The 104,533-nt window shown below is 64.7% G+C and carries 83 protein-coding genes and 2 tRNA genes (1 of these 85 cut by a window edge); 40 read left to right on the top strand and 45 right to left on the bottom strand.

The annotated features are described in order from the left end of the window. Nucleotides 1–354 (top strand): rhodanese-like domain-containing protein (locus tag J2X54_RS22265; protein WP_310183862.1); only part of this gene is annotated, 354 nt, incomplete at its 5' end. 87 nt (nt 355–441) lie between these two features. Here the strand turns inward: J2X54_RS22265 and J2X54_RS22260 are convergent. Together J2X54_RS22260 and J2X54_RS22255 are read right to left on the bottom strand one after the other, a co-directional pair. Then, complete coding sequence (locus J2X54_RS22260; protein ID WP_070251182.1) at nt 442–1,086, bottom strand: response regulator transcription factor; 645 nt, start codon at nt 1,084–1,086, stop codon at nt 442–444. Beyond that, complete coding sequence (locus tag J2X54_RS22255; protein ID WP_229255465.1) at nt 1,073–2,692, bottom strand: ATP-binding protein; 1,620 nt, start codon at nt 2,690–2,692, stop codon at nt 1,073–1,075. Before J2X54_RS22255 ends, J2X54_RS22260 begins: the two co-directional genes overlap by 14 nt. Before the next feature lie 275 nt (nt 2,693–2,967). Between J2X54_RS22255 and J2X54_RS22250 the strand changes: the two genes are divergently transcribed. After that, complete coding sequence (locus J2X54_RS22250; protein ID WP_310183858.1) at nt 2,968–3,927, top strand: VirK/YbjX family protein; 960 nt, start codon at nt 2,968–2,970, stop codon at nt 3,925–3,927. Between the two features lie 32 nt (nt 3,928–3,959). Here the strand turns inward: J2X54_RS22250 and J2X54_RS22245 are convergent, their stop codons facing one another. The 4 genes from J2X54_RS22245 to J2X54_RS22230 form a co-directional block, all read right to left on the bottom strand. Then, nucleotides 3,960–5,285: a TolC family outer membrane protein gene (locus J2X54_RS22245; protein ID WP_310183853.1), complete on the bottom strand. Its 1,326-nt coding sequence runs from the start codon at nt 5,283–5,285 to the stop codon at nt 3,960–3,962. Then, nucleotides 5,286–6,647: an HlyD family type I secretion periplasmic adaptor subunit gene (locus J2X54_RS22240; protein WP_310183850.1), complete on the bottom strand. Its 1,362-nt coding sequence runs from the start codon at nt 6,645–6,647 to the stop codon at nt 5,286–5,288. After that, nucleotides 6,644–8,380 (bottom strand): type I secretion system permease/ATPase, encoded by a 1,737-nt coding sequence (locus tag J2X54_RS22235; RefSeq protein WP_310183848.1) that lies wholly within the window; start codon nt 8,378–8,380, stop codon nt 6,644–6,646. The genes J2X54_RS22240 and J2X54_RS22235 overlap by 4 nt, the downstream gene beginning before the upstream one ends. A 166-nt stretch (nt 8,381–8,546) precedes the next feature. Next, nucleotides 8,547–9,545 carry a hypothetical protein gene (locus J2X54_RS22230; protein ID WP_310183845.1) on the bottom strand — a complete coding sequence of 333 codons (999 nt, stop codon included), beginning with the start codon at nt 9,543–9,545 and terminating at the stop codon, nt 8,547–8,549. 209 nt (nt 9,546–9,754) lie between these two features. Between J2X54_RS22230 and J2X54_RS22225 the strand changes: the two genes are divergently transcribed. From J2X54_RS22225 to J2X54_RS22180, 10 genes are all read left to right on the top strand, one after another. After that, nucleotides 9,755–10,972, top strand: a complete 1,218-nt coding sequence (locus J2X54_RS22225) for a tetratricopeptide repeat protein (RefSeq protein ID WP_310183842.1) — start codon at nt 9,755–9,757, stop codon at nt 10,970–10,972. Nucleotides 10,973–11,135: 163 nt separating this feature from the next. Further along, a complete protein-coding gene (locus J2X54_RS22220; RefSeq protein WP_310183840.1) occupies nt 11,136–11,930 on the top strand; it encodes an ABC transporter permease in 795 nt (264 codons plus the stop codon). Beyond that, complete coding sequence (locus tag J2X54_RS22215) at nt 11,930–13,276, top strand: ABC transporter ATP-binding protein (RefSeq protein WP_310183838.1); 1,347 nt, start codon at nt 11,930–11,932, stop codon at nt 13,274–13,276. The genes J2X54_RS22220 and J2X54_RS22215 overlap by 1 nt, the downstream gene beginning before the upstream one ends. Beyond that, nucleotides 13,273–14,499, top strand: coding sequence for an FkbM family methyltransferase (locus J2X54_RS22210; RefSeq protein WP_310183834.1), 1,227 nt, complete (start codon nt 13,273–13,275; stop codon nt 14,497–14,499). Before J2X54_RS22215 ends, J2X54_RS22210 begins: the two co-directional genes overlap by 4 nt. Nucleotides 14,500–14,502: 3 nt before the next feature. Beyond that, a complete protein-coding gene (locus J2X54_RS22205; protein ID WP_310183831.1) occupies nt 14,503–17,508 on the top strand; it encodes a glycosyltransferase in 3,006 nt (1,001 codons plus the stop codon). Then, entirely contained in the window at nt 17,505–18,521 is a 1,017-nt protein-coding gene (locus J2X54_RS22200; protein ID WP_310183828.1) for a glycosyltransferase family 2 protein, read from the top strand. Before J2X54_RS22205 ends, J2X54_RS22200 begins: the two co-directional genes overlap by 4 nt. Continuing rightward, nucleotides 18,518–18,943, top strand: coding sequence for a GtrA family protein (locus J2X54_RS22195; protein WP_310183826.1), 426 nt, complete (start codon nt 18,518–18,520; stop codon nt 18,941–18,943). Before J2X54_RS22200 ends, J2X54_RS22195 begins: the two co-directional genes overlap by 4 nt. Further along, complete coding sequence (locus J2X54_RS22190) at nt 18,940–19,803, top strand: GNAT family N-acetyltransferase (RefSeq protein ID WP_310183822.1); 864 nt, start codon at nt 18,940–18,942, stop codon at nt 19,801–19,803. The genes J2X54_RS22195 and J2X54_RS22190 overlap by 4 nt, the downstream gene beginning before the upstream one ends. Then, entirely contained in the window at nt 19,793–20,563 is a 771-nt protein-coding gene (locus J2X54_RS22185) for a PIG-L family deacetylase (RefSeq protein WP_310183820.1), read from the top strand. The genes J2X54_RS22190 and J2X54_RS22185 overlap by 11 nt, the downstream gene beginning before the upstream one ends. Before the next feature lie 20 nt (nt 20,564–20,583). Continuing rightward, nucleotides 20,584–22,647 (top strand): DUF7024 domain-containing protein, encoded by a 2,064-nt coding sequence (locus tag J2X54_RS22180; protein ID WP_310183817.1) that lies wholly within the window; start codon nt 20,584–20,586, stop codon nt 22,645–22,647. Between the two features lie 20 nt (nt 22,648–22,667). On the opposite strand, the gene J2X54_RS22175 is transcribed toward J2X54_RS22180, so the two are convergent. Further along, nucleotides 22,668–24,722, bottom strand: coding sequence for an acyltransferase family protein (locus tag J2X54_RS22175; protein WP_310183814.1), 2,055 nt, complete (start codon nt 24,720–24,722; stop codon nt 22,668–22,670). A 137-nt stretch (nt 24,723–24,859) separates the two neighbouring features. Continuing rightward, nucleotides 24,860–26,551: a DEAD/DEAH box helicase gene (locus J2X54_RS22170; protein WP_310183812.1), complete on the bottom strand. Its 1,692-nt coding sequence runs from the start codon at nt 26,549–26,551 to the stop codon at nt 24,860–24,862. Between the two features lie 267 nt (nt 26,552–26,818). Here J2X54_RS22170 and J2X54_RS22165 point away from each other — a divergent pair, with 267 nt between their 5' ends. Then, complete coding sequence (locus J2X54_RS22165) at nt 26,819–29,956, top strand: diguanylate cyclase (protein ID WP_310183810.1); 3,138 nt, start codon at nt 26,819–26,821, stop codon at nt 29,954–29,956. On the opposite strand, the gene J2X54_RS22160 is transcribed toward J2X54_RS22165, so the two are convergent. The 4 genes from J2X54_RS22160 to J2X54_RS22145 all read right to left on the bottom strand — a co-directional run bounded on the left by J2X54_RS22160 (nt 29,953) and on the right by J2X54_RS22145 (nt 37,597). Beyond that, nucleotides 29,953–32,031 (bottom strand): TonB-dependent siderophore receptor, encoded by a 2,079-nt coding sequence (locus tag J2X54_RS22160; RefSeq protein ID WP_310183807.1) that lies wholly within the window; start codon nt 32,029–32,031, stop codon nt 29,953–29,955. The genes J2X54_RS22165 and J2X54_RS22160 overlap by 4 nt on opposite strands. Nucleotides 32,032–32,144: 113 nt before the next feature. Then, nucleotides 32,145–34,379 carry a TonB-dependent receptor gene (locus J2X54_RS22155; RefSeq protein WP_310183803.1) on the bottom strand — a complete coding sequence of 745 codons (2,235 nt, stop codon included), beginning with the start codon at nt 34,377–34,379 and terminating at the stop codon, nt 32,145–32,147. Nucleotides 34,380–34,492: 113 nt separating this feature from the next. Beyond that, nucleotides 34,493–36,790 (bottom strand): EAL domain-containing protein, encoded by a 2,298-nt coding sequence (locus J2X54_RS22150; protein ID WP_310183800.1) that lies wholly within the window; start codon nt 36,788–36,790, stop codon nt 34,493–34,495. A 201-nt stretch (nt 36,791–36,991) separates the two neighbouring features. Further along, the gene (locus J2X54_RS22145) at nt 36,992–37,597 is read right to left on the bottom strand and encodes a LysE/ArgO family amino acid transporter (RefSeq protein WP_310183798.1); all 606 of its coding nucleotides are present in this window, start codon (nt 37,595–37,597) and stop codon (nt 36,992–36,994) included. A gap of 87 nt (nt 37,598–37,684) precedes the next feature. Here J2X54_RS22145 and J2X54_RS22140 point away from each other — a divergent pair, with 87 nt between their 5' ends. Further along, a complete protein-coding gene (locus J2X54_RS22140; RefSeq protein ID WP_310183796.1) occupies nt 37,685–38,581 on the top strand; it encodes a LysR family transcriptional regulator ArgP in 897 nt (298 codons plus the stop codon). A 56-nt stretch (nt 38,582–38,637) separates the two neighbouring features. Here the strand turns inward: J2X54_RS22140 and J2X54_RS22135 are convergent, their stop codons facing one another. Together J2X54_RS22135 and J2X54_RS22130 are read right to left on the bottom strand one after the other, a co-directional pair. Next, a complete protein-coding gene (locus J2X54_RS22135; RefSeq protein ID WP_310183794.1) occupies nt 38,638–39,339 on the bottom strand; it encodes an SOS response-associated peptidase family protein in 702 nt (233 codons plus the stop codon). 10 nt (nt 39,340–39,349) lie between these two features. Further along, on the bottom strand, nt 39,350–39,712 hold the full coding sequence (locus J2X54_RS22130) for a DUF5710 domain-containing protein (RefSeq protein WP_310183792.1): 363 nt from the start codon (nt 39,710–39,712) through the stop codon (nt 39,350–39,352). 85 nt (nt 39,713–39,797) lie between these two features. On the opposite strand from J2X54_RS22130, the gene J2X54_RS22125 reads away from it, so the two are divergent. Further along, on the top strand, nt 39,798–40,463 hold the full coding sequence (locus J2X54_RS22125; RefSeq protein WP_310183790.1) for a hypothetical protein: 666 nt from the start codon (nt 39,798–39,800) through the stop codon (nt 40,461–40,463). On the opposite strand, the gene J2X54_RS22120 is transcribed toward J2X54_RS22125, so the two are convergent. Continuing rightward, nucleotides 40,464–41,564: a Gfo/Idh/MocA family oxidoreductase gene (locus J2X54_RS22120; RefSeq protein ID WP_310183787.1), complete on the bottom strand. Its 1,101-nt coding sequence runs from the start codon at nt 41,562–41,564 to the stop codon at nt 40,464–40,466. A gap of 163 nt (nt 41,565–41,727) precedes the next feature. Between J2X54_RS22120 and J2X54_RS22115 the strand changes: the two genes are divergently transcribed. Both J2X54_RS22115 and J2X54_RS22110 read left to right on the top strand, forming a co-directional pair. Next, nucleotides 41,728–42,375, top strand: a complete 648-nt coding sequence (locus J2X54_RS22115) for a M17 family peptidase N-terminal domain-containing protein (protein ID WP_310183785.1) — start codon at nt 41,728–41,730, stop codon at nt 42,373–42,375. 51 nt (nt 42,376–42,426) lie between these two features. Beyond that, complete coding sequence (locus tag J2X54_RS22110; protein WP_310183783.1) at nt 42,427–42,909, top strand: DUF3016 domain-containing protein; 483 nt, start codon at nt 42,427–42,429, stop codon at nt 42,907–42,909. Between the two features lie 50 nt (nt 42,910–42,959). Here J2X54_RS22110 and J2X54_RS22105 read toward each other — a convergent pair whose 3' ends face one another. From J2X54_RS22105 to ybiB, 8 genes are all read right to left on the bottom strand, one after another. Beyond that, nucleotides 42,960–44,141, bottom strand: a complete 1,182-nt coding sequence (locus J2X54_RS22105) for a Fic family protein (RefSeq protein WP_310183781.1) — start codon at nt 44,139–44,141, stop codon at nt 42,960–42,962. 251 nt (nt 44,142–44,392) lie between these two features. Then, nucleotides 44,393–44,471: transfer RNA gene (locus tag J2X54_RS22100), tRNA-Ile, on the bottom strand. A 104-nt stretch (nt 44,472–44,575) separates the two neighbouring features. Then, nucleotides 44,576–46,834 carry an RNA polymerase sigma factor RpoD gene (rpoD, locus tag J2X54_RS22095; protein ID WP_310183778.1) on the bottom strand — a complete coding sequence of 753 codons (2,259 nt, stop codon included), beginning with the start codon at nt 46,832–46,834 and terminating at the stop codon, nt 44,576–44,578. 453 nt (nt 46,835–47,287) lie between these two features. Further along, nucleotides 47,288–49,081 (bottom strand): DNA primase, encoded by a 1,794-nt coding sequence (gene dnaG / locus J2X54_RS22090; RefSeq protein WP_310183775.1) that lies wholly within the window; start codon nt 49,079–49,081, stop codon nt 47,288–47,290. 85 nt (nt 49,082–49,166) lie between these two features. Further along, the gene (locus J2X54_RS22085) at nt 49,167–49,616 is read right to left on the bottom strand and encodes a GatB/YqeY domain-containing protein (protein WP_310183773.1); all 450 of its coding nucleotides are present in this window, start codon (nt 49,614–49,616) and stop codon (nt 49,167–49,169) included. A 159-nt stretch (nt 49,617–49,775) separates the two neighbouring features. After that, nucleotides 49,776–49,988: a 30S ribosomal protein S21 gene (gene rpsU / locus J2X54_RS22080; RefSeq protein WP_008451879.1), complete on the bottom strand. Its 213-nt coding sequence runs from the start codon at nt 49,986–49,988 to the stop codon at nt 49,776–49,778. A 229-nt stretch (nt 49,989–50,217) separates the two neighbouring features. Then, nucleotides 50,218–51,423 carry an NAD(P)/FAD-dependent oxidoreductase gene (locus J2X54_RS22075; RefSeq protein WP_070246444.1) on the bottom strand — a complete coding sequence of 402 codons (1,206 nt, stop codon included), beginning with the start codon at nt 51,421–51,423 and terminating at the stop codon, nt 50,218–50,220. Between the two features lie 248 nt (nt 51,424–51,671). Next, on the bottom strand, nt 51,672–52,655 hold the full coding sequence (gene ybiB / locus J2X54_RS22070) for a DNA-binding protein YbiB (RefSeq protein WP_404990946.1): 984 nt from the start codon (nt 52,653–52,655) through the stop codon (nt 51,672–51,674). Between the two features lie 111 nt (nt 52,656–52,766). On the opposite strand from ybiB, the gene J2X54_RS22065 reads away from it, so the two are divergent. After that, the gene (locus J2X54_RS22065) at nt 52,767–53,825 is read left to right on the top strand and encodes a 3-deoxy-7-phosphoheptulonate synthase (protein WP_070246448.1); all 1,059 of its coding nucleotides are present in this window, start codon (nt 52,767–52,769) and stop codon (nt 53,823–53,825) included. A 76-nt stretch (nt 53,826–53,901) separates the two neighbouring features. Here J2X54_RS22065 and J2X54_RS22060 read toward each other — a convergent pair whose 3' ends face one another. Continuing rightward, nucleotides 53,902–54,216 carry a hypothetical protein gene (locus J2X54_RS22060; protein ID WP_070246450.1) on the bottom strand — a complete coding sequence of 105 codons (315 nt, stop codon included), beginning with the start codon at nt 54,214–54,216 and terminating at the stop codon, nt 53,902–53,904. A gap of 219 nt (nt 54,217–54,435) precedes the next feature. Between J2X54_RS22060 and tsaD the strand changes: the two genes are divergently transcribed. Further along, the gene (tsaD, locus tag J2X54_RS22055; protein WP_310183708.1) at nt 54,436–55,476 is read left to right on the top strand and encodes a tRNA (adenosine(37)-N6)-threonylcarbamoyltransferase complex transferase subunit TsaD; all 1,041 of its coding nucleotides are present in this window, start codon (nt 54,436–54,438) and stop codon (nt 55,474–55,476) included. Here tsaD and J2X54_RS22050 read toward each other — a convergent pair. The 8 genes from J2X54_RS22050 to ybaK form a co-directional block, all read right to left on the bottom strand. Beyond that, on the bottom strand, nt 55,473–55,655 hold the full coding sequence (locus J2X54_RS22050; protein WP_070246453.1) for a hypothetical protein: 183 nt from the start codon (nt 55,653–55,655) through the stop codon (nt 55,473–55,475). The two genes, tsaD and J2X54_RS22050, sit on opposite strands and share 4 nt — an antisense overlap. 167 nt (nt 55,656–55,822) lie before the next feature. Further along, a complete protein-coding gene (locus tag J2X54_RS22045; RefSeq protein ID WP_310183704.1) occupies nt 55,823–57,061 on the bottom strand; it encodes a metal-dependent hydrolase in 1,239 nt (412 codons plus the stop codon). 3 nt (nt 57,062–57,064) lie between these two features. Beyond that, on the bottom strand, nt 57,065–57,802 hold the full coding sequence (locus tag J2X54_RS22040; protein WP_310183701.1) for an AAA family ATPase: 738 nt from the start codon (nt 57,800–57,802) through the stop codon (nt 57,065–57,067). Between the two features lie 4 nt (nt 57,803–57,806). Next, complete coding sequence (locus J2X54_RS22035) at nt 57,807–58,097, bottom strand: DUF427 domain-containing protein (protein WP_070246459.1); 291 nt, start codon at nt 58,095–58,097, stop codon at nt 57,807–57,809. A gap of 13 nt (nt 58,098–58,110) precedes the next feature. Next, nucleotides 58,111–59,172, bottom strand: coding sequence for a sensor domain-containing diguanylate cyclase (locus J2X54_RS22030; protein WP_310183697.1), 1,062 nt, complete (start codon nt 59,170–59,172; stop codon nt 58,111–58,113). A 72-nt stretch (nt 59,173–59,244) separates the two neighbouring features. Next, the gene (locus tag J2X54_RS22025; protein ID WP_310183694.1) at nt 59,245–59,892 is read right to left on the bottom strand and encodes a DsbA family oxidoreductase; all 648 of its coding nucleotides are present in this window, start codon (nt 59,890–59,892) and stop codon (nt 59,245–59,247) included. Between the two features lie 72 nt (nt 59,893–59,964). Further along, complete coding sequence (gene plsY / locus J2X54_RS22020; RefSeq protein WP_070246465.1) at nt 59,965–60,591, bottom strand: glycerol-3-phosphate 1-O-acyltransferase PlsY; 627 nt, start codon at nt 60,589–60,591, stop codon at nt 59,965–59,967. A gap of 54 nt (nt 60,592–60,645) precedes the next feature. Continuing rightward, nucleotides 60,646–61,137: a Cys-tRNA(Pro) deacylase gene (gene ybaK, locus J2X54_RS22015; RefSeq protein WP_310183690.1), complete on the bottom strand. Its 492-nt coding sequence runs from the start codon at nt 61,135–61,137 to the stop codon at nt 60,646–60,648. Between the two features lie 58 nt (nt 61,138–61,195). Here ybaK and J2X54_RS22010 point away from each other — a divergent pair, with 58 nt between their 5' ends. Next, nucleotides 61,196–62,194: an endonuclease/exonuclease/phosphatase family protein gene (locus tag J2X54_RS22010; RefSeq protein WP_310183687.1), complete on the top strand. Its 999-nt coding sequence runs from the start codon at nt 61,196–61,198 to the stop codon at nt 62,192–62,194. On the opposite strand, the gene J2X54_RS22005 is transcribed toward J2X54_RS22010, so the two are convergent. Beyond that, a complete protein-coding gene (locus tag J2X54_RS22005; protein WP_310183686.1) occupies nt 62,183–63,898 on the bottom strand; it encodes an EAL domain-containing protein in 1,716 nt (571 codons plus the stop codon). The two genes, J2X54_RS22010 and J2X54_RS22005, sit on opposite strands and share 12 nt — an antisense overlap. A gap of 218 nt (nt 63,899–64,116) precedes the next feature. Here J2X54_RS22005 and J2X54_RS22000 point away from each other — a divergent pair, with 218 nt between their 5' ends. Beyond that, a complete protein-coding gene (locus J2X54_RS22000) occupies nt 64,117–65,346 on the top strand; it encodes an efflux RND transporter periplasmic adaptor subunit (RefSeq protein WP_310183683.1) in 1,230 nt (409 codons plus the stop codon). Between the two features lie 3 nt (nt 65,347–65,349). Further along, the gene (locus J2X54_RS21995; RefSeq protein WP_310183680.1) at nt 65,350–68,463 is read left to right on the top strand and encodes an efflux RND transporter permease subunit; all 3,114 of its coding nucleotides are present in this window, start codon (nt 65,350–65,352) and stop codon (nt 68,461–68,463) included. Nucleotides 68,464–68,514: 51 nt separating this feature from the next. On the opposite strand, the gene J2X54_RS21990 is transcribed toward J2X54_RS21995, so the two are convergent. The 4 genes from J2X54_RS21990 to J2X54_RS21975 all read right to left on the bottom strand — a co-directional run bounded on the left by J2X54_RS21990 (nt 68,515) and on the right by J2X54_RS21975 (nt 71,754). Continuing rightward, nucleotides 68,515–68,694 (bottom strand): hypothetical protein, encoded by a 180-nt coding sequence (locus J2X54_RS21990; RefSeq protein ID WP_070246472.1) that lies wholly within the window; start codon nt 68,692–68,694, stop codon nt 68,515–68,517. Nucleotides 68,695–68,758: 64 nt separating this feature from the next. Beyond that, nucleotides 68,759–69,664, bottom strand: a complete 906-nt coding sequence (xerD, locus tag J2X54_RS21985; RefSeq protein WP_070246473.1) for a site-specific tyrosine recombinase XerD — start codon at nt 69,662–69,664, stop codon at nt 68,759–68,761. Beyond that, the gene (locus J2X54_RS21980) at nt 69,640–70,101 is read right to left on the bottom strand and encodes a methylated-DNA--[protein]-cysteine S-methyltransferase (RefSeq protein ID WP_310183876.1); all 462 of its coding nucleotides are present in this window, start codon (nt 70,099–70,101) and stop codon (nt 69,640–69,642) included. The genes xerD and J2X54_RS21980 overlap by 25 nt, the downstream gene beginning before the upstream one ends. A gap of 633 nt (nt 70,102–70,734) precedes the next feature. Beyond that, nucleotides 70,735–71,754 carry a TRAP transporter substrate-binding protein gene (locus tag J2X54_RS21975; RefSeq protein WP_070246477.1) on the bottom strand — a complete coding sequence of 340 codons (1,020 nt, stop codon included), beginning with the start codon at nt 71,752–71,754 and terminating at the stop codon, nt 70,735–70,737. A 122-nt stretch (nt 71,755–71,876) separates the two neighbouring features. On the opposite strand from J2X54_RS21975, the gene J2X54_RS21970 reads away from it, so the two are divergent. Both J2X54_RS21970 and J2X54_RS21965 read left to right on the top strand, forming a co-directional pair. Beyond that, entirely contained in the window at nt 71,877–73,904 is a 2,028-nt protein-coding gene (locus tag J2X54_RS21970) for a PAS domain S-box protein (RefSeq protein ID WP_310183676.1), read from the top strand. A 4-nt stretch (nt 73,905–73,908) separates the two neighbouring features. Continuing rightward, on the top strand, nt 73,909–74,496 hold the full coding sequence (locus J2X54_RS21965) for a response regulator (protein ID WP_310183673.1): 588 nt from the start codon (nt 73,909–73,911) through the stop codon (nt 74,494–74,496). 3 nt (nt 74,497–74,499) lie between these two features. On the opposite strand, the gene J2X54_RS21960 is transcribed toward J2X54_RS21965, so the two are convergent. Together J2X54_RS21960 and queG are read right to left on the bottom strand one after the other, a co-directional pair. Next, nucleotides 74,500–76,278 carry a DUF885 domain-containing protein gene (locus tag J2X54_RS21960; RefSeq protein WP_310183671.1) on the bottom strand — a complete coding sequence of 593 codons (1,779 nt, stop codon included), beginning with the start codon at nt 76,276–76,278 and terminating at the stop codon, nt 74,500–74,502. A gap of 59 nt (nt 76,279–76,337) precedes the next feature. Further along, complete coding sequence (queG, locus tag J2X54_RS21955; RefSeq protein ID WP_310183668.1) at nt 76,338–77,426, bottom strand: tRNA epoxyqueuosine(34) reductase QueG; 1,089 nt, start codon at nt 77,424–77,426, stop codon at nt 76,338–76,340. A gap of 108 nt (nt 77,427–77,534) precedes the next feature. Between queG and tsaE the strand changes: the two genes are divergently transcribed. Genes tsaE through J2X54_RS21940 form a run of 3 tightly spaced genes read left to right on the top strand, consistent with a single transcriptional unit; the run spans nt 77,535 to nt 80,287 of the window. Further along, nucleotides 77,535–78,032 carry a tRNA (adenosine(37)-N6)-threonylcarbamoyltransferase complex ATPase subunit type 1 TsaE gene (gene tsaE, locus J2X54_RS21950; protein ID WP_310183665.1) on the top strand — a complete coding sequence of 166 codons (498 nt, stop codon included), beginning with the start codon at nt 77,535–77,537 and terminating at the stop codon, nt 78,030–78,032. After that, the gene (locus tag J2X54_RS21945) at nt 77,996–79,429 is read left to right on the top strand and encodes an N-acetylmuramoyl-L-alanine amidase (RefSeq protein WP_310183663.1); all 1,434 of its coding nucleotides are present in this window, start codon (nt 77,996–77,998) and stop codon (nt 79,427–79,429) included. The genes tsaE and J2X54_RS21945 overlap by 37 nt, the downstream gene beginning before the upstream one ends. 21 nt (nt 79,430–79,450) lie before the next feature. Then, nucleotides 79,451–80,287, top strand: coding sequence for a D-hexose-6-phosphate mutarotase (locus J2X54_RS21940; protein WP_310183661.1), 837 nt, complete (start codon nt 79,451–79,453; stop codon nt 80,285–80,287). A gap of 19 nt (nt 80,288–80,306) precedes the next feature. Here the strand turns inward: J2X54_RS21940 and J2X54_RS21935 are convergent, their stop codons facing one another. Both J2X54_RS21935 and J2X54_RS21930 read right to left on the bottom strand, forming a co-directional pair. Then, a complete protein-coding gene (locus J2X54_RS21935; RefSeq protein ID WP_310183659.1) occupies nt 80,307–81,422 on the bottom strand; it encodes a carbonic anhydrase family protein in 1,116 nt (371 codons plus the stop codon). A gap of 141 nt (nt 81,423–81,563) precedes the next feature. Beyond that, complete coding sequence (locus J2X54_RS21930; protein WP_070246494.1) at nt 81,564–82,208, bottom strand: VTT domain-containing protein; 645 nt, start codon at nt 82,206–82,208, stop codon at nt 81,564–81,566. 138 nt (nt 82,209–82,346) lie between these two features. Here J2X54_RS21930 and J2X54_RS21925 point away from each other — a divergent pair, with 138 nt between their 5' ends. Continuing rightward, nucleotides 82,347–83,270 (top strand): peptidylprolyl isomerase, encoded by a 924-nt coding sequence (locus tag J2X54_RS21925; RefSeq protein ID WP_310183657.1) that lies wholly within the window; start codon nt 82,347–82,349, stop codon nt 83,268–83,270. Here the strand turns inward: J2X54_RS21925 and J2X54_RS21920 are convergent. After that, the gene (locus tag J2X54_RS21920; protein WP_310183654.1) at nt 83,267–84,208 is read right to left on the bottom strand and encodes a LysR substrate-binding domain-containing protein; all 942 of its coding nucleotides are present in this window, start codon (nt 84,206–84,208) and stop codon (nt 83,267–83,269) included. The two genes, J2X54_RS21925 and J2X54_RS21920, sit on opposite strands and share 4 nt — an antisense overlap. Before the next feature lie 98 nt (nt 84,209–84,306). Between J2X54_RS21920 and J2X54_RS21915 the strand changes: the two genes are divergently transcribed. Genes J2X54_RS21915 through miaA form a run of 3 tightly spaced genes read left to right on the top strand, consistent with a single transcriptional unit; the run spans nt 84,307 to nt 88,111 of the window. Further along, the gene (locus J2X54_RS21915) at nt 84,307–85,110 is read left to right on the top strand and encodes an aminotransferase class IV family protein (protein WP_310183651.1); all 804 of its coding nucleotides are present in this window, start codon (nt 84,307–84,309) and stop codon (nt 85,108–85,110) included. Between the two features lie 38 nt (nt 85,111–85,148). Continuing rightward, nucleotides 85,149–87,155, top strand: a complete 2,007-nt coding sequence (gene mutL, locus J2X54_RS21910; protein ID WP_310183648.1) for a DNA mismatch repair endonuclease MutL — start codon at nt 85,149–85,151, stop codon at nt 87,153–87,155. Then, a complete protein-coding gene (miaA, locus tag J2X54_RS21905; protein ID WP_310183645.1) occupies nt 87,155–88,111 on the top strand; it encodes a tRNA (adenosine(37)-N6)-dimethylallyltransferase MiaA in 957 nt (318 codons plus the stop codon). The genes mutL and miaA overlap by 1 nt, the downstream gene beginning before the upstream one ends. A gap of 39 nt (nt 88,112–88,150) precedes the next feature. Here the strand turns inward: miaA and J2X54_RS21900 are convergent, their stop codons facing one another. Beyond that, nucleotides 88,151–88,555, bottom strand: a complete 405-nt coding sequence (locus tag J2X54_RS21900; RefSeq protein ID WP_310183642.1) for a VOC family protein — start codon at nt 88,553–88,555, stop codon at nt 88,151–88,153. 177 nt (nt 88,556–88,732) lie between these two features. Between J2X54_RS21900 and J2X54_RS21895 the strand changes: the two genes are divergently transcribed. Together J2X54_RS21895 and J2X54_RS21890 are read left to right on the top strand one after the other, a co-directional pair. Next, nucleotides 88,733–88,809: transfer RNA gene (locus J2X54_RS21895), tRNA-Met, on the top strand. 158 nt (nt 88,810–88,967) lie between these two features. After that, entirely contained in the window at nt 88,968–89,825 is an 858-nt protein-coding gene (locus tag J2X54_RS21890) for a hypothetical protein (RefSeq protein ID WP_310183639.1), read from the top strand. 142 nt (nt 89,826–89,967) lie between these two features. On the opposite strand, the gene J2X54_RS21885 is transcribed toward J2X54_RS21890, so the two are convergent. Beyond that, on the bottom strand, nt 89,968–92,154 hold the full coding sequence (locus J2X54_RS21885) for a TonB-dependent receptor (protein WP_310183637.1): 2,187 nt from the start codon (nt 92,152–92,154) through the stop codon (nt 89,968–89,970). 417 nt (nt 92,155–92,571) lie between these two features. On the opposite strand from J2X54_RS21885, the gene J2X54_RS21880 reads away from it, so the two are divergent. Genes J2X54_RS21880 through J2X54_RS21860 form a run of 5 tightly spaced genes read left to right on the top strand, consistent with a single transcriptional unit; the run spans nt 92,572 to nt 101,832 of the window. After that, nucleotides 92,572–95,430: a TonB-dependent receptor gene (locus tag J2X54_RS21880; protein WP_310183635.1), complete on the top strand. Its 2,859-nt coding sequence runs from the start codon at nt 92,572–92,574 to the stop codon at nt 95,428–95,430. After that, nucleotides 95,427–96,584 carry a glycoside hydrolase family 88 protein gene (locus J2X54_RS21875; RefSeq protein WP_310183633.1) on the top strand — a complete coding sequence of 386 codons (1,158 nt, stop codon included), beginning with the start codon at nt 95,427–95,429 and terminating at the stop codon, nt 96,582–96,584. Before J2X54_RS21880 ends, J2X54_RS21875 begins: the two co-directional genes overlap by 4 nt. A 12-nt stretch (nt 96,585–96,596) precedes the next feature. Continuing rightward, nucleotides 96,597–97,880, top strand: coding sequence for a DUF2264 domain-containing protein (locus J2X54_RS21870; protein WP_310183631.1), 1,284 nt, complete (start codon nt 96,597–96,599; stop codon nt 97,878–97,880). Between the two features lies 1 nt (nt 97,881). Next, the gene (locus J2X54_RS21865; protein WP_310183628.1) at nt 97,882–100,257 is read left to right on the top strand and encodes a beta-galactosidase; all 2,376 of its coding nucleotides are present in this window, start codon (nt 97,882–97,884) and stop codon (nt 100,255–100,257) included. Nucleotides 100,258–100,314: 57 nt separating this feature from the next. Beyond that, on the top strand, nt 100,315–101,832 hold the full coding sequence (locus tag J2X54_RS21860) for a diguanylate cyclase (RefSeq protein ID WP_310183625.1): 1,518 nt from the start codon (nt 100,315–100,317) through the stop codon (nt 101,830–101,832). On the opposite strand, the gene J2X54_RS21855 is transcribed toward J2X54_RS21860, so the two are convergent. Beyond that, entirely contained in the window at nt 101,804–102,559 is a 756-nt protein-coding gene (locus tag J2X54_RS21855; protein ID WP_070246515.1) for an AraC family transcriptional regulator, read from the bottom strand. The genes J2X54_RS21860 and J2X54_RS21855 overlap by 29 nt on opposite strands. A gap of 133 nt (nt 102,560–102,692) precedes the next feature. Between J2X54_RS21855 and J2X54_RS21850 the strand changes: the two genes are divergently transcribed. After that, nucleotides 102,693–103,622: a 4-hydroxyproline epimerase gene (locus tag J2X54_RS21850; RefSeq protein ID WP_310183873.1), complete on the top strand. Its 930-nt coding sequence runs from the start codon at nt 102,693–102,695 to the stop codon at nt 103,620–103,622. Nucleotides 103,623–103,627: 5 nt separating this feature from the next. Beyond that, nucleotides 103,628–104,533: the 5' portion of an NAD(P)/FAD-dependent oxidoreductase gene (locus J2X54_RS21845; protein WP_404990950.1), read on the top strand. Its footprint extends 204 nt past the window's final position; 906 of the gene's 1,110 nt are visible here — the first part of the coding sequence; its start codon is at nt 103,628–103,630; the stop codon falls past the right edge of the window.

Raw genomic sequence — 104,533 nt, 5'->3', positions numbered from 1 at the left:
ACCGAGTTCCCGGAACTGATCGCCGCCCACAAGGACGACTTCGAGGGCAAGACCGTGGTGACCTTCTGCACCGGCGGCATCCGCTGCGAAAAAGCCGCGATCCACATGCAGAACATCGGCTACGACAATGTGTACCAGCTCGAAGGCGGCATCCTGAAATACTTCGAGGAAGTCGGCGGCGCCCACTACACGGGCGACTGCTTCGTGTTCGACTACCGCACCGCGCTCAACCCCAAGTTGGAGCCAACGGAAACCGTGCAATGCTTCGTGTGCCGCGCCGTGGTCACCCCGCGCCAGCAACTCGCCCCCGAATACGTCTACGAAAAATCCTGCCCCGCCTGCTACCAGGCATAAAGTTCAGGGTCAGTGCCGACAATTGGACACGAACTAAGCCATACTGCTGTTGGGCTCGTGTCTGAATGTCGGCACTGACCCCGAAGTTCAGGCGTCGTTTTCGAGCATGCTGATGCGCACCAGGTCGGCGACGTTGTCCACGCCGAGCTTGGCCATCAGGCGGGCTTTGTGGACTTCCACCGTGCGCACGCTGATGCCCAGCGCCGGGCCGATTTCACGGTTGTGGCGGCCTAATACCACCAGGTCCATCACCTCGCGCTCGCGTGGCGTCAGTTCGCCCAGCAGGCTGGCGTGGCGGCTGCGCCGTTGCTGTTCATGCTGTTCGCTGCGCGCGCGGGACAGCGCTTCGTCGATGGCGGCGATCAGCTTGACGTCGTCGAACGGCTTTTCCAGGAAATCGACAGCGTCGGCCTTGAAGGCCGCGCGCGCGGTGCCCACGTCGCCGTGGCCGCTCATGATGATGAAGGGAATCCGGCAACCCTGCCGCGCCAGCTCCTGCTGCAGGGCCAGCCCGTCCATGCCAGACATGCGGATGTCGAGCAGCAGGCAGCCGCGCCAGTTGGGCCGCCACGCCTGCAGGTACGCTTCGCCGCTGGAAAACACGGCGGTGCGGTAACCGCGCACGCCCAGCAGCAACCCCAGCGCATCGCGCACGGACGGGTCGTCGTCAACGATGTAGACGGTCAGGTTGTGGGCGCTCTGTTCGGGCGCGTCTGGATTATGCAGCAACATGATGCTCTGGCTCCTCGGCGCGTGCCAACGGCAGCGCCATTTTAAATAGTCCCTTGTCTCCAACCTCGGCCCACAGTGCGCCGCCATGGGCTTCCATGATGGCGCGGCTGAGCACCAGGCCCAGTCCCAGCCCGCTGGCCTTGGACGAGACGAACGGCTCGAACAGGCGCGCAGCCAATGCCTGCGATACGCCCTTGCCGCTGTCCTCGATCGTCAAATGCAGGCAGGCGCGCCGTTCCGACGCTTGCCTGCCTTTGGCGCCGCGCCCGCCGTTGCCAGCCACCGCGTCCACCTTCCGGCCCGATACCGTGATGCGGCGCGCGCCGGGCGGTTGTTCCTGCACCGCTTCGAGCGCATTGGCCAGCAGGTTGCGCAGCACCAGCTCGATTTGCAGGCGATCGACCAATACCTGCATGGCCGGCACCGCCTCGATATTGAGCACCACTTCGCGCTCGCGCAACTGCGCCATGAACTGCTGGCTCACACCGGCCACCAGGTGGCGCGCATCGATCGCCTCGAGCTTCATGGCGCCGGTGCGGAAAAAGTCGCGCAGGCGGCGCACCACTTCGGCGGCCCGGCTCGATTCGGCGATCATGCGCTGCACCACGCTCTTGAGCATGGCGCCGCTCTCGCCGCGTTCGAGCAGGAATTCGCACGCCTTGCCGTAAGTGCCCAGCGCGGTCAGCGGTTGATTGAGCTCGTGCGCCAGGGCCGCCGCCATTTCGCCGGCCGCCGCCAATCGCAGCGACTGTTTCAAATCGCTCGATACCTGGCGTAATTCATCGACCACGATGCCGATCGAGAAACCCACCAGCGCCAGCACCGCGTCAAGCATTTGCAGCTCGTGCACGGCAATATCGCCGGCGTGGTTGAGCTTGACGAGCGCACCTATGCCGGCCTGCAACACGAACACCATCAGCGCCGTACCATACAGGCCCTGGCGCGATGCCGCCCACACCACCGGCAGGAACAGGAAATAGAAATCCTTGAATTCCGACGTCGCAATACTGCCAAACACGAGGTACAGCACACCGATGGCCAGCGCCAGGTAGCCCAGCGTTTCAGCGCGCCATACGGTATCGCGCAGGCGCTGCCGTGACGCCGCGCTGGCCAGCATCCAGATCAGCGGCATCGACACCACCACACCCACCATGTCGCCGATGCCGAAGCGCAGCACTGCCGTGCCCCAGTTTCCAGTAGGAATCAAACCAGCAGCCGAGAGCAGGCTGATGTACACCAGGTCGTTGAGCAGTGTGCCCACGGTCACGATCGCCACCCACTGGAACAGGCGTCCCCGGCTGTCAAACAGGCCTTCGCTGCCGAAGGTGCGGCGCAGCGCCTCGCCCACCAGGCCATAGCCCACGGTAAGCCACACCGACAGCAGCACCGTCAGCAGCATGCCGGCCGGCATGCCGCGCACCAATATTTCGCCGAGGGTGAGCGCGATAAACCACGGCAGCGCCGCGCGCCAGCCATGGCGCAGCCAGAACACCAGCCCCAGCGACGGATCGGGATTCCAGGGCGTAATATTGAGACCGTACAGGGGGTCGATGTACGTGGCCCAGTCGAACAGCAGGTACAGCGCTATAAAGGCTGGAAACTGCAAATGACGTAGAAAAAATTGGGGCCGCAGCAAAGACATGAATGGCAAGATTTGTATCGTATTGTAGCATTATGCCTTGCTGGCCCTCAACGCGCATACTTTTTACAACTAAGTGTAACCCTTAGCAATACCTCTTTCCGCCCTGCCAACCGCGCTGCGCCTGCCGTGGCAGCATACGGGAACACCCTTACGCTGCCGCCCCAATTGTCAGCACCATAGGGCAAGCCTACCATCGCTTCCTTGCGGTATGCCTACCGCTGATACCCCAAGGAAACATGATGTCGATTACATTGCACTCAGGGACGGTCGGCCTGACAGGGCTGCGCCGCTTGCGCGAGACCATCAAACTGTCCGCCCGTGCGCTGTTGCACCGCGAAGCTGCCGACGGCTGGTTGCAGTTGCTGAACTCGTCGCCGCTGTTTACCGACCTGGTGGCGGACCATCCGCGCATGATCTACAAGATCTTCCGCCCGTATTTCAGCAATACCATGGGTTACAACGCCCGCCTGAACTTGCTTTCCGAGCACTACCGTTTCATCCTGCGCCAGGGCCTGGGTCCGCTGACGGCGTTGGCCTCGAAAGACCGCGTGGTGCTGGCCCGCGTGACCGGCAAGACCGGGCTGCCCTATCACATCCAGTTGGCGGCGGTCGAGCCGATGGAGCGCGAAGGCGAACTGGTGCTGCAACTGGTGCACGGCGACGACGTGGTCTATAACTGCGCGTTCTCGTTCCACCAGGACGAGCGCGGCACGGTGCTGGGCGTGGGCTGCATGCAGGGTCCGCGCGGCGACCACGGTTTGCAGGTGATCAAGGACGCGACCCGCGAGCTGCATGGCCTGCGGCCAAAAAACATGATGGTCAAGCTGCTGGTGCAGATCGGCCACGTGCTCGGCTGCGCCGAACTGCGCCTGGTCGGCAACGGCAACCGCACCGTGTGCCGCTCGGTACGCCAGGGCAAGGTCCATGCCGACTACGACGCGCTGTGGCAGGAGCTGGACGCCACGCCGCGCACCGACGGCGACTACCGCCTGCCGTGCCAGGCGTTGGCCGAGCCGGACCTGGCGGCGATCGCGTCCAAAAAACGTTCGGAGGCGCGCAAGCGCCACGAAACCCTGGCCGCGCTGGCCGACGGCATCGGCGCCAGCCTGCGCGCTTCGCGCCAGCCGATGGCCGGTGGCAGCAAGGGTGGTACGCCATCGATCGTCGTGCACGAGCATCAGGGCTACGCGCTGGCCTGACCCCGCAACCCGCGCGGGGTCAGGTTTGCGGGTTAGCGGAAATACGCCGCTACCTCGCGCAGCGCATCGGCATCGAGCACGCCGGCCGCTGACCGCAGCTTCAGCATCGCCAGCAGGTAGCCGTACCGCGCCTGCGCCTGGTCGCGCCGGCTGGTATAGAGCTGCTGGCGGGCATTGAGCAGATCGAGGTTGATCCGTACGCCGCCCTTGATGCTTTGCTCGGTCGCCGTCACCAGCATGGTGCCCGAGGCCACCGCCTTGTCGAGCGCGCGCAGCCGCGCCACGCTCGAGACCACCACCGCGTGCTGCTTGCGCAGCTCCACCAGCACCTTGTCGGTCGTCGCTTGCTGGTCGGCCTTGGCTTTTTCGGTGGCGGCCACCGCCTGGCGGCTGGACGCGCTCACCGCCCCACCCGAATACAACGGAATATTGACCTGGAAGCCGATCGACTTCTGTTTTGAATCCTGGTTCAGCGTGTTGAGCGTGTCCGAATTGTTTTTCGCGTAGCTGGCCACCAGGTCCACCCTGGGCGTGTGGCCGGCGCGCGCCTTGTTGATGTCCTCTTTCGACGACTCTACCGCGAACTGCATGGCGATGATGTCGGGGTTCTGGCGCAGCGCAATGTCGCGCCATTCGTCGAAACGGAGCGCGGCGTCGGGCGCCAGCCGGAATTCGGCCGCCACGTCATCGACCGAATTGACCTGCTGGCCGACGATGGCCGACAGCGCGGCCAGCGTGGTCTGCACATTGTCTTGCGCTTCGAGCACCTGCGCTTCGGCCAGGTCGAGCCGGGCTTCGGTTTCCAGCATGTCGGTCCTGGTGCCCTCGCCCTTGTCGAACAGGCGGGTGTTGACTGCGCGCTGCTCGATAAAGACATCGCGCTGCACTTCGGCCAGGCGCAGCTGCGTGTTGGCGAACAGCGCCTCGGTGTACGCGCCGGCCAGGCGCAGGATCAGCTCCTGCTTGCGCGAGGCAAAGACCGCCGTGGCGTAACTGGTCTGCGCCAGGCCCTGGTGGTAGCGCGCGATCGCCTCCAGGCTGAACACGGGCTGGCGCACTTGCAGCACGGCTGCTTTACTGCGGTAGTCGAGTTCGCGCGTGGGCGATTCGATGCCGTTGGTGATGTACACCACGTCGGCCTCCACCCGGCTGCTGGAATAGCTGGCCGAGACCGCCGGCAGCAGGGCCGAGCGGCCCAGCACTTCGTTCTCGATGCCGGACGCGTATTCGAAGGTGGCGGCGCGGTAGCCGGGATCGTTTTGCAGCGCCGCCTGGTAGGCCTGCATCAGGCTGACGGCGTGGGCACTGCCGGCGTACAGCAGCGCCAGCAATAAAATCGATGGAGCGACAGGCTTCACTCAGTCCTCCGACAGCGAGGTTTTGGCCCGGTCCATCACCGGTTTCAACAGGTAATTCATCATGGTGCGCTCGCCGGTCTTCACGAAAATTTCCACCGGCATGCCGGGCCGCACATCCATGTGCTGGCGGGCGATCATGCGGGTGCCGGCCGGCGTTACTTTCACCCGCACCTTGTAGGTGGCCGCGCCGGTGCGCTCGTCGACGGTGCGGTCGGCCGCCACCTGTTCCACCACGCCGTCGACATGCGGCGTGCGGTTGGCATTGAAGGCCGAGAAGATCAGCTCCACCGGCAATTTGGTCTGCACGCGGTCGATCAGGTTGACCGGCAGCAGCCCTTCCACGATCAAGCCGTCATCGGCCGGCACGATGTCGAGCAGGCGCGCGCCGGGCGCCACCACGCCACCTTTTGTAAACACGTTCAGGCCCACCACGATGCCGCCTACCGGCGCGCGGATCTCGGCGTTGGCCAAATCGTAGTCGAGCGAGAGCATGCGGCCCGACAGTGCCTCGGCCTCCTTCTGGGCGTCGTACAGCGCCGCGCGCACTTCCTTCTGGTATTCCTGGGTGCGCTGCACGCGGCGCAGCGACAACTCCATCACCTGGCGCTGGCCGCGGCTGATATTGCCGATGTCCTCGGAGATGGCGCCGCTGACCTGGGCATAGGTGCGCTCCACTTCCAGCAGGCGCGACCGGGCGATATAGCCCTCCTTGGCCAGGTCGCGCAGGTTCTCGACCTGCTCCTTGAGGAACCCCAGCTGCTGCACCTTGGCCTGGCGCGATTCTTCCAGGCCCCGGGTCTGGGCGCGCAGGCCGGCGATGTTTTCATCGACTGCCGCCAGTTCATTTTTGAGCGCCGATTCGCGTGCACTTTTCAGTTGCTGCTGCACTTCGAATACTTCGGCGGTGCGCGGGTCGGCTTTATAGGCCTGCAGCGACGCCGGGAACACGATGGCCTTGCCGTCGCGCTCGGCCACCAGGCGGGCCTCGGCCGCGCGCGCGGCCAGGTACTGCGCGCGCGCCACTTCCACCTGCGACTTCGGTGCGATGTCGCTCATGCGCACCAGCAACTGGCCGGCCTTGACGGTGTCGCCGTCCTGCACCAGGATCTCGTTGACGATGCCGCCGTTCTGGTGCTGGATGGTCTTGCGGTTGCCTTCCTTGGCCACCGTGCCCTGCAGCGGTACGCCCTTGTCCAGCGGCGCCAGCGTGGCCCACAGGAAGAAGCCGCCCACGCCCAGCAACACCACCAGCCAGCCCAGTTTCCCATACCCGCTGGCATCGGTAGGCACGGTGAGCGGCGCCACGTCGTGGCTGACCGCGTCGGCGGCCAGCGCTTTCGATTCGGAACTGAGTAATTTCATGCCTGCTCCCTCGCCGGTGCTGGCGGCTGCGCCGGCATCTGCTTCTGGTTTTTCTCTTGCAGCGCCTGCAGCACCTGCTTGGTGGGGCCGAACAGTTCGACCGCGCCGTCGCGCAGCAGCAGCAACTTGTTGGTGATGCCGATCGCGCTGGTGCGGTGGGTGATCAGCACGATGGTCTTGCCGCGCGCGCGCAGGTCGTTGACAGCGGCCAGCAAGGCGTGCTCGCCAGCGTCGTCGAGGTTGGAGTTCGGTTCGTCGAGCACCAGCACGGCCGGGTCGCCGTACATGGCGCGCGCCAGGCCCAGGCGCTGTTTCTGGCCGCCCGACAGGCCGGCGCCGCCGTCGCCGAGCGGGGTGTCGTAGCCTTGCGGCAGGCGCAGGATCATGTCGTGCACGCCGGCGCGCTGCGCCGCCAGCACCACCTTGTCAGCCGCCACCTCGCCGAAGCGGGCGATGTTCTCGCCCACGGTGCCGGCGAACAGTTCGATATCCTGCGGCAGGTAACCCAGGTGCGGGCCCAGCTCGGCCTTGTTCCACTGGTAGATGTCGGCGCCGTCCAGGCGCACCTTGCCCAGCGCGGCCGGCCACACGCCCACCAGCAGGCGCGCCAGCGTGGTCTTGCCGGAGCCGCTGGGACCGATCACGCCCACCACGTCGCCCGGCAGCAGGCCGAACGACACGCTGCGCAACAAGGTCACCTGGCCGCCCGGGGCGACTGCGCTCACGCCTTCCACCGTTACCGTGCCGGTCGGTTTGGGCAGTGGCATGCCGGCCTTGCGCGCCGGGTTCTTGTCGAGCAGCTCGAGCAGGCGGCCGTAGGAACTACGTGCGCCGGCAAAGGTTTTCCACACCGCGATCACCTGCTGCACCGGCGCCAGCGCGCGGCCCAGCAGGATCGAGGCGGCGATCATCATGCCCGGGGTGATCTTGTTTTCCAGCACCAGCAAAGCGCCATAACCGAGCACCAGCGATTGCAGTGCGATCTGCACGAACTTGGTGGCGGCTGCCACCAGGCCGGCCTTTTCGCTGGCCTCGCCCTGCAAGTGCAAAAATTTGCCGTGCAGCTTGAACCAGCGGCCCATCAGGTTGGGCAACATGCCCATCGCCTCGATCACCTCGGCATTGCGCAGGTTGTTGGTCGCCAGCGAGGACGAGGCGATCGACAGCGTATTGGCTTCGGCCAGCGGCTGCTTCGACACCCGCTCGTTGAGGAAGGCCAGCACCACCAGGATCGCGGTGCCGCACAGCGCGAACACGCCCAGGCCCGGCTCGAAAATGAAGATCACGACCAGGTAGATCGGAAACCACGGCGCATCGAAAAATGCGAACAGCGCGTTACCGGTCAAAAACTGGCGGATATTGGTGAGGTCGCTCAAGGCCTGGCCGGCGTTGCCGCCGCTGCGCCGCAGGTTTTGCTCGAAGGCGGCGGTGTACACCCGCTGGTTCAGTTCCATGTCAAAGCGCGCGCCCACCCGTACCAGGATGAAGCTGCGTACCAGCTCGAGCACACTGATCATCAGGTAGGCGCCCAGTATCATCACCGTGAGCATCAGCAAGGTGGTTTCGTTGCGGCTGGTGAGCACGCGGTCGTAGACTTGCAGCATGTAGAGCGACGGCGCCAGCATCAGCAGGTTGGTGATGGCGCTGAACACGCCCACCGTGAAAAAGGCGCGCTTGAGCGTGGAGAGAACGTCGGTGATTTCGTTACTGGGCGGCGAGTAGTTGTTTTTCATTATGGGCAATTTGTGACGAATCAACTCCACGTAGTTGGCTCGGCAATTATCGCTCACAAAATTCCATGAAAATTCACAATTTCCCACACTGGCGGCCATAGGCGCAGCCAGCCGCTATTTACTTAGGGCATCTGTTGGAAATCGGCACAACTTAACGGTAAAACGATCAGCGCGGTGGATTGGGACGCCAGGTTGCCACGCCGGAAACGGTGCGGGTGGGCGTCAGCGCGCCCTCGAACAGGTAGGTGGCGCCGCCATTACCGCCCAGCGCGCCATCGACTTGCATCGTGCCAGGCTGGGCCGAGCGGGCGCTGCCGAACTGGCCATCCCTGCCCACCCGGCCAGCGCCGGACAAACGGTAGCTGGCATCCTGGTCGCGCACATCAACACTGGTGGCAAACGTGGCCTTGGCGAAATCGACCGTGAGCCGGCCGTCGGCCAGGGTGGCGGCCGTGCGCTGGCCGGTGCCGGCATCGCGCACATAGGCTTCGCTGGCGGCCAGCGCGAAACCGGCGCTGCCGCGCACCGGCGCCTGGTACGGCGCGCCGTCTTCGCCACGCATCAGCACGTACACTTCGTTGCTGGCCAGGCGCCGTGTACCAGAAGTAGCCGCAGTACCGGCGCCGCCGGCCAGGTTCTCGAGGATGACGTTGGGCGCGCGGTCGATGACTTTTTCCCAGCGCCCCCAGCTGACCACCTGCGCACCGCCGGCAAAGTCGGACGCCTCCCCGGTGCCGGCGGCCCCGAGCTGCGGCAACCGGGCTTGCAGCACATCGTTTTTGCGGGCGTCGAGGTCGGGATTGGCGCCCGCAGGGAAGACCGCGCCAGCCATGGCCGGCAGCTCGAAGCGGGCGCCGGCGGACACGGCGGCATTGGCGGCTTTGGCCTCAATCAAGGCAGCCGGGGCCGGGTTAGCCAGCTCGCGGGCGAACCGCGTTTCGGTTTCGGGGCGCACAATCACCAGGCGCTGGTCGGGCGTGCGGATGTACAGGTAGCCGTCGCCGCCGGTGCGCACGCGGTCGCCGTCCCGGACGGTGCCGCCCACGCGGGCAGGATCGCCTTCCACCTCGGCCTGGCCGGCGACAAAAATGATGTGTCCCGGCTCGGCGCCGTGGACCTGCGCCGCCAGCAGCGCCATGCTAATGAAGATGAGTTGACGCGCCATGATGGAATTCCCCCCTGATTCCGGCATTTTACCGAAATTAATTTCTGACAAGACAGTCGTTACACTTTGTATCAATGCTTGTAACTGGCCCGGGGCCCCGTTCGGAAAATTCCAGAGAGGTAAGTTATACTGCGCGGCCATTGCGCCGATTCCGGGGCGGACAGTTTTTATTCGATTTGATGACACTGCCAGGCTTCCTCCACCACAAGTTGTCGACAACTACCCTGCTGGCCCTGGTGGCCTTGCTGGCCGTGGTGGGAGGCAATGCCCGGGCGCAGACCCCGGACGTGGTGCAGGACCTGTACCGCGATGCCCTGCGCTCGATCGCCGACGGCCGCCGCGACGACGCCACCGACGCCCTCGAACGCGTGATCGCCCAGGAACCGCTGCACGCGGGCGCCTGGCTCGACCTGGCGCTGGTGCGCTGCGACCTGGGTAACATGGCCGAGGCCGAGCGCCTGTTCAAGGCCATCGAACAGCGCTTTGCACCACCGCCCGAAATTCGCCAACTGATCGCCCAGGCCCGCGCCGGCGGCTGCGCCGGCTGGCAACCGCGTCCGCTCTACAGCTTGTCGTTGGGACGCGGCTGGAGCCGCAACGTCAACCAGGGCGCCAACAGCGCCACGTACCAGCCGGTGGACGGTGGCGACGGCCTGGTGCTGCTGCCCGATTTTTTGCCCCGGCGCGACCAGTACACGGCCCTGTCGGCCGACTATATCCGCGACCTCACGCCCAATGGCACCCAGGGTTTCGTGCAATTCCAGGGCCGTCGCCACGACAGCCTGCACGACTACGACAGCTATTCGCTGTTCGCCGGCATCGACACGCCGTGGCGCATCAGGCAATGGAAGCTGCGCACCACCGCCACCGTCGGTTACGCCACGCTGGGCAGCCAGTTGTACCAGCGCCAGGTGCAGCTGCAAGCGCAGCTGATGCCGCCGCTGCCGCTGCCCAAGACCTTGCAACTGTCGCTGCACACGGGCGTGACCCATGTCGATTACCGGACCCTCGACAATTTTCGCGGCACCACCGGCGAAGTGCGCAGCCAGCTGACCTGGCGCAGCGGCAACCATTACGCCAGCGCCAGCTTCGGCCTGCTCGACGACAAGGCCGCCGAAGACCGCCCCGGCGGCAACCGCCACGGCAACAGCCTGTCGCTGCAATACCGCCAGTTGCTGGGCGCCGGCACCGGTGAGCTGGGCTACACGCGCCAGTCCTGGCGCAGCGCCAGCGCCTACGCGGCCGGCCTGATCGACGAAACCCGGCGCCAGCAGGCCCACATGCTGCGCGCCGCCTACACCTACCCGCTGGGCAGGAGCCACAACCTGGTGCTCGAAGCGCGGCGCATCCACAACCGCGAAAACATCTCGATTTTCCAGTACGACGATACCCAATTGCAACTGAGTTGGCAGTGGCTCGGGCCGTAAACAGCGGCTTGCGGAGAGGATCGTTACAGCGCGTAACAAGCTGTTACAAGATATTAAGCTAACAACTGCCTGCGATATAATCTTTTGATTATCGTTGCAGGATTCTTATGATCGTCGCCCCTCGCCCACTGTTGTTGCCGCCCTGCGCCGGAGCCATGCGTCCATGAGCGCCATGCTGCGCGTGCTGTGGCAAAGCCGTGGTTTCATCCGCGGCAGCGTCCAGCGCGATTTCCAGGCCCGCTACCGCAACACCATGCTCGGCGCCGCCTGGACCGTGCTCAATCCGCTGGCGATGATCGTGGTCTACACGGTGATTTTCTCGCAAGTGATGCACAGCAAGCTGCCGGGCGACGTCAGCCGCTTCGGCTACAGCATCTACCTGTGCGCCGGCATCCTGTCGTGGGGCCTTTTCGCCGAGATCGTCACGCGCGCGCAAAACATGTTCATCGACAACGCCAACCTGCTCAAGAAATCGAGCTTCCCGCGCATCTGCCTGCCGGCCATCGTGGCCAGCAATGCGCTGCTCAATTTCGCCATCATCTTCGGCCTGTTTACCGTGTTCCTGGTGCTCTCGGGCCAGTTCCCCGGCGCCGTGTTCGCGCTGCTGCTGCCGCTCTTGCTGCTGGAAGTGGCGCTGGCCATCGGCCTGGGCCTCGTGCTGGGCGTGCTCAACGTATTCTTCCGCGACGTCGGCCAGTTCTTCCAGATCTTCATCCAGTTCTGGTTCTGGTTCACCCCCATCGTCTACCCGGCCACGATTTTGCCGCCGGCGCTGCGCGACCTGCTGGTGGTCAACCCGATGGCGGCGGTGACGGGCGGCTTCCAGGACGTGCTGCTGCACGGCCGCGCACCCGACTGGGCCGGCCTGCTGCCGGCGGCCGCGTGCGCGCTGGTGCTGTGCCTGCTGGGCCTGAGCCTGTTCCGCAAGCGCGCCGGCGAAATGGTGGACGAGCTGTGATGGGGTCGATCACCGTCAGCGGCCTGGGCAAGGCCTACAAACAATATCCCACGCGCTGGGCGCGCCTGGGCGAGTGGCTGCTGCCATGGCGCGGCCCGCGCCACCGGTCGCACTGGATCTTGCAGGACATCGGTTTCCATATCGCCGCCGGCGAGGCGGTGGCGCTGATCGGCGTCAACGGCGCCGGCAAGAGCACGCTGTTGAAACTGATCACCGGCACCACCTTGCCCACCGTCGGCAGCGTGACCACGCAGGGCCGGGTGGCAGCCCTGCTGGAACTGGGCCTGGGTTTCCACCCCGACTTTACCGGCCGCCAGAACGTGCTGATGGCCGGCCAGCTGATGGGCCTGGAGGCCGAGCGCATTGCCGCGCTGATGCCGGCGATCGAAGCGTTCGCCGGCATCGGCGACTACATCGACCAGCCGGTGCGCGTGTATTCGAGCGGCATGCAGATGCGCCTGGCCTTCAGCGTGGCCACCTGCGAGCGGCCCGACATCCTGATCGTGGACGAAGCGCTGGCCGTCGGCGACGTCTTCTTCCAGCAGAAATGCTTCGACCGCATCCGTGGCTTCACGGCCGCCGGCACCACCTTGCTGTTCGTCTCGCACAGCATGGGCACGGTGATGGACATCTGCGACCGCGCGCTCTACATCCGCCAGGGCCGGCTGGCCTTCGACGGCGCCCCGCGCACCGCTGCCGACCGTTACCAGGCCGAGCTGCTGGGTCATGCACTTCTCGATACGCCGGCCGATGCGCGGTTCGACCATTCAGCCGGCGCCGCTACCGTGAGCAATCAATCGGCGCTGCCTGCCGACCACCTGCAACGCGTGGCTGGCGCGCCGGTGCTGGCCGGCAGCACCGGCAGCATCGTCACCACCACCGCCGATTGCGTGGGCGCGGCCTTTGTCGATGCGGCCGGCGCGCAGCTGGCTACCATCATTTCCGATCAACAAGTCATGCTGCGTATCGACTACCGCGTCCACCGCGCCCTCGACGATCCGCACATCGGTTTCAAGATCCGCAACCGCCACGGCGTGGTGCTGTTCGAAACCAATTCGTATTGCATGAACCAGTTCCCCGGACCAGTGGCGGCCGGCGAGGTGCTGTCGGCCAGTTTCAGCTTTGCCATGACCCTGGCACCGCAGGAGTACACCCTGACGGTGGGTTTCAGCAATGGCGGCTATGATGAGGGCAGCTTCCACGAAGTGCTCAATTACCTGCACGAGGTCAGCGCCTTCACGGTGCTGCCCAACACCGCAGCGATCCGCTGGGCCGGCATGACCAACCTGGCGCCACGGTTCGACTGCGACCGGCTCTCATGCAATCCAGAAAGCGTATCGTCATGAATTCCTGCCGCATGCCCCTGATTTCGTACGCGCAAAATGCCGAGGATGTGCTGCTGTGGCGCGCGCTGGGCGCGGTGCAGGATGGCTTTTACATCGACGTGGGCGCCAACGACCCGCAGGAAGGCTCGGTCACCAAGCTGTTCTACGACGCCGGCTGGCACGGCATCAACATCGAGCCGATGCCGTCGTACCGCGAAGTCCTGCAGCGCGCACGGCCGCGCGACATCAACCTGGCGCTGGCGTGCGGTGCGGCCGACGGCAGCATCACACTGTTCGACACGCCCGACATCAACGGCTGGGCCTCCACCGACGCCGACACCGCGCATGCGCACCGCGCCGACGGTGTTGCGGTGGTCGAGACCGAAGTGCCGATGCGCACCTTGACCGGCATTTGCGCCGACCACGCACCGGCCACCATCCACTTTCTCAAGATCGATGTCGAAGGCTTCGAAGCCGAAGTGTTGCGCGGCATGGATTTGCGCCGCTGGCGCCCGTGGATCCTGGTGGTCGAGGCAACCCTGCCCAACAGTACCGTCACCAATCACGAGCACTGGGAACACCTGGTCCTGTCCTGCGGCTACCAGTTCGCTTTCTTCGACGGCCTGAACCGGTACTACGTGGCCGATGAACAGGCGCACCTGCTGCCGGTGCTGGCGGTGCCGCCCAATGTTTTCGACAATTACATCAGGCATTCCCTGGCCCAGGCATGGCGCGTCCGCGACGACCTGCAGGGGCAGCTGGAGCAGGCCCTGGCGGTAGCGGCCCGGCCCCTGGAACACGAACAGGTCCGTGTGGCACTGGCCACTGTGCAGGAGCAAGCCGACGCAGCAGAAATCAGCCGGCGCGACACTGCCGCCTGGGCGCAGGAACTCGAAGCCAGTCTCAAGGCCGTCCATGCCAGCACGTCGTGGCGCGTGACGCGGCCGCTGCGGCTGGCAGGCCGCCTGCTCCAGGGTGGCACGCTGCGCACTGCGCTGCGCCAGGCGCCGCGCCGCACCTTGATCGCGCTGGCGCAGGTGCCGCTGGTGCGGCGCGTGGCGTTTGGCATGCTGCGCCGTGTGCCCGGGCTGGAAAAACGCTTCCTGGCCTGGTATGCCCGGGCCCGTGGCAACGGCGCCGGCATCATCCCGTCCGACGTGCCGCCGGCGCTGGCCCACCTGCCGCAGTCGGCCCGCCGCGTGCTGGCCGACCTCGAACGTCCCCGCCACCTTACCGATCGTTGAAGCATGCGACTAGCCATTGATTTACAAGCCTGCCAGCATGGCGCCGCCAATTCCACCGCCACCGTGGCGCTGGTGCGGGCGGTGGTGACCGCAGCGCAGGCGGCCGGCCACACCATGCTGCTGGTGCTGCACCACGCCTGGCCCGACCGGGCCGACACCTTGCGCCGCGAGCTGGCGCTGCCCTGGCAAGCAGTATCGGCAGCGGACGCGCCCGGCCAGGTCCAGCTGCACGTGCTCGACACGCCGCGCGGCGGCAGCGCCTGGCGCCAAGGCGCCGCCGAGCTGCTGCGCACCACCGTGCTGCAGGACTGGCGCGCCGACGTGGTCTGGGCTCCGGGGCTGGCCGCCCCCGCCCATGCTGGCGCGGCGACCGCTGCCGGCGCAGTACCGGTGGCGAACGTGACGCAGATGACGAATGCAGCGGCCGTGCTGGCAGCGCTGGTGGCCGCTGGCACGCGCTCAACCGGGCAAGCCGACCAGCCAGCCAAACCCTTGCTGGCCTTCCTGTCGCCGCTGCCGCCGCAACACTCGGGGATCGCCGACTACAGCGTCGAGCTGCTGGCCCAGCTCGAACAATTCTATGACATCGAACTGATCGTCGATGGCCCGCTCGACCCGGCCCTGGCCGCGCGCTTCGCAGTGCGCGACTGCGCCTGGTTCGACCAGCATGCCGGCCGCTACGCGCGCGTGCTCTACCACTTCGGCAACCACTTCGTGCACCAGCACCTGTTCGCGCTGCTGCGGCGCCATCCCGGCATCGTCGTGCTGCACGATTTCTTCCTCAGCGGCGTGCTCGACCACATGGAGCGCGACGGCCACCCGCACGCCTTCCTCGACGCCCTGTATGCGTCGCACGGCCACACCGGCCTGCTCGCGCACGCACGCCAGGGGCGCAATCCGTCGATCTGGGCCTTCCCCTGCAACAAGGACGTACTGGACCACGCCAGCGGCGTGATCGTCCATTCCGACTTTTCCCGGCGCCTGGCTGCGCACTGGTACGGCGGCGACAGCGCCGCGCAGTGGCAGACTGTGCCGCTGTTGCGCGACCTGCCGGCGCACTACCAGGCCGACCATGCCCGCGGCGCCGCGCGCGCCGCACTGGGCCTGGCCGATGACGACTTCCTGGTGTGCAGCTTCGGCATGATGGGCGTTACCAAGCGCAACGACCTGCTGCTCGACGCCTTCCTGGCCAGCCCGCTGGCGGCCGATCCGCGCTGCCAGCTGGTGTTCGTCGGCGCCCCCGACCCCGAGCAGTACGGCCGCACCATCGCGCAGAAGATTGCCGGCGCCGGCGCCCGCGTCCGCATCACCGGCTTTGTCGACGCCAGCCAGTACGCCACCTGGCTGGCCGCCGCCGATGCTGCCGTGCAGCTGCGCAGCCACACGCGCGGCGAGACCTCGGCCTCGGTGCTCGACTGCCTGTTGTACGGCGTGCCCACGGTGGTCAATGCCCACGGATCCAACACCGACGTGCCGGCGGACGTGCTGCTGCAACTGCCCGACGACTGCGATGTGACTGCCCTGGCCGGCGCGCTGGCGCAGCTGCATGCGCCGGCCACCGGCGCGGCGGTGCGCACCGCGCTGACCACGCGCGCGCGCGCCTACATGGCCGCCCACCATGCGCCGCAGCAGGTGGGGCCGCGCTTCCGCGCCGCCATCGAGACCCTGCATCAACACAGCCCGGCCCGCCACTATGCGGCGCTGGTGGCCTCGGTGCAGGCACTGGGTCCGGCGCCAGCGGGCGCGCTGATGGACACGGCGGCAGCGATCGCCGCCAACCGCCTGCCGCAGGCGCCGCGCCAGTTGTTCGTCGATATCTCGGCGCTGGTGGAAGCCGATCTCAAGACCGGCATCCAGCGCGTGGTGCGCAGCATCCTGCTGCGCCTGATCGAGTCGCCGCCGCCCGGGTTCCGGGTGGAACCGGTGTACTGCGACGGCGGCAACCGGCCGTATCGCTACGCCCGCGCCCACACCCTGCGCATGCTGGGCTGCCCCGCCATGGCGCTGGAGGACGCACCGCTGGAGGTGCGCGCCGGCGACCGCTTCCTCGGCCTCGACCTGTACACCAACGGCACCGCGCAAAACCAGGAACGGCTGCTCGACATGCGCAGGCGCGGCGTGGAAATCTACTTCGTGGTGTACGACCTGCTGCCGCTGCTCAAACCGCAATTTTTCCCGGTTGGCACCGATGCCTATTTCTCCGGCTACCTCGACACCATCGCCGCCGTGGCCGATGGCGTGCTGTGCATTTCGCGCGCCGTGGCCGACGAACTGCACGACTGGCTGGCGGCGCGTCCCGGCCGCGATCGCCGCGATCCCTTGCAGATCGGCTATTTTCACCTGGGCGCCGACCTCGACGCCAGCGCCCCGAGCAAGGGCCTGCCCGCCAATGCGGCGCAGGTGCTGGCCGCCGTCAGCGCCCGCCCCAGCCTGCTGCTGGTCGGCACCCTGGAACCGCGCAAGGGCCAGGCCCAGGCGCTGGCCGCCGTCGAGCAGCTGTGGGACCGGGGCGTCGATGTCAACCTGGTCGTGGTCGGCAAGCAGGGCTGGATGGTCGACGCGCTGGTTCAGCAACTGACCAACCATCCCGAGCGCGATCGGCGCCTGTTCTGGCTGGCCGGCGTTTCCGACGAAATGCTGGACAAGTTGTACCAGTCCTGCTCGGCGCTGGTGGCGCCCTCGATCGGCGAGGGCTTCGGCCTACCGCTGATCGAAGCGGCCCAGCACGGCCTGCCCATCATCGCGCGCGACCTGCCGGTATTCCAGGAGGTGGGCGGCGACCATGCTTATTACTTCAGCGGCACCGATCCCGCCGCGCTGGCCGACGCCCTGCAGCAATGGCTGGCCTTGCACGCGGCCGGCCGCGCGCCGCAGTCCAAACAGATGCCGTGGCTGACCTGGCAAGCCAGTACCGAACAATTGCTGCGTCTGCTAGGCGGCCAGCACTGGCATCGCACGCTTGCGCCCGGCGCGACCGGCGCGCACTTATCCGTTACAGGTACCGCATGAACCAGCTCACGACCCTCCCAGCCGACGCCGACCGCATTGCGGTGGTGATCCCCAGCTACCGCGTTACCCGCCACATCCTCGGCGTGCTGGCCGCGATCGGCCCCGAAGTGGCCCGCATCTACGTGGTGGACGACTGCTGCCCCGACCAGTCCGGCGCGCTGGTGCGCGCCGAGTGCCGCGACCCGCGCGTGGTGGTGGTGCAGCATACCGAAAACCAGGGCGTGGGCGGCGCGGTGATCAGGGGCTACCGCGCCGCGCTGGCCGACGGCATGCGCATCATGGTCAAGATCGATGGCGACGGCCAGATGGACCCGGCGCTGCTGCCGTACTTCGTCGCGCCCATCTTGAGCGGCGACGCCGACTACACCAAGGGCAACCGCTTTTTCGATCTCGAGAAAATCCGCCAGATGCCGGCCATGCGCCTGTTCGGCAACGCCGTGCTGTCGCTGATGACCAAGCTGTCGTCCGGCTACTGGGATCTGTTCGACCCCACCAACGGCTATACCGCGCTGCACGCGGACGCCGCCCGCCACCTGCCATTCGACCGCATCAGCAGCCGGTATTTTTTTGAATCCGACATGCTGTTCCGCCTCAACACCATCCAGGCGGTGGTGGCCGACGTGCCGATGGACGCCAGCTATGGCGACGAGGTGAGCAACCTGAAGATCTCGAAAATCGTCACCGAGTTCATGGCCAAGCACGCGCGCAACCTGGGCAAGCGCCTGTTCTACAATTACTACCTGCGCAATATGTCGCTGGCGTCGCTGCAGTTGCCGCTGGGCGTGGGGCTGCTGCTGTTCGGCAGCGTCCACGGCGCCTGGCACTGGGCCCACGCGGCTGCGCAAGGCGTGGCCACGCCGGCCGGCACGGTGATGGTGTCGGCGCTGCCGGTGCTGATGGGCCTGCAGCTGATCCTGGCGTTCCTGGCCCACGATATCGCGTCGGTGCCGCGCCGGGTGGTGCACAAGAAGTCGGTGGCCCGGGCCGCAGTGGCACATCATGGTGCGCCATGATTAAATTGGCGCACGCCCTGCGCCAGCGCCAGTTCCTGGTATTCGTCGGCGGCGGCCTGCTGTGCGCGGTGCTCGACATCGGCGTCATGCAGGGCCTGCTGCTGGCCGGCATCGGCATCAGCGTGGCGGCGGCCACCAGCGCCGGTTTCGCGGCCGGGCTGGTGCTCAATTATGCGTTCCATGCGCGCGTCACTTTTGGCCGCCTGCACAGCGCTGCGGCCTTCCTGCGCTTCCTGTGCGTGGTGGCGCTGAACTACCTGCTCACCATGGCCTGCGTGGGCGCCGCGCTGGCCATTGCCCGGCTGGGCTTGGGCGCCGACGCCGCCAGCGCAGCGAACGCGGCACTGGCCGGCAAACTGGTGTCGTTGCCGCTGGTGGCGTGCAACGGCTTTTTGCTTAGCAAATACTGGACCTTCCGATGACCACTCTACTGCCAATCCGCACCGACGACAACGCGCTGGCCAGTTATGCGCAACTGCTGTCGGCCTGTTTTCCGGGCACCGACAAATTTACCAGGGACTACCTGGCGTGGCTGTACCGCGACAACCCGGACGGCGTGGCCGTGGGCTTCGACGCCTGGGACGGCGACACTCTGGCGGCGCACTACGTGTGCATTGCCGCGCGCGCCGACGTCAACGGCGCCACCGTGCCGGTGCTGCTCTCGTTGAACACCGCCACCCATCCGGCGCACCAGGGCAAGGGCCTGTTCACCAAGCTGGCGGCGCTGACCTACGAGGCGGGCGCGCGTCACGGCTACCACGGCGTGTACGGCGTGGCCAACGCCAACAGCACGCCCGGTTTCCTGCGCAAGCTGAACTTCCAGCTGGTGCGCCCGCTCGAGGCGCGGATCGGCATCGGCAGCCTGCCGCCAGCCCGACTCGGCGCCGGCCCCCGCTCGTTCGCGCGGCGCTGGGACCAGGCCAGCCTGGCCTGGCGTGCGGCCTGCCCCGGCAAGCCGCTCGGCGCCCGCCGCCACGGCGACCGGTGGCAGTTCCATGCACCGGCCATGCCGCTGGTGCACGCCTACGCCGAGCTGGCCGCCGCCAGCGTGCCGCCGGCGCTGGCGCTGCCCGAGGCCGCCGCATCGGCCCCCGCCACCTTGCGCCTGTTCCTCGGTCTGCGTCCCGACGCCGACGGTGGTTACGGCCGCTACGTGAATATTCCACAGCGGCTGCGCCCCTCCCCGCTCAACCTGATCTGGCTGCCGCTGGCCGGCAGCGCCCAGAGCCGGCTGGCGCCGGAAGCGATCGACTTTTCCTTCCTCGACTTCGATGCCTACTGATACCGATACCGCCCTGTTCCTGTTCCCCCATCCCGACGACGAGTTCGGCGTCTGGCAAACCATGCTCGACTGCATGGCGCGTGGGCTGCGGGTGCGCTGCGCGTATTTCACCACCAGCCCCACGGCGGACCTGTCGGCGCGCCGCGCGGCCGAGTCGCGCCGGGTGCTGGGCGCCATCGGCGTGGCGCAGGACGATATCTTTTTCCCTGGCGCCGAGCTGGGCATTCTCGATGCGCGCCTGCCGCACCACCTGGCGCCGGCGGCAGCCTGGCTGGCGCGCTGGTGTGTTGAAGCCGGCACGCCACGATTGCTGTGCGTGCCGGCATGGGAAGGCGGCCACCACGACCACGACGCGCTGCACGCGCTTGCCCTCGATACGGCGCAGGCGGCCGGCCTGCTGGCCATCGTGCGCCAGTACGCGCTGTACAACAGCGCCGGCCTGCCGAAACCGTTGTTCACGGTGCTGCGGCCCCTGGGCGCCAACGGCGCGGTCGAGCGCAAGCCGATACCGTGGAAAAATCGCCTGCGCTTCTTGCGTTACTGCATGTGCTATCCGTCACAGGCGATCACCTGGATCGGCCTGTTTCCGTTCGTGCTGTGGCATTACCTGCGGCGCGGCGAACAGGCCTTGCAGCCGGTGAACCCGGCCCGCACGCTGGAGCGTCCGCATGCTGGTGACCTGTATTACGAGCAACGCGAATTCTTTACCTGGCCGCAGATGCAGCAACAACTGGCCGCCTGGCGCCAGCACCGGCCCTGACGATCACACCCTTCACTTCCATGACTACTGACAACCGTTACCCATCGCGCCTGGCGCGTTTTGCCCTGCCGGCAGGCGTGCTGCTGATCCTGCTGTTCCTGCTCATCCGCAACCACGGCCTGTACCCGCTGGTCTTCCTCGACGAATGGAGCTATAGCCGCTACTCGCGGCTGGCGCCGCTGGGCGAGGCGATCGTGCCGTCCTACCTGTACCTGTGGTTGTTCCGCGCCACCAACGCGTGCGGCCCGGAGTTCCTCGAATGCGCGCGCCTCGGCAATACCGTGCTGTACCTGCTGGCTGCGCCGTTCCTGTACCGGGTGGCGCTGCCGCTTGCCGGCCGCGCGGCAGCGGTCATGATCACGCTCTCGATACTGCTCGGCGGCACCAGCGTCTACACCGCTTTCTTCATGCCCGAGGCCACGTATTTCCTGTGTTTCTGGGTACTGACCTGGCTGGTGCTGGAAGAAATCGGCGGTACCGGTGTGCGCGGCGCCGTGTGGACCGGGATCACGCTCGGTTTGATGAGCCTGGTAAAAGTGCATGCGCTGTTCTTGCTGCCCGCCATCATGGTGTACGCCATCTGGCGCAACTGGCGCGATGGCCGGACCGGCGTTGGCCTGGTCGCTGCCGTGGTCATGGGCCTGTGCCTGCTGGCGGTGAAATGGGGGCTCGGCTGGCTGCTGGCCGGTCCTTCCGGACTGGACGTGCTGGGCAGCTTCTACGGCAACCAGACGGGCAGCGACAGCTCGCCGCTGCGGCTGCTGCAGCCGGCGCTGTGGAACCTGTACGGCCACGCCATGGCGCTGGTGCTGCTCTGGGCGCTGCCGCTGGTGGCCGTGGCCACTGCCGCCACCAGCCCGGCCGTCCGTGCTGCGGCGGGCAAGCCGGGTCTCAACGCCCTGGTCTACACCGTACTCACGCTGGGCGCCACCATGGCGCTGACGGTGGCGTTCACCGCCTCGATCGCACATGTCGGCCCCAACGAAGTTTCGCGCCTGCACATGCGCTATTACGGTTTCGTGCTGCCGCTGCTGCCGATGCTGGCAGCCTCGCCCCTGCTGGTCGCCGATCTCGGCCAGCGGCTGCGCGCCGTGCTGGCCGTGCTGTTTGCCGTGCTGACCATCTACGCGGCGATGACACTGTTCCGGCACTTCCCGTACATTATCGTCGATTCGCCCGAACTGACCAACCTGCGCAGGTTCAGGGCCGTCTTCAATCTCCTGGTACTGACGCAGTTGGTGCTGGTAGGGCTGTGGGTCTGGCGCCCGGCGGTGGCGCGCCGGGGTTTCATCTGGGTGCTGCTGCCGCTGCTGGCGATCAATTCCGCCGTCACATCCACCAGAATGCTGATGGCTTTGAGCGGCAATTCCTTGCCCGCTGACCGCGCGGGACGTGCCATGTACCAGCAATTCACCCCGCAACAGCGCGACCACCTGGTGCTGGCCGGCCCCAACGATGCCGACCTGTACCGCGCGCAGTTCCAGGTAGACCGCCACGCCAGCAAGGTACTGATCGTGCCGCCAGGCGCGCCGATCACGGCCGGCATGCTGCCGCCAGGCACCGAGGCGTTGATGGTGCTTGGCCAGCAACCGTTGGCGCCGGACCTCGCGCCCCAGGTAGTGACTGCCGATTACACCCTCACCCGCATGCCGCCCAAGCCACTGGCGGACCGGGTGGTCACCACAGTGTACTTCCAGGGCCAGCCGAATGCCGGCCTGGTGACGACCTCCGGCCTGTCGACGCCTGAACTGTGGGGCACCTGGTCCGACAGCAACAAGGTGGTCTTGCGCTTTGCCCAGCCGTTGCCGCGCCACATGCTGTTGACCATCAACGCCAAGGCCTTCGGCCCCAACATCGGTGCGCCTATCGGGCTGACCGTCGGCGCCGCCAAGCACGAGTTGATGTTTATTGCTGGCGTCACCTCGTACAACGTGCGCGTCGATACCGATGGCCGCCAGACCGAACTGGTGTTCGACATACCGCACCCGACCTCGCCCAGCTCCTTAGCCGGAGGCAAGGGCGACCCGCGCCCGCTCGGGCTGGGCCTGGTGGATCTGACGGTGGGCGCCTTCGACCAGCCGTAAAACACAGGTCGCTATTGGCGCTATTGGCGCTGGCGGGCCTGCTGCTGGCGGGCGAACAGTTCGCCCATGTACAGGTCGCCGCGATAGCTGAAATGGTGCTGGTCGCGGTACATCAGCGTGGTGCCGATCATCGCATGGCAGCGCGCGGCGTCGCACAGCGGCGCGGCCGTGTCGAACACCTGCACCTGCGGGAAGTCCTTGAGCACGGCGTCCCACGCCTGCTTGTGCGCGGCGATGTTCTTGTCGAACGTGGCGCGCGGCATGGCGCACTCCACGTTGGTACTGGAACTGGCCACGCCGGGGCGCCGCAGGCAACCGCGCGGATCGAAGTCCAGCATCGGCAGGTCATACACCAGGATCACTTCGCGGCCGGCAGCCAGCAGTTGTTTGACAGTCTCGCGCATGGCCGCCATCACCGACTGGCCATCGGCATTTTCGCCGTGCAGCTTGACGGCGGTGGACACGATCACGGTCTTGATGCCGGGCGTCTCCAGCGCCAGCTTGAGCATCATCGGGGTGGCCTTCTGGTACGGATCGTCGCCGTCGGGCAGACCCAGGAACGGCACGCGGGTACCGAGGAACCACAGGTTTTCTCGCTGCGCGCGGTAGTAGCGGGTCATCCCGGCCACCAGGTGATAGGCGTGGCTGTCGCCGATCAGGAGCACGGTCGGGTCGCGGGCCGGCTGGTCGAGCAGGCAATATTCATACAAAGAGTCGAAACCGTAGCGCTGCTTGCAGGCGGCCGCGTTGGCCTTGTCCTCGACGATCACCAGGTCTTTTTGCTGCAGGGCGTTGACGGCCATGCTGGCGCGCTGCGGCCAGCCCTTGCCCGCGACGATGCCGGCAGCCACCGCCACCAGCGCCAGCATGGCCCCCGACAACACCATTACCTTGATGCGCCCGCCGCTGGCGCCGCGCAGGGGCCGCTCGACCAGGCGGTACGTCAGCCAGGCCAGCAGCACCGCCGCCAGGACGGCGCACACGCGCACCCTGGCCGACGGCAGGCCCGACTCGACAATGCGGGCAAACGACAGCAGCGGCCAGTGCCACAGGTACAGCGGGTAGCTGATCAGCCCGAACCACACGGCCACGCGGTTCGACAGCAGCAGGCGATTGCACAGCGCTTGCGGCCCCGCCGCGATCAGCAGGGTGGCGCCCAGCACCGGCAACAGCGCCCAGCCGCCGGGAAAGTGGCGGTCGGCGCGCAGCAGGGCCAGCGCCGCCACCAGCAGCAGCATCCCGGCCACCGAAGCGACATCGCGCGCCCGCGCGCTGCCCGCATCGAACAGCGTGGTCCGTTCGCCGGCGCCATCGTGACCGGGCTGACGCGCACCGACGAACAGCTTGATACGGTGCACCGACAGGTAGGCCAGCACGGTGCCGAACAGCATTTCCCACACCCGGCTGGCTGGCGAATAGAAGGTCGCGCTGGAAAACTTGTGGACGCCGGCCAGGTTGACCGCGAACGACAGCACCAGCACCACCAGCGCCAGCTTGAGCACGCTCACACCGCGCCGCCACGCACACCACATCAGCACCGGCCAGACAATGTAGAACTGCTCCTCGATGCCGAGCGACCACAGGTGCAGCAGCGGCTTGGTTTCGGCTGCCGTGTCGAAATAGCCCACCTCGCTCCAGAGGAAGAAGTTCGAGACGAAACCGGCGCCGGCCAGCACGTGCTGGCCCAGCATCTTGTATTCATCGGGGAACAGGCCAAACCAGCCGAACAGCATGGAGGCGCCCAGCACCAGGAGTAGCGCGGGGAAAATCCGGCGCACCCGGCGCGCATAGAAATCGCTGAAGCGGAAGCTGCCCTGCTCGATGCCGGCGATCAGGATGCTGCCGATCAGGAAGCCGGAAATCACGAAGAAAATATCGACGCCGGCAAAGCCGCCCGGCAGGCGCGCCGGAAACGCGTGGTACAGCACCACCGCCAGCACGGCCAGCGCACGCAAGCCGTCGATGTCGGCGCGGTAGGCCGGGTGCGCTGCGGCAAGCGGGGATGACAAGGTGGCGGAGTTTGACGCGTTGGCCGCAGGCGCGGCATCGGGCGGAGAAAACGGACGTGGTGTCATGGCGCGAACCGCTGGCTATTGTCCAGCGATCAAGCATAAAAAAAAGCCATTGTAGTCGAAACCACAATGGCAATATAGTCGTGCCCGAGGCTGGTACGCTGAGACAGCCGCGAACCGGCCCCAGCTACCAAACAGGTTTACTGCTTCGGCACGCCGCCGAGCAGGACCGCCAGCTTTTGCTTGGGCTTGGTCGCGGCATTGCCGGCCGGGGCGCTGGCCGCAGGCAGCGTGCTGCGCGCCGGTTCGTACGGCTTGAGGAACCAGGGATCGACCTTGTCGCGGCGCGGGGCCATGCCCATGCTGCGCGGGGCGCGCTCGCCGGGACGGCCGGCCGGGCTGCGGCTGCTGTCTTCCGGACGGCGCGGATGGCGGTCGCCACGCTCGCTGCGGTCACTGCGCTCGCCACGGTTGCCGCGATCTTCACCGGCTGGCGCAGCACCGTAGGCAGGGGTCGGGTTGAAGCCTTGCAGCTCGCCGCGCGTAATGGTTTGCTTGATCAGTTTTTCGATGTCGGCCAGCAGGCGCTCGTCCTTGTCGGAGAAGATCGAGATGGCGTCGCCCGAAGCGCCGGCGCGGCCGGTGCGGCCGATGCGGTGGACGTAGTCTTCGGCGTTGTACGGCAGGTCGTAGTTGATCACGCACGGCAGGTCGGTGATGTCGAGACCACGGGCGGCCACGTCGGTGGCGACCAGGATGTCGGTCTCGCCCTTTTTAAACGCTTCGAGTGCGGCCATGCGCTCCTGCTGGGTCTTGTCGCCGTGGATGGCGACCGCCTTCATGCCTTCGCGCTCGAGTTCGCGCGCCAGGCGCGAGCAGCCGATCTTGGTGTTGGAGAAGATGATCACCTGTTTCAGCTCGCGCTGGCGCAGAATGTGCGCGGTAACCGCGTGCTTCTGGTTCTCCGCGACCTTGTAGACGACCTGGGTCACCTTGTCGGCGGTCTGGTTGCTGCGCGCCACTTCGATGGTGATCGGGTTGCTGAGGAAGGTGTTGGCCAGCTTTTTGATTTCCGGCGAGAACGTGGCCGAGAACATCAGGTTCTGGCGCTGCTTGGGCAGCAAGTTGATGATGCGCTGCAAGTCTGGCAGGAAACCCATGTCCAGCATGCGGTCGGCTTCGTCCATCACCAGCATTTGCACTTGCGACAGGCTGATATTCTTTTGCTCGATATGGTCGAGCAGGCGGCCCGGGGTGGCGATGACGATTTCCACACCAGCCTTGAGCAGCGCCGTTTGCGGCTTCATGTCCATGCCGCCGAACACCACGGTGGAGCGCAGCGGCGTGTGCTTGGCGTAGGCCTTGACGTTCTCGGCCACCTGCACCGCCAGTTCGCGGGTAGGCGTGAGGATCAGCGCGCGCACCGGGTGGCGTGCGGGCGAGGTGCTATGGCTGGCATTGGCCAGCAACATCTGGATGATGGGCAGCGAGAAACTGGCGGTCTTGCCGGTACCGGTCTGGGCCGCGCCCATGACGTCGCGTCCTTGCAGCAGCACGGGGATGGCCTCGGCCTGGATGGGCGTGGGATGTTCGTAACCGGCCTCGTCGAGCGCGCGCTGGATCAGCGGCGACAGGCCGAAGTCGGCAAAGCGTACGCCGGCGACCGGCACGACCGGTGCTACCGGCGCGGCTGGTGCAGCCACTGCAGCAACGATCTCGGGCGCGGGCGCTAGCGGTGCTGGTGCAGCAGGTGCTGGTGCGGCAGGTGCTGCCGGTGCGACTGGCGCCGCTGGTGGTACGGATGCTTCGAGCGCGGGTGCAGCAGGTGCAGCAGGTGCATTGGATGCGGACTGGGCGTCAGCGGACGGGGTAGTGATCTCGGATTCGGACATAGTGTGTGGGCCGGCCCCTGGGGGACAACCAGCTTTCTTCAATAAACAACAGAATCCGCACCGGGGAAAAGGGACGGGTGCGGTGGCGGCGCTCTATACACGGCAGGCAGCACCGTAAACTATACCCTAAAAAGCGACAAGTGCGCGAAAACACTGACTATTATCCCGAAACCATTGCAAAGTGGAAGGTATAATGGCAAGCAAGCTATAAAATTGATAACACTTGACCCTGCCGGACGGAGCTGACCGGCTCCTTGAAAAACCCACATGTCCGCACTTCCCCCGTCTTCCGTATCCGCCTTGCGCCCGCTGTGCTCATCGCTGTATATGTTATTACTGCTGTCGCTATTGTCCATGCTGGTCATGGCGGCCGGCTGGCCGTTATCGGCCGGCGCCGCCACGCCGTCGCTGCGCTTTAAAAAACTGGGGCCGCTGGGCGGCGACGAGCCGTCGATGCTGGCGCTGATGCAGGACCGCAAGGGCTACGTATGGGTGGGGACCCATGCCAACGGCCTGTACCGCTACAACGGTTACCAGGCGGTGCGCTATGCCCATGAGTCCGCCGCCCCGAACAGCCTGCCGCACGATCGGGTCTCGGCCATTTACGAAGACCCGCAGGGCCGCATCTGGGCCGGTACCCAGAACGGCCTGGCGCGCTTCAACCCGGACACCAACGACTTCAGCACGATGGCGCCGGCCAGCGGCCCCAACAATCACCGCATCGTCAAGCGCATCATCGCCGACGGCCGGGGCGGCATGTGGATCGCCACCTGGGGCGGCTTGCAGCACTTCGATCCCGAGACCAGCAAGTTTACCGTGTACGCCCACGACGCCAAGGATCCCGGCAGCCTGGCCAGCAACGACCTCAACGCACTGGCGCTCGATAGCCAGGGCGGCGTCTGGGCTGCCACCTGGCCCGGCGGCCTCGACTACCTGGCGCCGGGCGCCACCACCTTCCGCCACCACCAGGTCGATCCCTCGGCGCGCGCCGATACACGGGGCAACATTGTGCGGGCACTGCAATTCGACCGCAACGGCGCGCTGTGGATTGGCACCGAGGCCGGCGTGGTGCGCTGGGATGGCAAACGCGACTGGAGCACCCGCACCGCCGTTCCCTCGCCCGCCAGCCGCATCACCGACTTCAACCTCGACAACAAGGGCGTGCTGTGGGCCACCACCCTGTCGGCCGGGCTGCTGCGCTGGAATGGCGCCAGCGGCGTTTTCGACCAGTTCGCCCATGCCGCCGACGATCCGTACAGCCTGCCCGGCAACAACCTGCGCGCCGTCATGCAGGACCGCGGCGGCATGTTGTGGATCGCCTCGTTTACCGATGGCATCGCGCTGGCCAACCTCAGCAGCGAGGGTTTTACGCGCCACGTGCCGTTCCGCATCGACCACCGCGCAGCGCCTGCCAGCAACGCGCTGTTGAGCCTGGCGCGCGCGCGGGACGGGCAGATCTGGCTCGGCGGCAATGTGGGGATGAGCTTGTTCGATCCCGGCAGCAACACGGTGATCAAGACCTGGCAGGCCGACGGCAAGGCGCCAAGCAAACTGAGCCGCTCCATCGTCTACAGCATGTACCAGCAGGACGATGGCCAGGGGCCGCTGTGGCTGGGCACGTCGAACGGCCTGCATCGGCTCGACCATGTGGGCGGCGCGTTCCGGGCCATCCGCTTCGGCAACACTGCCAGCGACTACATCAACTTCATCGCTCCCGGGGCGGGCGGTGCGCTGTGGCTGGCCACCGGCAACAGCCTGATCCGCTACGAGCCGGCCACCGAGGCCCGCAAGATCTACTACAACGACCCGCACGACAGCAACAGCCGCAGCGTCAACGGCGCTTCCACCGTGCTGGAGGACAGCAGCGGCCGGGTGTGGGTGGGATCGGAATGGAATGGCGGCGGCCTGGACTGGCTCGATCCCGCCACCGGCACCTTTCGCCACTTCCGCCACGACCGTGCCGACCCCGCCAGCATCAGCGACGACAACATCGTCAGCCTGCACCAGGACGCCAGGGGCCGGATCTGGATCGGCACCAGCAAGGGCTTGAACCTGGCCGTGTTCGAGACAGGCGGCAAGGTGCGCTTCACGTCGTACGCGGCAGCCATGCGGGCGCAGAAAATCCTTGCCATCGAACACGACCTGGACGGCAATATCTGGTGCAGCACGCTGGCCGGCCTGTTCCGCCTCGATCCCGAGACGGGCAAGGTCAGCCGGTTTACCGCCGCCGACGGCCTGACCGAGGGCTACACCGTCAACTCGTCCGCGCGCGGCGCCGATGGCGTGCTGTATTTTGGCGGGGTGCACGGCATGACGGCGGTGACGCCAGCGAAGGTGCGCGCCAGCTCGGTGCCGCCGCAGGTGGCGATCACCGACATCACGGTGTTCAACCATTCGCTGCAAAGCGGCACACCGCGCGCCAACGTCAAGGCCGAGGGGCCGGTCACCGCGCCCACCGCGCTCACTCTGGCCTCGGAGGCGTCGGTGTTTTCGATCGAGTTCGCCGCGCTCCACTACACCGACCCCGGCCAGAACCGCTACGCCTACCAGTTGCAGGGTTTTGATCGCGAATGGGTGCATACCGACGCCGCGCACCGCAGCGCCAGTTACACCAACCTCAACCCTGGTAACTATGTGTTCCGGGTAAAAGCCGCCAATCACCTGGGCGTGTGGAACGCGGAGCCGGCCACCTTGCGCATCACCATCACGCCGCCGTTCTGGCAACGCTGGTGGTTCCGCATGCTGGGCGTGGCGCTGGTGGTGTTCACGCTGACGCTGCTATACCAGCAGCGCATTGCCCGCCTGACGCGTCACCAGTTGCAGCTTGAAAAAGTGGTGGCCGCACGCACGGCCGAGCTGGAAGAGTCGAACCGCAAGCTCGCCGAACTGAGCACCACCGACGGCCTGACCGGCGTGGTCAACCGGCGCGGCTTCGACCTGGCGCTGGCGGCAGAATGGCGCCGCGCCGCGCGCGCCAGGCAGCCGCTGGCGCTGTCGATGATCGACGTCGATTTCTTTAAAAAATATAACGACCATTACGGCCACCAGGCCGGCGACACCACCTTGCGCGTCGTGGCCGACCTGATCACCGCCCACGGCCACCGGCCCACCGACCTGGTGGCCCGTTATGGCGGCGAGGAATTCGCCCTGCTGGCCGCCAATACCGGTGCGGCCGACGCCGTCGAAACCGCGCAGTTGATGTGCGCCGAGCTGGTGCAGCGATGCCTGCCGCACCAGCGCTCGCCGTTCGGCATGCTGACCATCAGCATCGGCGTGGCGGCGCTGGTGCCCGGCGACGATAACTCGCCGGCCATGCTGGTGGCGATGGCGGACCGGGCGTTGTACCAGGCCAAGGAGCGCGGACGCAACATGGCGCTGCTTGCGCCGACCGTCGGTACGACTTAAAGCTCGACCTTGATCCTGGCGGCGACGCTGCGTTCGGCGCCGGGCGTGACGTACAGGCCGGCCCACGAGGACGTGTAGTATGTGCGGTTGAACAGGTTGAGCACGTCGACCGACAGCTTGACCTGCGGCGTCACCTGCCAGTAGCCCAGCAGGCGCGCGGTGGTGTACGACGGCAAACTATAGGTATCGGCAGTGTTGCCCGAGCGTGCGCCCACGTGGTTAATGCCGGCGCCCACGCCGTAGCGGCTGCCACCGGGCAGCCTGTCTTCGCGGATCGCCAGCAGGCCGGCGCTCCATTTCGGCACGTTCATCAACCGCGTGCCGGCCGCCAGGGTGCGGTCGTGCGTCACGCGCGCGTCGTCGTAGGCGGCGTTGCCGCTCACGCGCCAGTGGCGGCCGATCTGGCCCGTCACGTCCGCCTCCACGCCGCTGCTTTTCACTTCACCCGCCGCTACCGAGAAGCCCGGCACGTCGCTGGCGGTGAGCACATTGGTCTTGGTGATGTCGTACACGGCCACGGTGGCGCCCAGGCGCTGGTCGGCGCTTTGCAGCTTCCAGCCCGCTTCGTACGACGTGGACTTTTGCGGATCGAAGGCGTTGCCATTGACATCAATGCCGGTATTGCCCCGGAACGATTTGCCGGCCGACACGTACAGCGAACTCCAGCTGTTAGGCAAGTACGTCACACCGGCACGCGGCGACACCGCGCTCTGCTTGCGGTTGAGCTGGTTGCCGGCCACGCGGTTGACCAGGTCCTGGCTGTACTCGTCCCAGCGCAGGCCGGCCAGCAGCTTCCACTGGTCCGACAGGCTGACCTGGTCTTGCGCGAACACGGCTTTCACGCGCTGGCGTTCGTCCGAGCTCGACGTGCGCGAGATCAGCGGGCCTGCCGGCCGGCCGTACACGGGCGCATAGATGTCGAGCGGCGTGTTGGCCGAGCGCAGGATTTCGGTATTCATCCACAGGCGCGAGGCTTCGGCGCCGACCAGCAGCGTATGTTCCAGCGCGCCGGTGGCGAACTTGCCTTCGATCTCGCCGTTGACCGAGGTATCGCGCGACGGCAGCGTGCGCCAGGTGGCTTGGCGATTGAGGGTGCGGTTGTCGGCCGCCAGCGACGTCGCCTCCGTGTACTCGCCCTCGAAAGTGCTTTCCTTGTAGCTCGCGCCCAGGCGTGCGCGCCAGCCGTCGGCCAGCACCCGGTCCAGCGTCAGTTGCTGGGTCTTGCTCGACAGGTGCATGTTTTTGTCGGTCGGCTCGTTGAGGATGCGGTCGCGCGGCAGCGTACCGAGCTGGCCGCGCACATTGATCACGCCGCGGTCAAGCGGCGTGTCGGACTTGAGGATTTCCGCTTCGTAGTTGAGCGTGGTGCGCGGGTCGATCTTCCAGGTCAGCGCGGGCGCCACCAGCATGCGCTTGTTGTGCAGTAGCGACGAGCGCGGATCGCCCTCTTCCGTCATCAGGTTCAGGCGGTAGGCCACGGTCGAGCTCAACGGGCCGGTGGTGTCCACCGTGGCGCGGCGCAGGCCGCGATCGTTGAAGCCCACCTCGGCCACGTGGCGCGCGGTGAACTTCGGCTTCTTGGTGACGATATTGATGGTGCCGCCGGGCTCGCTGCTGCCGTAAATTGCCCCGGCCGGCCCCTTGAGAAACTCGAAGCGCTCGACCGTGGCGGTGTCGCGCGGCGGGTTGTAGCCACGCGAGCCGGGAAAGCCGTTGACCAGGAAACCCATGTCGGTGCTGGAAAAGCCACGGATGCCGAAGTTGTCCCAGGTGCCGCCAAAGTCGTTCAGGCGCGAAATACCACTGACGAAATCGACGGTGTCGGCCAGGCGCATGGCGCCCAGGTCTTCGAGCTGCTCGCTGTTGACCACGCGCACCGATTGCGGCACTTCGCGGATCGGCGTATCGGTGCGGGTGGCGCCGCTGCTATGACTGGCATTGAAGGCGGCGCTGCGCTCGGCCACCACGTTCACTTGCTGCAAGGTGGCGTCACCTTCCGCAGCGTCTTGCGCCTGGACTAACGTGGTCGTGGACAGCAGGCCCAGGGCCAGCCAGGGCTTGAGAGGACGTAACATGGTGCTCCGTGGTGTTTTTGAAAGTTGCAGCACTATAATCGAGAATGATTATCATTTGCAATCCTTGAACACGGATAACCGCTTGTTACATCCCGCCAGCCAGTGTCACACCCTTACAGCTTGCCGCTCAGGGTCAGGAACACCTGGCGCGGGGCGCCGGTGAGCAGGGTTTGCGCGGTGCCGTTCGGATCGCGGGCCTGGAAGCCGTTGGTGCCGACGGTGCTGATGTACTGCTTGTCGAACAGGTTGCTCACGTTCACTTGCAGCGAGAGGTCTTTCATGAAGCCCAGCGACTTGAGCTTGTAGCCGGCCGTCAGGCTGCCGATCCAGAACGCGTCCACGCTGGCGTCGTTGGTGTAGGTGTAGTAGCGCTTGCCCGTGTACTTGCCGCCCAGGCGCGCGAACCAGGCGCCGCTGTCGTACGATGCTTCGGTGCTGAACAGGGTTTTCGGCGCGCCGGCCACCTGCTTGCCGTTCACCTGCACCAGCGTCGTGCCGTCCATGTAATCGGACTTGTATTTCGAGTCGTTATACGTGGCCGAGTTGAACCAGCTCAGTTGACGGTTGATTTTCCACACCGCGATCGCTTCCACGCCACGGGTATCGACCTTGCCGACGTTGACGAAGGTGGACGGGCAACCGACGATGCCGGCGCAGGTGGCCACACTCAACTGGCGGTCGTCGAAGCGGGCGCCGTACACGGCCAGCGAACCTTGCACCGCATCGCGCTTGAAGCGGTAGCCGAGGTCGATATTGGTCGAGGTTTCCGGTTTCAGGTTGCCCACGCCGGCGTCGTACGCAGCCTGGGTTTGCGAGAACGGGCCACCGACGCCAGGCTGGTGCGCGCGCATGTTCTTGGCGGCCGAGGCGAAAATCTCGTCGTCGGCGGAGAGCGCATAGTTGGCGCCGACTTGCGGCAGGAAACTCTTCTCGGCGTTCAACTGGCCGGCGGCGCGGTTGCCGATGATGTTGCGGGCGGAAATGTCCACGCTCATGCTCTTGAAGCCGGCGTTCACTTTCAGCTTGCCGTCCATCAGGGCCAGGCTGTCTTGCAGGTAGAACTGCGAGGTGGTGGTGATGAAGTTCTGTTTCCAGTCGATCTGGAACGGGTTCGACAGGAAGTACATGGTGTCGGCCGGGCCGGTGGCCGCGTAGTAGGCGCGGGTACCGGTGTGGTCCGAGCGCTCGCCCCAGGCGCCGAAGGTGACGGTGTGGTCGCCCGCCTCCCAGGTTGCATCGGCCATGATGCCGTTGCGGTTGATGCGGTACTCGGTGGTGCGGATCGACAGCGGGTTGGCGGCGTTGGTGGGCACGTACGGCGTGTACCAGTGGCCTTCGCCCTTGTTGTCGTGGTGGTAGCCGGTGGTCTTGAGGTTGAAGGTCGGGGTCAGGTTCAGGTCCAGGATCAGGCCGCTCAGATTGTCCTTGCGCAGGCCGCCGGCCGAATAGTAGGCGTCGTCGAGGCTGGTGACGTTGCCGCTGAACTGGCCATGGGCGGCGTTGATGGCGCGCTGCCAGTCGGGTTGGTAGTTGTCCCAGTCGTAGCCGAGGCGGCCCAGCATTTCCTTCGACATGTCCTGGTAATCGACTTCCTTGCGGTCCGAATGGTTGAAGAAGCCGGTCAGGCTGTTGCTCTCGCCGAAGTTGAAGACGAAGCGGGCATTGACCTGGTCCTGGTCCTGGCCGCCTTCGCCCTTGGTCTTGTCGGTGCGCTGGCGGGTGCCGCTCAGCGAGGCTTTCATGGCGCCGCCGATCAGGCCGGAATCGACGCGGACAAAGGTGCGCGAGGTCGAATCGCTGCCGCCGGTTTGCGACAGCGTCAGGCCGCGTTCGTCGGTAGGCGCCAGCGTGAAGAACTGCACCGTGCCGCCCAGGTTGCTGGTGGAGGCAGTGGCCAGCGAACCGGCGCCCTGCGACACCTGCACCCGGCCGATGTTTTCCGACGACACGGCGCGGCTGATGTGCAGGCCGTTGTTGTTGGCGTAGCTCATGTCGCCGAGCGGGATGCCGTCGAGCGTGAAGCCCAGCTGGCTCTGGCTGAAGCCGCGCAGGCTGAACGACGTCGACCACTCGTAGGCGCCGAACGGATCGGCCGACTGGAAGTTTACGCCGGGCAGCTTATCGAGCACCTTGAGCGGGCTGGTGCCGGGCAGCGCTTCGGCCAGGTCGTCCTTGTTGATGTTCTGCACCTGGCGCGACTGGCCGCGCCCCGTGATTTCCACGGTCTGCACCGGGCCGGCCATGGCGGCCACGGTGGCGCTGTCGGCCACTTCTTCGGCGTGGGCGGCGATGGCCAGGGCTTGCAGCACGAGCAGGCACAAAGGTTTCAGGGGGAAGCGCTGGGACATGGCTGTTCTCTTTCTTGCTGGGTGAGTTGGTATCAATCAGCAAGATTGTAAGAACAGCATGTGACGTTGCGATGACGTGACGATGACAGTTGAGTGACACTGCAACACTTTAGCTAGACTGCGGCACTGCTCCTGTCCACGGCAAAGTCGAGCAGCGCGTCGGGCGCAATCGGCCGCGAAATATGGTAACCCTGCAAGTAGTGGCAGCCCATGCACTCGAGAATGGCGGCCTGGCCGGCCGTCTCGACACCCTCGGCCACCAGCTTCAGGCCCAGCGACTGGCCCATGGCGATAATCGCGTGCACCAGGCTGTTGCTGCGGTCGCTGTGCTCGATGTCCATCACGAAGGCGCGGTCGATCTTGAGGGTATTGAGGTTGAACTGCGTCAGGTAGCTCAGCGACGAATAGCCGGTGCCGAAGTCGTCGAGCGACACGCCCACGCCGAGCGCGCGCAAGCGGTCGATCACGCTGTGGACATGGCCGCCATCGTCGATCAGCACGCGCTCGGTCAATTCCAGTTCGAGCTGGCGCGGTGGCAGGTTGTGGCGCGCCAGCGTCTGCTGCACCAGCGCCACGAAGAACGGATCAGCCAGTTGCCACGCCGAGACATTGATACTGACGGTGACCGCGCCCAGCGGGCCGTCGCGCCAGGCCGCCAGCTGGCGGCAGGCCTGCTCCAGCACCCAGGCGCCGATCGCCACCACCATGCCGCTGTCCTCCGCCACGGGAATGAACCGGTCGGGCGGCACATTGCCTAGTTGCGCGTGATGCCAGCGGATCAGCGCCTCCGCCTTGGTCAGCGCGCCGGTGCGGGCATCGACGATGGCCTGGTACACCAGGCGGAACTCGTTGTTTTCGATGGCGCCACGCAGGGCGCCGTCGATCACCAGCGCGTTCTTGGCGGCAGCGTTCATCGAATCGTGGAAAAAGCGCAGCTCACCGCGCCCGGCCTTCTTGGCCTCGTACATGGCGATGTCGGCATTGCGTACCAGGGTGTCGCTGTCGCTGCCCAGCATGGGATAGCAGGCCACGCCGATGCTGGCCGACACCCCGATGGCGTGGTGCAACAGCTGGAAGCGCGACGACAGGGCGGCGAGAATATGCTCGGCGCAACGGCGCGCGGCCTGCTCGGCTGCGCCCGGCGCCAGGTCCGGCAGCACGATGATGAACTCGTCGCCGCCGAAACGCGCCAGCAGGTCGCCCGGCCCCAGCACGGCAAACAGGCGCTGCGCGGTCTGGCGCAGCAGTTCGTCACCGGTGGCATGGCCGAAGGAATCGTTGACGCGCTTGAACTTGTCCAGATCGAGGAACAACACCACGCATTCGCGGCCCGTTTCGCGGCAACGCGCCACTTCCTTTGCCAGCGCTTCGGACAGCGCGTGGCGGTTGTAAAAGCCGGTGACGGGGTCGATGCGGGCCGCCTGCTTGAGCAGGTCGTCCTTGCGCTGGCGCTCGCTGATATCGAGCAACTGCACCAGGCAGTACAGCTGGCCACGCTCGATATAGGGCGAGCCGGCCATTTCCAGCGGCAGGCGCGCGCCCGTATGCAGGGTGACCACGGCGGTGTCGGTCATCGGGTATTGCACCCCGGGTGCCTCGAAGCGCTTGAAATAATCGTCCACCATCGCAGGAGTGATCCTGGGCAGGATGTCGCTCAGGTGCTTGCCGACCAGGTCGGCCGCTTTCTCGAAACCCAGCAAGCGTGCGCCGCGCTCGTTGGCCACGTGGATGATGCCGCGACGGTCGCGGATCAAAAAGCCGTGGCTGAGGCTGTCGATGGTGCGCGCGTAGCGCTGCTGCATTTCATCCTGCACCGCGTAAATCAGGCCCAGCATGGAAACGGCTTTGAGGATGGACGTGCCGGCAAACCACAGCAGATACCATTCCGGCGGCATGGTGGCGGCGGACACCAGGTTGAACACGCCGCGCGCCACCAGGGTGCAGCCAAGCAGGCGATAACGGCGCTGGGCGCGGTACAGGCGCACACCCATCCAGATCATCACCAGGCCCAGCGCGGCGGCGCTGCCGGGCGGCACCCAGTGCGAATGCCATTGCCACAGCGCATAAAATCCCGCCGTGGCGACAGCGATCGCGACAATAATCGGACGCCAATGGCGGCGCCGCAAATCGCCGAGAAAATATTGCGTACCGCCATAATAACCGGCCATACCGATCACCAGCATCAGCGCACAAATAAATAATCGCCAGGATGGCGATAACACCGCTGCTCCTGCAAACCATGTCAATCCACCTGCCATGACGGCAGCCTGGCCAATACCCCACAGCAGGGCGTGCTTTTCCTTGCGGTGCATCAGCCATAAAAATACCAGCAATACCACCAGGAGAGCGTCCACCGCAAAGGAGGACGTCATCATCGACAAGTTGTCATACTGTTCCGGCTGAATGCTCATGACCTGGCGCCGTTGGCGTGCTGATAATTACTTGATTGCAGCTATTGTATGCCAGTAACACCCGAGATTTGCTAACACGGTGAAATTTTGCGCGCCTGCAACACCGCCATCATGCCAGCAATGAGCATGATACCGCCAATTTTCAGCTTTTTTTCCACGATGGCATGCGCCCTGGCGGCCGATCGGCGCATCGAAGCGACCTCACCAGAACAGCGACAGCGCCAGCAGCCACATCACCACCGCAATCGCCCCGTCGAGCACTCGCCACGCCGTCGGACGTGTAAAAACGGGGATTAAATATCGCGCGCCCAGGCCCAGGCTTAAAAACCAGATAATTGATGCCAGCATGGCGCCAGCGGCGAAATACCATGGACCAGCACCGGGTTGCTGGCCCCCGATAGAGCCCAGCAACACCACGGTGTCGAGATAAACATGGGGATTTAACAGGCTGAATGCGAGCATGGCGGCAATCACCTGGCGTCGGCTGACAGCAGAGGGTTGTTGAGTGACGTCGAAACTCGATGATTTAAAGGCGGAACGCGCAGCACGTACGCCATAGCAGAATAAAAAAGCGGCGCCGGCGATTTTTATCCAGAATAAAAGGCCGGGCGCATTATTAATAATTTCACCCATCCCGGCCACGCCGGCGCCGATCAGCAGCACGTCGCAGGCGATGCAAATGGCAATACAGGTATACACATATTCCTGCTTCAACGCCTGGCGCAACAGGTAGGCGTTTTGCGAGCCGATCGCAATGATCAGGCCGCCGCCGAGGCCCATTCCCTTCAGTAATGCACCCAGTTCCATGGTGGTCTCCTGCAAAAAATACCACAGCTTAGCGGCGCCCCAATCATCAGTATAATTAATAATATTGGACTAATATCAGGAATGCTAATGAGCAGGATCGACTACCGGGGCCTGGCCGCGCTCGATGCCGTGGTGGAGCATGGCAGTTTCGACAAGGCTGCGGTGGCCCTCTCCATCACGCAATCTGCGGTCTCGCAGCGCTTGCGCATGCTGGAAAGCCAGGCTGGCGAACTGCTGTTGCTGCGCAGCCAGCCGCCACAGGCGACCGACGCCGGCCACCGCCTGATCGCCCATTATCGTCAGGTTCGGCTGCTCGAAGCCGCCCTCGACAGCAGCAAACGGTCCGGCGCCGGTCGCGCGGAGTTGGCGATCGCCGTCAATGCCGACAGCGCGGTGACGTGGCTGCAGCAAGCGGTCACCCCACTGATGGCGGCCGGCGACTGCATGCTGCACATCACCATGGACGACCAGGACCATACGCTCACCATGCTGCGCGAAGGCCGGGTGTTTGGCTGCGTGACCAGCGAAACCGCGCACGTGGCCGGCACCACCGCCACGCCGCTGGGCCGGATGCGCTACCACTGCCTGGCCAGCCCGGCGTTTGCCGCGCGCTGGTTCCCGGACGGTTTGACCGCCGCCAGCGTGGAAAACGCGCCCGCGCTCGACTTCAACCGCAAGGATGCGCTGCTGGCGCGGTTTATCGCCCAGGCTACCGGCTACCAGGGCCGTTATCCTCACCATTCGTTTGCGTCGTCGGAGGGGTTCGTGCGGTTTCTGGAAGCCGGATTTGCCTACGGCATGGCGCCGCAGCTGCAATGCGCGGCGCAGCTGGCGGCCGGCACGCTGGTCGACCTGGCGCCGGGGCGGGTGCTCGATGTGCCGCTGATCTGGCATATGTGGGATATCCAGACGCCGTTTACCAAGGCGCTTACCGAGCAGGTGATAGACACGGCGCGACGCTGGCTGTTGCAGCCGGGAGATTAAGCACCGGCCGCTACACGCTGTTTCAATGCACTGCCGCCGCCCGGCTGGCGCAGCGTCTAAAACAGGTCGATTTGCGTCGATTCAGGCTGCGGCGATGCAGCCGGCTGCGCTTTTTTCTTGCGCGGCGGCGGCGGGTCGAACCAGGCCCGCATCAGTTCGGGTGGGAACTGCTGGAAATAGCTGCGCGCGCGTTCGGGATCGCGGCAGCGCAGCCAGTCGTCATATTCGTCGGCGGCAATCACGATCAGCGAGCGCTTTTCGTCGCCCGGCTTGTGGAAGCGCTGCATCAACGGATGCTCGTCGGCATTGATGGTCAGCTGCGTGAACGAATATTCGGGACCGTTCTCGCCAGGCCACTCGCGCCAGATGCCGGCCACTGCGAACGGCGCGCCGTCGGCCCGGCCGATCTGCCAGCGCTGGGCCGCGCCCGACTCGTAATTGGGTTCGAAAAACCCGGTCATCGGCACCAGGCACAACTGCCCTTCGCGCCAGCATTTCGCGTATGAACGCAGCTGGCCCACCGTTTCGGTGCGGGCATTCATGGTGTCCCACGGCTTGACGCCGGGCGGAATCTGCCGGCGCGGCACCAGGCCGTAGGTGGCAGTGGTGCACACCAGTTGGCCGTGCTCGTTGTAGCGGATGATGGGCGCCGGATAGTCTTTCCAGCTCTCTTGCGGCCACTCGTCGCCCTCGAACAAGCTCAACTGGAACAGGTCGGCCAGCAGGTCGCGCGACGTGGGCCGGTAATTGGTGCACACGACCGGACTCCTAGGCCCGCAGCCCGACCAGCAGTTGCGCAACGCTGTCGTGGGTGGCGGTCCAGCCGGACGTGGCCAGCTTGGGCGCGCAGACCGGGCAGTCCACGAACGGATCGCAGTCGTGCTCGAGGTCGATGAACAGCTTGCCCATCACCGGCTTGCCGGCGTAGGAATCGACGGTGACCGGGCGGTTTTTCAGCGACGTGGCAGCGACTGCCGGCACGAAGTCGGCGCCGCCCGGTGGCAGCCAGCGCGAGAACGCTTCGGTTGGTTTGCCATCGGGCACATACCAGGACTTGCGCTCACCGTTCCAGCGCGCGCCCAGGGCTTTGGCCTCGTCTTTTTCCGCAAACGGAACTTTAAGAAACATCATGCGGCATACTCCGTGACGAACAGTGACAAAGCCGCTATTTTACGCGTGTGTGAGAAAATTGGCGCCTGAACCCCGGAGACACCGTATGCCCCTGATCGAACCCCTGACCCTCACCCTGCCCGAGCTGGCCGAACGCTGGCACATGACGCCGCAACAAATGCTCGCTGGCGCGGTGCCGCAAGTGCTGCCGATGTATTTCTATTTCGATGGCCTGGTGTTTGCGTTCGGCGACAAGTGGCTGCGCGCCAACGGCGACGCCGCCATCACGCAAGACCTGGACACGCACCAGACCCGCGCCGCGTCGATCGAAATCGACCTGCAGCGCCAGGCGCTGCACAAGCGCGGCCTGTTGAAACTGACGCAATGGGAAGAAGCGCTGAGCGACGGCGAACTGGCCGAACACCAGGCCGAATCGGACCGCCTGGCCGGCGAAATCGTGCGCCTGACCGCCCTGCTCAAGCAGCGCCACGAAGAACGCCAGCAACACGTGCGCAACGGCCTGCTGCGCGCCGCCCCGCGCACGCTGTCCGACATCGCCCTGCACGGCAAAACCCGTTTCCCGCAATTTGCCTTCATGCCCAACACGCCGCCGGGCTTTGACAACACCGAACGGGTGCCGCCCGGCACCGTGGTGGCGATGGAAGACGGCTTCCCGCTCAAGGACGTGCTGACCGATGCCGACCTGGTAATCTCGATGCTCGACATCAAGCTGGCCGAGGAAGCCGGGCTGCACCAGCAACCCGGCATCTAATTACTTCAACGCGATGCGCTTGTGCTCGCGGGCCGAACGATAGACCGCCTCGATGATGCGGATATCGCGCAAGCCTTCTTCGCCCGGCACCATCGGCGTGCGGTCCTGCATCACCGATTGCGCCATATGGTCGAGCTGGCCGGCGAACTGGTTGGCCGACGCATTCGGCGGCGCGGTGATTTCGTTCTTGCGCCCGTCCCCTACCCACAGCTTCTGGCCCTGGTAGCCGGTGGCCGGCTCCATCTCGATGCGGCCCTTGTCGCCCATCAGCAGGAACTGGTTGCGGTTGGCCGAATACATCGACATGCACGAACCGATCACGCCGGACGGGAACTCGAGCTGGAACTCGATCATGTCTTCGACGTCGCGGAAGCGCGGATCGGACCGGTCGGTGGTTTCCTTGGCATACACAGAAATGGGTTCCTCGCCGGTCATGTAACGCGCCGCCTGCAGCGCGTAGATGCCGATATCCATCAGCGAACCACCGCCCGACATCGCCCTCTTCACACGCCAGTTGTTGCCGCCCGTGGTGTAGCCATGCTCGGAGCGGAAATAGCGCAGCTTGCCGATCGCGCCGGAACGCGCCAGCCGCCGCGCCTCGAGGTTGAACGGCTCGAAGTGGCAGCGGTAGCCGATCATCAATTTCTTGCCGGCCTGCTTGCAGGCGGCAATCATCGATTCGCATTCGGCCGACGAGATCGCCATCGGCTTTTCGCACAGCACGTGCTTGCCGGCCTTGGCGCCCCTGATCGTGTATTCGGCATGCATCGAGACCGGCAGGCAGATGTAGACGATGTCGATGTCGGGATTGTCCTTGATGCGGTCGTAGTTCTTGTAATCGTAGATATTCGATTCCGGCACGCCATACTCGCCCGCCACTTTCCTGGCCTTGACGGGGTCGCCGCTGACCAGCGCGACCAGCTTGCTGTGCTGGCAGTATTTGAACTGCGGGATGATGATGCCGAGCCCGTAACCACCGAGGCCGACGATCGCATAACCCATCTTGCGGTCGGGATTGGCCCACACGGGACCGCCCACTGCGGTTGCCGCCAGCACGCCACCTGCAGTCATGACCAGATTACGCCGAGTAAAATCCATCATCCTCTATCTCCTGTTCGTGGTTTGTGTTTCTTGTTCGGCAATTTTAGTACAAATGTTAGCGCTACAGAGCATCGGTAACATGCCGCGCGCCATAAATTTCGGCAGGGTCGCATTCTGGCGAACCGCGCTAAGATAGGCGACCGACTTGACCTGGAGTTCCGCCATGAATGAACCGCATGCAACAACTGAACAATCACCCGAACGCCTGCCCATCGGCACCCTGGACGGCGTCGAATTCGACGTCGTCGCCTGGGGACCGGCGCAAGCCGATGTCGACTTCAGCGTTGCCTGCATGTTCGAGCACGAGCAAGGCGGCGCCCCCGTCGCCGGCGGCCTGCTCGGCCTCGACACCGCGCTCGGCGGCCAGCTGACGGCGCTGCGCGCCAGCGGCGCCTTCCGTGCCCAGGAAATGGAAACCATCCTGATCAGCCTGCCACCAGCCAGTCTGCCCGCCCGCGCGGTACTGGTGATCGGCCTGGGCAGTCCCGAAACGCTGGACGGCGACCGCCTGCGCCGCGCCACCCGCGTGGCCATGCGCGAAGCGATCCGCCACGGCGCCCGCTCGCTGGCTTTCGCCCCCAGCGTGCTCGACGGCGGCCACACCGACAACGCCGGCCTCGACATGCCCCGCATGATGATGGACGGCATGCTTGGCGCCTTGCGTGCCGAACATGCGCTGGCCACAGCCGGCCTGGCGCCGCCGCCATCGGTGCAGCGCTGCACCTTCGACGTCGGCGCGCCGCGCCTGCACAGTTCGGGCGAGGCATTTATTGCGGCCTTCAAGGAGTTCGCGCAGGCGCGCGGTCAATAATTCTTGGAGTATATTGGGGACTTATTCACGCCCACTACCGGGGGAGTCGCCATGCACCACCTGATCCGTCCAGCCGCCTGCGCCCTGCTCGCCTTTGGCCTGGCCGCCGGCACCGCCTCGGCGGCCGTCACCGTCACCTACGTCAATACCGAAAAGATGACCGATGTGCCGCGCTTCGAGACCGACCGCAAATCGATGGAAATCGACTTCCGCGAATTCTTCGAGGAGCAGGCCAGGAAGCTGCCGGCAGGCCAGGATTTAAAGGTGGAAATCCTCGACATCGACTTGGCTGGCGACGTCTTCCCGCGCGTGCCGATCCGCGATGTCCGCGTCACCCAGGGCACCTACGACTTCCCCCGCATCCACCTGCGCTACAGCCTCGAGCAGGACGGCAAAGTACTGCGCAGCGGCGAGCGTGAGCTGGCGGATCGCAACTACCAGCTCAACGTAAACAGTTATCGCAACGAGATGTATCACTATGAAAAGCAGATGCTCAGCGAGTGGTTCAGGAAGGATGTGTTGGTGGGGAATTGACCGCAGTGGCGACTGGAGAGCCATCACCAAGCCACCGTGTGTCACCCGCATTACATCACGTTCGTTCCCTCGTCGATGATGCGCAAAAACGCCTCATAGGCATACACCCGGCCGCGCTTCTTGCCAGTCACTTCGTGGACCAGGCCCAGTCTTTCCAGCCCGGCCATCGCGCTATTGACGGTAGGCATGCTCAGGCCCGTCTTGTCGACCACCTGGGTGGCGTTTGCAAACGGCTGATTCTGCAGCAGTGCATGCACCCGCAACATGGAGTTGGCTTGCTCCCCTGCAGCGGTAATGCGCGCCCGGTCTTCCGAAAACAGTGTCACGATGCGCAGCGCGCTGTCGTGCGCATTGTTGGCAGTAGCAGCAACGCCCGTCAGGAAAAATTCCAGCCAGGCCTCCCACGTGCCGCGCTGACGCACCTCCTGCAGCAGCCGGTAATAGTCGGTCCGGTGCGTCTTCAAATACAAGCTCAGGTACAGCAGCGGTTCCCGCAACACCTGCTGCTCGACCAAAAACAGCGCGATTAGCAGGCGCCCCAGCCGGCCGTTGCCATCCAGGAATGGGTGGATCGATTCAAACTGCAAATGCAGCAAGCCGGCCTTGATCAGCGGCGGCAGGGTGTTGTCCTCATGCAGGAACTTTTCCAATTCTCCCAGGCAGATCTGCATTTCCTGCTGCGGAGGCGGCACATAAATCGCATTGCCGGGGCGTGTGCCGCCCAACCAGTTTTGCGAGCGGCGGAAGGCCCCCGGATCTTTGGCGCTGCCGCGTCCGTCCTTCAACAGTAGCCCGTGCATTTCCCGAAGCAAGCGCAGGCACAGCGGCAAGCCATGCGGACTGGGCGCACGAATGCGTTCCAAGCCGTACATCATGGCCTTCACGTAGTTCGATACCTCGCTCACATCATCGATGGGTTGGCCAGCAATGGCGGCATTCTCGAAGCGCAGTAAATCGTCCAGCGTCGACTGGGTTCCCTCGATCTGCGACGACAACACCGCCTCCTTGCGCACGTACATGTACAGGAACAGGGACTTGTCCGGCAACATCATCGTGATGCCATCAAGGCGGCCGATGGCCCGATCGGCTTCGCTCAGTTTGTTCAGCAGTAGCGAGGACATTTCCAATGCCGGCACTGGCGGCAAAGGGGGCGGCACAAATGCTTGCACCGTTTCGTCAAACGCCACGGTGGTGACATAGCGGCCGAGCCGACCGACATCTGGTGAGTTCAAGAAAGCCCCTTTAATAACGACTAACGTTAATTAGGCTAGCCTAATTAAGCACCAACACTATTTAAATTCTACTTGATAATTTTAATAGTGGTGATCTATGCAGTCAAGACTGGCCTATCCGGCAGTTGATCGTGAAACTGGGGTAAGCCACCAAGTCACTGGAGAAATTCTGGACAGAATGTGGACAGTGGAAAGTAAGCCAAAAATAAAAGGGTTAGCGTTAGCTAACCCTTTTATTTTAAAGATGAATTTGGTAGGCCTCCCCAGAGTCGAACTGGGCACCAACGGATTATGAGTCCGCTGCTCTAACCAAGCATGAGCTAGAGGCCCGAGGTGATACCTGTGCGCTGGAGGTCTTGCCGGCCCCGCTGACGCGCGTTCGCTTTTTGGGCGAACGCGCGAGGATAAGGGTTAGCGGCAGCGCACGTCAAGTCTTAGTTGGCTTCCAGGAAGCTTTTCAGCTTGTCCGAACGGCTCGGGTGACGCAGCTTGCGCAGCGCTTTCGCTTCGATCTGGCGGATCCGTTCGCGGGTGACGTCGAACTGCTTGCCGACTTCTTCCAGCGTGTGGTCGGTCGACATTTCGATACCGAAACGCATGCGCAGCACCTTCGCTTCGCGTGGCGTGAGAGAATCCAGCACATCCTTCACCACGCCGCGCATCGAGGCGTGCAGCGCGGCGTCGGATGGCGCCAGCGTGTTGTTGTCCTCGATGAAGTCGCCCAGGTGCGAATCGTCGTCGTCGCCGATTGGCGTCTCCATCGATATCGGTTCTTTGGCGATCTTCATGATCTTGCGGATTTTGTCCTCCGGCATTTCCATCTTGATGGCCAAGGTTGCCGGGTCGGGCTCGGCGCCGGTTTCCTGCAGGATCTGGCGCGAAATCCGGTTCATCTTGTTGATGGTCTCGATCATGTGCACCGGGATGCGGATGGTGCGCGCCTGGTCGGCGATCGAGCGCGTAATGGCCTGGCGAATCCACCAGGTGGCATACGTGGAGAACTTGTAGCCGCGACGGTATTCGAATTTATCGACCGCCTTCATCAGGCCGATATTGCCTTCCTGGATCAGGTCGAGGAATTGCAGGCCGCGGTTGGTGTACTTCTTGGCGATGGAAATGACCAGGCGCAAGTTGGCCTCGGTCATTTCGCGCTTGGCCTTGCGCGCCTTCATTTCGCCGGCTGCCATCTGGCGGTTGATGTTGCGCAGGTCGGGCAGCGGCAGCACCACGCGCGCTTGCAGGTCGATCAGGCGCTGCTGCAATTCCTTGATGGTCGGGATATTGCGGCCCAGGATGGCGCTGTACGCGTGGCCGGCGGCCACTTCGCCATCGACCCAGTCCAGGTTGGTTTCATTGCCCGGGAAAACCTTGATGAAGTGGGCGCGCGGCATGCCGCACTTGTTCACGGCCACGTCGAGAATCTGCTTTTCGATGTGACGCACTTCGTCCACCTGGCCGCGCAGCGTGTCGCACAGCTTTTCGACGACCTTGGCGGTGAAGCGGATGCCCAGCAGTTCGTACGAGATCGCTTCCTGGGCCTTGACGTAGGCCTTGGAGTTGTAGCCCTCTTTTTCGAAGGCACGGCGCATCTTGTCGAACTGCAGCGAGATGGTGTCGAATTTTTCGAGCGCGGTGTTTTTCAGCGCTTCGAGCTGTTCGGCCGAGTAGCCGGCGGCGGCGCCTGCGGAGTTGCCCGCCTCTTCCTCTTCTTCGGCTTCTTCTTCCTCGGCTTCTTCATCTTCCTCGTCGTCATCGCTGGCGGCGGCCGGGGCAGGTGCTGCGGTGGCGCTGCCGTCGTCGCTCTCATCGACCAGGCCGTCGACGATTTCGTCGATCTTGATTTCGTCGGCGCGGATCCGGTCGGACGCGGCGATGATTTCGGCGATGGTGACCGGGCAGGCCGAGATGGCCTGGATCATGTCTTTCAGGCCGTCTTCGATGCGCTTGGCGATTTCGATTTCGCCTTCGCGCGTGAGCAGCTCGACCGAGCCCATTTCGCGCATGTACATGCGCACCGGGTCGGTGGTGCGGCCGAAGTCGGAGTCGACCGTGGACAGTGCGGCTTCCGCAGCGGCCTCGGCTTCGTCGTCGCTGGTGACGGTGGCGACGTTGTCCGACAGCAGCAGGGTTTCAGCATCCGGCGCATGCTCGTAGACGGCGATGCCCATGTCGTTGAATGTGCCGATAATGCCTTCGATCGCTTCGGGATCGATGATGTTTTCGGGCAGGTGGTCGTTGATCTCGGCGTACGTGAGGAAACCGCGTTCCTTGCCGAACTTGATCAGGGTCTTGAGTTTCTGGCGGCGGCGCTCGAGCTCTTCTTCGGTCGCTTCGGTGTCCGAAGAGAACGCATCCTTGAGCAGCGCTTTTTCCTTGGCCTTGCGGTCCTTGGCCTTGGCCTTGTCCACGGCCTTGAGCTCGGCGCGTTCGACCGCGTTCAGCGCGGCGACTTCGTCGTTCTCAGGCTGGAATTCCTTCGGCTTGCGCCCGCGCCGGCCGGGCACTTTGACCGACGGCAGTACGTAGCCCGAAGTATCGATGGCAGCCAGCGTAGCCGCGTCGGTGGTCTGGCTGACCACCGGCGGGTTGTTGCTGGCGACACGCGTTTCCGCCTTATCCGCTGTTTTAGCGGATTTTGCGGTCGCTTTGCTCGGCTTTTCAGCCACATTGGATTCAGGTTTCTTGATTGGCACAGGCGCTTTCGATTACACAACGACTTGCTTATTTAGGATAAAGTTTCTTGCAGTTCCCTTGGAACCCACGTCTTCGAACTTGCCGACTTCACAAGTCCGACAACACTACGACTACTTATACCTGGTCAGGCTGTGACCGCAAAATTCTACTGCATCAAACTCATGCGTAGTGGCAAGAAACGATGACAGGGTTAGACAACAAACATAAGCGGGGGTTCACCTTCTTCTTATTTCTTTGCCTAGTACCCAATCGTGCTGTCCTGCATGCTGCTCGACAACCTAACTCACTGAAAACAAACACACTCTGAACGGAAAAACGATGCCAAAACATACAACACTTAGCGTTTTATTATAGCACGTCACTTTTCAAACTCCAGAGGGAAGCACCCTCGCTGCCCCTCTGTAAACCTGCAAAAACATGACGGCGATCAACACTTGAACATTGATACAACATTAGCGGTTTGCAAATTCCGCTTGCTTCTCTCTTTCCAGCTGCGCCTGCTGCGCGGTGATCTCGCGAAAGCGCGCGATACTCTCCGGCGTCAGGCCCGCCGCGGACAGTTGCATCAGCTCCTGTTTGAGGGCATCTTCCTTGATCTGGCGGATGGCGCTGCGCAGGAACAGGCGGTCGGCATCGACATCGGACTCCGCTCCCCGGGCGATTTCGCTGATGATCTCGTCGTATTCGTCGCCCTGCGACTTCAGATGCTGGGCGAACGACGCAAACCCGCCGTTTGCGCCCAGCGCCTGGGCGCCGGCCACCAGTTGCAACAGCCGCTCGGCAGCCTCGGCGCCAAAGAACTGGAACGCCGACAGCGCCGCCTCGTCGATATCGAGCGCCAGCGGCGGATGGCCCACCAGCAGGCGCACGATCTGCAACTCCAGCCCCACCGGCGCCGGGCGGCCGCTGCGGCTCGGCGCCTTGCGCGACAGCGCCACCGGCTTGGCCAGCTCGAACAGCGATTCGATCTCGTGCGGCGTAGTTTGCGTCAGCTGCGCCAGGCCGCGCACGATCTGCAGCCGCAGCGCGGTCGGTGTCATCGATTGCAACAAGGGCTTGGCGTCGAACTGCACGCGCGCCCTGCCCTCCGGGCTTTGTAAATCATGCTCGCCCACCACTTCCTTGATCAGGAACTGCGACAGCGGCATCGCTTCGTGAATCTCCTGCTCGAACGCTTCGTTGCCGTAAGTTCGCACATAGCTGTCCGGATCGTGCTCGGTGGGCAGGAACAGGAACTTGATGGTCTTGTTATCGGCCACGTGCGGCAGGCACGCCTCCAGTGCGCGGCGGGCGGCGCGGCGGCCGGCCTTGTCGCCGTCGAAGCTGAAGATCACGGTGTCGGTCTGGCGCATCAGCTTTTGCACGTGGTGGGGGGTGCAGGCGGTACCGAGGGTTGCCACCGCTTGCGGGAAACCCATCTGCGCCAGCGCCACCACGTCCATATAACCTTCCGTCACCAGCACGTAACCGGCATCGCGGATCGCCTGGCGTGCTTCGAACAGGCCATACAGCTCGAATCCCTTCGAAAATAATGGCGTTTCGGGAGAATTCAAGTATTTCGGTTCGCCGCCATCGAGCACCCGGCCACCGAAGGCGATCACCTGGCCCTTGGTGTTCTTGATGGGGAACATCACGCGTTCGCGGAAACGGTCGTACCGCTTGCGGTTGCCGCCGTCCTCATCGACGCGGTCGATCACCAGGCCGGCTTCGGCCAGGGCCACCACGTCGTAGTCGCGGAAGATGGCTTTCAAATTATCCCAGCCCGGCGGCGCGTAGCCGAGGCCGAAGCGCGCGGCCACTTCGCCAGTCAGGCCGCGCCCCTTGAGGTAGGCGATGGCGTCCGGCGCGGTGCGCAGCTGGGCGCGGTAAAAATCGCACGCCTGGGTCATGGCGTCGGACAGGGCCATGCTCTGGGCCTGCATCTGCGCGCGCTGGGCCGGGGGAATCTTGTCGTCCTGCTCGGGGACCACCATGCCGACGTTTTGCGCCAGGTCCTTGACGGCATCGACAAAGCCCATGCCCGAGTATTCCATCAGGAAGCCGATCGAGGTGCCATGGGCGCCGCAGCCGAAGCAGTGATAGAACTGCTTGGTGGGGCTGACCGTAAAACTCGGGGATTTTTCGTTATGGAATGGGCACAGGCCCATGAAATTGGCGCCGCCCTTCTTGAGCTGCACATAACGTCCGACAACGTCGACGATATCGACGCGATTGAGCAAATCGGCAATGAATGATTGAGGGATCACAGGGTTCGGTGCCAGGGTAATTATTCAGACTATACCGCCGTGCTGATCCGGTTTTGACACCGATCAAGCACGGCAGAGCAACACATCAGGCCGGTGCCAGCGCCTTTTTGACCAGGGCGGAAACCACCATCATGTCGGCACGGCCAGCGAGCTTGGGCTTGACGATGGCCATGACTTTGCCCATGTCCTGCGGACCGGCAGCGCCCGAGGCAGCCACGGCAGCAGTCACTTCAGCAGCGATTTCCTCGTCCGACAGGCCGGCTGGCATGTAGGCGGCCAGCACCGCCAGTTCGGCTTTTTCGATGTCGGCCAGGTCGGCACGGCCACCGGCTTCGAACTGGGTGATCGAGTCCTTGCGCTGCTTGATCATTTTTTCGACGATGGCAACGGTTTGCTGGTCGTCGACTTCGATGCGCTCATCGACTTCCTTGCGCTTGATTTCGGCCAGGATCAGGCGAATCGTGGACAGGCGGCCGGCTTCCTTGGCACGCATGGCGTTTTTCATGTCTTCAGTGATTTGTTCTCGCAGGCCCATGAGGATTTCCTTTTAAAATTTTGCAAAATAAAAACGCGTGCAGTATAAACGCGAAAACCCGCTGCGGCGAACCGGAGCGGGCATTCTCTAGATGCAGCAAGATCCGACCCGGGGCAATGGCGCAAGATACGCCGCACGACCGGATTGGTTTGAGCAGTCTTAGAAGAGTTTTTTCGGCAGCTGTTGGCTGCGGATGCGTTTGTAGTGACGCTTGACTGCAGCAGCCAGCTTGCGCTTGCGCTCAGCCGTTGGCTTTTCGTAGAACTCGCGTGCGCGCAGTTCGGTCAGCAGACCGGTTTTTTCGATGGTGCGTTTGAAGCGACGCATTGCGACTTCGAACGGCTCGTTTTCTTTAAGGCGAATAGTGGTCATGTAAAAATTCAAACCGTTTGAGGTTATAGGGAGACAGAGACTATAGCAGCTTTTGCAGGAAAATGGAAGTCCATGGACCATCGAGACGGTCCAAGCAGACGGCTTTGACTGCAAAAACAACAAGACGACGCTGAGTCAGCTCCCACATCAACTCTGACAATCTTTCTGCTCCCGAACTGATCGGGCGATTGGATTGCACCTGCGCCGTTACAACTAGAAGGTCAGTATATCAGACAGCTTGACCGGCTGCCACACCGGAAGCCCAGGCCCACTGGAAGTTGTAGCCACCGAGCCAGCCGGTCACGTCCACCGCTTCGCCGATGAAATACAGGCCCGGCACCTTGGTGGCCATCATGGTCTGCTGCGACAGGTCGCGGGTATCGATGCCGCCGCGCGTCACTTCGGCCTTGCGGTAGCCTTCGGAGCCGTTCGGGGTCAGGGTCCACTGGTTGATGGCCGCGCCCAGTTCGCGCAGCCTGGCGTCCTGCATGTCGGCCAGGCGCGCGTCGAGCGCAAAGCCGTGCGCCAGCAGCAGGCCTTCGGCCAGGCGCGTGGGCAACCACTGGGCCAGCACGTTGCCGAGCTGCTTCTTGATCGTGCCCTTGCCTTCGATCAGCGTGGCAGCCACGTCCACGCCCGGCAACAGGTCGATCACGATCGGCGTGCCCGGAGTCCAGTAGCTCGAAATTTGCAGGATGGCCGGACCGGAAAGGCCGCGGTGGGTGAACAGCAAATCTTCGCGGAAACGTCCACCGGTTGGATTGCGCCCCTTCAACGACCCGGTTGCCACTTCCACTTCCAGGGCGATGCCGGACAGTTCGGCAAACGGCGCCCACGCCTGCGGATCGAACGTCAGCGGCACCAGCGCCGGACGCGGTTCGACCATGCGCAGGCCGAACTGGCTGGCGACGCGGTAGCCGAAATCGGTGGCGCCAATTTTCGGGATCGACAAGCCGCCGGTGGCGATCACCAGCGCGTCGGCTTCGATGGTGCCGGTGTCGGTGTCCAGGATATAGACGCCATCGGTCTGCTCGACGCTGGCGATCTTGCACGGCATGCGCCAGTGGACATCGCCCGCTGCGCACTCGTCCTTGAGCATCTCGATGATCAGCTCGGCCGATTCGGTGCAGAACAGCTGGCCGCGATGTTTTTCGTGGTAGCCGATACGGTGCTTTTTCACCAGCGCGACGAAGTCGGCCGGGGTATAGCGCGACAGTGCACTCTTGCAGAAGTGCGGGTTCTCGGACAGGAAGTTGGCCGGCGTGGTGTTGATGTTGGTGAAGTTGCAGCGGCCGCCGCCCGAGATACGGATTTTCTCGGCCAGCTTGCCGGCGTGGTCGATCAGCACCACGCGCTTGCCGCGCTGGGCCGCCGTGGCCGCGCACATCATGCCGGCGGCGCCCGCGCCGATTACTGCTACATCAAACTTTGCCATGCCAGTTCCAATTCAATAAGTTGCCCGCGAAGAAAGACGCGGGTCGCCGACCGCTAGCCATCCACAGTAAGTCATCAGCCGCCGAGTCGTCATCCCCGCGAAAGCGGGGATCCATAGAACGCTTATATAGCCAGCTCAGCATGGATCCCCGCGTACGCGAGGATGACGGTATAACGGCCAACAACATTTCAGCCGGGGGGGGGGGGGGGGCCGGGATTGTACAGCAGGATCCGCCCTACCCGCCTTTGCTACTGGATCGGCTCGCTCACCCGCTGCCTTGACTGCAAGGTACGCGAGACCAGCAGGCATTGCGCCACCTGCTCGGCGATCGAGGCCGGCACCGGCACTTCGCCTTTCAAAACCGCCGTGATCCACGCCGCCGTGGTGGCAGCGTCCTTTTCTTCGGGCAGCAGCGGCAACTCGATCACTTGCGTCTGCTTGGGCACCAGCGTGCTGCGCAGGCCGCCATGGAACCAGTCGATCTGCTGCGCCTTGTTGGCGTTGGCCACCGTCTCGCCCTCGGTACCGCGCATCAGGAAGGCGTCGCCGCGTTCGTGCAGGGCCGAAGTCGTGAAATATTCGCCGAGCATTTCCAGGTATTCGGGATGGGTGTACGACACCAGCCGCAAGGCCGGCCCCACGAACGGCTGCATGATTTTCACCAGGGTATGGGTGGAGTTGCGCACCCCGAGCCGGCGCCGCAGCGACAGCTGGTAGGCCAGCTTGGGCGCCAGCGCGTCGATGGTGATGAACGCCACGTGGCCCTGGGCCATCGCTTCCTCCGCTTCGGCGCGGTGGCGCGCGGCGGTGATGTCGAGCGCGGCAAACACTTCGGCCGAGGTGACGCGCCCCGGGTCGGTGGCCACGCCGTGCACCAGCACCGGCACGCCTTCGCGCGCCAGCAGCATGGCCAGCAGCGGCGTCAGGTTGGCCATCTTGCGCGCGCCGTTGTAGCTGGGAATGCACACCGGGGCGTACTGGCCCGGCGGCGCCGTCAGCGGTTCGAACGAGCCTTCGGCCGCATCGAGAAAGCCGGCGATTTCGTCGATCGACTCGCCCTTGATGCGCATCGAGAGCAGGATGCCGCCCAGCTCGAGGTCGGACACGCGGCCGTCGAGCATGGCCTGGTAAAGATCGTGGGCGTCATCGCGCGACATGCTGCGTGCGCCGTTTTTGCCGCGGCCGATCTCCTTGATGAGTCGGGCGGCCAGGAAGGGTTCGGATGTCGTCATAAGCATCTACCGGAAGAGTTGGGGCTGTAGCGAAAAACCTTACTGGCGAAGCCAGTATTGTTTACTTCGGCTACACTATACCTCCCCCGAATAAAATTCACGCAAAAAGCCATGATTTCCCCAGATATCGAAAACATCAACGTTACCTCGTTCGCGCCGATGCCGTCGCCGGAAGTCTTGCACCGCAAGCTGCCGCTCACCGACAGCGCCTCCGAGACCGTGATGAAGGGCCGCGAAGCCCTGCGCAACATTATCGACCGCGAAGACAAACGCCTGTTCGTGGTGGTCGGCCCATGCTCGATCCACGACCCGGTCGCCGGCCTCGACTACGCGCGCCGCCTGAAGGCGCTGCAAGCGGAAGTGGCCGATACCATGCTGCTGGTCATGCGCGTGTATTTCGAAAAGCCGCGCACCACCACCGGCTGGAAGGGTTATATCAACGACCCGGACATGGACGATTCGTTCCGCGTCAACGAGGGCATGGAAAAAGCACGCCAGTTCCTGCTCGACGTGTGCGAGCTGGGCCTGCCCACCGCCACCGAAGCGCTGGACCCGATCTCGCCGCAATACCTGGGCGACCTGATCGCCTGGACCGCCATCGGCGCCCGTACCACCGAGTCGCAGACCCACCGCGAAATGTCGTCGGGCCTGTCCACGCCGGTCGGCTTCAAGAACGGTACCGACGGCGACATCAGCATCGCAATCAATGCCATCCTGTCGTCGGCGCACCCGCACGCGTTCCTGGGCATCAATGCGCAAGGCAATGTGGCAATCGTGCGCACGCGCGGCAACGCCTACGGCCACGTGGTGCTGCGTGGCGGCGATGGCCGTCCGAACTACGATTCGGTGTCGATCGCGATTGCCGAACAGTCGCTGGCCAAGGCCAAGCTGCCGGCCAACCTGGTGGTCGATTGCTCGCACGCCAACAGCTATAAAAAGCCGGAACTGCAACCACTGGTGATGGCCGATGTGATCCACCAGATCGTGCAGGGCAACAAGTCGCTGGTAGGCGTGATGATCGAATCGAATATCGTCGGCGGCAACCAGAAGATTCCGGCGGACTTGAGCCAGCTGACTTATGGCTGCTCGGTCACCGATGGCTGCATCGACTGGGACACGACCGAGACCATGTTGCGCGATGCGCACAAGCAGTTGTTGCAGCGTCCTTAATGATTGGATTGCCGCCTGAGTGGCAATGACGGCTCAGCGGCCTGCGGCATAGTATGCGCCGCAGGCCGTTGGTTTTTCAGCCGAACACCATCACCCGCGTGGCCACGCCGAACGAACCCGCCAGCGCCGCTTCCGCCTTGCTGGCTGGCGCGCTCAGTTCGGCCAGGTCGAGATAGACCTTGAAATCCTCGATCTTGACCGTGTAGCGGCGCGCGCCGCTCTGGCGTGGCTCCACGTTGGCCGTCTCCAGCACGGCAAATACGCTTTCCTCGTCGGTACGGAACAGCGCCACACCGGGCAGTTCCTGCCACGCCAGGCCACGCGGCACGATGCGCGCGCCGTCCAGCGGTACATCCTTGAGTTTGCACACCTGTTTCCATTGCCCTGACATATTCCCCTCCCGCAGTCACTTCGTCGTTTTACTAAGCAAAACCGGTGCCACAGGCAAACGGTGTAAAACGCCATGCAATCCTGACCAAACGGCAAAATTACTCCCTTCGGCAGTGCGTGTTCGGGGCCCGGTGGTGCAACCGCTGGTGCACCGGCCGGAGGTGGAAGCGCCCGCTTTCCTTTACAATGGCGGACTTCCCCTTACCTTTGCAGCCCTTCCATGATTGTTCTCGGCGTTGAATCCTCCTGTGACGAAACCGGCCTGGCGCTCTACGATACCGAGCACGGCTTGCTGTCGCATGCCCTGTATTCGCAGGTCGCCATGCACGAGGAATACGGCGGCGTGGTGCCCGAGCTGGCCTCGCGCGACCATATTCGCCGCACCATTCCGCTGCTGACGCAAACCCTGGAAGGCGCCGGCAAGGCGCTGGCCGATATCGACGCCATCGCCTACACCCAGGGCCCCGGCCTGGCCGGCGCGCTGCTGGTGGGCTCGTCGGTGGCGTGCAGCCTGGGACTGGCGCTGGATCGGCCGGTGCTGGGCGTGCACCATCTGGAAGGCCACCTGCTCTCGCCGTTGCTGGCCTCGCAGCCGCCGGAGTTTCCGTTCATCGCGCTGCTGGTATCGGGCGGCCATACCCAGTTGATGCGCGTCGATGGCGTGGGCCAGTACACCCTGCTGGGCGAGACGCTCGACGACGCCGCCGGCGAAGCATTCGACAAGTCGGCCAAGCTGCTGGGGCTCGGTTACCCGGGCGGCCCGGCGATTTCACGCCTGGCCGAATTCGGCGACCCGGCAGCGTACAAGCTGCCGCGCCCGATGTTGCATTCCAAGGATTTCAATTTCAGCTTTTCCGGCCTGAAAACGGCGGTGCTGACGGTGGTGAAGAACCACGAAGAGAAGGTGATCGCCAATATCTGCGAGCAGGACAAGGCCAATATTGCGCGCGGCTTTGTCGATGCGATCGTGGAAGTGCTCACCGCCAAATGCGTTTCCGCACTCAAGCACACGGGCTTGAAAAGACTGGTGATCGCCGGCGGCGTGGGCGCCAACGCGCAGTTGCGCGCGGCGCTCAATGCGGCGGCAGCCAAGAAGAAGTTCAAGGTGTTTTACCCGGAACTGGAATTTTGCACTGACAACGGCGCGATGATCGCTTTCGCGGGCGCGATGCGGCTGATGATCAACCCCAACGCCGCCCAGCGCGACTACAGCTTCAATGTGCGACCGCGCTGGCCGCTGGACGACATCAAAGTCGTTTAAGTTGTAGCGAAGGCCATCGAGGCCAGCACTGCCAGACCCACTAACGGAATCAGGTAACGTACCTTGCCCTTGCCCAGGCGAACGCCACGGGCAGCGATACGCTCGCTGCGCAGGCGGTGTTCGTCGGCTGCGGACTCGTGCACGGCGTGCGATTTTGGTTTGTCTTCGATTACATTCATAACGTCCTCCTCACTGTCCTGTTAAGTTCGATAATCTTACTTTCTGAAGGGCACAGCAATTGTTGTGCCAAGGAGAATCAGCGTTTACTGCGCCCACCGCACCATACTAGGTATAACTGTGGTTGTGATACCACACGTTACGGTGATGCATGGTCCGATTCGGTGCGTTACTGCGCTCCACCATGCAGCAAGTCGGCACGCGGATAACCCCAGCCCGGTACGCCGGTCGGACAAGGCTCTTGCGACGCCAGCGGCATGGTGGTGAAATTGCCGCGCGGCGTGATGGCATAGCGGTAATCGGACACGGTGCCGCCGTCGACATCGAACGCTGGCGCACGACCGAATCGCAGCCAGGCGTTGACCCGGCAATTCTCGACGCTCAGCGTACGCAACCGCTTCAGGTCATCGTCTTCCCTGCCGAACTGGGCGATACCGGGCGCCAGCGTGACCGAGGCGCCATGCTCGACCAGCGCCACCGAACACGACAACGGCGCCACCCATTGCGGCGCCAGGCTGGCAATGCCGCGACGCAGGCGATAGGTGCCAGCTGCCTCGTTGCTCTCCACGCTCACGTAGGCCCAGCACAGCGGCTGCGACGGAAACGCCGTCATCGCCACATCCACCACCTTCGAAGCCGGATCGAGCTGCTGCAACGCGGCCGTGATCTGCGCCCGCCCCAGGTGCGAGGCCACGCCCTGCACCGCGATAAAGCCGATGCCGAGCAACAAGCCCAGCGCCACGCCGGCGCGGCTGTCACGGCCCGAACGCGACTGCACAGCGCCGCACAACACCGCCACCTTGAGCAGGATCGCCAGGGCGATCCAGCCCAGGTAACCCTTGATGGCAAACGCCACCAGCGCCGCCAGCAAGCCGGTCAGCGCCAGCCAGCGGGCCGCGCGCCAGCGCATGATCAGCGCCATCGGCACGCCGATCGCTACCCAGAACAGCGGCTCGATGATGAATACCATGTCGCCATACACCCAGCGGCCATCGAACGGATACCAGGGGTGGACGCCATAAGAATTGGTGAAATCCATCGCCAGGTGCAACGTGAAGCCGAGGACGATGCTGGCCGCCAGGCCCCAGCGCGCGGTGGCGCTGGCCTTGAGCAGCGCCCGCGCCGACGGCCACAGCAGCCAGATCAATGCTGCCAGCAACAGCGCCTGCGGGATCGCCAGCAGCGCCGTGTGGGTGTGGCCGCGGTGGTGCAGCAGGTAGCCCAGCGGCGCCGGCAGCAAATTGTTGAGCACCAGGTCGAGATCCGGGAAGTTGCTGGCCAGCGCGCACGAGACCAGCAGCAGCCGGTGGCGCACGCGCTGGGCGCCGTCCTCAAGCTCGCGCGGCAGGCTGCGATGCAGTAATTCGCCGGCGCCGAAGCCGATGATGCTGTGGGTGAGATTATCCATGGGTCAGTCAGGGGCGAACAGCTGCGCGAGCCGGCGCGGGTAATGGTTGAGAAAATCGCGCGTGATGGCGTAATGTTCGGTGTCTTCGTACGCCACCTCGGTGATGCCGGTGTCGTCGAACAGTAAAATTTTGGCGTTGGGATACGCCAGCAGGATCGGCGAATGGGTGGCGATGATGAACTGCGACTGGTCCTGCACCAGTTGGTGGATCAGGCGCAGTGCCGCCAGTTGGCGGTTGGGGGAAAGCGCCGCTTCCGGCTCGTCCAGCAGGTACAGGCCTTTGCCGGTGAGCCTGCCGAGCATCACGTCCATGAACGCCTCCCCATGGGAACGTGTGTGCAGCGACGCCTTGCTTGACGATGTGCGGTCGTTGGCCGCGTCGAGAAAGCTCGCGACATGGTGAAAGGTCTCCGCCCGCAAAAAGTAGCGATCTTGAGGAAACTTGAAACTTTTTTGCAAGCGCAGCGCCCGCACCAGCGGCGCCTGCTCCTGTGCGCTGTTGAGGCGGCTGACATTGAAGTTGCCGCCGTCGAGAGAAAAACCCAGCGCCAGCGCAATCGCCTCCAGGACAGTGGACTTGCCGGCACCGTTCTCGCCAATGAAAAACGTCACGTCCGCATGGAAGTCGATCGATTCGAGCGCCTGCACAGCAGGCACATTATACGGATGGCTGTCCCAGTCCACCTCGGCGCCAAACAGCGCCGTAATCCGCTGCAGATATGGTTTGGCCGCGAGCGCCATGCCCTTAGCGCTGCACTTCCACGCCGCGCCAGAAGGCGATGCGGTCCTGGATCTCCTTGGCGGCCTCGAACGGCGCCGGGTAGTACCAGGCAGCGTTTTCGCTGGTATGGCCGTCGGCAGACACGGTGTAGTAGCTGGCCAGGCCCTTCCACGGGCAGCGCGAAGTGTGGCTGCTCGGTTGCAAATAGTCGGGATTGACCGCGCTGCGCGGGAAATAGACGTTGTTTTCAACGATCACGACTTCATCGTCGGCCGCTTGCGCGATGACGACGCCGTTCAGGGTTGCGGTGGGCATGGCGATTCCTTGTTTAGAGACGCTCGGTGGAGGGACCTTCGACGCGGTTGCGCCCGCCCCGCTTGGCACGGTACAGGGCGGCGTCGGCCTGGCGCAGCAAGCTTTCGGCGTCGGCCACGTCGAAGTGATCGAAGGTGCCCACGCCGAAGCTGGCTGTGACTGCCAGCATGCGCGGACCGATTTCGTGCGTCTGTGCGGCAATGCGCAATCGCAGCGACTCGGCAAAGTGCATGGCGCCGTCGAGCGCGGTGTTGGGCAGCACTACGCACAGCTCTTCGCCGCCATATCGGCCGGCAACGTCGATCTCGCGCACGTGGTCGCGCACCAGCTGGCCGATGGCAGCGAGCACCTGGTCGCCGGCTGCATGGCCGAATTCGTCGTTGATGCGCTTGAAGTAGTCGAGGTCGACCATCACCGCCGACACCGGCGCGCGGAAACGCTTGGCGCGCGCGGTCTCGAAGCGCAGCCGGTGCAACAGCGAGCGGCGGTTGTGCAGGCCGGTCAGTTCGTCGGTGGTGGCCAGCTGTTCCAGTTCGCGCACGGTGGCGGCCAGGGTTTTTTCGCTGGCGCGCAATTCGATCAGCGCCATCACCTGGTGCGCCAGCTTGACCAGCATCGCGCGCTGCTGGCGGTCCAGGTAGCCGGGCTTGGTATCGAGCACGCACAGCGCGCCGATGGCAAAGCCGTCGGACGACATCAGCGCCACGCTGCTGTAGCGGCGCATGAACGGCGCGGTGACGGTGAGCGGCAGGTGAGCCGTGCGCGGATCGCCCTGCAGGTCGGGAATTTCGAGGTCGGGAGTGCCCAGCACGGCCAGCGAACAATAGCTGTCGTTGCGTGGCAACTGGCCTAGCTGCATGCCGGTGCAGGCTTTCACCCACACACGGTCGGCATCGACCAGCGAAACGAAGGCGTACGGCACGTCGCACAGGCGCGCCGCCAGCTCGGTGAGGAAACTGAAATCCTCGCAGGCGGGCGTGTCGAGGATGTGATAGCGATGCAGCGCAGCCAGGCGGAAGTTGTCAACCACCGGGCGAGCGGTGGCGGGCGACGTGACATGTTCTGCGGCCTGCATGGGTTTCCTTGGGAACGGCGTAGATGTTAAGTTTAAAGCAAAAGCCGCGCCCCGGGGTCCTGCTTATTGGCGTCAGGCCTTGGAAATAATTTCGCGCAGCGCCCGCTCGAACACTTCGGCCGGCTGGCCGCCGGAAATCAGGTATTGCTCGTTGATGATCACGGCCGGCACCGAGTTGATGCCGTGGCGCTGGAAGAACTGTTCCCGCTCGCGTACTTCCTCGGCAAACTGGCTCGACTGCAGCACCGCCAGTGCACCGTCGCGGTCCAGGCCCACGCTGGCGGCTACGCGGGCCAGCACTTCGTGCGAGCTCGGGTCTTCGCCGTCGGTGAAATAGGCGCCCAGCAGCGCCAGCTTAAGTTCGGTCTGCTTGCCTTCCAGGCCGGCCCAGTGCAGCAGTCGGTGGGCATCAAAAGTGTTGTAGATGCGGCTGCGCTTGTCCATGGCGAAATCGAAACCGACTTCGGCGCCGCGCGAACGGATCATGGCGCGCGCCTGTTCCTGCTGCTCGGGGGACGAGCCGTATTTTTCGGTCAGGTGTTCGCCGATGTCCTGGCCTTCCGGGCCCATCTTCGAATTGAGTTCGAACGGCTGGAAATGCAGGTCGATCCGGGCAGCGTCACCGATGTTGTCGATGGCCTGCTGCAGGGACTTCAGGCCGATGGCGCACCATGGGCAGGAGACGTCGGAAACAAAATCGATCGTGATGGAACTGGACATGGCGCGACCTTTGCAAAACGTGATTTGTGACAGATGGGGCTGTCATTGGCGGAATCAACCGCCATCCCGCAATTATTTTCCGGCCTTGGCTGCCGGCTTGCTCTTGCTGCCGATCCGGCTCTCCTTGCCTGCCATCAGGTTACCGATGTTTTTGCTGTGGCGGAAGATGAGCAAGCCGCTCATCACGAACACGGCCAGCAATTGCGGCTCCACGCCGAACAGCAAGCCATAGTAGAACGGCGCAAACAGCGCAGCGACCAGCGCCGCCAGCGACGAGTAGCGAAACGCAAACGCGATCACCAGCCAGGTGGCCAACGTGGCCAGGCCCAGCCAGGGGTCGAGACCGAGCAACACGCCCAGCGCGGTGGCCACGCCCTTGCCACCGACAAAACGGAAGAATACCGGCCACAGGTGGCCGAGGAACACGGCAATCGCCACCAAGGCGATGGTGGCGTCGCCCACCTGCAATTGCTGCTGGTAGCGGATCGCCAGCCACACGGCAAGCCAGCCCTTGGCGCCGTCGCCAATCAATGTCACGATGGCAGCCGACTTGTTACCGCTTCGCAACACATTGGTGGCGCCGGGGTTTTTCGAGCCATACGTGCGCGGGTCGGCGATGCCGAACAATTTACTGGTAATCACCGCAAATGAGATCGAGCCGATCAGGTAGGCGGCCACGGTCATCCAAACTGTATTCATTGTTTCCTCTAGTTATAGCGTCCCTCGGGGCCGCAGAATATACACCGGCCCGGCTTACTCGGCCAGTGCGCAGTGCACTGGCTTGGCCTTGAGCAGATCAGTGAGCACTTGCGGGGCGATGCCGACCAGGTATCCCCTCCTGCCGCCATTGATATAAATTGTTTCCAGCGCAAGGATGCTATCCTCGACATACACCGGCATGGCCTTGCGCGTGCCGAACGGCGAGGTGCCGCCGATCTGGTAGCCGCTGTGGCGCGTGGCAACGTCCGGCTTGCACGGTTCCACCGACTTGCAGCCGATACCGCGCGCCAGGTTCTTGGTCGAGACCTTGCAGTCGCCATGCATGAGCACGATCATCGGTTTGGCGGCCTCGTCCTGCATCACCAGGGTCTTGACCACGTGGTGCTCGTCGACGCCGAGCGCGCGCGACGACACGCTGGTGCCGCCGTGGTCTTCGTAGTCGTACGGATGTTCAGAAAACACCACCTTGTGCTTGCGCAGCAGGCTGGTGGCCGGTGTCTCTGAGATGTGCTCTTTTTTAGCCATGCGTGATACGCTGTTTTTGCGTCAGTTTGTGAACGAGTTCGACTGGGAGTTTCTTATTATGCCGCAGGACATCCGCTTTGCCACTTTCAACGTTTGCAATCTTTCCCAGCCCGGGGCGAAATTGTACGACAATCTGGCGCCCCTCACGCCGGACGAATACGCGGCCAAAGTCGTGTGGACGGCGCAGCAGCTCGACCAGTTGAACGCCGACGTGATCGGCTTGCAGGAGATTTTCTCGATGGCCGCGCTGCGCGACGTGCTGGCCCACAGCAGCCGCTACCGCGACGCCACGCTGTGCGGCTTCGACCCCGCGCCCGATCCCGTCACCGGCGAACCACGCTTGACGCCCCAGGTGGCGCTGATCTCGCGGTTGCCGCTGGCCGGCCCCGCCACCGCCTACATGGTGTTCCCCGACGGCGCCACCCTGCCCGACGGTCACACCGACCTCGACCGCTTTGCCCGCGCGCCGCTGCACGCCCAGGTGGTGCTGCCCGACGAACGCATCGTCGACGTGCTGGTGATTCACCTGAAATCGAAGCGGCCCGATTACCGCCACGGCGACAGCAACGACAATCCTCTGTTATACGCCCAGGCCAACCTGCGCTCGCTGATCCGCCGTGGCACCGAGGCCGTGGCCCTGCGCGCCCTGCTCTCGGCCATGGACCGCGATGGCCGCCGCCCGCGCATCATCCTCGGCGACTTCAACGACACCATCGAGGCGGTCACCACCACCATCGTCATGGGATCGGGCTGCGCAGGCGTGGCCGGCGAGGAATTGAGCGGCAGGCTGTTCGACAGCAACCAGATCCAGCTGGGCCGCGACCGCCTGCGCCACGTCGGCTATACCCACATCCACGAAGGACACTACACCACCATCGACCACGTGCTGGTGTCGGAAGAATTCAACCCGGCGTCACCGAACGCGGTGGGCGAAGTGCTCGATGTAACGTACCTGAACGACCACCTGTTGCAGGACAAGCCGGAGGCGTCCGATCACGGGCAAGTGCTGGTGCGGCTGCGGCTATATCCACCCCCATCAACCCCATCAATCCAATAAACCACCAAGCCCGTCAAGCTGCCCGCTCGCTCTTGCAAACCGCCCCTGGTACTGGTCGCATCCGTGCAGCCGTAAAAATTCAAACTGCGCCCCGCTCTCCACTCCCTCGGCCAGCACGGTCAGCCCCAGGCTGTGGGCGATGGCAATGATGGCCTTGACCACCGCCACCTGCGCCACTTCTCCATCGAGTCCCCCGCTGACAAACGACAGGTCGATCTTCAATTTACTGAGCGCATAGTCGCGCAACTGCCCCACCCGGGTATAGCCGGTGCCGAAGTCGTCCAGCGCCAGCCGCACCCCGAGCGCCCCCAGGGCCGCCAGCGTGGACCGGGCGTTGCCGTCGTGGTGCATGATGACCGCTTCGGTCACTTCCAGCTCCAGCATGTGCGCCGGCAAGCCGGAGGCCGCCAGGGTGGCGGCCACCTTGTCGGCCAGGTTCTTCTGCATGAACTGGGTGCGCGATAGATTGACCGCCACCACCAGCGGATGGCCGGCCGCACGCCAGTGCGCAGCTTCAAGGCACGCCTGTGCCAGCACCCAGTCGCCGATGGGTACCATCAGGCCGGCCTCCTCGGCCACGCCCATGAATTGTTCGGGCAACAGCAGCCCGCGCACCGGGTGGCGCCAGCGCAGCAGCGCTTCGGCTGCCAGCGGCTGGCCGCTGGCGATCTCGACTTGCGCATCGTAGATCAGCAGGAACTGGTCCTGCGCCAGGGCCAGGCGCAATTCGTCTTCGAGCGTGGCGCGCTGGCGGATCTGGCGGTTCATGGCGGGGCTGAAGAACGCGAAACCGTTGCGGCCATTGGTTTTGGCATGGTACATGGCCAGGTCGGCGTGTTGCATCAGGGTGTCGATGTCCTCGCCGTCGGCCGGGAAGATGGCCACGCCGATCGACGCGCTCACGTGCAGCCGGTGCGCGTCGATGCGAAATTCGCGGGCGATGGCCTTGCCGATGGTGGCGGCCACGTGCGCCGCCTGGTCGATGGCGCCGATGTCGGCCAAAATCACCACGAATTCGTCGCCGCCCTGGCGGCTCACGGTATCGACGCTGCGCACGCAGCGCACCAGCCGCGCGGCCGCCTCGCGCAGCAGCAGGTCGCCGATGTGGTGGCCCAGCGCATCGTTGATGCCCTTGAAGCGGTCGAGGTCGATGAACAGCAGCGCTACCAGGCGCCCGTTGCGGCGCGCCGCCGCCAGCGCCTGGCGCATGCGGTCGCGCAGCAGGATGCGGCTGGGCAGGCCGGTCAGAAAGTCGTGCTCGGCCAGGTGGCGCGCATGCGCGTCGAAGCGGCTGCGGACGGCCACATTCGCCATCAGCGCCAGGTAGATCGCCACCTGCTCGTCGTGGCGCGCGGTGGTCTCGCGCATCACCGCGCACAGCAGCTGCCGGCCATCGTGCGGCACGCTGGTGAGCATGATGTCGACCCAGAACTCGCGGCCGTCGCGGCCCACGCAGCGCCAGTCGAAGCGCAGGTTGCCGAGCTGGCGCGCCCGCCAGCCCAGCGCGGTGAGAATGGGCGCCGACAGCACCCCGCCCACCTGCTGCAACGGTGAAAAATCGGCCAGCCGGTAGCCGAGCATGAGCGCAGGCGCGGCGCAGCCGAACATGCGCAGCGCACCGGGATTGATATCGACGAAGCGCTCACCGTCGATTACGGCCAGCGCGTCGCTGGTGTGCTGGTACACCGCCAAGTTTGGCCACATGGGTAACCTTTCAAAAGGCGCCCTGCCGGGCCTTCGCCATTCTTGCGGTACATCAAACTGCCGCGTTTGACCTCGCTCAATCGCGCTCCAATCGCTGTTTTCCGCAGTTCAGCCACGCTTTTATGCCAACCGTCGCACGGCGGTCGTCCGGCCTCTTGCAAATGACTACAGTGCCAACATGCGAAACCTTTGCACCTGAACCAGAACAGAAGACCGCCATGACCATGAACGCCGCGCACTCCATCCCCCTCCACTCTGCCCGCGCACGTGCGTCACGTGCATGGCGCAAGCCGGCGCTGGCCGCCGCTGTCGTGGCCATCGTCGCTGGCGGCGCCTGGTTCGCGCTGCGCCCGATCCCGGCCCCGGCCAGCGTGCCTGCCACCAAAGTGGCGGACAAGCCGCCGGTGCTGGAACTCGGCAGCGCGGACGTGGCCGCCATTTCCGCCAGATCACTGGCGCTCAGTTTGCCCTTGTCCGGCTCGCTGGCGCCCCTTTCATCGGCCACCATCAAGTCCAAGGTCTCGGGCGTGGTGCAGGCTACCACCGTGCAGGAAGGCATGGCCGTGTCCGCCGGCCAGGTACTGGCGCGCATCGACCAGGCCGACCTGCGCGCGCGGCTGCAACAGCAGCAGGCGCAACTCGATGAGGCGCAGGCCCGCCTGGCAATGGCCACCAAGAACGAAGGCAACAGCGGCGCCCTGCTGGCGCAAAAATACATTTCGCAAAACGCCTACGACTCCACCCAGAACAGCGTGGAACTGGCGCGCGCCAGCGTCAAGTCGGCGCAGGCGATGGTCGCTATCGCGCGCATTGCACTCGAAGACGGCGTGATCCGCGCGCCGATTGCCGGCGTCATCAGCAAGCGCCACGTGCAGGCCGGCGAAAAGCTGGCGCCCGACATGCCGGTGTTCAGCATCGTCAACCTGTCCGAACTGACGCTCGAGGCGCAGGTACCGGCCTCGGAAATTCCACGCGTGCGGGTGGGCCAGGATGTGCGGTTCCGCGTCGATGGCTACCAGCAGCGCGAGTTCACCGGCAAGGTGGCGCGCATCAACCCGTCCACCGAGGCCGGTTCACGCGCGCTGCTGGTGTATATCGCCGTGCGCAACGACGACGCCGCGCTGCGCGCCGGCATGTTCGCCAAGGGCGCCATCGTCACCGACCGCGCCGAGGTGGCGCCGGTGGTGCCGCTTGCCGCGCTGCGCGACGACAACGGCCGCCAGGTCGTGTACCGCATCACCGGCGGCAAGGTGGTAGCGCAACCGGTCACGCTGGGCCTGCGCAACGACGACGACGGCACGGCGCAGGTGCTGGCCGGCCTGGAAGATGGCGCGCGGGTGATTATCTCCAAGCTGCCTGCCGTGAAGCCAGGCGCGCAGGTCAGCCTGCCGGCCGACGCTGCGGCCACTGCAGCCACTGCCGCCGCCGCCCAGCCGAAGAAAGGCTAAGCCATGTGGATCACCAAAATCAGCATCGGCCACCCGGTATTTGCCACCATGGTCATGGTGGCCCTGATGGTGCTGGGCCTGTTTTCGTACCGCGAACTGGGCATGGAAGCGATGCCCAACGTGGAAATCCCGGGCGCGATGATCGAAGTGAATTATCCGGGCGCCTCGCCCGAGGCGGTCGAGAACGACATCACCCGCCCCATCGAAGAGTCGGTCAACACCGTCAGCGGCATCAAGACCCTGCGCGCCAACTCGTGGGAAGGCCGCGGCGCGGTGTATGTGGAATTCGAGCTGTCCACCAATATGGACAAGGCCATGCAGGACATCCGCGACAAGGTGGCCATGGTGCGCCCGCGCTTTCCGCGCGAGGCGAAAGATCCGTTCATCGTCCGCTTCGAGGGTGAGAACAGCCGGCCGGTGGCGCAGATCGGCTTGACTGCCACCGCGCACGACCTGCGCGACCTGTCGACCATGGCCGACCAGGTGATCGGCAAGCGCTTCCAGGGCGTGGCCGGGGTGGGCCAGGTACGCCTGAACGGCATGGCCGCGCGCCAGATCCTGGTCAACCTGCGCCCGGCCGACATGACCGCGCAGGCGATCGGCGTCGATGAAGTGATCAATGCGATTACCGCCACCAACGCCAACCTGCCGGCCGGTTCGATCAGCCTGGGCGCCGACGAGCGCCTGGTGCGGGTGGAAGGCAAGATGAAGCAGGCGCGCGACTTCAACAAGATCATCGTGGCGCGCCGCGCCAACGGCCCGGTGTACCTGGAACAGGTGGCCACGGTGGTCGATGGCGCCCAGGAAGAGATGTCGATCTCGCGCCTGAACGGCCAGCGCGCGGTCATCCTCGACATCACCAAGGTGCAGGACGCCAACGTGGTGGAAGTGGGCCAGCGCATCCAGAAAGTGGCGGCCGACCTGCGCAAGACACTGCCCGCCGACATCACCCTCACCGTCCTCAACGACGAATCGGTCAAAGTGCAGGCCCAGCTCGACAACGTCAAGCGCACCATCGTCGAAGGCGCGGTCTTGACCATGGTGATCGTGTTCTTCTTCCTGCACTCGTGGCGCTCGACCATCATCACCGGGCTGACCTTGCCGATCTCGGTGCTGGCCAGCTTCATCGCCATGAAGTTCTTCGGCTTCACGCTCAATATGCTCACCCTGATGGCGCTGTCGCTGTGCATCGGCCTGCTGATTGACGACGCCATCGTGGTGCGTGAAAACATCGTGCGCCACCTCGGCATGGGCAAGAACCACCACCAGGCAGCCGAGGACGGCACCAACGAAATCGGCCTGGCGGTGATGGCCACCACCTTTGCCATCGTGGCCGTGTTCATCCCGGTGGCGTTCATGCAGGGCATTATCGGGCGCTTCTTCCTGCAGTTCGGCATCACGGTGGCAGTGGCCGTGCTGGTGTCGCTGTTCGTCAGCTTCACGCTCGACCCGATGCTCTCGTCGGTCTGGCCCGACCCGGTCAAGGACCGTTTCAAATATGCGCCGTGGCTGGGCCGCTTGATGCACTGGCTCGAAGGCGGCGTGGACCGGCTGCACGTGGTGTATGGCAAGGTGCTGGGGGGCGCGCTGCGCTGGCGCAAGCTCACCCTGGCCGCCGCTTTTGCCCTGTTTGCCGGCAGCCTGCTGCTGGTGCCGATGATCGGCGGCGAGATGATGCCCGAGCAGGACAACGGCTGGGTCAACCTGCAGATGAAAACCCCGGTCGGCTCGAGCCTGCAATACACGGACAGCAAGGTCAAGCAGGTGGAAGCGGCGTTGAAGGCGTTTCCGGAGATCGCCAGCGTGATCGCCGTGGTGGGTACGCAGGACGGCCGCAACACGGCGCAGATCGACATGAAGCTGCTCGACCGCGCGCACCACCAGCGGCCGTCGCAAAAGGAGATGGAGCGCCGCATCCGCGAGCGCCTCAATAAAATCGCCGGCATCACCATGTCGGTGGGCTGGAAGCCGATCTTTATCGCCATCCTTGGCACCGACGAAGCCAAGCTCGACAAGGTGGCCCATCAGCTGATGGACAAGATGCGGGCCATTCCCGGCGTGGTGGACCTGGAATACAGCCAGGAAGGCGCCAACCCGTCCACCAACATCAAGATCAACAACGAGCTCGCCAGCGACCTCGGTTTGACGGTGCAGCAGATCGGCACGGCGCTGCGCCCGTTCGTGGCCGGTGACACCACCAGCCACTTCCTTGCCGCCGACGGCCAGAACTACGAAGTCAATGTGCAACTGCCCAAGTCGGGCCGGCAGACGGTGGCCGACCTGGCCGACTTGTCGCTGGCGTCAAGCAAGCTGGGGCCGGACGGCGCGCCGCTGATGGTGCCGCTGCGCCAGGTGGTGGACTTCGTGCCAGCGTTCAGCCCGCAGGTGCTCAAGCGCCAGGCGCTGCAACGGCGGGTGGCGATTTATGCCAACACCCAGGGCCGCCCCGGCGGCGACATCGACAGCGACATCAAGAAGGCCATCGACAGCGTCACCCTGCCCGACGGCGTGCGCTTCGACGTCGGTGGCAATGCCCAGGAAATGCAGGAGAGCATGACCTCGGCCATGGTGGCGCTCGGCATCGCGGTGATCTTCATCTACCTGGTGCTGGCCTCGCAGTTCGGCAGCTTCCTGCAGCCGGTGGCAATCATGATGTCGCTGCCGCTCTCCTTGATCGGGGTGCTGGTGGCGCTCTTGGTCACCGGCAGCACGCTCAATATCTTCTCGGTAATCGGCTTCATCATGCTGATGGGCCTGGTGACCAAGAACGCCATCTTGCTGGTGGACTTTACCAACCAGGCGCAGCAGGAAGGCATGGGGCAGTTCGAAGCGATCATGCGCGCCGGCCAGGTACGGCTGCGGCCGATCGTGATGACGACGCTGGCGATGGTGTTCGGCATGCTGCCGATGGCAATCGGCATGGGGGAAGGCGGCGAGACGCAGGCGCCGATGGGCCGCGCCGTGATCGGCGGGGTGATCACGTCCACCATCCTGACCCTGGTGGTGGTACCGGTGGCGTACACCTACCTCGATAACCTGGGCAAGCGCTGCGTGCGGTACTTCAAGCGGCGCCACGACGTGGCGGACGTTGACTTGAGCACGGCAGCAACCCGGTAAGGCCGGGGTCGGACCCCGTACGGGGTCCGACCCCATATGTGCGGGGTTAAACTATTCTTTCGGCGCTTCAGCCTCATCCTCGTCAGCGCCGTCAGCACCGTCGGCGCCTTCGCTGCCCTCTTCCTGCCCCGAACTCTTCAGTTCTGCCTTGCGGCGCGCCTTTTCGTCGGCTTTCTTCTTTTTTTCCAGTTCACGCTGGCGTTTTTCGTACGAATAGTTTGTCTTTGCCATTTGCTACCTCTTCTAGTAAGTCATCTGACCACATTATGACGCACTTGAGCCAAACGCAAGTAATTCAGCCGCGAGGATGATGCGCCGCATGCAGTATCTTGAGTCGCTCACGGGCTACGTGGGTATAAATCTGTGTGGTGGAAATGTCTGAATGGCCCAGCAGCAGCTGCACCACGCGCAGGTCGGCGCCGTGGTTGAGCAGGTGGGTGGCAAACGCGTGGCGCAAGGTGTGCGGCGATAGCGGCACGGTGATGCCGGCTTTTAATGCGTGTTTTTTGATCAACACCCAGAACATCTGCCGCGTCATCGCCGCGCCGCGCCCGGTAACGAACAGCGCATCATCGACCTGGCCGTTGAGGATTACGCCGCGCGCGCCCTTCACATAACGCTCGATCCACAACCGCGCCTGCTCGCCGAACGGCACCAGCCGCGTCTTGGCGCCTTTGCCGGTAATGCGCAGCACGCCGTCGTTCATGCTCAGCTCGAGCATTTTCAGGTCAACCAGTTCGGAAACCCGCAAACCGCTCGCATACATCAGTTCCAGCATGGTGCGGTCGCGCAGGCCCAGCGGCGTGTTCAGGTCGGGGGCGCCCAGCAGGGCCTCCACTTGAATTTCGCTCAAGGTGTGGACGAAGCGCTGCGGCTGCTTGGCGGACGCCAGCTTGAGGCTGGGATCGTCCTTCAGGCGCCGCCGCTGCACCAGCATCTGGTAAAAGCGCTTGATCACCGACAACCGGCGGTTCGATGACGTCGCCTTGCCGCTGTCGGCGTGGCGCGCCGCCAGGTAAGCCTCGATATCGTGGCCGGCCACGGCCAGCAAGCCATCCACGCCTGGCCGCTGCGACTGCAGCCACTTGGCGAACAGGCGCATGTCGCGCCGGTAGGCGTCGAGCGTGTTCTTCGACAGGCCGTCTTCGAGCCACAGGCTGTCGCAGAACTCGTCGATCAGATCAGGGTTGTCTGTTGCCATGCGTATTCGCTCGATCCTTCGTGCGCCAGCAGCCAGCGCTTGATGCCCAGCAAGTAGCCGTTGGGGTCGTCGCTATTGGAAAAGCCGCCCAGGCCGCCGGCGGCGGTCACCCGGTGGCACGGGATCACGACCGGAAACCAGTTGGCGCCGCAGGCCTGGCCGACTGCGCGCGGCGCCGATGCGACATGCCTGGCCAGTTCGCCATAGGTGCGCATGCTGCCGGCAGGAATCGAGCTGATGGCGTCCCACACCTTGCGCTGGAACTCGGTGCCGGCCGGGCGCAGCGGCAGGTCGAAGACAAACGACGGGTCGGCGCAGTAGCGCTGTAACTGCTCGGCAGCCAGGCGCGCGGTGGCGTCAGCAGGTTCCTTTGCCTCAGCATGGGGCGGCAGATAACAGAGCTCGGTAATCTGCCCCGCCACGGTGCGGATGCCCATTTTGCCAAACGGCAGGGCCAGGACAGCAGAAAAATTTTCATACGCTTGTGGTATTTTCGTCACAGTTTTTCTATCCAAATGCACCAAAAAAGGTCGTGTCCGCTTGTGCTGATGCACCAATATGTTGCGTATTTACTACACGAAAGGGAGAGGTGGCGGCCTTGCGCACGCGGTTTTCGCGCACGCCCGGCAACATTGTAAGGGCGCGCACAAAAAAAAACGCACCCTGAGGTGCGTTTCCAAATCCTGCTTCACGTTCCCGGCCATTTACCTGCCTGTTTGTCTGCCCGGGTAACTACCCTAACGCACGCTTGTGGCGGCTTGCAGAGGCTAAGCAACGACATTCTGTAAAACGTGTGTCTCCTCAATTGATCGCCGGTTTTTGATCACCGATTCTATCTTCACTCCCCACTGACTATTCGGGGCCCTGGTGCAAGGTTCGCATTAACTTATGCGTAAATCCCTGAGAGCGAAGCAATCATAACGTATCTTTATCTCCGCAATACAGTTTTTTTATGACAACCTTGAGCCGATACTTTAAGAATAAATTGAATTTCCTGAAGAGTGACTAATTTTATGGTATGCGTTTGATACAGCTCAAATGTGCGAGATTTTTGACTAAGACGCAATAATCTAGCGCCTGGCAGTGGGCTGTGCCGCTTCCCTGTTAATCGACGAAATCAGGTCCTTGCCGATCCGGCTCTCCATCGCCCGCTGCACCGGCACCATGGCCGCACGCCACTCGGCCTGCTCCTGCGCCGTCAGCGTGATCACCTGGGTCTTGCCGGTCTTGCGGATCGCTGCCAGCGCAGCGTCGTTGTCGCGCTGGGCGATGGCTTTCTCGTACACCGTCGCCTCCTTCATCGCGTTGTCGAGCGCGCGGCGGATGTCGGTGGGCAGACCGTCCCAGAACTTCTTGTTGACGATCACCGCGTAGCCCAGGTAGCCGTGGTTGGAGACCGTCACGTACTTCTGCACCTCGTGCATCTTCTGGGTATACATATTCGATGGCGTATTCTCGGTGCCCTCCACCACCCCGCTCTGCAAGGCCTGGTACACGTCGGAGAACGCCAGCACCTGCGGGTTGGCGCCCAGCGCACGCATCTGGGCGTCGAGCACTTTCGACGACTGGATACGCATGCGCAGGTCGCGGAAGTCGGCCGGTCTGCGCAGCGGCTTGTTGGCAGACATGACCTTGAAGCCGTTGTCCCAGAACGCCAGGCCGGTAATGCCCTTGGTTTCGAGTTTTTTCAGCAGGCTGCGGCCGATCGGTCCTTCGGTCACGCTGTTGAGCATGGCCGTGGACGGGAAGATGTACGGCAAATCGAACGCCTCGAACTCCTTCACGCCCAGTGGGCCGAACTTGGCCAGCGACGGCGCCAGCATCTGCACCGCGCCCAGCTGCAAGGCTTCCAGCTCTTCTTTATCCTTGTAGAGCTGGCTGTTCGGATACACTTCGACCTTGACCCGGCCCTTCGTGGCCTGTTCCGCCAGCAGTTTGAAGCGTTCGGCCGCCTGTCCCTTGGGGGTGTCGCGCGCGACCACGTGGCTGAACTTGATGACGATGGGGGCCTGGGCGTAAGCATTCAGGCTCGACACCGCGCTGAATGCAACGGCGGCACCGACAGCGGCCAGGACGAGGCGCAGTTTCATGGAGTCTCCGGAATTTAACGATACACTTCGATACACTTGTGCCGGTAGTTTGACCGATTCTCCCGGACAAAGCCAATATTTGCCTTTTTATACAGACTCATACAGCCATCCCACGCCCCCGCATGAACCAGCCGCTCTCTTCTCCCTTTGCCGTGCCCCGTCCGCAACGGAGTACCGCGCTGCGCTGGCTGTTGCCGATTTTGCTGGTGCTGTTTTTCCTGGCGATCCTGATCTGGCTGCCGTGGCAGGCGCGCCAGATGGAGAGCAACGAGCGCCAGGAGCAACTGATCGCCGACACCCTGTGGGTGGAACAGACCATCCGCTTCCAGATGGCGCGCGACGAGGAAAGCCTGCGCCAGCTGGGGCAGGAGATCAATAGCGGACGCCTGCAGCACGACCAGCTGCACGACCGCATGGCGCGCATCCTCAAGAACGGCAACGAACTGCTGCGCGTGTTCTGGCTGCGCCCCGACGGCCACCTGGTCGCCACCAGCGATGCGCAACCGACCGCCGTGCCACTGTCGCCGGCCTCGCAGGCGACCATGGAACTGACGCGCAAGACCCGCAGCGCCATGTACACCCAGCCCGAGGCGCGCCCCGGCGACCCCGGCGCCGATCCCACCGAGGTGCTGATGGATTACCACGTGCCGCTGTATCGCGGCAACGAGTACCTGGGCGACCTGGTGGCCACCTACCGCACCAGCGCCCTGCTCGACGAAATGGTGCCGTGGTGGTTCGCGCAAGACAACCAGGTCACGCTGGTGGACCGCGACGACAAGGTGCTGGCGCGGCGCGCCGCCGCCGGCCCCGGCCACGGCGTGTACACGCACAAGCGCGCGCTCGACCTGGCCGGCGCCTCGGTGCGGCTGGTGACCGACAGCGTCAAGAGCGCGCCAAAGCTGCTGCCCAATTTGCTGGTCGGCTCGGTGATCGTGCTCTCGCTCGGGCTGCTGTGGAGCCTGGTGGCGCTGTGGGGCCACATCTCCAAGCGGCTGGCGGCCGAAGGCGCGCTGCGCCAGCAGGTGTCGTTCCGCACCGCGATGGAAAACTCCCTGGTCACGGGCCTGCGCGCGCGCGACCTCGAGGGCCGCATCACGTACGTCAATCCCGCCTTCTGCGAAATCGTCGGCTACCCGGCCGAGGACATCGTGGGCAGGCTGCCGCCGATGCCCTACTGGGCGCCCGAGGCGATGGAGGAATACCAGAGCCGCTTCGCCTCCGTCCTGGCGGGCAAGGTCACGCCGCAGTTCGAGACCTTCTTCCAGCGCCCCGACGGCGAGCGCATACCGGTGCTGGTATTCGAGGCGCCGCTGGTGGACAACAACGGCAAGCAGACCGGCTGGATGGGCTCCATCCTCGATATCTCGGACCGCAAGCGGGTGGAGGAACTCAATCGCCAGCAGGAGGAAAAGCTGCAATCGAGCGCGCGCCTGGCCACCATGGGCGAACTGGCCTCGATGCTGGCGCACGAACTCAATCAGCCGCTGGCCGCCATTTCCAGCTACACCACCGGCGCCCTGAACGTGCTGGGCCGCGCCGCCGACAATGGCACGCCGGTCGATGGCGCCTTGTTAAAACCGGCGCTGGAACAGGCCAGCGCTCAGGCCCAGCGCGCCGGCCAGATCATCCGCAGCGTGCACGGTTTCGTCAAAAAGCGCGAGCCACGGCGCCAGGCCGTGGCCCTGCCCGCGCTGCTCGACGGCATCCGCACCCTGATCGAACTGCAGGCACGCCAGCGCTACGTGACGTTCCAGACCGAGCTGCCAGCGGGCTTGCCGCCGGTGCTGGCAGACCACGTGATGATCGAGCAGGTGTTGCTCAACCTCACCCGCAACGCCATCGACGCCATGCAGAACGTGCCGCCGCACCAGCGCCTGCTCACCGTGGTGGCGTCCCACGATGCCCAGGCCAACCAGGTCAGCGTGGCCGTGATCGACCGCGGCCACGGCATTTCCGAAGAAGTGGCGCAGCGTTTGTTCTCACCGTTTTTCTCCACCAAGTCCGAAGGCATGGGCATGGGGCTCAACATCTGCCGCACTGCGATAGAATTCCACGGCGGCGCGCTCACTTACAGCGCCAATCCGCAGGGCGGTACCATATTCACATTCGTATTGCCGGCAGCGCCGGTGGTGGCGACAGAGGAGATTTGAACATATGCTGCATATCGTCGATGACGAAGCGGTCGTACGCGACGCGCTGACCTGGCTGGCCACTTCGCGCGGCATCGTCTCGCGCGCCTACGAGGGCGCACTGCAATTTTTGCAGCAGGTCGACAGCGGCGATTTCGATCCCGGTGGCGACTGCGTGCTGCTCGACGTGCGCATGCCCGACATGAACGGCGTGGCCGTGTTCGACCACCTGGCCACGCGCAGCCTCACCGCGCGCATGCCGGTGATTTTCCTCACCGGCCACGGCGACGTACCGATGGCGGTGGATACGCTGAAACGCGGCGCCTTCGATTTCTTCGAGAAGCCGTTCAACGACAACCAGTTGATGGACCGGGTGCAGGAAGGCCTGGCCGGCTCGCGCCAGGCCGGCGAAATGGCGGCGGTGCACGCGCGCCTGGCCACGTTGTCCACCCGCGAGCGCGAAGTGCTGGACCTGATTTTGGCCGGCAAGATGAACAAGGTGGTGGCCGATGAACTGGGCATCAGCATGCGCACGGTGGAAGTGCACCGCGCGCATATCTTCGACAAGATGCAGGTCAAGACCGCCGTGGAGCTGGCGGGCTTGCTCAAGTAACTGTCAGGCGGCCTTGTGCCTGGCCACCCACTCGTCCACCGCCTGCTCCAGCACCGACAGCGGCACGTTGCCGAGATCGAGCACGGTGTTGTGGAAACCCTTGATCGAGAACTTGTCGCCCAGCGCCGCCTGCGCCTTGGCGCGCAAATCGAGAATGCGCAGCATGCCGATCTTGTAGGCGCAGGCCTGGCCCGGCATCACCACGTAGCGCTCCACTTCCGCTGCCGGAATGCCGTAGTCGATGCCCTGCTGGCGCGTCCACTTCATCGCGTGCAGGCCGGTATCGACCACCAGCCGCCGCGCGCGGAACAGTTCCGCGTCGAGCTGGCCGAGGCGGCCCACGGTGTCGCCCTCGTACCAGTTGTTTTCCGCCGCCAGTTGCTCGGCATACAGCGCCCAGCCCTCGGTAAAGGCCGATCCCGTGTTGAACACGCGGTCCTGGCGGTAGCGCGGCAAACTGGTATTTTCCTGCTGCAGCGCGATCTGGAAGTGGTGGCCCGGCACCGCCTCGTGGTAGACCAGCGTGCGCATGCCAACGATGCGGAACTCGGGCCCCGGCAGCGGCGCCCAGAAAATGCCGGGCAAGGTGCCGTCGCGCGCCGGGCCGCTGTAGTGGGCCGCGGCCGTCTTCTCGGTAAATGGCGGCTCGCGGCGCACTTCCACCGGCGCTTTCGGTACATGGTCGAACAGGGTTTTGGCGCGCACTTCGGCGTCGCGCATATAGGCCGTATAGCGCTCCAGCAGCATCGGACGAGGGTCGGCTTGAGCGTCGGCCTTGGGCTGCGAGTCCTTTTCCAGTTTTTCCATGCGCTGCTTGATCGAGCCTTCCCGGTAGCCGATCGAGGCCAGCAAACCATCCATCTCTTTTTCGATGCGCGCCACTTCGCGCAGGCCGATGTCGTGCACCTGCTGCGGCGTGTAGTCCGATGACGTCATCTGGCGCAGCGCCACCGCGTACGCCTTGTCGCCGTCGGGCAGGCGCCACAGGCCGGCATCGTCGGTGGTGCGCGGCAGCTGCTCGCGCAGCAGCGCGCGGGTGCGCTCGAATGCCGGCAGCACCGACTGGGCCACGATGGCCCGCGCCTCGGCGGCAAACTTCGCCTGCTGCGCGGGCGTGACGTCCTTGACCTTTTCCATGCGCTGGGCAAAGGTGGTGACGAATACGTTCTTGTCGGCGCCGCCGTCGAGGAAGCGATCGAGCTGGCCGATGGCCGAATTGGTGATAAAGGTGGGCATCAAAAAACCCCGGCCGGCGGCGTCGCGCGCGCGGACAATGCCGGTGTCGACCTTGCCCGAGACAGCCCTCAGGCGCGCGAGGTAGTTCTCGATGTCGCGGCGGTTGCGGATCGGGTGCGCTTGCGTGAGGAAATTGACCAGCTGCACGTGCAGGCCGGTGAACTGGTTGAACACGAAGCGGTGGTCCTCGAACGGCGCACCGTCGATGGTGCCTTGCAGGTTCCAGGCGATGGTGGCCATGCCGGCCCGTTCTTGCGGCGTCATGGTCTTCTGGTCCATCGCGTTCAGTTTGGCCAGCGTGGCCTTGGCGCTGGCCACTTCTGCCGCGCGGTACGCCTGGGTATTGGGCGTGAGCAGGCCATCGAGCTTATCCTGCTCGGCGCCCTTGAAGTACTGGATGCGCGTGGCTTGCTCGGGATCCTTGCGCACCTTGTCGCTGGCAACCTGGTTGGCCCAGTCGTCGAACTTGGCGGCGCTGGCCACGGGGGCTGCGACGGTGAACGCTGCGGCAAGATACAACGAAACTAATGAACGGGAAGTTTGCATCGGCACGGCCCTTATTTGAGAGGAAAACTCGAGAGGAAAACCGCACGAGTGTAGCCGAGTCAGGCGTGGCAGGCCAGCGCCCATTGCACGTGTTCGCGCACCAGCGGCGACGGGTCGTCACGCCGTGCTTCCAGTGCCGCGACGATCGCCGCATCGCCTTTGGCGCCGGCCGCTGCGGCGTTGCCGAGGCCCACCGCCAGGTTGCGCAACCAGCGCTCGTGGCCGATGCGGCGGATCGGACTGCCCTCCATCTTGCGGTTGAATTCCTCGGCGCTCCAGCCGAACAACTCGATCATCGACGCGTCGCCCAGCCCGTGGCGCTGGTCGAAGTCGGGCAGCACCGCGCGCTCGGCGAACTTGTTCCACGGGCACGCGGTCTGGCAGTCGTCGCAGCCGTACACGCGGTTGCCGATCAGCGGGCGCAGCTCGAGCGGGATGGCGTTTTTCAGTTCGATAGTCAGGTACGAAATGCAGCGCCGGGCGTCGAGCCGGCCCGGGCCCAGGATTGCCTGCGTGGGGCAGGTGACGATGCAGGCCTGGCACTGGCCGCAGTGGCCGCTGGTGGGGGCGTCCACCGGCAATGGCAGATCGACCAGGAACTCGCCCATGAAAAACATCGAGCCGGCCGTGCGGCTGAGCAGCAGCGTGTGCTTGCCGCGCCAGCCCAGGCCCGCTTTTTCCGCCAGTGGCAATTCCATCAACGGCGCCGAATCGGTAAACACCCGGTAACCGAAGTCGCCGATCTCGGCCTTCACTTTATCGGCCAGCTGTTGCAGCCGGGCGCGCAGCACCTTGTGATAGTCGCGTCCGCGCGCATACACCGAGATCACGGCTGCGCCGGGGTCCGCCAGCCGGCGCGCCTCGCGCTCGCGCCAGTCGTTTTCGGTGTCCCTCGGCAGGTAGTTCATGCGGGCGCTGATCACCCGCACTGTGCCCGGCACCAGCTCGGCCGGGCGCGCGCGCAGCATGCCGTGGCTGGCCATGTAGTCCATTTCGCCGTGCATGCCGGCGTCCAGCCACGCCTGCAGGCCGGCCTCCGCATGCGACAGGTCGATGTCGGTGATGCGGATCTCGGCAAAGCCCAGCGCCACGCCCCAGTGCTTGATGCGCTGGGCCAGTTCGGCTAAATTGGATTCGGACAGGGACATCGGCGTGGAAGGTAGACAATACAAGCGGGGACGCTGGCGGTTACAATGGCTGGCGATATAACCCGCCATAACCTTACATTTTATTCGATGCAGGAGCTTGCAGCCCATATGTCCGACCAACACGCTCATTTTAAAGCCCATCTCGACGAGGAAGCAGCCACGCTGGCCCTCGGCGCGGCGCTGGCGCGGGCGTTGGCGCCTGGCCTGACGATCTACCTGCACGGCGACCTGGGCGCGGGTAAAACCGCCCTCACCCGCGCCCTGCTGCACGCGGCAGGCCACGTGGGCACGGTCAAGAGCCCCACCTACACCTTGTCGGAACCGTACCAGGTGCAGCTGGACGGGCGCGCCGTGGCCGTGATCCACTTCGACCTGTACCGCATGGGCAGCGCCGAGGAATTTCTCGACGCCGGCTTCCGCGAAGACTTTAATGGTGACAACATCTGCATCGTCGAATGGCCCGAAAAGGCCGAAGGCGTGCTGCCGCCGGCCGATATCGACCTGTATCTGACCGTGGCCGGCACGGGCCGTGATGTAGAATTGCAGGCGTCTACCGCCTTGGGTACCTCATGCCTTCAACGCCTCAAATTCGCCCCCAAGCTGTGAGCGATCCACTCACGCCCGTGGTACGCAACCGCCGCACCGTCCTCAAGGCCGGCGCCACCCTGCTGCTCTCCGTGTTTGCGCCGCTGCCCGCTTATGCCGCGCAGATCCTGGCCGTGCGCGTGTGGCCGGCCGACGACTACACCCGCGTGACGCTGGAAAACGATAGCGAACTGAAAACCACGCACTTCATGGTCAAGGACCCCGAGCGCATGGTGGTCGATATCGAAGGGCTGGAACTGAACCCCACGCTCAAGGGCCTGGTGGCCAAGATCCAGTCCAACGACCCGTACATCAAGCAGGTGCGCGTGGGCCAGAACCGGCCCAACGTGGTGCGGCTGGTGTTCGACCTCAAGGAGGAAATCAAGCCGCAGGTGTTCACCCTGGCGCCGGCCGGCGCGTACAAGCACCGCCTGATTTTCGACCTGTACCCGGTCAAGGAAGTGGACCCTATTGCCGCCATGATCGAGGAAGGCAACTGGACCAGCGGGGCGCCGCAACCTACCGCACCTGGCCTGCCGCCCCAGCCCGCCCAGCCGCCGATCGCGGTGCAGACCACGCCGCAGGCGCAGCTCGAAGCGCTCAAGCCCGACATCAAGGCCGAGCCGCGCGCCGAGCTGCGCGAGCAGGTCAAGACCGCCGAAGCGCAGGTGCGCCCGCCATCGAAAGGCGGCAAGGCCGATAAAATCGAGCGCATCATCACCATCGCGCTCGATCCCGGCCATGGCGGCGAAGACCCCGGCGCCTCCGGGCGCAACGGCAGCCGCGAGAAGGACATCGTATTGTCCATCGCCAAGCGCCTCAAGGGCAAACTGGAAGCCATCCCCAACATCCGCGTGATGCTCACCCGCGACGGCGATTATTTCGTCCCGCTGGGCAAGCGCGTGGAAAAGGCGCGCAAGGTGCAGGCCGACCTGTTCGTCTCGATCCACGCCGATGCCTTTGTCCAGCCCACCGCGCGCGGGTCGTCGGTGTTCGCGCTGTCGGAAAAAGGCGCCAGCTCGTCGGCGGCGCGCTGGCTGGCGGACAAGGAAAACGAAGCCGACACCATCGGCGGCGTCAACGTCCGTTCGCACGACCGGCAACTGGCCAGCGTGCTGCTCGACCTCTCCACCACCGCGCAGATCAACGACAGCCTCAAGCTGGGCAAGTCGGTGCTGGCCGAAATCGGCGGCATCAACCGCCTGCACAAGGGTTCGGTCGAGCAGGCCGGCTTCGCGGTGTTGAAGGCGCCGGACATTCCGTCGATCCTGATCGAGACCGCTTTCATCTCCAACCCCGAAGAAGAAGCCAAGCTGCGCGACGAGAACTACCAGAACCAGATGGCCGACGCCATCGTCAAGGGCATCCGCACCTACTTTGCGCGCAATCCCCCGCTGGCCCGGAACCGGCTCACCTGAACCCACTTACACGGAAACCACATGGCTGTCACGATGACGCAATTTGGCGCGCTGCCCGCAGTGCAATTTACCGCGCCGGACGGCGCCCAGGCCACGGTCGCGCTGTTCGGCGCCCACCTGCTGTCCTGGAAAACCGCCGACGGCGTGGAACGCCTGTTCGTCAGCAGCCAGACGCCGCTCGACGGCAGCAAGGCCATCCGTGGCGGTGTGCCGGTCATCTTCCCGCAGTTTAATGTGCGTGGTCCCGGCCTGCGCCATGGTTTTGCGCGCGTGTCCACCTGGCGCCTGGCCGACAGCGGCGGCGACAACGGCAGCGCGTTCGTGGAGCTGGTGCTGGACCAGAGCGACCTGGCGCCGGAACACGCACAGGCCTGGCCGCACCAGTTTGCATTGACCCTGCGCTTCACCTTGCACGGCAATGCGCTGGAAGCCGGTTTCACCGTGCGTAACACGGGCGCGGCGCCGTTCCCGTTCGGCGTCGCGCTGCACACCTATTACGACGTCGGTCAGCTGAACGCCACGACGATCAGCGGCCTGCAGCACCAGCAATACACTGACCACGAGCTCAATACCCGCATCCAGGATTACCCGGCGTTGCACTTCAATGAAAAGCACGACCGCCTGTACCAGTCCACGCCCACGCTGATGCTCAACACGGCCAGCACCACGTTCAACCTGTCGCAGCAGGGCTTTACCGAATGGGTGGTGTGGAACCCGGGCCAGGTGGATGCGGCCGCACTGGTGGACCTGGCCGACGACGAATACCAGCGCTTCGTGTGCATCGAACCGGCGCGCGTGGACCAGCAGCCGCTGGCCGCCGGCGCGCAGTGGACCGGCCGCCACCGCATCGGTATCTGAACCCCGGCAGATGTGCGGGTTAGTTCGATTCCTTGATAATGCGCCCGGAGCTCGGCTGCACCGGCCGCGCATTGTACGGATACAGGCGGCTGAAGAAGGCCATCTGCGCCGGCGACGCCGTGATCGGTTCCTTCATCACCAGCCACAGCACGCCCTCTTCGCAGGGCGGCGTGGTCATCGATCCCATGAAGGTGTAGTACTCGCGCCGCGCCGGCAGCAGGTCCATCGGATCGAGCGATTCGGCCGGGGCCATGGTCTCCATTTTTTCCAGCGGCAGGTTGTTCCACACCTGCTGGATCGCCGGCTGCACCTTGCCGCGTTCGAGCAGCAGCGCCAGCATGGCGATGCGGCCTTCGCTGTCCTTGTGCACCAGGTGCACCACCATCTCGTAACCCTTGCCGTTGATGCGTTCCTCCGACGGGCGGTGGAAGTGAAATTGCACCAGCTCGTACATGCGGTTGCCCACGTTGAGGAAATTGCCGCGCCCGACCATCACCTGCACGGTCTTGCCGTTGTCGGTGACGTTGAACGACGACGGGTGGTAGTCGAAATTGATCTGTTCCAGGTCCACCCGCATGCCGTCGCGGATATCGATCGGCGACTGGCGGTTGCCGGTGCCGCACTTGGCCCACGCCGGATTGGTCTTGGCCCAGTTGGCGGGACCGGCCTCGCCCTCGTATGACCAGACATTGCTGTAGACCTTGGGCGGCGGCGGGATCGCTGCCACGGCAGCCTTGGCGGCAGCGGCCTTTCTGACATTGGCCGCTGCGGCGGCCGCGCGGGCCTGCTGGGTGGCGCGCATGGCGGCAAGGCGTGCGGCGATCTTGGCCGACAGGTCCGCTTCCGGGTCGCTGGCCGGCTCGGCGCTCTTGCGTGCACCCGCTGCCGACGCGCCCCTGGCCTCTTTGGCATCCTGGGCCGGCGCCTCCTTGGCAGCCGCTTCCTTGCCGGCCGGCGCCTTGCCCGGCGGCGTGGTCGTGGTCAAACCCACCGCACCGCCACCGTACGCGCGCGCGCCAGCCAGCGTCGACAAAGGCGTCTTCGACGAAGGCGAAATGAGCGGATCGATCTGCTTGTCATTGGCCGACACGGCAGCGCAACAACAGCAGGCAATCAGGGAGAGAAGCAGGCGCATACGGTTCCAGAAGTAACATTTACTTTCTGGTTTACGGATGCATTTGGGAAAAACTTGAGGTCTGGCAATGGGATATATTTCTGCGGAGACACGCTACAGCATGTTGCAGCGTGTCGAAAGCATAAGTTTGTGAAACGCGATTCAGCGTCCGATCACGCGTCTTCCGAGTCGCCATGCGCCGCCGAGCAGGATCGGAATCATCACCACGCCGATCGCCACCATCACGATTTCCGACAGGTGGTCGCGCACAACCGGGATGTTGCCGAAGAAGTAGCCAGCCGTGGTGAGCGACACCACCCACAGCAGCGCGCCGCTGATGTTGTACAGTTGGAACCGGCCATGCGGCATCTCGGACACGCCCGCCACCAGCGGCGCGAACGTGCGCACCACCGGCACAAAGCGCGCCAGCACGATGGTCTTGCCGCCATGCTTTTCGAAGAAGTCGTGGGTTTTGCGCATGGCGTCCTTGTTGAGCCAGCGATAGTCGTGGGTGTACACGCGTTGCCCGATGGCCCCGCCAATCTTGTAATTGAGGGTATTGCCGGTGACGGCGGCGGTGACCAGTAGCACATTTAGCAACAGCAAATTCATGTCGCCCGTGGCGCAGAAAGCGCCGGCGATGAACAGCAGGCTGTCGCCGGGGAAGAAGAACAGCACCACCAGGCCGGTTTCACAGAAAATAATTGCGAACAAGACCACGTAAACCAGCGTGCCGTATTGTTGGATCACTACTGCCAATGACTTATCGACATGGAGCAGCATGTCGAAGAATTGCATAAAATCCATATTCTTCCTGTAAAGTGTGCGCCGGAATCATACACCACCGCTGCTGCTGCCGGTCTAAGTTTCCTCGGCCCCTCACGGCAGTTTACAATCGTCGGCACGCCCGCAGCAAGCGGGTTTGTTTCAAACCAGGAGATCAGGATGCTGTTTAACCCGTTGTTAAGTAAAGCTGTGCTGTTTTCGGCGTCTGCGTGCCTGCTGACCTCGGCCATGGCGGCCGAATTGCCGGTCAAGCCCACGGTGGCGGACCTGGTCAAGCAGTCCAAGGCCGACGACTGGCGCCCGCTCGATCCCACCAATACGCTCTACCTGGACTTGCCGGTGGGCCGCGTGGTGATCGAACTGGCGGCCGACTTCGCGCCGCAAAACGCCGCCAACATCAAGACCCTGGTGCGCGAAAAATACTTCGACGGCCTGTCCATGATGCGTTCGCAGGACAACTACGTGGCGCAGTGGGGCGACGCCAACGAAAACAATCCCAAGTCGCTCGGTTCGGCCAAGGCCAAGGTGCCGGGCGAATTCACCGTGCCGATGAGCTTTGACAAACACTTTGTGCGCCAGCAGGACGCCGACGGCTACGCGCCCGAGATCGGCCACTCGCGCGGCTTCCCGGTCGGGCGCGATCCCAAGACCAATACCACCTGGGTAGCGCACTGCTACGCCACCGTGGGCGTGGCGCGCGACACCGACACCGACAGCGGCAACGGTTCGCAGCTGTACGCGATCACCGGCCACGCGCCGCGCCACCTCGACCGCAACATCACGGCCGTGGGCCGCGTGGTGTCGGGCATGGAGCTGCTCTCGTCGCTGCCGCGTGGATCGCAAACGATGGGCTTCTACGGTGCCGACGAAGCCAGGATGCCGATCACCCGTGTGCGGGTGGCGTCCGACGTGCCGGCCGCCGAGCGCGTGCAGCTGGAAGTGATGCGCAGCGAAGCGCCGATCTACCAGGACGTGATCGAAGCGCAGCGCAATCGCGGCGGGCCGTGGAACAAGTACGCGGCCAACTACGTGGAGCTGTGCAATGCGCCGATTCCGGTGCGGGTGCGTCCGCCGGCGCACTAATCCTTACAGCCTGCCTGCGCCAGCAGCCAGGCTTTGAAAGCCAGCACGCGGGCGTCCTGCCCGCTGCTGGCCGCATGCACCAGGTGGTAAGCATACTGCGGCGCCATGCGCACGCCGATGTCGAACAGGCGCACCAGCCGGCCATCGGCCAGTTCGGCAGCCACCATGTCGCGCTCCACCAATCCCACCGCCCCGCCCTCGATCACCGCCTGCACCACGTGGCTGGAATCGGCAAAGGCCAGGCAACGGCGCTCGTCGAAGTTCTCGACACCGGCTGCCGCCAGCCACATGCCCCAGCCGGGCCACGGTACGCCATCGACCCGGCAATCGACGTGACACAGCGTGTGTGCGAGCAGGTCGCGCGGCGTGCGCAGCGGCAGCCCCTGTGGCAGTCCTTCCGGCAGCCCCTGCGCCAGCAGGCGCGGGCTGCACACCGGGATGATGGTCGCGTCGAACAGCCGGTGCGCCACCGCGCGCGGCCAAGCGCCGGCGCCGAAGCGCACCGCCACGTCGATAGCGTCGGCGTCGAAGTCGCGTACCTGGTCGGTGATGTCGAACGTCAGGTCGATGTGCGGTTGCGCCGCCCGCCACTGCGGCAAGCGCGGCAACAGCCAGTTGGTGGCAAACCGCGCACCCAGCGATACGCGCAACTGGCCGGCGCCGCGCGCCAGCTTTTGTGCCCGGCCCACGGCGCGGTGCAGGGTACCCAGCGCCTCTACGCTCGCTTCCAGCAATACCGCGCCGGCCGGCGTCAACGCGATGGTGCGACTGGTGCGCGCAAACAGCGCAAAGCCCAGCTGCTCTTCGATTTCGCGGATCTGGTAGCTGACGGCGGCCGGCGTCAGGCCCACCTCGGCCGCAGCGCGGGTGAAGTTGAGGTGGCGGGCCGCCGCCTCGAAGGTGCGCAAGGCGCGGGTGCCGGGCAGGATGCGGGACATGATCGTTAAGTTTTACTTGTAGATGGCAGCGATATTACTCGTTTCCCAGGGCAGCCGCGTGCTGGAATAATCATGGCACTTAATGATCAGAGCATGCCATGACCTTTTTTACCGTAGAACGCGACGGCCAGCCGGCAGCAGATCACCACTTGGCGCCGCTGGCGTTTGCCGGCTACGCCCATTTCACCGCCATGCAGGTGCGCGGCGGCCTGGTGCGCGGCCTGGACCTGCACCTGCAGCGCCTGCGCGACGCCTCTCTGGCGCTGTACGGCCAGGCGCTGCCTGAAGATCACATCCGCGCCTGCCTGCGCGCCGCCCTGCGCCAGGGGCCAGCCGAGGTGTCGCTTACCGCCACCGTATACTCGCCCGCCGGCGAATTCACCGTGGCCGGGCCAGACGCCACGCCGGCACTGCTGGTGCGCACCAGCGCGCCAGCGGACGGCCCGGCCGGCCCGCTGCGGCTGGCGTCATTCCAGCACGAGCGCGTGCTGCCCGAGTTGAAACACGTGGGCGAGGTGGCCAAGACCTGGTACCTGCGCGCGGCCGTCGCGCGCGGGTACGACGACGCGGTTTTCCGCGACCGCCACGGGCGCCTGACCGAGGGCTCGATCTGGAACCTGGCGTTCTGGGACGGCCACTGCGTGGTCTGGCCGCAGGGATCGATGCTGGCCGGGACCACGATGCAGATCGTGCGGCGCCAGTTGCAACGGCTGGGCGTGCCGCAGCGCGAGCAGGACCTCACGCCGGCCGATGTCGCCGCCTTCACGGGCGCGGTGGTGATGAACTCGTGGACGCCCGCCATCGCGGTCCACGGCATCGACACCATCGCCGTGCCACCCGCCCCGCCATTCCTGGCGCTGCTGCGCCAGGCGTGGAAGGCGGAGCCGCCAACCGCGCCCTGATCGGGCGAAGCCAGGGCGCAAACAGTTATAATCGGGGCATGAACGCCCCCGATACCGCCCCCCGCCAGGCCGCTGCAGCGCGCCCGATCCAGGCCTTGCCAGACCAACTGATCTCCCAGATCGCCGCCGGCGAGGTGGTCGAGCGGCCGTCCGCCGTGGTCAAGGAACTGCTGGAAAACGCGCTCGACGCCGGCGCCACGCAAATCAGCGTGCGGCTGGAGGAAGGCGGCGTCAAACGCATCGCCATCACCGACAACGGCCGTGGCATTCCCCCCGAGCAGATGCCGCTGGCCCTGGCGCGCCATGCCACGTCCAAGATCTCGTCGCTGCACGACCTGGAAAACGTGGGCACGCTCGGCTTTCGCGGCGAGGCGCTGGCCTCGATCGCCTCGGTGGCGGCCGTCACCCTCACCTCGCGCACGGCCGACGCGCCGCACGCATGGGAACTGGTCGGCTCGCACGAAGGCACGGTGGCGCCGTCGTCCGGCGCGCTGGGCACCACCATCGACGTGCAGGACCTGTATTTCAATACACCGGCACGCCGCAAGTTTCTGAAATCCGAGCAGACCGAGTTTGGTCACTGCGCCGAGGTCGTGCGCCGCATTGCGCTGGCGCGCCCCGACGTCTCGCTCAGCCTCACCCACAACGGCCGCACCATCGACCACTGGAACGTGTGCGACATGGCCCGCCGCAGCGCGCAAATCCTCGGTGAAGGCTTTGCCGAGGCGCGCCTGCCCATCGACGAAACAGCCGGCCCGCTGCGCATCCACGGCTACACCGGCCTGCCGACGGCCTCAAAGGCGCGCGCCGACGGCCAGTTCTTTTACGTCAATGGCCGCTTCGTACGCGACAAGGTGCTGGTGCACGCGGTCAAGGCCGCCTACCAGGACGTGCTGCACGGCGACCGTTTTCCGTCGTACGCGCTGGCGCTCGAACTCGATCCGGCGCTGGTGGACGTCAACGTCCACCCGTCGAAGATCGAAGTGCGCTTCCGCGACAGCCGCGCGGTGCACCAGTTTGTGTTCCACGCGGTGCAGCGCGCGCTGGCGCAAACCTCGGCCACGTCGCACGGCAGCGTGCCGTCGCCGCTGCCGGCGGCCGACACGCTGACCAGCGCCACCTGGCGCGGCGAGCAGACGTCGTTCGGGCCGTTGCTGACGCCAGATTATTCGCCGAAGTTTTCGCCTTCGCCGTTTGGCGGCTCGTCAGGGTCTTCCGGTGCGTTGTCCGGCACCGGCAATGACGGCGCAGGCAGCTTCGCCGGCGCCGGCGCCGGCTTCGGCGGCCAGCGCTACGGCCAGCCCGAGGGTGGCGTGGCGCAAAGCACTGAAAAGTACGGCGCCCTGTTCGGCGGCAACGGCCGCGTGGACAGCTACCGCGCAGAAACCGACATGGCCCTGCCGCAAAGCAGCCCGTTCACCGTCTCGGCTGCTGCCATGGCGCAGGAAGAATTCCCGCTCGGCTTCGCGCTGGCGCAGCTGCATGGCATCTACATCCTGGCGCAAAATGCGAAAGGCCTGGTGCTGGTGGACATGCACGCCGCCCACGAGCGCATCCTGTACGAACAATTGAAGACCGCGCTCGAGAGCCGCGTGGCAGGCGAAGCGATGCAGGTGCAGCCGCTGCTGATCCCCGTCACCTTCTATGCCGACGCGGTGGAAGTGGGCACCGCCCACGAACACCAGGAAATCTTGCAGGCATTGGGCTTCGACATTGCCGCACTCTCGCCCACCACGCTGGCGGTGCGCTCGGTGCCGGTGCTGCTCAAGAACGCCGACGCGCAAACGCTGGCGCGCGACGTGCTGCGCGACGTGCGCGAATTCGGCGGTTCGCGGGTGCTGATCGAGCGCCAGAACGAGCTGCTCGGCACCCTCGCCTGCCACACGGCGGTACGCGCCAACCGCATCCTGGCGGTGCAGGAAATGAACGCGCTGCTGCGCCAGATGGAAAAGACCGAACGCGCCGACCAGTGCAACCACGGCCGCCCCACCTGGGTGCAGGTGGAAATCGGCGCGCTCGACAAGCTGTTTTTACGTGGCCAATAATGAGTGACATCGCAAGTAAACCGCTGGCGGTCGCCATCATGGGCCCGACCGCGTCGGGCAAGACCGCGTCCGCGCTGGCGATAGCCGCGCGCATTCCGTCCGAGATCATCTCGGTCGATTCGGCCCTGGTCTATCGCGGCATGGACATCGGCACCGCCAAGCCCACCCGCGCCGAACTGGCGGCCGTGCCGCACCACCTGATCGACATCATCGACCCGCTCGATTCGTACTCGGTGGCGCAGTTCCGCAAGGCGACCTTGCAGCTGGTGGACGACATCGTCGCGCGCGGCAAGCTGCCGCTGCTGGTCGGCGGCACCATGTTGTACTTCAAGGGACTGGCCGATGGCCTGGACGACCTGCCCGGCGCCGACCCGGCCCTGCGCGCCCAGCTCGAAGACGATGCCGCCCGCATCGGCTGGCCCGCCATGCACGCGCGGCTGGCAGCGCTGGACCCGGAAACCGCCGCGCGCCTGGCGCCGGCCGACGCCCAGCGCATCCAGCGCGCGCTGGAAATTTGCACGCTGGCCGGCAAGCCGATGTCGGAGCTGCTGGCGCTGCGCGACAAGACCGAGCTGCCGTTCGAGCTGCTGCCGCTGGCGCTGGAACCGTCGGACCGCGCCGTGCTGCACCAGCGCATCGAACGCCGTTTCGACATCATGCTCGACGAAGCAGCGGACGACAACCTGATCACGGAAACAGAGCGGCTGCGCCGGCGCGGCGACCTGCACCCGGGCCTGCCGTCGATGCGCTGCGTGGGCTACCGCCAGGCGTGGGAATACCTCGATGGCGCGATCGACTACAAGACCATGCGCGAGACCGGCATCATCGCCACGCGCCAGCTGGCCAAGCGCCAACTGACGTGGCTGCGCTCGATGCCGGACCGGGTGGTGGTCGATTGCCTGGGGTCCGATCCGACCGCCGAGATCCTGGCGCACGTGGCAAACCAGCTCGGCTAGGTTCGGCCAGATTCAGCCAGATTCAGCCAGGGTCGGCTTTCAGGTGGTGGGCGGCGCCTTATCCATGTAAATGATTTCCCATAAATGACCGTCCAGGTCCTGGAAACCGTGGCCGTACATGAAGCCGTGGTCCTGCGGCGCCTTGTAGGTGCTGCCGCCGCCTTCGACCGCCTTGCTGACCAAGGCGGTGACGGCATCGCGCGACTCGACCTGCAAGCACACCAGCACCTCGGTGGACGTGCGCGCATCGACGATGGTCTTGGGCGTGAAGGTCTGGAAGCGCTGTTCGGTGAGCAGCATGACGAAGATGTTCTCGGCCACGATCATGCAGGTGGCGCCGTCGTCGGTGTAGTGCTGGTTGAAGGAATAGCCGAGGTGGGTAAAGAATTTGATCGACGCCGGCAAGTCGCGCACCGGCAGGTTGATAAAGATGTTGGTCGCCATGCAGCCCCCATTAGAAAACCATCGTGTCCCCGCAGCCAGAATACCAATATGCCAACCTTTTGACGACTGGTGTACGATAGAAGTTCCGCATTCACCGCGAAATCCACTTTTTTCAAAAAAATCGCTGGACCAGCGTTGACAGAAAAAGCGCCAACCCTCATAATGCTTCGCGTTGCAGGTGATATAGCTCAGTTGGTTAGAGCACAGCATTCATAATGCTGGGGTCGGTGGTTCAAGTCCACCTATCACCACCAAAATTCCAAGAGCCGCCGATTCGCAAGAGTCGGCGGCTTTTTCGTTTGGCATGCCCCCGCCTTCGGCACCTCGCCTTCTTCAGTAATCAGTCAAACGATCATCGTATTTTCCCTCGAGTTCTATAATCAACTCCCACTTGCCGCTCCGGGAGAGCGCTTTGCGTAGAAAATCAAATGATTACGGCGCCGTGGTCCTGCTCTGGCTGGCCGTTGGCCTGCCGGGCGTCGCGTTTGCCCAGTCGCCAGCGTCGGCGCAGCAGCCGCAGCAATCGGGCACCATAGCTCCCGCAGAAAGCGCGGGCCATGCCGGCGACGTCATGTTCGTGGTCCGCGTCACCGGTTTGCGGGCGGTACCCTGGAAGAGCTATGGCGCCATGCGCGCGGCAGTCGCGGCCTACGAAAAACACAAAGCGCTCGCGCCCGACGCGGAATTCCGTTTCGCGGTGATGCCGCCTGCAGGAATGCAACTGCCGCCCAATTTTGCGCTGCGCGTGCGCACGGCGCAAGGACAGGAATTCCCGATACGCCTCGAGCATGGCGAATTGTTCACGCTGCCGCTGTTGCCCGATCTTGAAGGAGACGCCGACCTGGTCAGCAACTTCAAGGGAGGTCCCCTGCGGATCGGACTGCTGGTGCACACCCGCACCGTGGCGCCCGACCAGTTGCGCCTGGGCGACCTGCGCCTGCGCTATGAGATCAACGCCGCCATTGCGATGATGGACGAGCCCGGGGAATACGACGCCAAATGCCGGGCGCCGGGGCGCTGGAACCGCTGCAAGCGGCCCAGCAAGGTCATATGGCATCGACCTTGGACCGCCACCAGCGGCGCGTGGATCGTCGAGGGAAGCCGACGCGTACCGCTGCAAGCAAGCGAAGATCCGAAGGACCTCCTGTACCGCATGCCCATCGCCAGCACGCAGTGGGGCAACGATGCGCTGATCGAGTTCGGCTACGAGGCGCCGCAACGTCGTCCGCGACAACTGTTCGAGGCGGCTATTTATAACGGCAACGACTAGCCTGGAAGCCCACCACGTCGTGCACTACCAGCGGCGCTACCAGCCGCAGCGCCGGCACGCGACACCACCCGCACGGCGTCTGTGCGCCTGCACCATCAGGGTGCCGTGAAGCATGGCACCGGCCATGCCTTGGCCATCCCCATCACAGTTTCAGTTCCAGGTTCACCGACCACTCGCGCGCACTGTCGCTGCGGCCCCAGTTCTGGCTCACGCCATTGCGGTCGGCGTAACGCGAATACGTGGCGCCGTCGCGCGCCAGCAGGTTCTTGCCGGTGAAGCGCCACTGCACCGTGGGACTGACTTTGTACAACAGGTAGGCATCGAGGTCGCTGCGCGCCTGCAGGCGCGTGCTTTGTTCGGCCGAGATGCGCGCCGGTCCACCGGAGCGGAACGCCAGGCTGGCGCCGGTGGTGTAAGCGCCCTGCCTGTAATCGACGCCGAGGTTGGCGGTGATTGGCACCTGCTGGTCGAGCCGGTTGTCCGGTCCCGGCACCGATTGCACCTGCGACCAGTTGCGGTTGACGCTGGCGCGCAGATCGAGCGCCGGCCAGGCCGGCCACACCAGCTTCGAGGGGAATTTCACTTCCAGGCCCAGGCCGCGCACATCGGCCTTGCCATCGTTGACCGGTTGATACAGCCAGCGCCCGCCGCTGTCCTTCGACAAGGCGGTGCGGATGTAATCGGTGATGTGGCGGGTCGAGGCGGTGGCCGAGAAGGTGGCGCCCGGCGCCCAGAAATGTTCGTAGGTCGCATCCACCCCGGTCGCCAGTTCGGGCTTGAGATCGGGGTTGCCGCTGCTGTCGGCGGTAAAGCGCGTGTTCAGATCGGCCTCGTTCCGGCGCGCCGTCAACTGGCCCACCGTCGGCGCCTTGAAGGTGCGCGTGAGGGCCAGGCGCAGCTGGCGGCCGCTCTTGTCCGGGAACTTGTAGAGCGTCTGGGCGATGGGGCTCAGCACGTGGTTGCGCGAGCTGGTGTCCGGCTGGCCGCTGACGGCGCTGTCGGTGCGGATGGTTTCCCAGCGCGCGCCCAGGTACATCGACCACTGCTTCGTGACATTCCACTCGTCCTGCGCAAAAGCGGCCACCTGCACCACCTGCGGCGCAAAGCGCTCGTCGAAGATCAGCGGCACGCTGCCGGTAAAGCCTTCCACCCGCTGGCGGTCTTCGCTTTGGCGCTGGCGACTCGCTTCCCAGCCGGTGGCCAGCGCGTGGTCGTCGAACACGGTGCGCGTGTACTTGCCGTTGCTGCGCACCGAGTTGCTGCGCGTGTCGCTGTCGGTGTCGCGTTGCAGCGTGCGCTGGCGGTTGGCCGTGCTCGACGCCCAGTCGCTATCCGCGCGGCCATTGCTGTGGGTGGCGGTGAGCGTGGTATCGAGCTTGCCGCCGGCCAGTTGCGTGACCCAGTTCAGGTTGGTTGAAACGTACACCGACCGGTTCTCGCTGGCGCCATCACGGAATACAAAATTCGGCGCCGGAAAGCTGCCGACCTGGTTGCCGTAGCGATAGGCCTGGTCGCTGTCGAAGCGGTTGACGCCCACCGAGGCGCTCCAGTTCAACTGGCCGTTGTTGGCGAGCTTCCAGTTCAGGCGCGGCTCCATCCCCAGCAAGGACAGCCGGGACTCGTTGGCGATGGTGCTGTCACGCTGTTGCAGCACCGCGCCATCGCCGGACGCCAGTTGCTCCGTGAACGTGGCGGGATTGCTGCTGTCATGGCGCAGCAGGAATACCGAGAGGTAATACGACAGGTCGCCGCTGCGGTCGGCCAGCGTACCGAGCGCGGAGGCGCGCTTGACCAGGCCCGAATGACCGACGCCCAGGCGCATGTCGCGCTGCGGCTTGCTCACCACTTTTTTCAGCACGATATTGATGGTGCCGGCGATCGCCTGGGTGGAAAACTCGGCAGTGGCGGCGCGCACCACCTCGATCCTCTCGATCTGCTCGGGCGCCACCGTCTGCAGGTTGAAGCCCGCTGGCGGGCGCTCGCCGTTGACGAGCACCTGCGTATAGCCGTTACCGAGGCCGCGCATGCGGATGCTTTCGCCGATCACGGTCACGCCGGGCGCGCGCTTGAGCACATCGAAGACATTGGTGTCGCCGTATTTGAGGATCTCGTCCTGGCGTATCACGGTCTTGCTGGCGGTGTCGTCGCGGCGCGGATCGTAGTCGGTGGCGCCGTTCACTGTCACCTCGATGATGTCCCTGGACGACGGCTTGTGCGGCTCGGCTTTCACGGCGGCTGCGGGCGCCGGTTGCGCCAGCGCGGCGCCATGCAGGCCGAAGGCGGCGACTGCAACGATTTCGGCCGCCAGCAGCGGGATGGCTGTTTTCATTGAGATTTTCTTTATTGCAAAATCCGCAATGATCGATTAATTATCGCCGCGAAGAAAGTTTCCTCATGAAAATTAATGAAAAATCATGCAATTGATTGCCGTGACATTTACCCCACACCGGCTATAGAAAATTTGCGTTCACCTATACGAAGTCGTCATAGCTCGGTGCGCAATTGCTCACGCCCTTGATTGTTTCGTGACGATACGATCAGCAGCGGTATGCGACTGCAAGTCACTATCCCAGTCAACGCCGCAGCTACAGGGCAATTACGCACCCAACAGCGCGCTCACGGTGCCACCATTTTTCACGCAACACCGTCGCCCTCGGCTGTTGCCGTATGTTCGGCAGGTGACTTAGTCTTCATAAAGCCGGGCACTGCCCAGGCAGCCCAGACGTCAAACACTGAGGATATAAAAATGAAAAAGAAAATACTGGAGACCGTGATACCGCTGGCCCTGGCGGCCATGTATGCGCCAACGGCGCTGGCGCAGCAAGCCGCGCCGGCAGCCCCCACCAGCGAGGCGACACCGCCGGCCGAAGCCAAGGTCGATACAGTGGTAGTGACCGGCTTTCGCTCCAGCCTGCAAAAGGCACTGAATCTGAAGGCCCAGTCGATCGGCGTGCGCGATTCGATCGTGGCCGAGGACATCGGCAAATTCCCCGAGGCGAACGTCGCCGAATCGCTGCAGCGCGTGCCGGGCGTGATCCTCGAGCGCGACGACTCGTCGGGCGAAGGCCAGCGCGTGTCGATCCGTGGCCTGCCGTCCGATTACTCGGTCACCACCCTGAACGGCGCGCCGATCAACACCACCTCGACCTCCACCATCGGCAGTGCGCGGCGCGGCTTCAACTACGACGTGTTCGCGTCCGAACTGTTCGGCCGCGTGGACTTCTATAAATCGCCGCTGGCCGAACTGACCGAAGGTGGCCTGGGCGGCGTGGTGGACCTGCAAACTCCGCGCCCGTTCGACAACCCCAAGCGCACCATCCGCTACGGCCTGACCGACACCTACAACACCAACTCCAAGAACCACGATCCGAACGGCTTCGCGCTGTACTCGAACACCTGGGACAACCTGGGCTTTTTGGTGGGCGTGTCGCATTCGGGTAACGTCAACACCCGTTCCGGTTTCGAGGCGACCGGCGGTTATAACAGCTCGTTCAACGGCAGCCAGAATCCGGTCCAGGGCAACTTCGCATTAAAACTCGATTACGACGATCCGCGCGCCAACCTGTCGGGCTACACGCGCGAGCAGATCGACAAGGCGCTGCTGCCGCGCATCTACCGCTTCTACGGCTCGGAAAACGAGCGCACGCGTGACGGCCTGGTCTCGTCGCTGCAATACAAGACACCGACCGTCAACGTCAGCTTCGACACCATGTATTCGAAGCTCGAGAACACCCGCAAGGAAAACGTGTTCGGCATCCTGATCCGCAGCACCGCCACCACCAACCGCGCCCTGCCCGCCGGCGCCAACGGCAACAACGGTTTGATCCCGGTGAACGTCAAGATCGATCCATCGAGCAACCTGCTGACCGGCACCTTCGCCAACACCACCTACAACGGTGGCGCCATCTACACCGAGGATGAAACCGAGTTCGGTTACGGCGCCCTGAACGGCAGCTGGAAGGTCAGCGACAAGCTCACCCTGACCGGCCAGGCCAGCCTCAATCACAGCTCGGCCACCAGCGCCACCGGCCAGCTGGCCGGCTACATCTACGGCGCCCAGTCGACCATCGACTACGGCAGCGACCACGTGTATCCGTCGATCTCGTCGCCGACCAGCTACACCGATCCGAACAACTGGAGCGGTTTCACCATCGGCACCGGCTGGACCAAGGAAACCGACAAGGGCAAGCAGGCGCGCGTGGTGGCCGACTGGGACTACGACCTGCCCGGCGAATGGACCGGCAAGCTCAAGGCGGGCCTGGTGTATGTCTCTACCGGCAAGGATGTCAACAAGCGTAACGGCACCGCGCTGGCCACCGCCCAGCTCAACCGCATCGGCGCGGCCGGCCTGCGCAGCGGCATGACCAGCCAGCTCCCGATCGACAATCTCGACATCGGCGGCGGCTGGCCCAAGGCCTGGAGCACATGGGACAGCAACTACTTCTACAACAACTTCAACCCGAACACCTACAACCCGGCATCGACCTTCACGCCGTCGCAAAGCTTCGCTGCCGAAGAAAACGTCAAGACCGGTTTCATCCAGTCCGACTTCAAGGGCAAGATCGGCGAGCGCGAACTGCGCTTCAACGCCGGCGTGCGCTACTCGAAAACCGACACCAAGATCGACAATTTCAAGCAGCAGGGCACCAGCTTGGTGTACGGCGCCAACCACGAGCAGGGTTCGTACAGCAATGTGCTGCCATCGGTCAGCGCAGCGTTCGACGTGACCGAGAACCTGATGTGGCGCGCGTCGTGGGGCAAGACCATCACCCGCGCGTCGCTGTCGATCATCGCCGCGCAAACCGTGATCCCGAACCAGTTCGACAACTCGGCCACCTCGGGCAATCCCAACCTGCGCCCGCAACAGTCGAAGAACCTCGACACCGGCCTGGAATGGTATTTCAAGCCGGGCAGCCTGCTGTCGGCGGCGATCTTCCAGAAGGATCTGACCGACGCCACCGTGGCCAACACGCGCCTGGTCACCTTTGGCTCGCTGGGCCTGCCGGATACCGCGCTGGGACCGTTGTTCCAGGACGCCAGCGGCCGCGTGGACCCCAACCTGGCAATGACACTGCGCAGCTACACCAACGCCGGCAAGCAAAAGCTCAAGGGCTACGAGCTGGCCTACCAGCAGGCGTTCAGCTTCCTGCCCAAGCCGTTCGACGGCATGGGCGCGCTGGCCAGCTACACCCATATCGATCCGTTCAACAGCGCCAGGTGGGTGACCAACGCCGGCCGCGAGATCGAGGTCAACTCGGTGCCGAAGTACGCCTACAGCACCACGCTGTACTTCGAGCAGGGCCCGCTGGCCATGCGCATGTCCTATAACTACAAGGGCAAGGCGCTCAACGGCGACAACCCGCGCAACCTCGGCGACGACCTGATACGCTGGCGCGCGGCGCGTGGCTACCTCGATGCCAACATCAGCTACAAGATCAGCGAAAACCTGGAGTTCCGCGTCGACGCACTGAACCTGTCCAACACGCTGGCCTACGATTACTTCGAGGACGCCAGCGGCCAGTACGGCAGCGGCAAGAAAACCCGCATGGACTATGCAAAATATGATGGCCGCACCATCAAGTTCGGCATCCGGGGGAAACTGTGATCAGACGTTCATTCATTGCAGGCGCAGTCGCGCTGCCATTGACGCTGGCATTGGCCGGCTGCGCCACTGGCAATGCCAATGCGCCGGCCATCGACACTTCCGAGCAGGAGGTGCTCGCCATCATCACCAAGGTCAACGACTACTGGCAGGCGCGTGAAAAGCCGCAACAGTGGGCGTTCTGGGACATCGCCGCCTACCACACCGGCAACATGGAGGCCTACCAGGTCACCGGCAATGCGCGCTACCGCCAGTACTCGCAGGACTGGGCTGTGCACAATGCCTGGCAGGGCGCCAAGTCCACCGCCCGGAGCAAGTGGAAGTACCAGTACGGCGAGACCGACGAACACGTGCTGTTCGGCGACTGGCAGATCGCCTTCCAGACCTACGCCGACCTGTATCAGCTCGACGCGCAAAAAGATCCGCGCAAGATCGCCCGCGCGCGCGAGGTGATGGAATACCAGATGAGCACTGCGCAGAACGATTACTGGTGGTGGTCGGACGGCCTGTACATGGTGATGCCGGTGATGACCAAGCTGTACAAAATCACCGGCAATCGGCTCTACCTGGACAAGCTGCACACGTACTTCGAGTACGCCAACAGCATCATGTACGACAGCGACGAAAAGCTGTACTACCGCGATGCGCGCTACGTGTACCCCAAGCACAAGAGCGCCAACGGCAAGAAGGACTTCTGGTCGCGCGGCGACGGCTGGGTGTTTGCCGGCCTGGCCAAGGTGCTGCAAGACCTGCCGCAGGACGACCCGCACCGCGCCGAATACGTCGCCAAGTACCGGGGCATGGCCGAGGCCTTGAAGAAAGCGCAAACGCCGGACGGCTACTGGACCCGCAGCCTGCTCGACGCCGCCCATGCACCGGGGCCCGAGACCAGCGGCACCGCGTTCTTCGTCTATGGCTACCTGTGGGGCATCAACCACGGCGTGCTCGATCGCGAAGAATACCTGCCGGTGGTGCGCCGTGGCTGGAATTACCTGTCCAAGGTTGCACTGCAACCCGATGGCAAGATAGGCTATGTGCAGCCGATCGGCGAGCGGGCGATTCCCGGCCAGGTGGTGGACCAGAATTCGACCACGCCGTTCGGTGTGGGGGCCTATCTGCTGGCGTCGTCGGAGATGGTCCGCCTGCTCAGAAAATAAAACGGAGACACGATGGAACGACGTAATTTCATACAGACCCTGGCTGCCGGTTCGGCCGGCGCCATGCTGGGCGTGGCGCAGGTAGCCGGCGCCGCCACCAAGCCAGTACCGGCAGCAGCGGCCAAGCCGGTAACGGACAAGTCGCGTGCCGAACTGGCCGCGCTGGCGCAGAAAATGAGCGAGCCGGTGCTGTCAAACATGGCCGCCGGCACCCTGAAGAAAAACTTCGCGCTCGAAGTGAGCCCCACCTGGGATGGCCGCGACAAGGGCGTGGCCTACCTCGAATGCTTCGGCCGGCTGATCGCCGGCATCGCGCCGTGGCTGGCCCTGGCCGACGACGGCACGCCGGAAGGCCGCACCCGCAAGCGCCTGCAGCAAATGGCGCTGCAAAGCTATACCAACTCGGTCGATCCCGCCAATCCGGACTGCCTGCTGTGGAAAGGCCCGGGCCAGACCCTGGTCGATTCGGCCTACTTCACCAATGCGCTGATGCGCGCGCCGAAAGCACTGTGGGAGCCGCTCGACGCCACCACAAAGCAGCGCATCATCGCCGAGATCAAGTCGCTGCGCCGCATCGAGCCGCCGTACATCAACTGGATGCTGTTTTCCGCCATGAACGAAGCGTGGCTGATGTCGATCGGCGAGGAGTTCGATCCGCTGCGCATGAACGTGGCGATCCGCAAGATCAACGAGTGGTACGTGGGCGACGGCTGGATCAAGGATGGCGACGCGTTCCACTTCGATTACTACAACGCCTTTGTGATGCACCCGATGCTGGTCGAGATCCTCGATGTACTCGACGATAAAAAGGGCGCGTTCTGGAACGGCAAACCGGACGAGCTGCGCGCACAGGCGGTCAAGCGCATGCAGCGCTTCAGCGAGCACCTCGAGCGCTTCATTTCCACCGACGGCAGCTTCCCGCCGATCGGCCGCTCGCTCACCTACCGCACGGCGGCGTTCCAGCCACTGGCGCTACTGGCGCTGCGCAAGCAGCTACCGCAAAGCCTGCCCGAAGGCCAGGTGCGCGCCGCGCTGCAGGCGGTGCACAAGGCGGTATGGACCGCCCCCGGCAATTTCACCAGGGACGGCTACCTGACCATCGGCTTTGTCGGCCACCAGCCCGAACTGGGCGACTGGTATTCCAACAACGGCAGCATGTACATTGCCTCGGCCAGCCTGCTGCCGCTGGGCCTGGCGCCTACCGATACCTACTGGACTGCCCCTGCGCAGGACTGGACCCAGAAAAAAGCGTTCGCGGGCGCCCGCTTCCCCAAGGATTACCCGGTAAACTATTAAGATGACGACTTACATACCTATCACCTCCCCCGGCCGCCGCCGCGTGCTGCGCCGGGTGGCAGAACTCAGTGCCGCCGCCGGCGGCCTGCTGCTGCCGTTTGCCGCCACCGTGCATGCCGCCGGCTCGCCGCGCTTCGCGATTACCGACACCGACTTCACGCTCGACGGCCAGCGCCTGCAAATCCGCTGCGGCGAGATGCACTTTGCCCGCGTGCCGCGCGAGTACTGGGGCCATCGCCTCAAAGCCATGAAGGCCATGGGCCTGAACACCGTGTGCGCCTACCTGTTCTGGAACTACCACGAATGGCGCGAAGGCAAATACGACTGGGCCGGCCAGCGCGACGCCGCAGAGTTCTGCCGCCTGGCGCAGCAGGAAGGCCTGTGGGTAATCCTGCGCCCGGGTCCATACGCGTGCGCCGAGTGGGAAATGGGCGGCCTGCCATGGTGGTTGCTCAAGCACCCCGGCGACAGCTTCCTGCGCACCCGCGACGCTGCCTTCATGGCGCCGGCGCAGCGCTGGATGAAGGAAGTGGGCCGCGTGCTGGGCCAGCAGCAGATCACCCACGGCGGCCCGATCCTGATGGTGCAGGTCGAGAACGAATACGGTTTCTTCGGCGAAGACCTCGACTACATGCGCGCCATGCGCCAGGTGCTGATCGACGGCGGTTTCGATGTGCCGCTGTTCCAGTGCAATCCCACCAACGCCGTGGTCAAGACCCACATCAAGGAACTGTTCTCGGTGGCGAACTTCGGCAGCGATCCGGCGGCCGGCTTCAAGGCGCTGGACCAGGTGCAAAAAGGCCCGCGCATGTGCGGCGAATATTATTCCGGCTGGTTCGATACCTGGGGCTCGCCGCACAAGCGCGGTCCGGCCGACCGCGCCGTGGCCGACATCCAGAACATGCTCAAGATGAACGGCTCGTTCAGCCTGTACATGGCGCACGGCGGCACGTCGTTCGGCCTGTGGGGCGGTTGCGACCGGCCGTTCCGGCCCGATACCAGCAGCTACGACTACGACGCGCCGATCAGCGAGGCAGGCTGGATGGGCGAAAAGTTCCAGGCCTACCGCAACGGCATCAAGCCATTCCTGCTGCCTGGCGAGACGCTGCCGCCGGCCCCCGCCCACAACCCGGTGATCGCCATCGCGCCGTTTTCGTTCAAGCAGTCGGCGTCGGTGTTTGCCGCGCTGCCGCCAAAGGTGATCAAGGCGGTCTCGCCACAGCCGCTGGAGGCGTATGACATCAGCCGTGGCATCGTCTCGTACCGCATCACCCTGCCCGCCGGTCCGGCCGCCACGCTGGAAGCGGCCAAGGTGCGCGACCTGGCCTGGGTGTACGTCGACGGCAAGCTGGCAGGCACGCTCGATACGCGCTACCGCCGCTTCAAGGTCGATCTGCCCGCGCGCAGCAAGCCGGTCACGCTCGAGATCCTGCTCTACACCATCGCCCGGGTCAACTTCGGCGTGGAGATCCACGACCGCAAGGGCATGCACGGCCCGGTCACGCTGGCTGGCCAGCCTTTGGAAAACTGGGACATCCGCGCCATCGATTTCGACGCCGACGCGGTGCTGCCGCCGCTGGCCTGGAAAACCGGCCGCACCGCCGGCCCGGCCTTCTGGCGCGCCAGCGTCGACGTGGCTACCACCGGCGACACCTTCCTCGACATGTCCAGCTGGGGCCAGGGCATCGTGTGGGTCAATGGGCGCTGCCTGGGGCGCTACTGGAGCATCGGTCCCACGCAAACCATGTACCTGCCCGGCCCGTGGCTCAAGCGCGGCGCCAATGAAGTGATAGTACTCGACCTGACCGGCCCGCAGGTGGCGCGCAGCGCCGGCCTGAAAACCCCGGTACTCGACCAGTTGAAACCCGACCGCGACCTGCCACGGCCACCGAGCACCGCGCGCGCCCAGCTCGATGGCGTGAAACCGGTGCACGAGGGCGAGTTCCAGCGCGGCGCCGCCACCCAGGACGTGATGTTCGCGCAGCCCGCCACCGGCCGCCAGTTCTGCCTCGAGTCGCTCGACGCCTTCGACGGCAAGCAGTTCGCCGCGATTGCCGAACTGGCCTTGCTGGGCCCCGACGGCAAGACGCTCAACCAGTCCAACTGGACCATCGCCTTTGTCGATAGCGAAGAGGTGAGCAAGGAAGACGGCGGCGCCCTGAACGCCATCAACGGCCAGAACACCGACCACTGGCACACGGCGTACAGCGGTAAAGCCAGAACCACCGCCCACCCGCACCGCATCATCATCGACCTGGGCAAGACCGACACCGTGGCCGGCATGCGCTACACGCCGCGCCAGGGACCGGAGGGCGTCACGGGCCGCATCCGCCACTACCGCGCCTACGTTGGCGACAAGTTGGTAGTGGATCGATAGCCACAGGCGGCGCGACCGGAATTTGACACCGGTACGCCTGCTGGGCAATCATCGCACATGATGATTGCCCGTTCCTTACGCCGGGGGCAGCCGGGCTGGCTGGTTTGCCTGTTGCTCCCCCTGTTCCACTTCGCCAGCGTCAAGCTGACGTTCTTTTGCGCCGTCACGCCGGAAAACGCGGTGGTGGTGTGGCTGCCCAACGCCGTGCTGCTGGCGGCGTTGCTGCGCTTTCGCGGCCGTCGCGCGCCGCTGCTGTGCGCCCTCACCTTCGCCTCCGACGTCGCCGCCAACCTTCCAGCGTTCGGCTGGCAGATGGCGCTGCTGCTCAGCCTTGTCAACCAGCTCGAAGTTCTCACCACGTATGCCCTCATGCGCCGGTATGAAGCCTCGCCGCGCCTGCAGCGGCTGCAAGATTTCGTCAAGTTCTTCGTGGCCGGCCCGGTGTTGGCGGCCATGCTGGCCGGGCTGGCCGCCGCGCTGGTGCTGCAGCAGTATGGTTCGACCACGCCCTACTTCACGCTGGCGCGCCTGTGGTGGTTCGGCGACGGCCTGGGCCTGCTGATCTACACGCCGCTGTTGCTGGCGCTCTCGGGCCGACATTACCAGCGGCTGCGCCTGTCCCGCCTTGATGGCGCCATCCTGGCCGGCGCCCTGCTGCTGGCGGCAGCCGTGCTGTCCGCCCATGGCGGCGCAATCGACGGCGTGTCGGTCACGCCCACGCTGCTGCTGCCGGCGGCCGCCGTCATCGCCTTCCGCTTCGGGATGCGCCTGACCACGCTGTTCGTGGCGCTGGTGTCGCTATCCACCGCCATGATGATGACCACCGGGCTGCAGCCGTTCGGCGCCGTGCCGGTGCACCTGGAAGTGGTGCGGGCGCAGGAATTCATCCTCACCCTGGCCATGATCGGCATCGGCTTCGCGGTCCTGATCAGCGAACTGCAGTCGCGCGAGCGCGAGCTGGAACGGCGGGTGCGCGAACGCACGCGCGAGCTGGAGCGATCAAACCACCGCCTGACGGCCATGAACGCCACCGACGGCCTGACGGGCATTGCCAACCGCCGCCACTTCGACGAGATGCTGGCCGCCGAATGGAGCCGCGCCCGCCGCACCGGGCAGCCGCTGGCATTGGCGATGCTGGACGTGGACCACTTCAAGCAGTACAACGACTACTACGGCCACCAGGCCGGCGACAACGTATTGCGCCAGGTGGCGGCCGAGCTGACGCGGCGCGTGCGCCGAACCGGCGACCTGGTGGCGCGCTACGGCGGCGAGGAATTCGCCATCATCGCCCAGGCCGGCAACGAGGAGCACGCGCTGGCGATGGGTGGCCTGATCTGCGAAGCCATCGCCGGCCTGAAACTGACGCACCCGCACTCCCCGTTCGGGGTGCTGACGGTCAGCCTGGGCGTGGCGATCATCGTCCCGCACGACAGGCACTGCATCGCCGACTTCCTCCGCGCGGCCGATACGGCGCTGTACCGCGCCAAGCAGCTGGGACGCAACCGGGTGGAGCTGGCGGATACAGCTATTTCCAAGAGCGCCTGCTCTACAGCTGGCGGAATTGGGTGGGAGTGAAGCCTGTCGTAGCCTTGAACTGGCGGGTAAATGCCGAATGATCGCCATAGCCGCATGCCTGGGCGATCTCGGCCACGCTGGCGTCTCCGGCCAGCAGGCGCGACGCCGCTTCCACCCGGGTCTTGATGATCATCTGGCGCGGCGTGAGGTGGAAGATGCGCAGGAAGTAACGCTCGATCTGCGCCACCGACATATGGGCCGTGCGCGCCAGCGCCGCCAGCGGCAGCGGCTCGCCGTAGGCCTCCTGGATCAGGTTCACCGCCGCCGCCACCTTGCGGTAGGCGGGATTTTTCTTGTCCGCCATCGCCAGGTCGCGCGAGATGCCGGTCAGGCCCACGATGCGGCCCGCCGCGTCGCGCAGGGCGGTCTTGCGGGTGAGGCACCAGCCGGGATCGCGGCTGGGATACAGGTGCAGTTCCAGCTGGTCTTCGATGTCGTGGCCGCCGGCCAGCACCGCCTGGTCCTGCGCCAGGAAGGTCTGGCCGAACGGCGCCCTGAACAGCTCATCCGCCGAGCGCCCCAGCAGCGCAGACTTGTGCCGCTGACCGCAACGCTGTACCAGCGTCTGGTTAACCACCACGTAACGGCCGCGTTCATCCTTGACGAAAAAAACCACGTCCGGCAGCGCGTCGAACAGTGCTTCGGCAAAGAACGGATCGGCGATGGTCCCAGCTACCATGCGGCGTGCAGCGTCGTGGTGACGGTTTTCGATGTCGTGATTGTGCATGGTGCCGATTGTGCCAGCATCGCGCCACGTCGTCCCGCGATTTTTGGCCATTTTTACCAGTTGTGCAGATTTCGTCATCCATCATGCTTAGCCGATGCAAGACAGCTCAGGCCCGCAAGCCTACTATCGCGGCATGAAACTTATCTCGATTATCGATTCCCACACGGGCGGCGAACCGACCCGCCTGATCACTGCCGGGGGTCCGCAACTGGGCGCCGGCCCGCTGGACGAACGCCTGGCGCGCTTTCGGCAAGACTACGACAAGTTCCGCACGGCGGTGGTGTGCGAGCCGCGCGGCTCCGACGTGCTGGTGGGCGCACTGCTGTGCGAACCGCATGCGCCCGACTGCGTGGCCGGCGTGATCTTCTTTAACAACGTCGGCTACCTGGGCATGTGCGGCCATGGCGCCATCGGCCTGGTGGCGTCGCTCTCGTTCATGGGCCGCATCGGCGCCGGCCGCCACCGCATCGACACGCCGGCCGGCGTGGTCGAAGCGGTGCTGCACGACGACGGCAGCGTCACCATCGAAAACGTGCCCGCCCGCCGCACGCACCAGGCGGTCACCGTCGAGGTGCCGGGCCACGGCGCCGTCACCGGCGACGTCGCCTACGGCGGCAACTGGTTCTTCCTGGCCGACGGTCATGGGCTCGACATCGATATCGGCAATATCGAGGCGCTCACCAGCTACAGCGTTGCCGTGGGCGCCGCCCTGGCCAACGCCGGCATCACCGGCGACAACGGCGCGGTGATCGACCATATCGAACTGTTCGGCCCTTCGCGCACCGGCGCCGACAGCCAGAGTTTCGTGCTGTGCCCCGGCAAGGCCTACGACCGCTCGCCATGCGGCACCGGCACCAGCGCCAAGCTGGCCTGCCTGGCGGCCGACGGCAAGCTGGCCGAAGGCGCTGTGTGGCAGCAGGAAAGCGTGATCGGCAGCGTGTTCGAAGCGTCGTACCGCCAGCTCGACGGCAAGCTGGTGCCGTCGATCCGGGGCCGGGCCTGGGTCACGTCGCAAGCGCACCTGGTGCTCGACCCGGACGATCCTTACGCCTGGGGCATTTGATGAACGTGATCGACGGCGATGTCGACGCCATCGTCATCGGCGCCGGCATCGTCGGCGCCGCCTGTGCCGATGCGCTGACCGAGCGCGGGCTGCGGGTGGCGGTCATCGAGCACGACACGGTCGGTGGCGGCGCCAGCGCCGCCGGCATGGGCCACCTGGTGGTCATGGACGACAACCTGCCCGAACTGGCGCTCACGTCCTACTCGGTGTCGCTGTGGCGCGACCTGGTGGGCGACCGTCCGCAACGCCACGAATACAGCAACTGCGGCACCATCTGGGTGGCCGCCGACGAAGAGGAACTGGCGGTCGCACGCACCAAGGCGCACACGCTGTCCACCTTCAACCTGGACTGCACCATGCTCTCGCCGGCCGAACTGTATGCGCGTGAGCCGCAATTGCGGCCGGGTCTTGCCGGCGGTCTGCTGGTGGCCGGCGACGGCCTGGTGTACGCCCCCAAGAGCACGCGCCTGCTGCTCGACCGCGCCATGCGCCGCGGCGCCGTTACCCGTCGCGCGCGCGTGACCGCCATCGAAGACCACGCAGTGGTGCTGGACGACGGCGCCCGCTGCGAGGCGCAGCACATCGTGCTGGCGGCCGGCACCGGTTCGCGCGCGCTGCTGCCCGAGCTGCCGGTGCAGCCTAAAAAGGGTCACCTGGCCATTACCGACCGCTATCCGGGTTTCGTGCGGCACCAGCTGGTGGAGCTGGGCTACATCAAGAGCGCACATGCAGCCAGTGGCGACTCGGTGGCCTTCAACCTGCAACCGCGTCCCACCGGCCAGGTCCTGATCGGATCCTCGCGCCAGTTCGACACCGTCGATCCGGCGGTGGAGCCGGCCATGCTGGCGCGCATGCTGCGCCACGCCGCCACCCTGACACCGGCGCTGGCCGACCTCCACGTGCTGCGCTGC

This window comes from Duganella sp. 3397 (assembly GCF_031456625.1).
In the GTDB taxonomy this organism is placed as follows: Bacteria; Pseudomonadota; Gammaproteobacteria; order Burkholderiales; family Burkholderiaceae_D; genus Rugamonas; species Rugamonas phyllosphaerae.
This window is presented reverse-complemented; position numbering and strand designations above follow the sequence as displayed.

What these genes read in the sequence shown, in the direction of transcription:
- J2X54_RS22260 (WP_070251182.1), bottom strand. Translation starts at nt 1,086, where the DNA reads ATGTTGCTGCATAATCCAGACGCGCCCGAACAGAGCGCCCACAACCTG.
- J2X54_RS22250 (WP_310183858.1), top strand. Translation starts at nt 2,968, where the DNA reads ATGTCGATTACATTGCACTCAGGGACGGTCGGCCTGACAGGGCTGCGC.
- J2X54_RS22240 (WP_310183850.1), bottom strand. Translation starts at nt 6,647, where the DNA reads ATGAAATTACTCAGTTCCGAATCGAAAGCGCTGGCCGCCGACGCGGTC.
- J2X54_RS22235 (WP_310183848.1), bottom strand. Translation starts at nt 8,380, where the DNA reads ATGAAAAACAACTACTCGCCGCCCAGTAACGAAATCACCGACGTTCTC.
- J2X54_RS22230 (WP_310183845.1), bottom strand. Translation starts at nt 9,545, where the DNA reads ATGGCGCGTCAACTCATCTTCATTAGCATGGCGCTGCTGGCGGCGCAG.
- J2X54_RS22220 (WP_310183840.1), top strand. Translation starts at nt 11,136, where the DNA reads ATGAGCGCCATGCTGCGCGTGCTGTGGCAAAGCCGTGGTTTCATCCGC.
- J2X54_RS22215 (WP_310183838.1), top strand. Translation starts at nt 11,930, where the DNA reads ATGGGGTCGATCACCGTCAGCGGCCTGGGCAAGGCCTACAAACAATAT.
- J2X54_RS22210 (WP_310183834.1), top strand. Translation starts at nt 13,273, where the DNA reads ATGAATTCCTGCCGCATGCCCCTGATTTCGTACGCGCAAAATGCCGAG.
- J2X54_RS22205 (WP_310183831.1), top strand. Translation starts at nt 14,503, where the DNA reads ATGCGACTAGCCATTGATTTACAAGCCTGCCAGCATGGCGCCGCCAAT.
- J2X54_RS22200 (WP_310183828.1), top strand. Translation starts at nt 17,505, where the DNA reads ATGAACCAGCTCACGACCCTCCCAGCCGACGCCGACCGCATTGCGGTG.
- J2X54_RS22195 (WP_310183826.1), top strand. Translation starts at nt 18,518, where the DNA reads ATGATTAAATTGGCGCACGCCCTGCGCCAGCGCCAGTTCCTGGTATTC.
- J2X54_RS22190 (WP_310183822.1), top strand. Translation starts at nt 18,940, where the DNA reads ATGACCACTCTACTGCCAATCCGCACCGACGACAACGCGCTGGCCAGT.
- J2X54_RS22185 (WP_310183820.1), top strand. Translation starts at nt 19,793, where the DNA reads ATGCCTACTGATACCGATACCGCCCTGTTCCTGTTCCCCCATCCCGAC.
- J2X54_RS22180 (WP_310183817.1), top strand. Translation starts at nt 20,584, where the DNA reads ATGACTACTGACAACCGTTACCCATCGCGCCTGGCGCGTTTTGCCCTG.
- J2X54_RS22175 (WP_310183814.1), bottom strand. Translation starts at nt 24,722, where the DNA reads ATGACACCACGTCCGTTTTCTCCGCCCGATGCCGCGCCTGCGGCCAAC.
- J2X54_RS22170 (WP_310183812.1), bottom strand. Translation starts at nt 26,551, where the DNA reads ATGTCCGAATCCGAGATCACTACCCCGTCCGCTGACGCCCAGTCCGCA.
- J2X54_RS22165 (WP_310183810.1), top strand. Translation starts at nt 26,819, where the DNA reads ATGTCCGCACTTCCCCCGTCTTCCGTATCCGCCTTGCGCCCGCTGTGC.
- J2X54_RS22160 (WP_310183807.1), bottom strand. Translation starts at nt 32,031, where the DNA reads ATGTTACGTCCTCTCAAGCCCTGGCTGGCCCTGGGCCTGCTGTCCACG.
- J2X54_RS22155 (WP_310183803.1), bottom strand. Translation starts at nt 34,379, where the DNA reads ATGTCCCAGCGCTTCCCCCTGAAACCTTTGTGCCTGCTCGTGCTGCAA.
- J2X54_RS22150 (WP_310183800.1), bottom strand. Translation starts at nt 36,790, where the DNA reads ATGAGCATTCAGCCGGAACAGTATGACAACTTGTCGATGATGACGTCC.
- J2X54_RS22145 (WP_310183798.1), bottom strand. Translation starts at nt 37,597, where the DNA reads ATGGAACTGGGTGCATTACTGAAGGGAATGGGCCTCGGCGGCGGCCTG.
- J2X54_RS22140 (WP_310183796.1), top strand. Translation starts at nt 37,685, where the DNA reads ATGAGCAGGATCGACTACCGGGGCCTGGCCGCGCTCGATGCCGTGGTG.
- J2X54_RS22130 (WP_310183792.1), bottom strand. Translation starts at nt 39,712, where the DNA reads ATGATGTTTCTTAAAGTTCCGTTTGCGGAAAAAGACGAGGCCAAAGCC.
- J2X54_RS22125 (WP_310183790.1), top strand. Translation starts at nt 39,798, where the DNA reads ATGCCCCTGATCGAACCCCTGACCCTCACCCTGCCCGAGCTGGCCGAA.
- J2X54_RS22120 (WP_310183787.1), bottom strand. Translation starts at nt 41,564, where the DNA reads ATGATGGATTTTACTCGGCGTAATCTGGTCATGACTGCAGGTGGCGTG.
- J2X54_RS22115 (WP_310183785.1), top strand. Translation starts at nt 41,728, where the DNA reads ATGAATGAACCGCATGCAACAACTGAACAATCACCCGAACGCCTGCCC.
- J2X54_RS22110 (WP_310183783.1), top strand. Translation starts at nt 42,427, where the DNA reads ATGCACCACCTGATCCGTCCAGCCGCCTGCGCCCTGCTCGCCTTTGGC.
- J2X54_RS22085 (WP_310183773.1), bottom strand. Translation starts at nt 49,616, where the DNA reads ATGGGCCTGCGAGAACAAATCACTGAAGACATGAAAAACGCCATGCGT.
- rpsU (WP_008451879.1), bottom strand. Translation starts at nt 49,988, where the DNA reads ATGACCACTATTCGCCTTAAAGAAAACGAGCCGTTCGAAGTCGCAATG.
- J2X54_RS22075 (WP_070246444.1), bottom strand. Translation starts at nt 51,423, where the DNA reads ATGGCAAAGTTTGATGTAGCAGTAATCGGCGCGGGCGCCGCCGGCATG.
- ybiB (WP_404990946.1), bottom strand. Translation starts at nt 52,655, where the DNA reads ATGACGACATCCGAACCCTTCCTGGCCGCCCGACTCATCAAGGAGATC.
- J2X54_RS22065 (WP_070246448.1), top strand. Translation starts at nt 52,767, where the DNA reads ATGATTTCCCCAGATATCGAAAACATCAACGTTACCTCGTTCGCGCCG.
- J2X54_RS22060 (WP_070246450.1), bottom strand. Translation starts at nt 54,216, where the DNA reads ATGTCAGGGCAATGGAAACAGGTGTGCAAACTCAAGGATGTACCGCTG.
- tsaD (WP_310183708.1), top strand. Translation starts at nt 54,436, where the DNA reads ATGATTGTTCTCGGCGTTGAATCCTCCTGTGACGAAACCGGCCTGGCG.
- J2X54_RS22050 (WP_070246453.1), bottom strand. Translation starts at nt 55,655, where the DNA reads ATGAATGTAATCGAAGACAAACCAAAATCGCACGCCGTGCACGAGTCC.
- J2X54_RS22045 (WP_310183704.1), bottom strand. Translation starts at nt 57,061, where the DNA reads ATGGATAATCTCACCCACAGCATCATCGGCTTCGGCGCCGGCGAATTA.
- J2X54_RS22040 (WP_310183701.1), bottom strand. Translation starts at nt 57,802, where the DNA reads ATGGCGCTCGCGGCCAAACCATATCTGCAGCGGATTACGGCGCTGTTT.
- J2X54_RS22035 (WP_070246459.1), bottom strand. Translation starts at nt 58,097, where the DNA reads ATGCCCACCGCAACCCTGAACGGCGTCGTCATCGCGCAAGCGGCCGAC.
- J2X54_RS22030 (WP_310183697.1), bottom strand. Translation starts at nt 59,172, where the DNA reads ATGCAGGCCGCAGAACATGTCACGTCGCCCGCCACCGCTCGCCCGGTG.
- J2X54_RS22025 (WP_310183694.1), bottom strand. Translation starts at nt 59,892, where the DNA reads ATGTCCAGTTCCATCACGATCGATTTTGTTTCCGACGTCTCCTGCCCA.
- plsY (WP_070246465.1), bottom strand. Translation starts at nt 60,591, where the DNA reads ATGAATACAGTTTGGATGACCGTGGCCGCCTACCTGATCGGCTCGATC.
- ybaK (WP_310183690.1), bottom strand. Translation starts at nt 61,137, where the DNA reads ATGGCTAAAAAAGAGCACATCTCAGAGACACCGGCCACCAGCCTGCTG.
- J2X54_RS22010 (WP_310183687.1), top strand. Translation starts at nt 61,196, where the DNA reads ATGCCGCAGGACATCCGCTTTGCCACTTTCAACGTTTGCAATCTTTCC.
- J2X54_RS22005 (WP_310183686.1), bottom strand. Translation starts at nt 63,898, where the DNA reads ATGTGGCCAAACTTGGCGGTGTACCAGCACACCAGCGACGCGCTGGCC.
- J2X54_RS22000 (WP_310183683.1), top strand. Translation starts at nt 64,117, where the DNA reads ATGACCATGAACGCCGCGCACTCCATCCCCCTCCACTCTGCCCGCGCA.
- J2X54_RS21995 (WP_310183680.1), top strand. Translation starts at nt 65,350, where the DNA reads ATGTGGATCACCAAAATCAGCATCGGCCACCCGGTATTTGCCACCATG.
- J2X54_RS21990 (WP_070246472.1), bottom strand. Translation starts at nt 68,694, where the DNA reads ATGGCAAAGACAAACTATTCGTACGAAAAACGCCAGCGTGAACTGGAA.
- xerD (WP_070246473.1), bottom strand. Translation starts at nt 69,664, where the DNA reads ATGGCAACAGACAACCCTGATCTGATCGACGAGTTCTGCGACAGCCTG.
- J2X54_RS21980 (WP_310183876.1), bottom strand. Translation starts at nt 70,101, where the DNA reads ATGGGCATCCGCACCGTGGCGGGGCAGATTACCGAGCTCTGTTATCTG.
- J2X54_RS21975 (WP_070246477.1), bottom strand. Translation starts at nt 71,754, where the DNA reads ATGAAACTGCGCCTCGTCCTGGCCGCTGTCGGTGCCGCCGTTGCATTC.
- J2X54_RS21970 (WP_310183676.1), top strand. Translation starts at nt 71,877, where the DNA reads ATGAACCAGCCGCTCTCTTCTCCCTTTGCCGTGCCCCGTCCGCAACGG.
- J2X54_RS21965 (WP_310183673.1), top strand. Translation starts at nt 73,909, where the DNA reads ATGCTGCATATCGTCGATGACGAAGCGGTCGTACGCGACGCGCTGACC.
- J2X54_RS21960 (WP_310183671.1), bottom strand. Translation starts at nt 76,278, where the DNA reads ATGCAAACTTCCCGTTCATTAGTTTCGTTGTATCTTGCCGCAGCGTTC.
- queG (WP_310183668.1), bottom strand. Translation starts at nt 77,426, where the DNA reads ATGTCCCTGTCCGAATCCAATTTAGCCGAACTGGCCCAGCGCATCAAG.
- tsaE (WP_310183665.1), top strand. Translation starts at nt 77,535, where the DNA reads ATGTCCGACCAACACGCTCATTTTAAAGCCCATCTCGACGAGGAAGCA.
- J2X54_RS21945 (WP_310183663.1), top strand. Translation starts at nt 77,996, where the DNA reads ATGCCTTCAACGCCTCAAATTCGCCCCCAAGCTGTGAGCGATCCACTC.
- J2X54_RS21940 (WP_310183661.1), top strand. Translation starts at nt 79,451, where the DNA reads ATGGCTGTCACGATGACGCAATTTGGCGCGCTGCCCGCAGTGCAATTT.
- J2X54_RS21935 (WP_310183659.1), bottom strand. Translation starts at nt 81,422, where the DNA reads ATGCGCCTGCTTCTCTCCCTGATTGCCTGCTGTTGTTGCGCTGCCGTG.
- J2X54_RS21930 (WP_070246494.1), bottom strand. Translation starts at nt 82,208, where the DNA reads ATGGATTTTATGCAATTCTTCGACATGCTGCTCCATGTCGATAAGTCA.
- J2X54_RS21925 (WP_310183657.1), top strand. Translation starts at nt 82,347, where the DNA reads ATGCTGTTTAACCCGTTGTTAAGTAAAGCTGTGCTGTTTTCGGCGTCT.
- J2X54_RS21920 (WP_310183654.1), bottom strand. Translation starts at nt 84,208, where the DNA reads ATGTCCCGCATCCTGCCCGGCACCCGCGCCTTGCGCACCTTCGAGGCG.
- J2X54_RS21915 (WP_310183651.1), top strand. Translation starts at nt 84,307, where the DNA reads ATGACCTTTTTTACCGTAGAACGCGACGGCCAGCCGGCAGCAGATCAC.
- mutL (WP_310183648.1), top strand. Translation starts at nt 85,149, where the DNA reads ATGAACGCCCCCGATACCGCCCCCCGCCAGGCCGCTGCAGCGCGCCCG.
- miaA (WP_310183645.1), top strand. Translation starts at nt 87,155, where the DNA reads ATGAGTGACATCGCAAGTAAACCGCTGGCGGTCGCCATCATGGGCCCG.
- J2X54_RS21900 (WP_310183642.1), bottom strand. Translation starts at nt 88,555, where the DNA reads ATGGCGACCAACATCTTTATCAACCTGCCGGTGCGCGACTTGCCGGCG.
- J2X54_RS21885 (WP_310183637.1), bottom strand. Translation starts at nt 92,154, where the DNA reads ATGAAAACAGCCATCCCGCTGCTGGCGGCCGAAATCGTTGCAGTCGCC.
- J2X54_RS21880 (WP_310183635.1), top strand. Translation starts at nt 92,572, where the DNA reads ATGAAAAAGAAAATACTGGAGACCGTGATACCGCTGGCCCTGGCGGCC.
- J2X54_RS21870 (WP_310183631.1), top strand. Translation starts at nt 96,597, where the DNA reads ATGGAACGACGTAATTTCATACAGACCCTGGCTGCCGGTTCGGCCGGC.
- J2X54_RS21865 (WP_310183628.1), top strand. Translation starts at nt 97,882, where the DNA reads ATGACGACTTACATACCTATCACCTCCCCCGGCCGCCGCCGCGTGCTG.
- J2X54_RS21860 (WP_310183625.1), top strand. Translation starts at nt 100,315, where the DNA reads ATGATGATTGCCCGTTCCTTACGCCGGGGGCAGCCGGGCTGGCTGGTT.
- J2X54_RS21855 (WP_070246515.1), bottom strand. Translation starts at nt 102,559, where the DNA reads ATGCACAATCACGACATCGAAAACCGTCACCACGACGCTGCACGCCGC.
- J2X54_RS21850 (WP_310183873.1), top strand. Translation starts at nt 102,693, where the DNA reads ATGAAACTTATCTCGATTATCGATTCCCACACGGGCGGCGAACCGACC.